Consider the following 115,343-nt stretch of genomic DNA (forward strand, 5'->3'; position numbering starts at 1 on the left):
AGCATCCGTTTGACAACACCGTTTTCGCGGGGCCATCGTCCTGGGCATGAGCGCTTACACCCGGCAGGCGATGGCGCGGCTGTTCGATCGGACGGCGGAGACCTACGACGCGCTCGGCGTCGACTTCTTCGGCGCGTTCGCCGCGGAACTGCTCGACCGGGTCGGGCTCGTTCCCGGTGAGCGCGTGCTGGATGTCGGCTGCGGACGGGGCGCGGTGCTGTTCCCCGCGGCCGAGCAGGTCGGCCCGGAAGGATCGGTGCTGGGGATCGACCTTTCCGCGGAAATGGTCGAGCGCACCGCGAAGGATATCGAGGCACGTGGTGCCAACGCCTCGGTTTCCCTTATGGACGCCCAAGAACCGACGCTGGACGACGCCGCCTTCGATGCCGTCCTCGCGTCGTTCGTGGTGTTCTTCCTGCCTGATCCGGTCGACGGCCTGCGGTCTTGGCATCGCCTCCTCGCACCCGGCGGCCGGCTGGGTGTCACCACGTTCGGCGCCGACGATCCCCGGTGGGCGGGCGTGCGCGAGGTGTTCAAACCGTTCGTTCCGCCGGAGCTGGCCTGGACACTGGCCGTCAGGGCGGGACTGTTCGCCACCATCGAAGGATTCGGCCAGGCCGTGGCGTCGGCGGGTTTCACCGGTGTCACGTCCGTGGAACGCGTCTATCCGGTGAAGTTCGCCGACCCCGGGCACTGGATCACCTGGTCGTGGTCGCACGGCCAGCGGATGTTCTGGGAGCTGATCCCGGAAGACCACCTCGACGCCGTGCGCCAGGCCGTGCTCGCGGAGCTCGAACCGCTCCGCGAGCACGACGGGAGTATGGTGCTGGCGCAGACCGTGCGCTACACCCTCGCCCACCGCGGTTGACCGGTCACAACGCGAGCCTCGGCCAGGACGCCGTGTCGCGTGACAACTGCCGGTCGTGCGTGGCGATCACCACCGCGGCCGGGGTCGTTTCGAGCGCGGCGGTCAGCTCGTCGACGAGTGCGGCGGAGAGGTGGTTGGTCGGCTCGTCCAGCAGCACGACGTGCGGACGGCGGGCCAGCATCAGTGCCAGGTCCAGCCGACGCCGGGCGCCGACCGACAGTTCGGCCACCGGCCGGTGCCGGTCGTAGCCGGCGAGCAGGCCCAGCTCGCCCAGCCCCGGCCCGGGGATCCCGGCCCTGGCGAGCTGTTCGTCGTACAACTCCATCGCCGTCCGCCTGCCCGGCAGCTCGGATTCCTGGCCCAGCCTGCCGATCCGCGCGGACCGCGAACGCGTGACCGTGCCGGTCCCGGGCTCCAGCTCCCCGGCCAGCACGGCCAGGAGCGTCGATTTACCCGCGCCGTTGCGGCCGGTGACGACCAGCCGGTCGCCACTTTCCAGCGCCAGATCGACCGGACGCGCGAGCCGTCCGGCCACCGTCACCCCGGCGGCGCGGAGGAGCGTCGCGCCTCCGTGCGCCGGCAGCTCGGGCATGGCGAACCGGGCGGGTGGCGGCGGAACGGCGACCACGTGCTCGGCCAGTTCTTCCTGCCGCCGGTGGACCGCGCGGACCAGCCCGGGGGCGCGAGTGGCACGGACGTGCCTGCCGGTGCCCTTGGGCGGCCGCCAGTTGTCGCGCAACCGGTTCCGCGCCGCGGACAGGTCGTCGGCCAGCCGTTGCCGCTCGGCGATCTGCTCGGCGTGCGCCGACTCCCAGCGGGCGCGTTCGGCTCGCCGGGCCTCGACATAGGCCGCGTATCCGCCGCCGTAGACGCGTGGCCGTCCGTCGCTCGACGGATCGAGGTCGATCACCGTGGTGGCGACGTCCGCGAGCAGGGCCCGGTCATGGCTGACCAGGACGACCACGCCCGGATGCGCGCGCAACCGCTCGGTGAGATGGTCGAGCCCCGCCGCGTCGAGATGGTTGGTCGGCTCGTCGAGCAGCAGGACCTGGTGCCCGGCGCCGAGCAGGCAGGCCAGCCGGACCCGGTGCCGCTGCCCGACCGACAGTGTCCCGAGTGGACGGTCGCGATCGTCGACGGCGTTCAGGGCAGCCAAGGACACTTCGACACGCCTGTCGGCGTCCCACGCGTCGAGGGCCTCGGCTTCTTCGAGCGCGGCGGCGAACGCGTCTTCGGCTCCGGAACGTCCGTCGCTGAGCGCCTCGGTGGCAGCCTCGAGCCGGGCCAGCGCGCCGCGGACGGCGGCCAGTTCGAGGTCGATCAACGCGCCGACGGTGTCGGTCGCCCCGAGCGGGATCTGCTGGTCGGCGACGCCCGCCGAACCGGATCGGTGCACCTCGCCGCGGTCGGCGGCCAGGTCACCGGCGAGTACCCGGAGAAGTGTGGTCTTGCCGCGACCGTTCTCCCCGACGATGGCGACACGCTCGCCGGCGGCGGCGACGAGGTCGACCCCGGACAGGACGGGCCGTCCCCCGAAGGAGAGGTGGACGCCGGACAGGCGGACGTGCGCCGCGCGCACAGGCGCGGGCGAAAGAGGGGATGACATGAAGGAACTGCCTCCGGTGAAAGTGATGAGCGGGAAGAACGAACTCCGGTACCGCGGCTCGCGGCACCGGTGGAGGCGTCGTTCCTCAGAGGAACAGCAGTTGCTGCATCACGTTCACGAGCGTAGGTCACACCTTCGGAACCCCGCATCCGAATTTCGGAACCACACGTTCGCGCCATCCCCCGCGACTACGTGTCACCCCACGGAGACCCCCCTTCACTCGCGAAGACACGTCGCTCCTAGCCCGTGATCGGGGCTTCAAACCACCACTTTCCGGGGTCACCCACAGGGGCACCACGACGGTTGCCATGATCACCGGCCCGTTCGACGGTGGGCTTCTCAGCAGGCAACTTCCGAGAGGAGCGGGACCGATGGCGAAGACCATGCAGCCGCAGGAGCTCATCGACAGTGCCGTGGTCGACCCGACCGGCAACAAGCTCGGCAAGGTGGGCAACGTCTACCTCGCCGACGCGACGCGCCAGCCGGAATGGATCACCGTCAAGACGGGCCTGTTCGGCACCAAGGAGAGTTTCGTCCCGCTGTCCGGAGCGCACGCGGACCAGGACGGCGTCCACGTCCGCGTCGACAAGGACGCGGTCACCGACGCACCCCGCATCGAGGCCGACGGCCACTTGTCCGCGGAGGAAAGCGCGCAGCTGTACAAGCACTACGGGCTGCCGATGCCGCGGACCTCACCGGACGGCCGGATGGACGACCGGGCGCAGGGCCGGGGCGACGCCGGCCGGACCCAGGCCGGTCTGGACACCGGCAGGAAGCACCCGGACGCCGAACCGACCATGACACGGTCCGAGGAGCGGCTGAACGTCGGCACCGAGCAGGTCGAGACCGGCCATGTCCGGCTGCGCAAGTACGTCGTCACCGAGGAACAGCAGGTCACCGTTCCGGTCAGCCACGAGGAGGTGCGCATCGAACGGGAACCGATCACGAAGCCGGGCGGCGAGCGCGCCGAGATAGCCGAGGACGAGCAGGAAGTCGTGCTCCACGCCGAGAAACCGGTGGTGAACAAGGAAACCGTCGCGGTGGAACGGGCGAGGCTCAAGACCGAGACCGTCACCGAGGACCAGACGGTGTCCGGCAAGGTACGCAAGGAACAGTTCGAGGTCACCGACGACGAAGGCAAGCACCGCAAGTCGTGAGCCGGCCCCCGGGGTCAGCGCATGCGGCGGGCGCGGGCGGCCGCGACCACGAAACCGGCCGCCACGGCACCCGCGATCGAACAGCCGACGCCGAACAGCACCGCGGGCTCGTGCACTCGCAGCACCGAGACGCACAACCACGCCGTCGCGCCGAAAAGCAGACCCAGCACCGGACCGCCGACGAGCGCGCCCCGCCACCGGTGACCGTTCCGGATGGTCCGCAGCCCGGATTCCAGGTACGCCAAGGCGAACAGGGCGAGGATCAGGCTGCCCGCGCCGAGCGCGCTCGCGAGCGGATGCTGCCGCGTGACGACGGTGAAAGTCCTCGGGACGCCGTCGGCCGTCAAGGTCGCGGTCGCGGCTCCGCCGGCGAGCCAGCGGGTGAGCCCGGGAAAAGCGAGATCGGCACGGAAACCCTCGCCGTCGGGTTTCGGCACCGCCGACGCGGAACCGAGCGGGATCCCGGCGGCCGAAAGGTCGAGGGTCACCTGTTCCGGGCGCCCCGCCCCCGTCACGGCGAAAGTCTTGCTGAGATCCACGGGCGCCGACGAGGCGGCGACACCGTCGATCTTCAGTGTCGTGGCCGCGTGCGGCAGCCGTTCCGGCGTGAGCAGGGTGAGCACCACGAGCGCGATCGCGGCGGCCGCCGCGGTCACTCGGAACCAGAGCACCGCGCCGGACCGGGACTCGGGCTCGAAGCTCGCGCGGGTCGCCGACAGCGTCGGATCCGGTGCGGGGCGGTGCACCGGTCTCGTCGGGCCGTCTCCGGCCGGGATCGGCGTGCCGAACGCGGAGATCACCCGTGGGGTGAGGTGCCGCACCGGCACCCGGGAGCGTTCCAGCCAGCCCGGTCCGTACACGGCGGTGGCGGCCGAGGCGAGGTCGGCCGCGAAGGTCTCCGCGTCGCGGTACCGGGAGTCGAGCTCACGCGAGATGCTGCGCATGACGACCCCGGCGATCGGCGACGGCACGCCGTCGATCGGGCGCGGATCGGTGAACATGTGCTGGCGCATCATGCTGATCGCGCCGCGAGTGTTGTCGAACGGCAGCTTCCCGGACAGCAGTTCGTAGAGCACCGTGCCCGCCGAGTAGACGTCGGCCGCCGGGCTCAGCGCGTTGCCCATCGCCTGCTCGGGCGCGATGTAGGCAGGTGTGCCGAGGACCTCGCCGCCGTGCGTGACGAGGGTGGCGCCCTCGCTGATCACCTTCGCGATGCCGAAGTCGGCCACCTTCATCACGCCTTGTGTGGTGAAGAGCAGGTTCTTCGGCTTGACGTCGAGATGCAGCACGCCCGCTTCGTGCGCCGCGTGGAGCCCGGCGAGCATCGCCAATCCGATCGCGCAGGCCTGCTCCCCGCCGACCTCCCCGCTGCGGAAGCGGCTGTACACGGTGCCGCCGTCGAGGCGTTCCATCACCATCAGATGCTCGCGGCCGGTGCGGACGTAGTCGTACACGGGCACGATGTGCGGATGGTCGAGGCTGGCCAGCACACGCGCTTCGCGGTCGAAGAGCTCACTGCTGGCGGCGTGGTTCAGCACGTCCCACGGCAGCTGTTTGATGGCGACGTCGCGGCGCAGCGAACGGTGGACGCCGGCGAAGACGACCCCCATCCCGCCCTGGCCGATCGCGGGCCCGATCTCGTACTGCGGCAGCGCGGCGACGACCTCGGCGGGTGCGCTCATCGGTTGAATTCCTTGGTGGAGTCGGGAAAGCGGACCGTCTCGTCGCCGGCGGGCCCCGGCGCGGGATGCGGGGTCAGGTAGCCGAGCAGGAACGCGATGACGGCGGCGCCGAGCACCACCGGGATCTCGATCGCGGGCTCCGGCGGGACGAGCCGCAGGACCGACAGCGAGACGACCGCGACGAGGCCGGTGCCGAAGCCGGCGGGCAGGAAACGCAGGCCGCGACGCCACCGGTTGGCAGGGAGGCGATGGCGGGCGAGCGCGAGCAGGGCCGTCAGCCACGCCAGCACGGTGAGCACGAGCATCGTGAGCCCGAAAGCGCCGTAGACGGACCAGAAGGATCCGCGGATGTCGGCGACCGTGGTCGCCTCTCCGAGGGTGCCGCGCCGGCCGTCCAGCAGCTCGACCGTCGACGGGAGCAGTCCGATCGCCTGACCGGACAGGTCCGCCATGTCCAGTACGAAGGTCCTGGTGACGCGACTGTGCGCGGGTACTTCGAACGGCGCCGTGGTGTCGTAGGCGAAGAAGGTCAGGGCGAGCGCCACTCCGGACACCCGCACGCTACGGACCTTGACGGCGGTACCGCCGCTGTTGGTCGCCGTGACGGTGAGTTCCAGTTGCTTCGCCGGATCGATCACGACCGTGGCGTTGGTGATCGGCCGGTCGTCGAAGGTGACCGCCAGGTCGAGTCCGCCACTGTCCGCGACGGCCGGTGGCGAGCCGAGGAGGACCGCGCACAGACCCAACGCAACCCCTGCCGCGATGACACGTCCCATTTTGCGCATCCCCTGTTTTCCTTATCCGACTGGTCCGGAATGCTACAGCGAGTACTTACCGGAGAGGGACGTCCCAATGCGTATCGTGGTTCGCCTGATATTCGGCACCGTGACCGGGTTGTTGTTCCTGCTTTCCCACGTGGGAGCGGGAAACGCACAGCAGTCCCCTTATCAGTCCACGGTTGGTTTGAAACCTTCGAGCGGTCCCGCCGGGAGTTCGTTCACCATTTCCTGGAATTTCTCTCCGTGCAAAGGCCCGATTTCTTTCACCTGGGAAGGAACGGCCATTACGTCGGTCAGCGCCCCCAGTGGACAGACCGGGGCGACGGTTCCGGAGAACGCGTCACCCGGCGGCCACACGGTCACGGGCACCTGCACGAACGCGCGGACCGGTCAGCCGTTGACCGGAAACGCGACCTTCCGGGTGACCGGGACCGTGACGACGGCGCCACCGACGACGAAGGTGCCCCCGACGACGAAGCCGACCGTCCCGGTGACCACCACGACCAGACCCGGAACGACCACCACCCCGTCCACCCGGGTCACCACGACGCCGCCGCCCACGACGAAACCACCATCCACAACGGACACTCCCCCGCCGGCGACGGACGTCCCCTCGTCCAGCAGCACGCCGCCGGGCCCCGATGACCTGATCCTCGATCGGCCGACCGTGAAACCCGGCGACGCACTGTCCGCGACCGGCAAGGGGTGCACGCCTGGCGAGCGGGTCACGCTGACGTCGGACGGCGAGCGCGTCGGCGGCGCCTATGCCGACGCCACCGGCGCCTTCACCGCGGCCGTCGAGTTCACCCGGATCGAGGCGGGCAGGCATACCGTCGTCGCCGACTGCGGCGTGCGGCTGACCGGCGCCGTCGAGCAGGTGGTGACCAGTTCGTCAGGCGGGCACAGCGGCACCCTGGTGGTGCTCGTGTTCTTCGTGCTGGCCGGCATCACCTTGATCCGCTTCCCCTGAGGTCACCGAGGTGGCCGCATCGCCGCGAAGACCAGGAACACCGCGGCGAGGAAGAGGGCGGCGATCGCCAGGTCGACCAGGAAACCGACGACGAGTGCGGTGATCATCGCTCACTCCTGTGCCGTCCTGGCGGCGTCGCGGCGGCGCGCGTACAGACTGGTGAACGAAACCGTGACCAGGACGGCGATGATCACGCCCAGCGACGCCGGTGTGGGGACCTGCGGAACCGACGGCCAGATCCCGTGTGCCCAGTGCAGGACCAGCTTCACCCCGATGAAGGCGAGGATGATGGCGAGGCCGTGGTTCAGGTGGACCAGCTTCGCCAGCGCCGAGTGGAGCACGAAGTACAAGGCACGCAAGCCCATCAGCGCGAAGGCGTTGGTGGCGAACACGAGGTACGGGTCTTCGGTGATGCCGTAGACCGCGGGCACCGAATCGACCGCGAACACCACATCGGTGGCGAACACCGCGACGACCACGACCGCCAGCGGGGTGAGCGCGCGGCGCCCGTGTTCACGCACGGTGAGCCGGGTGCCGTGATAGTCGTCGGTGACCGGCATCAGCCGTCGCAGCAGCCGGACCGACCGCAGCTGCGAAAGATCCAGCTCGTCCTTGCCGCCGGACATGGCCTCGCGCAGGATCTTGACCGCCGAGACGAACAGGATCACGCCGAACACGAGGAACGCCCAGGTGCCCGCCGACAGCATCGCGGCACCGGCCGCGATGAACACGCCGCGAAGCACCAGCGCGCCCACGATGCCGTACAGCAGCACGCGTTGCTGCACGGCCGCGGGGACCGCGAAGGCGGCGAGCAGCAGCATGAAGACGAACAGGTTGTCGACCGACAGGGACTTTTCGACGACGAAACCCGTCATGAACTCCAGTGCCTGGCCGCTACCGAACTCGAGCCACAGCCAGAGCCCGAACACGACCGGGAGCGCGATGTAGAAGACCGACCAGCCGACGGCCTCCCGCATCGACACCTCGTGGGGACGGCGGGTCACCACGAAATCGACGACGAGCAGCGCGACCAGGACGGCGATGCTGATCGCCCACAACCCCGGCGATCCCACGGTTGCCACGGACTCGGGCATGAAGCCTCCTCGAACTCGAAGTTCGAGGTCTCCTTCACCCCTGCGGGGCGGTCTCCCGGGGACACCAGCGGAGTGTCCGTATTGACCGGGCAGACCCTTGGGAAGTACTCCCCTCGCCGGTCCAGTATCGCACTTGGTAAAGAGTTATTAAAGGCTGGGTCAAGCCGGACCCTCCCGCAGCACGCCGCGCACCGCGTCGACGGACAGGTCGTCCCAGGGAAATTCGGCCATCCACCAGGTCGCGCCCGCCCGTTCGTAGGGCGCGAGATCCGTGCCCGCGGGGACACCGATGGCGAAGTCATACGGCTTCTCGTCGTCTTCGCGCAGTGAGGTGATCTTCTCGACCGCCTCGGCGAACTCGTCCGCGTGCGGCAGGTTCACCGGGAAGAACCCGTCGTACCGCGCGGCCCTGCGCATCGGCTTCGGCTTCCCGGGGAAGCCCGCCAGCCATACGGGAATCGGCCGCGCCGGGCGCGGCAGGAAGGTGATGTCGTCGACCGTGTAGTGCACACCGCGGTGCCGCACGGGCTCCCCCGACCAGGTCGCGGTGAGGATCTCGAGCGACTCGTCGAGCATCTCGCCGCGTTTGCGGTCGTCCACTTCGTCGCCGGTCTTCGAGAACTCGCCGCCGAAGCGGTCACTGCCGAGCCCCGCGCCGAGGATCAGCCTTCCGCCGCTCAACTGGTCGAGGGTGGCCGTTTCGCGCGCCAGCTTGACCGGACGGCGCCTGGCCAGCGGCGTGACCATCGGACCGATGGCGAGGTTCTCGGTGGCGGACGCGACGGCGGCGAGGGTGATCCACGGATCGGCGATCGCCCGCACCGGCTCATGCCACCGGACGTGGTCCCACACGAACAGGCCGTGCCAGCCCGCTTCCTCGGCTTCTGCGGCGAGACGCGCGATGATCACCGGATCGGCCAGTTCGTCGAAGATCGGCAGCCAGAGTGCTGAGCGCAGAGTCATGAGTGCGACCGTACGGACCGGCACCGACACTCGCGGCGAGTTCCCGACGTGCGCCAAGCCGTAACTCGCGTGCTTCCAGCCGTAACTCGCGTGCTTGGAGGCGGAACACACTGCACCGGGCGCGTTACGCCTCCAAGCACGCGAGTTACGGGTCTGGACACGCGAGTCGCGCCTCACCGCTTGACACGACCACTACAGTTCAACCAATACGTTGATTAACCTCGTGGTTGATTACCCTGTGGAAGAGACTTCGATGACCGACCTGACGATCACTCGCCTCCTCGACGCTCCCCGCGAGCTCGTCTTCCGGGTGTGGACCGACCCGGACCATCTCGCCCGATGGTGGGGCCCGGCAGGCTTCACCGCGAAGTCCTGCACCGTCAACCTCACCGAGGGTGGCAGGTGGCGCACCTGCATCAGCGACGGCGAGACGGAGTTCTGGGCGTCTGGCGTCTATCACGAGATAGTCCCGCCGGAGCGGCTCGTCTTCAGCTTCGCCTGGGAGGAACCGGAAGGCTCCCGCGGCCATGACACCCTCGTCACGGTCGTCCTCTCCGACCTCGATGGCAAGACCGAAATGGCTTTCCACCAGGCGATCTTCGAGACCGTGGCGGAACGCGACAGCCACGTCGAAGGCTGGCAGTCCTGCTTCAGCCGCCTCGCCACCCACCTCGCGGAGCAACGCTAGCCGAGTTCCCGCAGGACCTCCCGCGCCCGCGCCACCCCGTCCTCGTCCCGCAACCGCCCGGCGACGTACTGGGCGCCGCGGCGGTACAGCAGGTTGCCGGACAGCTCCAGCAGCCGCGCGGTCAGCGAGTCCGCGGTGAGGCCCCGGAGCGGCAGCGGTCGCGGCCCGGCACCGAGCCGGAACACCCGGTCTCCCCAGTAGGGCTGGTCGGAGAACACCGGGCAGACCAGCGCCGGGACCCCAGCGCGCAACGCGGCCGCGGTCGTGCCCGCGCCGCCGTGGTGCACCACCGCCGCCGTGCGCGGGAACAGCCACGCGTGCGGGACGTCCCCGACCGTCAGCAGATCGTCGTCGCCGGACGCGGCATCGGTACCGAGCAGGCCGCGTAACCCCGCCCGGCGCAACGCCGTGCGGACGGCGGCGAACGTCCGCTCCGCCTCCGACGGCCGCATGCTGCCGAAGCCGATGTACACCGGAGGCGGTCCGGACGCGAGGAAATCCCGCAGTCGCGGGTCCGGCCGCCACGCGGCGGGCGCCTCGAGAAACCAGTACCCGGTGACGTGCACCCTCGACGGCCAATCCTTCGGCCGTGGCACGACCGCGTCGGAAAAACCGCACAGCACCGGGGTTTCCGATCGCCGGGGTCCGCGGAGACCGGCCGCGGGCAGCCCCAGCGACCGCTCGCGCCACCGGTCCACCTCCGGCCTCAGCACCTGCCAGGCGACGGCGTCGACAGCGCGGAAACTCAACCGCCTGCCGCACGGCCCGGCCTTGGCCGCCCACGGCACCAGCGGATGCGCGAACGCCCGTGTCGGCACGCTGGGCTGGTAGTGCAGCTCGACGTCGGGGACGCCGAGCGAGGCACCCAGGTGCGCGCCGAGGAACCCGAGCGTCGGGGCGAGGACGAGGTCAGCCCCCGCCGCTCCTCCCTGGACGTCGGCCAGCAGACGCTCCATCACCGGGGCCAACGCACCGCGCAGCCCACGCAGGAAGGTCGCGGACGTGCGCCCCTCGGTCCATTCGCGTCCGCCGTCCGATCCGAGGATCTCGCTCGGGTCGGCGGAGAGCGGCGCGAAATCCAGGCCGTGCCCGGTCACCAAGGTGCGGAACCGCTCGGCCGCCAGCACCCGGACCCGGTCGCCGTCGAGACCACGCCCCAGGGCGATGCACGGCTGGACGTCGCCGCGAGAGCCCGGAGCGACGATCACGACGAGCCTGGTCATCGCTTCGCCGCCGTCAACCGGTAGCGGAGGCGGAACGGCAGGTTCGCCAGTACCGCCGCGATATGCGCGTCCCTGCCGACCAAGTACCGCGGCGCGACCCGCCGGGCGGTCAGCGCGTGGACGACGACCCTCGCCGCCCGCTCGGGCGGCACACCGTTCCGCGCGGACCGCTCCGCGCTGCGTTCGGCCTCGTCCAGTTGCGCCGCATACCTTTCCCGCGCGGCTTCCGGCAGGGCGGCACGCACTTCTCCGGCTGCGGCGCGGGCGCGCGGCCAGATCGACGTGGCGACGGCACCGGGCTCGACGAGGACGACGCCGATCCCGGACGGCGCCAGTTCGGCCCGCAGGCTGTCGGTCAAGCCGACCAGGCCGAACTTCGACGTGTGATACGGCCCGACCATCGGCCCGGCGATCCGCCCGCCCATCGACCCGACCGTCACCACCCTGGCGGCGGGCGCGGCACGCAGCGCGGGCAGCATCGCCTGCGTGACGGCCAGCTGACCGGTGACGTTGACCTCCAGCTGCTGCCGGAAGTCCTCGAGCGGGACGTGTTCCAGCGGTCCCGGCCGGGCCATCCCGGCGTTGTTCACCAGACCGCGGAGCGGGCCCGCCGCCGCGACCTTCTCACCGCACGCCGCGATCGACGCCGGATCGCGGAGATCCATCCGCAGTACGGTGACGGCCTCGCCGTGAACACGGGCGAGTTCCGTTTCGTCCGCGTCGGTACGCACACTGGCCCAGACGTGGGCGCCCCGCCGGACGAGTTCGGCCACGCACGCCCGGCCGATCCCGCTCGACGCCCCGGTGACCACAAAGGACGGACGGGTCATGTCGCCTCCCCCGGCTTCGCCGGCGCGGAAAGCGCCCGCAGCATCCTCGGCCAGGTCTTGTGCAGCTGGTCCTGCCAGTACGCCCAGTGGTGCGTGCCCGGCCCGTAGAAGTCCGTCATGACCGGGACGCCGAGCCGGTTCAGCCGATCCGCCATCGCGGTGGTCTGGCCGGAGCACAGGAATTCGAGCAGCATCGCGCCGGGCAGCACGTCGATCGGGAGTTTCCCGTCGAACGGCCCCGGCAGGCCGTTGCCCGTGGACAGATACAGCTCGGTGCCGCGAAGGCGGTCGGCGTTCACCAGCGGATCATGGGCGTCCCACCGGGACGACTCGCGCCTCCGGTCGCCCCAGAGTGCTTCGGGATCCTGCCGGGCCGAGGCGACGATCGCGCTGGTCAGCAGCTCGCCGAACGGGCCGGTGGGGTTGAGATTGCCGCTGAACGACCCGGCGAAGCGGAACACTCCCGGCCGCCGGGCGGCGAGTTCCACCGCGCCGTATCCGCCGAGCGAGAGCCCCGCCGCGACCCGCCGCCCGTCCCCGCGATAGCCGCGATCGATCAGCTGCGGGATCTCGACCGCGGTGAACGTCTCCCACTGGTTGAGCACGACGTTCTTGCCGTAATTCCACCAGTCGGAAAAGAACCCGGCGGAACCGGAACCCGGCATCACCACGAGCGCACCCGAGTCGTCGGCGAGTTTCCGGATGTCGGTATTGGCGGTCCACCCGCGGTAGTCCTGGAGGCGCGTCTCACCGGCGAGCAGGTACACCGCCGGCCACTTCCGCTCCGGATCGGCTTCCCACCTTGACGGCAGGATCAGCCGGACCATCGCGTAGCTCCCGACGCCGACCGAGCGCACGGTGAGATCCAGCATCCGCGGGTCACCGTCCACAGTGGTCTGGGCGACGACGTGCGAGCCGTCGTCGGCACGGGCGTCCGGGACACCGCTCTCGGCCCGCGCCGGTGCGGCGGCGACGCTCGGCAGCAAGCACGCCGCGACCGTCAGCGACGCGACGGCCCGCAGCCGCCTCGAAGTAGTGCGCATACGTAATCCTTTGTCCCGGTCGTTCGATCGAATTCGAAAATGTGACGGCGATTACCCGAGAAAGAAAATCAGAGGTAGCGACACGTTAAGCGGACGGACCCCTTCCAGGCAATTGTCCTGCCCACAATCCGGGAGGACAATATGAATGCCAGGGAAACAAGAAATGCACCCACCTCCCCCATCAGGGTGACCCGTCGCTCACAGACAGTAAGGAACTGTGGCACGGGAGTACCAGACCGGCTCGCATACCAGCGAAAATCCCGGAACTCGCAGGTCACACCCTGTACACGAAGGACATTTACGTTCTCTTGACACCTTCCGGTATTCGATTTCCCGTCGTAGCCTTCGTCGTGCCGCCCGGGTTCGGCGTCCCCTCACGCGACCCGGCGCCCGCGTCCCACCGAAGGGACCACACCTCCCCAAGGACCCTTCCGAAAGGGCTATTCATGGCTGCCCGAATTCGCGCGCTCGTCTTGTCCACCGCAGCGTTGGTGACCATTTCCGGCGCGCCCGGAGAATCGATTCAGGCGGCACCCGCACCGCCTTCCCCCACGGTTCCGACCGCCGCCCTGCTGCCTCCGGAAACCGTCCCGAACGCGTCCGCGCGCGACGGTTTCGACGTCGCGTCGGCACTGTCCACCTCGGACCGCGGGCGGAGCGGCAGGGTCGACGTCGGCGGATGCGAGGACGTCGTCCACGGCAGGTTGGTCGGCGCCGGTGCCACCGGCCAGGGCTTCCAGTCCGCCGTGCCCGGCGGCCAGGTCTCCGAACTCGTCGCGCGCACGACGAACCCGCCCGATCTGGCGGCATGGGCCGCGCAGGCCGGGCGGTGCTCGAAGGTGACGGTCGACGACGCGGCCGGTACCGCGGTGTCGACCGTCACCGTCCACCCCGCTCCCGCCGTTCCGGGGGCGAGAACCCTTTCCTACCAACAACTCTTGACGCTACCCGGCCAGCCCTCCGAGCTGCCGGGGCTGCGTCTGCGCACCGTCGCCATCGCCGCCGACGACGTACTGGTCGTGCTTCGTGACGCCGGAACGACCGGCCTCGATCTCGACGCCCTCGCCGTCGCCGCCTGGCGGCACGCCGCAGGGCCGCTCGGCCGCTGAATCCCCGCACCCCGACCCATCCCCGAGGAGTTGCCATGTCCCTGGCCCCCGAAAACCTGCCCGCCACGGCCGGCCCCACCCTCCCCGACTGCCTCCGGCATTGGGCGGACAGCGACGGCGACCGGGCCGCGCTGACCTTCGCCGACTTCTCGGCCGATCGCGCCGGACGCCGGAGGACGCTGAGCTGGCGGCTACTCCAAGAGCGCGTCGACGCCGTCGCGGCGGCTCTCCCCGTCGGGCCCGGTGACCGGGTGGCGGTGCTGTGCCCGCAGAGCGCCGATTACGTCGTCGCCTTCCTCGGCGCGATCACCGCGGGCGCGATCGCCGTGCCGCTGTTCGATCCCGGGTTGCCCGGGCACGCCGGACGGCTCGCCGCGGTGCTGACCGACTGCTCCCCCACCGCGGTCGTCACCACGTCCGCGTCGGTGGACGCGGTCCGCGAGTTCCTGGTGGGCCTGCCCGGCGGCGAGCGCGTCGCCGTCGTCGCGGCCGACAAGCCCACCGGGCCCGGCCGCGCCTGGCCCGCCCCGGCCCCGGCACCGGACGACGTGGCGTACCTGCAGTACACGTCCGGTTCGACCCGCAGCCCGGCGGGAGTGGTGCTGACCCACGCGAACGTGCTCGCCAACGTCAGCCAGGCGGTGCACGGACTCGGGATCGACCCGGCCGGGACCACGGTGTCGTGGCTGCCGCTGTTCCACGACATGGGTCTCGTCCTCGGTCTGATCACGCCACTGGCCATGGGCATGCGGTCGGTACTGATGGACCCGCTGGCCTTCATCGAGCGTCCGGTGCGCTGGCTGGAGTTGCTCGGCGACCACAACGCGAGCTGGAGCGCCGCCCCGAACTTCGCGTTCCACTACGCCGCGAGCCGGGTGCGCGAGGAGGACCGCGCCAAGCTCCGCCTCGACCGCGTCGCCGCGATCGTCAACGGCGCGGAGCCGATCAACCCCGGAGTGCTCGACCGGTTCCATGACACCTTCGCCGAAGCCGGGTACACCCCGGACAAGACGCGGCCCGCGTACGGGCTGGCCGAAGCGACCGTCTTCGTCACCACTGGCCCCGGTGTTCCCCCGCGTGTCACCACGTTCGACCGCGTCGCGCTGGGCGCGGGAACGGCGCGGCGGGCGGACACCGGTCTCCGGCTCGTCGCCTGCGGTGTCCCGGTGGGTCAGCTTGTGGCGCTGGTCGACCCGGAAACCGGCGTCGCGCTCGAAGACGGCGCGGTCGGCGAGATCTGGGTCCACGGACCCAACGTCGGCACCGGCTACTGGCAGAAACCGTTGGAGAGCACCGAAACCTTCGGCGCCCGGTTGACGGGCGACCACGGGGAACTTCCGGCTGGTCCGTGGCTGCGCACCGGCGACCTCGGCGTCCGGCACGACGGTGAGGTCTACATCGCGGGACGGATCAAGGACCTGCTCATCGTCGACGGCCGCAACCACTACCCGCAGGACGTCGAAGCGACCGCCGCCTCGGCCGACCGCGACATCCGCCCCGGCAGTGTCGCCGCGTTCGCCGTCGAAGGCACCGACACCGAAGCCGCGGTGGTCGTCGCCGAGCACCGCGGTCACACCGCGCTGACCACGGAGGACGAACGAGCCCTCGCCGCCTCGATCCGGCGGCTGGTTTCCGACGCGCACGGCCTCGCCCTGCGTGACGTCGTGCTCGTCCCGGCGGGCCTGGTCCCGCGGACCTCCAGCGGCAAGATCGCGCGGAGCGCCTGCCGCGACCGCTACCTCGCCGGCGATTACGGAAAGGCCTTGGTGCGATGAGAAACCCGACGTTCGACGCCCCGGCGCTGCGCCGCTGGCTGCTCGACACCGTCGCCGAGCACACCGGTGTCGACGCGGCCCGGCTCGAAGCCGACCGCCCGCTCAGCGACTACGGCCTGTCCTCCCGCCAGGCCGTCGGGATCGCCGCCGACCTCGAAGATCTGCTCGGCACCCCGCTCCCGGCCACCCTGCTGTGGGAGAGCCCGACCATCGATCACCTGGCCCGCTCGCTCACCGGCGGTACGGAGCCCGAGCCGGCGCAGACGGGCACGGACCGCCGCCGGACCGACCCGATCGCCGTCGTCGGGCTCGGCTGCCGGTGGCCAGGCGCGGACGGCCTCGACGAGTTCTGGGATCTGCTGCGCAGCGGACGGGACGCCGTCCGGACCGCTCCGCCGGGCCGCTGGGACGCCGACGCGGCCCCGATCGTCGGCGGCTTCCTCGACGACGTGGCCGGTTTCGACGCCGACCACTTCGGCATCACCCCGCGCGAGGCGTCCACAATGGATCCGCAACAGCGGATGCTGCTGGAGGTCGCCTGGGCCGCGCTCGAACACGCCGGGATCGCCCCGGCCACCCTGCGCGGCAGCCGGACCGGCGTGTTCACCGGGATCTCGACCCACGACTACGGGCATCTCACGATGTCGCGCGGTGGCGTCGATCTCTGGACCGCGACCGGCGCGGCCGGGAGCATCGCGGCCAACCGGCTCTCCTACGTCTACGACCTGCGCGGGCCGAGCATGGCGGTGGACACCGCTTGCTCCTCGTCACTGGTCGCGGTGCACCACGCGGTGCGCGCGCTGCGCGACGGCGAGGCGGATCTGGCCTTGGCCGGCGGAGTGAACCTCATGCTGCTGCCCGGTCCGACCGCCGCGTTCGCCGCCGCCGGCCTGCTCGCCGGGGACGGGCGGTGCAAGACGTTCGCCGCGGACGCCGACGGCATCGCGCGTGCCGAAGGCTGCGGCGTCGTCGTGCTCAAGCGGCTGACGGACGCCGAGTACGACGGCGACCGGGTGCTGGCGGTGATCCGCTCCACCGCGGTCAACTCCGACGGCCGGTCACAAGGTATGGCGGCACCGAACCCCGTCGCCCAGCAGGACATGCTGCGCACGGCGTACCACGGCGCCCGGCTCGATCCGTCCACTGTGGACTACGTCGAGGCACACGGCACCGGCACGCTGCTCGGTGACCCGATCGAGGCCCGCTCGCTCGGCGCCGTGCTCGGCAAGGACCGCCCGGCAGACGCCCCGCTGCTGATCGGCTCGGTGAAGACGAACATCGCGCACGCGGAGGCGGCCGCGGGGATCGCCGGGCTGATCAAGGTCGTCCTGGCGATGACCAGGGACGAATTGCCACCACAGCTGCATTTCACCGCCCCCAATCCGCACATCCCGTTCGACGACCTGCGCCTGAAGGTGGTCACCGAGCCGACGCCGTGGCCACGCCGGTCCGGCCGTGCCACGGCGGGAGTGTCCGCGTTCGGGTTCGGCGGGACCAACGCGCACGTCGTCCTCGAACAGGCGCCGCCGCTGGAACCGGTGCCGGATCGGGCCGACGTCCGGATCGGACTGCTGTCCGCGCGCACCCGCGACCGCCTCACCGAACGGGCGGCGCAGCTGGCGGACTGGCTGGACTCCACGCCGTCGCTTTCCCTCGCCGACATCACCCACACGTTGTCCCGGCGTGACAACGGCGGATCGCACCGTGCCGCCGTCGTGGCAGGCGACACCGCCGAACTGGCGGCACTGCTGCGGGCCGTCGGTTCCGGCGCCGATCCGCTTCCCGCGGGCGCCGTCACCGGCACCGCCGTGAGCACCGGCGGCCCGGTCTTCGTGTTCTCCGGTCACGGCTCGCAGTGGCCGGGGATGGGGCAAGGGCTGCTGCGCGCCGAACCCGCGTTCGCCGCGCAGGTCGACAAGCTGCACGACCTGTTCACCGAGCACACCGGCCGCTCGCTTCGCGCGCTGCTCACCAGCGCGGACCCCCTGTCCCTGCCCGAAACCCAAACGGCCATCTTCGGGACGCAGGTGGCGCTGGCCGGCCAATGGGAAGCACTCGGGGTCCGGCCATCGGCCGTCGTCGGGCACTCGCTCGGCTCCGCGGCCGCCGCCGTGGTGAGCGGCGTGCTCACCCCCGACGAGGCCGTCCACCTGGTCGCGACCCGTGCCCGGCTGCTGGGCACCCTCGGCCCGGGTGGCACGATGGCGGCGGTCGAACTGGCGCCGGAGGAACTGGAGCTGTACCCCGACATCGAACTCGCCGTCGAATCCGCGCCCGGGCAGCTGACCGTGGCCGGAGACGCGACCGTGCTCGACCTGCTCGTCGCGGAACTCGAAGCCGCCGGGCTGGCCGCGCGGCGGCTGCCGGTCGAGGTCGCCGGGCATTCCGCCCGCGTCGATCCGGTGCTGCCCGCGCTCCGGGAGGCGCTCGTCGAACTGGGCGGCCGTCGTCCGACGGTGCCTTGGTACGACACGGTTCTGGCCGATCCGCGGGAGTTGCCGGACTTCGACGCCGGGTACTGGGCGGCGCACCTGCGCCGTCCGGTGCGGTTCCGCCAGGCCGTGGCGGCCGCCGCCGCGGACGGGCACCGTGTCTTCCTGGAGGTGTCGCCGCATCCGATCCTCCGGGGCTCGGTGGCGAGAACCCTCGAAGCCGAGGGGATCCACGACGCCGTCGTCACGGGAACCCTGCGCCGGGGCCAGGACGAGGTCCGCACGCTGGGCGCCGCCGCGGCCGGGTTGTACTGCGCGGGCACCCGGATCACCACCGCCGATCCGGACGACGGTGCCCGGCTGGTCGACGTCCCGCCGATTCCGTGGCGGCACGAACGCCACTGGTACACCACCGCCGAAGCACCACCGGCGTTCGCGGCACGCACGCCGGAACCCGAACCGGTGCGCACCGCCGGGGGCGACCGGCTGACCGAGATCGTCGCCGCCGTCATGGGACTGCGTCCCGATCGCCTCGACGCCGACGTCCCGCTGGTGGAACTCGGGCTGGATTCCCTGATGGCGAACAGGATCAGGGAAGCCGTCCGCCGGGAGTTCGGCACGGAACCCGACGCCGTCAGCGTCCTCCGCGGCGCCACCCTCGCCGATCTCAGCCGCGATCTCGCGCCCCGGGAGAACGAGGAACCGTTGCCGTCCCGTGGCCGAGCCTGGGACGCGGCGGATCGCCTCGTCCTGCGCCTGTGGCAGGAGCACACCGGGACGGAAGCGACCGGTACGCAGATTCGGCTGACCGAGACCGGCACACCCGACCGGCTGGCCGAACTGCTCGCCGAGGGGCTCAGCACCGAACTCGACACGCCGGTCACCGCCGCCGAACTCCGGCGGCACGACTCGCTCGCGGCCATCGCCGACGTCGCCCGCGCCATCCTCGACACGAGGGAGGAGCGGGGGCCGGTGCACGTCCTCGCTCCCGGCGAAACGGGGGTCGCGCCGCTGCTGCTGTTCCACCCCGGAGGCAGCACCTGCACCGTGTACCGGCCGCTGCTGGACCGGTTGCCCACCTCGGTGCCGTGCGTCGGGTTCGAACGCGTTCCCGGGGTCAGCATCGAAGATCGGGTCGAGCAGTTGCTGCCGTTGGTGCGAGCTCAGCGTCGCGACCGGCCGTACCGGCTGGCGGGCTGGTCGTTCGGCGGGGCGCTGGCCTACGGCGTCGCCGCGCGGCTCGCCGAAGAAGGCGAAGAGGTCGAGTTCGTCGCGCTGATCGACACCATGCTCCCGCTCCCGGAGCCGGACCTCGATCCGAGGGCGTCGTCCGCCCGGCGGTTCCTGCGGTTCACCGGCTACGTCGAGGGAACCTACGGCCGCGAAGTGCGGCTCGGTCACGAAGAGTTGGCTCCGTTGCCCGAAGAGGAGCAGATCGAGCTGACCATGCGGCGCGTCGCCGAGGCGGGCTTGCTCAGCCCCGGCGTACTCCGGCACCAGCGTCAATCCTTTTTGGACACGCTGGCGGCCGAACGCGGTACGCCCCGCCGTTACGACGGACGGGTCGTGCTCTACCGGGCGACCGAGCAGTACGCGGCCGGGCTGGCGATGGAGCCCCGGTACTCGCGCACGGATCTCGCGGCGGGCTGGGCGGAGTTGTGCCCGGGGCTGGAGATCGTGCCGGTCGAGGCGCATCACCTGTCGGTCGTCGACCCGCCCCACGTCGATGTCGTGGCGAGGCATCTGACGGGACTCCTGTGACCACGGCCCGGGCCGAGCGAGCGGTCGACCGCGCCTGGCCGCTGCTGGCGGTACTCGGCGCCGGGCTCTTCCTCGTCGCGGTCGACGCGACCGTGCTGCACGTCGCGTTGCCCGACCTCGTCCGGCAGCTGCGGCCCGGCGCGGCGGCTCAGGTGTGGATCGTGGCGATCTACCCGCTGACCGCCGCGCCGCTGCTGCTGCCGTTCGGGACCCTCGGCGACCGGTACGGACGGCGACGCGTGCTGGTCACCGGGTACGTCGTGTTCGGGATCGCGTCGCTGGGCTGCGCGTTCGCGCCGAACGTCCCGGCACTGCTGGGATTCCGCGCGTTGCTCGGCTGTGGCGGCGCGATGATCATGCCGGTGACGATGTCGCTGCTGCGCGAACTGTTCCCGGAGCAGAAGCATCGCCGCACGGCGATCGCGGTGTGCAGCGGGATCGCGGGCACCGGATCGGTGTTCGGGCCGATCCTCGGCGGAGTGCTCGTCGAGGCATGGGGCTGGCGGGCGACGTTCCTGCTGAATCCGCCGGTGATCCTGGCGGCGGTCGTGCTGGCACTGCGGTGGCTCCCCCGGAACCCTCCGGGACGGGGCTCGTGGGACGCGCTCAGCGCCACCCTCGCCGCGGGCGGTGTCCTCGGGATCGCTTTCGCCGTCGGGCATCCGGGCGCGTGGCCCACGGCCGTCGCGTCTGGTGCGACCGGATGTGTCCTCATCGGACTGTTCCTGCGCCGCCAGCGCCGGACCGATCCGCCGCTGCTGGACCTCACCCTGTTCCGGCGGCCGGGAGTGCGTGCCGCGGTGGGCGGGGTGCTGCTGGTGATGAGCACACTGGTCGGGCTGGGCCTGCTGTTCGCCCAGTACCTACAGGTGGTGCTCGGGCTTTCGCCCACCGCGGCGGCGAGCCGGTTGCTCTTGGTGCTGGGCGCTTCTGCCGTCGGCAGTGTCGTTACCCCGTCGCTGCTGGGACGCTATGGCAACGCGCGGGTCCGCACGGCCGGGTTCGCCGTCGCGGCGGTGTCGTTGCTGGTCCCGGCGGCGGGATCGGCCGCGCTCACGTCGCCGGTGCTGCTCGGCGCCGGGCTGACGGGGCTGGGCCTGGGGATGGCTCTCGCGCTCACGTCGAGCACCGACACCCTGCTTTCGGCGACTTCGGCGGACCAGGCAGGCGGCGCCGCGGCGGTGGAGAAGACGGGCTACGAACTGGGCGCGGGCTTCGGGACGACGGTGTTCGGTTCCCTGGCCGCCGCGGTGTACGCGGGGCACTTGGCCGTCCCTGCCGGTGTACCGGAACCGGCGCGGCAACTGGCCTTGTCGGGGCCCGCTCAAGCCGAAGCGGCCACGTCCGGTCTCACGCCGCGTTTGGCCGGCGAGTTACTCGATGCCGCGAAGGCCGCCTGCACCACAGGATTGCAGGTGTCGGCGGCCGTCGCCTGTGGACTGTTCGTGGTGGCCGTCGTCGTCAGCGCGGGCGTGCCTCGTCGGTGAACTGCTCGGCGAACTCCCCGGTCGGCGGGATCTCCTGGATCACGTCGATCAGCACGCCGTTGGGGTCGGCGACGATGAAGTGCCGCTGCCCGAAATCCTCGCTGCGCAAGGAAAGCGCCTCGGGCAGCCCCGCCTCCACGATCAGCCGCCGGTGCTCGGCGTCGACGTCATCGACCTCGAAGTTCAGCAACAGTCCCTGCACGGGTTTGCCCGCTCCGGCGGGAATGGTCTCGTGCCCGGGGGCGAGGATCGCCAGCTCCCACTCGCCGCGTTTGAGGCTGACATACCAGTCGGCTTCGAAGGTGAGCTCGAAGCTGAAGTGGTCACAGTAGAAGTCCCGTGTTTCGGTGATCTTCTCGGTCATGAGAACGGGGTAGAAGCTGGTCAGACGCATGATGCCACCTTGCTCACGAACAATACCGACCGTCGGTTTGTTTCTCTGAAGTTAGCCAACCGACGGTCGGTATGTCAAGATTCCGGCCATGGCCCGCACGAAGCAGCAGCAACGCGAAGAGACGATGGAGGCGTTGACCGCCACTGCCCGGCGACTGTTCGCCGAGCACGGGTACGGCAAGGTGGGGCTGGAGACCATCGCGCAGACCGCGGGCGTGAGCAAAGGCGCGCTCTACCACCACTTCAGCAGCAAGTCGGACTTGTTCCGGCACGTGCTCGGCGTCGTGCAGCACGACGTCGGCGAGCAGATCGCACGGGCCGCGGACGCCGCGCCGGACCCGTGGTCCGGGCTGCTCGCCGGCTGCCGCGCGTTCCTCGCCGCGGCGACCGATCCGGTGACTCAGCAGATCATGCTGCTGGACGGCCCTTCGGTGGTCGGCTGGCAGGATTGGCGCGAACTGGACGCGGAGTCGTCCGCCCGGCACCTCGCCGAAGCGCTGACCGAACTGATGGCCGAAGGTGTCCTGGCGAAGCGGCCCGTCGAACCGTTGGTACGCCTGCTTTCCGGCGCGATGAACGAGGCCGCCGTCTGGCTCGCCCACTCCCCCGACCCGAAGGCCGACCTCGCCGCGACCATGGACACGCTCACGCCGATGATCGAGGCGCTACGGCTTCCGGCCTCGCCCGCCTGAGGTTCCCGCTTGGTGACGTACTGGCCCGAGGGTCGCGAAAGCCACTTTCGCGCCACCACCCGCGCGCCCAAGACGCCCTTGCCTGACCGTCCTATCGCTCACGAAACGCGAAAGGCCCCACCCTCGCCGGGTGGGGCCTTCACTGCGGTGGGCGATACTGGGATCGAACCAGTGACCTCTTCGGTGTGAACGAAGCGCTCTCCCCCTGAGCTAATCGCCCGCGGTACGAACTCCGGTCCACCGGGGAAGCGAACCTGGTGCGCGATACTGGGATTGAACCAGTGACCTCTTCCGTGTCAGGGAAGCGCTCTCCCGCTGAGCTAAACGCGCGTGGTGTTTCGTTCGTACTGACGATAGCTTAGCGGACCCCGTTTCCGGGGCTGTCACAGGGGGTTGCCTACCCGCGTGGCTCAGGGTTTCGGCAGCCGCGAGGCGACCGAACCCGCGATCTCCTTCGCCCGGTCGCAAGGGCTTCCGCTCCCCTCACGCGCCAGCAAGCGGACCGCGACGTGTTCGGCTTCGCGGTCCGGCAGCGGGCGATGCTGCCAGGTGACGGCGCAGTTCGAGTCGCCGAACTCCCGCATGTCGCCGGTGACACCGCTGCCGAGATCGACCGGCGAACCCTCCGGCGCGTAGGAACCTCGCTGCAACTCGACGGTCAGGGTGTCCCCGCCGCCCACCCACTCGCAGATCCGCAGCGTCCGCGGGGCCGGCTGCGCGTTGGGCATGGTCTTGCCGAGCACCGCCGGGTCGGCGATCGTGCACGGATCGAGCGGGAGAAGGCTCGCCGGATCACCCGCGCGGTCGACCTCGTGCGTGCGCAGCCGGGTGAGCGCGGCGGTCAGCATGTCGTCGGCCGCCTTGCAGGGATCACCCTCCCGGCCGGGGTGGGAGACGACGACGCCGAGCCGCCGGTCCGCGGGCAACTGGGCGACGGAGTCGCATCCGCCGCTGATCGTGCTGCGCAGCAACGGAAGTCCTTCGGCCGTGCGATCCGTCCGTTCGAGGCTGCTGGTGCTCACCCCTTCGCCGAGCCGGAGTTCGAAGGTGACGCCCTTGAGACCGGTGTACTTGCAGCGGGCCGGGTAGATCGGGTCGGTATCCGGTTTCAGGGTGCCGAACTCCTGCACGAACCGGCCCGCGAGCACCTTGCACGGATCCACCAGGCGCAGGCGTTCCGCGCCGAGCGCGTCGGTCGCCGACAGCGAAGTCGTCCCGGGGTTCTCCGGCTTGGCGTAGTCCGCGATGGTGAGGCCTAGCGCGACCATCCCCGAAACGACGAGCAGGACGACCGCGGCGAGCGAGCCGAACAGGATCTTCTTCGTCCGCGGCGCCATCTTCTTGGGCGGCGGGCGCCAGATCGGCAGCGGCAGGGCCAGCACCGAGCGTACTTCGGCGTCCTGTTGCCGGATCCGGGCGTGCACGGCGGGCGGCCAGGGCACCGCGCCCGGAGGCACTGGGCCGAGGAAGTCCAGAATCTGTTCCGGAGCCGGCCGTCGTGCGGGGTCCTTGGCCAGACAAGGCTCGGCGATCCGCCGGATCTCGTCCGGGACGTCGCTGAAATCCGCCGCGGCGTGCACGACGTTATACAGGGTCTGCGGCGCGGTCGGGCCGGTGAAGGGGCCGCGTCCGGTCGCGGCCATGACCAGGATCGCGCCGAGGGAGAACACGTCGCTCGCGCCGGTGATCCGCCCACTGCCCGCCTGTTCCGGCGACATGAACGCGGGCGAACCGATGATCGCGCCGGTTCCGGTGAGATCCTGCGCGTCCTCCGCCACCCGCGCGATACCGAAGTCGATCACCCTGGGGCCGTCACTCGTCAGGATGATGTTGCTGGGCTTCAGATCTCGGTGGATCAGTCCGGCGCGGTGGATCTCGGTCAACGCCGCGGCGAGCCCGGACGCCAGCAGCCGCACCGACTCGACGGGCAGCGGCCCGGCACCGTCCACGGCCTCCTTCAAGGACGGTCCGGTGACGAAGACCGAGGCGAGCCACGGGCTTTCCGCTTCCGCGTCGGCGTCCATGACGGCGGCCGTGTAGGCGCCGGAGACGAGCCGCGACGTGGCGACCTCCCGCCGGAACCGTTCACGGAAGCGTGGATCGTGCGCGAACTGGGCGTGCAGCTGTTTGACGGCGACGAGCCTGCCGTCCGGGGCGAGGCCGAGCACGACGCGGCCCATCCCGCCTTCACCGAGTTCGGCGATGATCCGGTACGGGCCGATCTGCCGGGGTTCGCCGGGGTTCAACGGTTTCACTGGTCAGCCCTAGGATTTCGGAAGTTTCGGCAGCAGGGCCCCGGCGAAGCCCTTCGCCTTTTCACAGGCTTCGTCGGCGGTCATCTTCGTACCACTGGTCCCGACCGTCAGCTCGACGTTCTCCCCGTCGCGGTCGCTGACGGACCGGTGCTGCCAGGTCAGCGAGCAGGTGGAGCGCGCGATGCCGTCGTCCACCTTGGCCAGGTACACCTTGGCGCCGCCGAGATCCAGGGTGGCGGCCTCCGTGTAGTACGAGTCCTTCGATTGCGCGGGCGGGTACGCGCGCACGAAGCTCAGGCGGACGCTGCCCGCCGCGTCGTACCGGCATTGGTGCAGGTGTTCGCGGATCGTTTCGACGACCGGGCCGATCAGCCGGTCCGTGGTCGCGGGGCCGAGCAGCGCGCACGGGTCCAGCGGAGCCAGTGTGCCCGCCGGGAGTTCGCGTTCGTGGCCTCCGGCGCGGATCCGTTCGACCGCGTCGGCGAGCGCCGCCTTGACCACCGAACACGCGTGGTCCTTTGTGGGCATCGAGTTCACGTCGACGCTGAGCTTGGTGTTCGGCAGGCCGCTGACCGGGACGGCGACCGCGCACGCGTCGTCGGACCCCTTGACGCGCAGCGGAAGCCCTTCCAGCTCGCCGCCGGCTTCGCCCTCGACCAGGTCGCCGCCGACGCTCAGCTCCAGCCACTTACCCGACGGCGAGGAGTACGTGCACGAGTCGAACTGGATGTCGATCTCCGTGCTCAGCTTGCCGAACCCGGGCACGTCCCGGCCCGCGAGCACCTTGCACAGGTCGACCCGGCGCAGGTTGTCCGGGCCGAGCGGATCCTGGTTGACCGGGGTGGCGACCGGTTCGTCCGGTCGCGGTGACGAACTCGGCGCGATGGCGGCCGGAGGCGGGTCGTCCCCGGACAGCGAGATCGCCGCGACGGTGCCGCCGACCAGCAGCACCACGGCGGCCGCGGCCAGTCCCGCGTACCGGCGGGATCGCTTCGGCGGCGGCGGGTTCAGCAGCCGCCGGACCTCGGCCTGCTGTGTCTCGATGAGATGCGACACCACCGGCGGCCACGGGCCGGTCGTCGGCGGGATCGGGCCGAGCCGCTCCAGCACCCAGGCGGGTGACGGCCGGTCCGCCGGGTTCTTCGCCAGGCACGGTTCGACGATCTGCCGCAGCTCAGGCGCCAACTGCCGCAAATCGGGCTGGAGGTGCACGACGTTGTACAAGGTGTGCGGAGTGGACGTCCCGGTGAAGGGGCCGCGTCCGGTCGCGGCCATCACCAGCAGCGCGCCGAACGAGAACAGGTCGCTCGCCGGGGTCAGCGGCTTCCCCTCGGCCTGTTCCGGGGACATGAACCCGGGCGAACCGATGACGGCGCCGGTGTGCGTGAGCTCGGAGTCGCCTTCGACGGCGCGCGCGATCCCGAAGTCGATCACCCTGGGGCCGTCACCGGTGAGAATGACGTTGCTGGGCTTCAGATCGCGGTGGATCAGCCCGGCACGGTGGATGTCGCCCAGCGCCAGCGCGAGCCCGGCGGCGAGATGGCGGACCGCCATCGGCGGCAGCGGGCCGGCGGCGGAGACCGCCTCCGACAGTGCGGGTCCGGGCACGAACACCGACGCCAGCCACGGTGTCGGCGCGTTCGGGTCGGCGTCCATGACCGGTGCGGTGTACGCGCCGGACACCAGACGGGACGTTTCGACCTCCCGGCGGAACCGCTCGCGGAAGCCGGGGTCCTGGGCGAAACCCGGGTGGACCTGCTTGATCGCGACCAGGCGCCCGTCGGCGGAGATCCCGAGCAGCACCCGGCCCATCCCGCCCTCGCCGAGCGCGGCGAACACCCGGTAGCGCCCCACGCCGGTGGGTTCGCCGGTGTTCAACGGCTTCACGAAGGCCCCCCTTGTCCCGAGGGGCGATGGTACAAAACCACCCGCAAGTGTCACGCGGCGCGTCGGTCCGCCCGGCCGAAGTCCTTGAGCCGGAGGCTGTTGGACACGACGAGCACCGACGACAGCGACATCGCCGCCCCGGCGATCAGCGGGTTCAGCAGGCCGAGCGCGGCCAGCGGGATCGCGGCGACGTTGTACCCGAACGCCCAGGCCAGGTTCCCCCGGATGATCCGCAGGGTGCGGTCGGCGAGCCGGATGGCGTCGGGGACCACGCGCAGATCTTCGCGGACCAGCACCATGTCGGCCGAGCGCACCGCGATGTCGCTGCCCTGCGCCATCGCCATGCCGAGATCCGCGGTGGCCAGCGCCGGGCCGTCGTTGATCCCGTCGCCGACCATCGCGACCCGCGCTCCCCCGGCCCGCAGTTCCTCGATGACCGCGGCCTTCTCCGCGGGCAGCACTCCGGCGCGCACGTCGGAGACGCCGATCTCGTCCGCGACCACGCGGGCGGCGGCTTCGTTGTCGCCGGTCAGCAGCACGGTCCGCAGGCCGAGCGCGTGCAGGGCGTCGACAGCGGCTCGTGCCGACGGCTTCACGACGTCCCGGACCGCGAGCTGCCCGGCGATCCGGCCGTCGACCGCGACGAGGACCGCCGTGGTGCCGTCCTCCGCCGTGAAGTCGTCGGGGACGGCGATCCCGCGTTCGGCGAACAAGCGCGCGTTGCCGACGAGGACCTCCTGCCCCGCGACCTCGCCCTGCGCGCCGAGCCCTGGCAGTGCGCCGAATCCTTCGACCGGGGGCAGATCCGGCAGTTCCGCCCGCGCCGCGGTCACCACGGCCGCCGCGATCGCGTGCTCCGAACCGGCCTCCACGGCCCCGGCGAACCGCAGCACCTCGCCGAGGGTGAACCCGTCGGCGGGGCGGCACGCGGTGACGGTCATCTTCCCGGTGGTGACGGTGCCGGTCTTGTCCAGTACGACGGTGTCCACCGTGCGGCTCGCCTCGAGCGCGTCCGGCCCCTTGATGAGGATGCCGAGCTGAGCGCCGCGGCCGACCCCGGCCATCAACGCGGTCGGCGTCGCCAGCCCGAGCGCGCACGGGCAGGCGATGATGAGGACGGCGACGGCCGCCGCGAACCCTTCGCGGGCGGGTGCCCCGCCGAGCAGCCAGGCCGCGAGCGTCACCATCGCCACGCCGAGCACGGCGGGGACGAACACCGCGCAGATCCGGTCGACCAGCCGTTGCACCGCGGCCTTGCGGGCCTGCGCGCGTTCGGCCAGCGCGGTCATCTGGGCCAGCTGCGTATGCGTGCCGACCGCGGTCGCGCGGACGACGAGCCTGCCGTCCCGGTTCACCGAAGCACCGACGACCCGGTCCCCGGTGGCGACTTCCGCGGGCACCGGCTCACCGGTCACCGCACTCACGTCCACAGTAGACAGTCCGCTGTGGACGACTCCGTCGGCGGCGATCGACTCCCCCGGCTTTACCACGAACAGGTCCCCGACGGCCAGTTCGCCGACCGGGACCATGCGCTCGACGCCGTCCCGCAGCACCCGGACGTCCTTGGCGGCCAGGGCGTCCAGCGCGGCCAGGAGTCCGGCGGCACTGCGCCTGGACCGGCTCTCGAAATACCGGCCCGCCAGGAGGAAGGTGGTCACACCGGCGGCGACGTCGAGGTAGATCGCGTCGGCGCCGGCCGCCGTCGGGCCGAAGCCGATCCAGTACCCGGGTTCCGTGCCGCCCGCGAAGGCGGACCACGCCGACCACGCGAACGACGAGAGCACGCCCAGCGACACCAAGGTGTCCATACTGGACGATCGATGACGGAGGTTCCGCAGCGTGGCACGGTGGAACGGCAGCGCGGACCAGAACACCACGGGAACGGCCAAGGCGAGGCACAGCAGTTCCCAGCCGGGGAACCGCAGCCGCGGCACCAGCGCGAGGGTGATCGAGAGGTTCCCCAGCGGGATCGCCAGCAGCGCGGCGACGACCAGCCGTCGCCGGAGATCCCGGACCCGGGCGAAGCCGATGTCGGGATCCTCTTCGCCGCGAAGCTCCGCGGTGTAGCCGGATTTGCGGACCCGCTCGATGAGCACGTCGTCAGCCAGCGCCGCGGGCACCTGCACGGTGGCGCGCTCGGTCGCGTAGTTCACCGACGCGCGCACCCCGTCCAGCTTGTTCAGCGTGCGTTCCACCCGCGCCGAACAAGCGGCGCAGGTCATCCCCGACACGGTCAGTTCCACCGTGCGGACGGCGGCCTCCGGCGCGGAAATCGTCATTTCGTGGCACTCCCAGGATTCACCAGTGGTTCCTCGGTGGCGGAACAGGTGTCCGGGTCGTGTCGCGAGGCAGATTACCGCCGCCGGGAACCGGAGCCGCCGTCGGCCCGACTACTGCGGTGGTGGTGGAAACAGATGTCCGGGTGGTGCCGTGGGTGGCCGAGGGCTGAAGGGGACTTTCCCCGCATCGCATGCGGGGAAAGCTCCCTTCAGCCCCGCGGGGTCAGCGCGAGTTCGAAGGTGTTGCCGTCCCCCTGGACGAGTGTGCTCACGTAGGAGGTGAACGCGCCACAGCCGGTCAGCGGCGCCAGCGAATAGGTGCCGCTGAGCGCGCCGCCCTTCGCCATGGTGAAACCGTCGCCGGTGCGCAGTTCCGCCGTCGACGGGGCCGACGTCCGGCAGCCCGGCCCGGTGCTGACCGGCATGCCGACGAGCGTCACCAGCGGGAGGACGGTGGTGAACTGGGATCTCGCGACGAAACCGGTCCCGGTGAGGTCACCGCCCTGCGGTCCGTCGGCGACGAACTCCAGATCGGCCGAGCCCGGCAGGAAGCCGAACAGCCGGAAGTCGGTGTGTGCCTTGTCGAACACCGGGCCGCCGCTGAAGACCGTCGCCGCGGTCGGGCTCAGCTCGAAGGCGCCGGTCAGCGGCGCGTCGGCACCGAGTGCCTTGATACCGGTCTTCCCGGCGATCGTGAACCGGTGCCCCGCGGGCTTCTCGCCGAGATCGAAGGAGAGCAGGATCGGGTCCTGGCCGTGGTCGAGCGTGCAGTCCGAGGTGAAGGAGCCCAGCCCGGTGAAGGAGCCATCGGCCTTCTTCGGAGTGAGCCGGGTGGTGAAGTCGCCGACGGTCAGCGTCGTCTTGCCCGGTTTCGCCAGCGTGATGGTGGGCACGGAGCCGGTCGCCACCGGGCTGAACGTGCCGGACGGCGGGACGTCGGTCTTGGCGACGTTCAGCGGGATGCGCACGGGAAGCGGGTTCGCGTCGCCGTTGACCAGTGTCACCCCGGCCGCCGCGGTGCCTTCGATGGTGGTGGCGCCGACGAGGTTGAGGCCGCGCGCCGCCTTGTCCGGCACCGTCACGGTGATGGTCAGGCCGGAGGTGGTGAGCGTACCGCCGGGCGCCGTCGGCACCTCGAAGTCGGCCTTGATGTTCACGTCGAGCTTCTGCATCCCGATCAGCGGGAACGGGCAGGTGAACGACAGTTTCTTGTCGACGGGCGTACCGGCCGCCGCGCCGCGGACGGCGACGAACAGCAGGCAGCCCGCCGTGAGCAGGACGGTGAGGCCCGCCGCGAGCAGCATCCGGACGTTGATGCGAAGGGGCATGGTCGCCTTCCTGGACGGCACGGAAACGGCACCGGTCCCCGTCACGGAACGCGCGACGGGGACCGGCTGCCTGACTTACTTCTTGGTGAGGTTCAGATCGAGCGTGTTGCCGTCGCTCTTGGCGAACGCGCTGACCCAGTCGTTCAGCTGACCGCAGTTCTGCAGGGCCGACAGCGAGTAGGTGCCGGTGAGCTTCCCGCCCTTGAGCAGGTCGAAATCCGGACCGGTGGTCATCTCGCTGGTGGACGGGCTGACCGTGCCGCACTTCGGGTCGTTGCTGATGGGGATCCCGAAGATCTGCACGCTCGGCAGGAACACGTTGAACTTGATGTGCGCCTTGAACCCGGTGCCGACGAGCTCACCGGTCTGCTTGCCGACCTGCTCGACCTTGATCTCCGAACGGCCGTCGATGAACCCGAACAGCTTGAACTGGGTGGACGACGGGTCGAGCTTCAGGTCACCGGTGAACGTCTTCGACGCGAGGTCCACGTCCGCGTCGAAGCCACCGTTGATCGCCGCGGTGCTGCCGAGCGACTTCAGCGCGGTCTGACCCTTGATGCCGAACGCGTACTTGATCCCGCCGCCACCGGGCGTGGTGGTGGTAGTGGGCGGGGTCGTCGGCGTGGTCGGCGTCGTGGGGGTGGTGGTGGGCGTGGTCGGGGTGGTGGGCGTGGTCGTGCCGCCACCGCCGTCACCGATCTTGATCGTGGCCAGCGTGTTGTTCTGGCCAGGATCCTGCTTGCACGGCGCGTCGATCGTGCCGTCCGGCGTGATACCGGTGACCGAACCGTCAGCCTTGCGCGGGGTGACCTTCAGCCGCAGGTCGCCCACGGTGATCTTCGCCTCGCCGGGCTGGTTGAAGGTCAGCGAAGGCGTCTTGCCCGCCGCGTTGACCGTCATCTCGCCCGAGGTGGGGATGTTCTGCTTGGCGATGTCGTTCGGGACGTTGACCGGGAGGTTGAGCCCCGGTGCCGCCACGGTCGCCGCCGCGACGGCCTGTCCTTCCAGCGTGGTCGCACCGATCAGGTTGAGCCCGCTGACCGTGTCCGCGTTGATCGTGGAGACGGCCTTGATGTCGAACGTGCCGGTCGGCTGACCGGTCTTGACCGACAGCGGAAGATCGGTGTTGATCACCACCTTCAGCGACTGCGACCCCACGAGCGGCAGGTCGCAGTGGTAGTTGAGCGGGAGCGAGATCGGATCGGCGACACTGGACTGTGCCCCGACCACGAGTACCGCGGCGGCAAGCCCCACGGCACCGGCAGCGGCGGCGGCGACCGCCTTCTTGGTTCCTCTACGGTGACTCACGATCGTCCTTCCGTGGTATCAACGATGATACGAAACGGCGTACAATTCCCCAGAGCAATGAATATCGGCCCGAGAGAATTCTCCGGGTAGCGACGATGTCTGACGGATCGCAACCGAACAGTAAACTAACGACGCGTCCACACCGCTATCAAGTGCTTCACCGGAAAAGTTGACCGGCCACGGGTAAATTGTCACGCAGGCACGGTACAACCGACTGGTTCCTAGTAGCGGCACATGGGTTTCCCCAGTTCAGAGCCAGATAAGACCGCTCGCGGAACCGCTGACGAGAGTGACAATCTCACCACTGAAAACTATCTCGCGCGTGCCAATCGCCCTTTTCGGTGTCGCGGCCGTCTTGCCTGCCTGAATCTTTCGTGAGTAACCTCGCGGTTCAGCAAGCCGGTCACCGCCGACCATCGCGGAATCCCGCTCGTCGTGCCGGGGCAGGCCCTCTTTCGCCGAATTCGACGGGGAAACCATGAAAAGAATGCGCCGCAAGGCAGCGCGAATCGCGTTCGCCGCCGTCTCCACGACCGCCGCGGCGGTCCTGTTGAGCGCCTGCGGGTCGGACGAACCCGCCGACGCCGGCAGGCACGCCGATCCGGCAGCGCTCGCCTGGGTGGACAAGGTGTGCTCGGGCGTCGCTACGGGCTCGGCGAAGCTGTCCAAGCCGCCCGCGTTCGACCCCGCCGACCCACAGGGGACCAAGACCGCCATGGTGGGTTTCCTGAATTCGCTGTCCGCCGCGCTCGACGACATGGCGGGCGGGATCCGGAACGCCGGTGTGCCGCCGGTCCCGGATGGACAGTCCGCTGTGGACAAGGCCACCACCACGCTCGGCGAGACCAAGTCGAAGGTGTCCGCCACCCTGACGCGGATGCAGGACGCGAAGGTCACCGACCAGGCGAGCCTGCAGAAAGTGGTCGCCGACGCCGACAGCACGATGAGCGGGTTGAGCGAGCCGGAAGGCCCCATCAAGCATCTGCGCGCCAACCCCGAACTGGAGCTCGCGTTCGCCGAGTCCACGACCTGCCGCCAGGTCTACGGCGGCACCGCCTGAGCGGACACCCTCGAAGCCCGTGGCAGGAGTTCACCACCGTGATCGGTGGTGTCCTCGGGGGGAGCACGGCATGAGCGCGATCGANGTGCTCTTCCGATCTGGACACCAGAGGTCCCGAAAGTGGCTTTCGCGACGCTCTGCCCTCACCCAGCCCACCGCCTCTGGAGGCCCGGCCGTGCCGACCCCGTTCCCCCGCCCGTCCCGCCGGACGCTCGCCGCCGCGCTGGCGATCGTCCTGTCCGCCGGTCTTCTGACCGTGCTGAGCGGGAGCCCGGCGAGCTCCGCCGCCCCGGCGGCGTCCGACGACTCGTTCTACACCCCGCCGTCCCCGCTCCCGGCGGGCAAACCGGGTGACATCATCCGCTCGCGTGTCTCGAAAGCCGGTCCGCGTAAGGATTCCGTCAACGCGTGGCAGGTGATGTACCTGTCGACCGACGCCCTCGGGCGGCCGGACGCGGTGACCGGGACCGTGCTGGTGCCGAAGAACGTGGACCCGGCGAAGGCGCCGATCGTCTCGTTCGGCGCCGGTACGCACGGCCCCGCCTTCCACTGCACGCCGTCGAAGATGATCGACATCGGCGCGTTCTACGAGCAATCCGGCCTCGACGACGCGCTCGACGCCGGATTCGCCGTCGCGCTCACCGACTACGAGGGCTATCGCCAGGATCCGAAGACGACGTACGTGGTCGGGCGTTCGGAAGGACCGGCGATGATCGACGCGGTCCGCGCCGCGCAGCGCCTGCCGGAGGCGAACCTGTCCACCGACGCCAAGGTGCTCTTCCGCGGGTACTCGCAGGGCGGCGGGGCGGCGGCCTGGGCTGGCGAACTGCAACCGGCCTACGCGCCGGAGCTGAACCTCGTCGGTGTCGCCGCCGGCGGCGTGCCCGCCGACCTCGTCCAGGTCACGCTGCAACTCGACGGAAAATTCGGTTTCGGCGTCTTCGCCTACGCACTGATCGGCCTCGACCACGCCTATCCCGAGCTGAAGCTGGATTCGTTCCTCAGCGACAACGGCCGCGTGAAGCTGGCGGAGATGCAGAAGAGCGCGTGCACCTTCGAGCTGCTCACCACCTACGCGAATCAGAAGATCGCCGACTACACGACCAGCGCCGGTTACGTGCGGCCGGAATGGGTGAAGCGGCTCAACGAGAACAAGCTCGGCGGCACTCCGCCGAAGGTCCCGGTGTTCCTCTACCACGCCACCCAGGACCAGCTCGTGCAGTTCGCGCAGGCCGAGGCGCTGCGCAAGGCCTACTGCGTCGCGGGTGTCAAGACGACCTGGAAGACCTTCGACACCGACCACATCACGGCGGTCTACACCGGTAACGCCGACGTGCTCGCCTTCCTCAAGGACCGGGTCACGGGCGCCCCGGCGACGTCGAACTGCTGAGCCGGGCGGTGCTCAGAACCGCCCCGGCGTCCTTTGTGGACGATGGTGCGCGGACCGGCGAGCGGCGTGAGCTGCTCCGGTTCGCCACCGTCGGCCTCGCGGCGTTCGGGCTCACGCTCGGGGCCAACTACGGGCTGAAACTCACTGTCCTGCAGGAGAAACCGGTCACGGCGCTCGCGATCGCGACCGTCGTGGCCACCGCCTTCTCATATCTGCTGTCCCGGCGCTGGGCGTTCCACACCCGCGGCGGCAGACGCGGCTTCCCGGAAGCGGCGCTGTTCTTCACCGTGAACGCGATCGCCGTGACGATCAACCTGTGCCCGCCGCTGATCTCGCGCTACGTCCTGCGGCTCGAGGTGCCCGAAGTCGGTTTCCTCGTCCAGGAGATCGCCGACTTCGTCAGCGGGATGGTGCTGGGCACCGCGGCGGGTTCGGCGTTCCGCTGGTGGGGCTACCGCCGCTGGGTGTTCCCGGTGGCGGGAGCGCGTCAGACGTCGGCGGGCCGCAACCGTTCCGCGCGCAGCGCCAGCTCGATCCGCAGCCGCTGATCCGGATCGTCCAGCCGTTCGCCGAACAGCTCCGTGAGCCGCCGCAGCCGCGCCCGCACCGTCTGCGGATGCACGGCCAGCCGTCGGGCGATTTCGGGCGCGCTCCCCCGCGTCTGCACCTGCGTGAGCAGGGTCGCCGCCAGTTCGTCGTGCTGGCGCGGCGCCAGCCCCGACAAGGGTTCGAGCGCCTCGCCGGCCAGCCGGTCGAGCAGGAACTCGTCGGCGAGCAACAGCAGCGTGGTGATGTGCTCTTCGCACCACAGCACCGGGCCGACCGTCGTGATCATGCCCCGCTGGGTGAGTTCGGACGCGCGCCGCGCGATCCGGAACGACTCGGCGGCCTGCGCGACCGGGACGGACACCCCGACCGTCGCCGACCAGCCGGACGGCAGGTCCCGCAGGCCGCCGAGGTCGGCCTCCGGACAGGCCACGAGCGCGCCGGGCGCGTCGGAGACGAGGTCCACCGGGACCGCCGCGGGCAGCAGGCCCGGCGGGAACGAGGGCGCGCCGGGCGCCGCGGTGAAGACGACCGCGGTGATCCGTTCGGGGATCCGCCAGCCGATGGCGACGGCGAGCGCGCCGGCGTCGGCCTGGCTGTATCCGGAGCCACCGGTCAGCAGCCGGAAGAGCCTGGCCCGCTGCTCAGCGGGGCCCGTCGCCTCGGCTTGGGCGGTGTTGTACCCGTCCGTCAGCGCCATCGTCACTTCGACGACGTCACCGAACAGACATTCCGCCGCGCCGTAGAGGACGTCACCGGGCAGCTGGAGCTGGCGGCCGATCGCGGCGATCGAGCGCCACAGCACCCGGCTCGAGACCCGGAACGCCGCCTGCGCGGCCTCCCGGCTGAGTCCTTGCTGGAACGCGATCCGTCCCTGGGCACGGAAATCGGCCAGCAGGTCGTTCTGCAGGAGTTCGGGGACGCCGACCCGGTCGATGGCGCGTTCGATACTGCGCCTGGTCAGCTCGACGGCCGCGGCACGGGCCTCGCCGTCGCGGAACACTTCGGCGCATTCGCTCACCTCGGCCACCACGCCTTCGACACAATGCCGGGCGATCGCCGGGATCCGCGGACGAATGGCGTCACCGAGTTCCCTCGGCAGGCGTTCCCACAACGCGCCAACGGGCTGCCAGCTCACGTGTGCGATCCCCCGCTGTGAAGTAGGCCGACGATTTCGGGCACCCAATCCCTTTCGTCCGCGCGCCACCGGCGCACTCGAATGCACGGAGCGTAGGACCGCCGACACATCCGTGTCAAAAGACGTCACACCGAAACGCCCGCTCGTTGTCACATGGCTGAGCGTCGCGACTTTCCGTCGCAAATTCAACGTCACATTCGGGGTACAGGCCGTCCGCCGATCCAGTACAAACGGCCCCGCACCGTTCCCGTCGATCCGACGCGATTATGCAAACGGATTCATGTTTCCCTTCCTGGTTCGAAGAAAATCAAAGGGTGGTCTTGGTGGTCGAGTACCGCGGTTTCGGCATGCTGGCGACGTTGCCGCGTTCGCTCGGCGAAGAACTGCGTCCGTATACCGGTCACGCCGCGGCCGCCATGGTCAAGCAGGTGCAGCGCTCGGTCACCGCGTATTCGCAGCCGTTGCGCGGTGTCTTCGGCCGCGTCCTGGTCGTCTCCTGCGAACGGGCGGTGCGCCACTACGTCGAGTGCATCGGCGATCCGGACTTGCCCCACGACCGCTGGATCGACTTCTACCGTATGCGCGGGCGGATCGAATTCACCGAGGGCCGCAGCCTGGAACCGTTGCACGACAGCGTGACCATCGGCGCACGGGCGGCATGGCGGGCGATGCGGCCCATCGTGCGCGGGCTCGGCGTGGGACTCGACGTCATCGCGCTCGCGGCCGAGTCCGTCTTCGTCTACGTCGACGAACTGTGCGCCACGACGATCGAGGGGTATCAGGAGGCGGAGGCCAGGGCGGCGGGCGCGATCCCGCTCCGGCGCCGCCGCCTGCTCGAACTGATCGCCCAGGCGCCGGAAGGTTCCGCGTGCAGCATCGCCAGCCTCGCCGACGGCGCAGGCTGGCGGGTTCCGCGGGCCGCGGCCATGGTGGCACTCCAGCGCGGTCCCGGCGCGCCCGCCTTCCCGGTCCACCTCCTGGACACCACCGTGCTGGCCGACCTCGACACCGCCGAGCCGTACCTGCTCACCGCGGATCCGGACACCGATCTCGCACCGCTGAAGGACGCGCTGGACGGCTGGCGCGTGGCGGTCTCCCCCGTCGTACCGCTCGCCGACGCCCCGGCCGCCCTCCGCACCGCCCGCCGTGCGCTACTGCTGAACAGCGAGGACGCGCCCGGCCCGGTCATCTGGTGCCGGGACCACCTCGCCACACTGTGGCTGCTGGCCGAGGACTTCCTCGGCGCCGAACTCGCCAAACAGAGCCTCGACCCGTTCACTTCGCTGAGCGGGAAACAGCAGGAGCGGCTCAGCGAAACCCTGCTGGCGTGGCTGGAAACGCGCGGTGGCGCGCCGGAGATCGCGCAGCGGCTCGGCGTGCATCCGCAGACCGTGCGGAACCGCCTCCGTCAACTGGAGGACCTGTTCGGCGACCGCCTCAAAGACGCCGACGACCGGCTGAACATGCAACTCGCGCTCCGCGCGCAGCGGCTCATGCGCGCCCACCGCCGCGACGAAGGGACGCCAGGGAGCTGACACGCCGGACCCTGCGTTCCGGCGGCCGCACGGTGGGGAGCACCCAGCGGAGGCCGCGGCGGGCACGCTTCACCCTCGGCTGATCGACGTGGAAGTCCGCCCGGCAGGCCATCGCGTTCTCCGTCGTTACGGGTGTTTACCGACGCTTTCCTGAATACCGGGACGGTGGGAAAATGTCGATGCGCAATTGCCCCGCCCGCGCGGTTTTGGCATCCGGCTCGGGGTCGGCCCCGGCATTCTTGTCACCCGGGTCGCAATTGCCGGACGTGTCCGGCGACACGCTGACGAACCCGGCGTTCTACACGTTATTTTGACGCCTGACAACGGAAAGGCGGGACATGGCCCTCGAAGCGCGCACACTGACCCTGCACGGGCGGGAAATCCGGCTACGGGAATACGTTCCGTCCACAAAGGACGCAACGGGTGAACAGCTCGTGCTGCTGCACGGAATCTCGGGAAGCAGCGAGACGTGGGTCCCACTGCTCGACCACTTCGAACGGACCGGGTTCGGGCGCCACGTCCTCGCCCCCGATCTGCCTGGCCACGGTGATTCGGCCGCACCTCGGGCCGATTACGGTCTCGGCGCGATGGCCAGCGTGGTCCGCGACGTCCTCGCGTTGACCCGGAACCGGCACGCGACCATCGTCGGGCATTCCCTCGGCGGTGGGATCGCGATGCAGTTCGCCTACCAGTTCCCCGAGATGTGCGCCCGGCTGGTGCTCGTGGGCAGCGCCGGGCTCGGCCCGCAGGTGACCCCGGTGCTGCGCGCGACGGCGCTGCCAGGGGCCAACGCGACGCTCACCCTCGCGGTCAACCCGGTCACCGTCGCGATCGCCCGCGGGATCGCCGCCGCCGGGCGCACGCTCGGCGGAAAGCTCTCTCCCGAGACCCGGGAGCTGACCCGTCACTTCGCGTCACTGGCCGACCCGGGCAGGCGGCGGGCGTTCCTGTTCATCGCGCGCAGCCTGATCGACCTCCGGGGCCAGCGCGCGAGCGCGATCGACAAGCTCTACCTCGCCCGGGAGGTTCCCACTCTCGTCGTCTGGGGCGCGCACGACCCGCTCATCCCGGTCGCCCACGGCCGCGAGGCCGCCGAAGTGCTGCCGGACAGCCGATTGACGGTGTTCGAAAATGCGAAACACTTTCCACATGTGGCCGACCCGGCCCGGTTCGGTGACGAGCTCGAACGCTTCCTCACTGAGACCGCGCCGGCCCGGTTGAGCCTGGACGAGGTCGTCGAGGTGCTCATCCGCGCCAGCGAGGCGGCGGAAGCGCCCGAAAACGTCCCGGAAAAATTGTCATCCGGACGCCATCTCAGGCCTGCCTGAATGTCACCCACCATCGGATCGGACCACCCGTTCGGGTGTAGTCCATCCAGGTGGCCGATCAAGCTCCCGCCAGCCGTTGACAGTCCTCTCGGCCGGATTTTATGTTGCGTGAGCCACAAAATCTGGATCGGCTTCACCGTTGAAGAGGCTGATTTTGTTGCCAGCAAGGATAAAAAACATGACCGACTTGGATACCGGATTCTCGCGGCACGATCTGCGGACCGCACGACCCGACCCCGGCGTGCGTCACCCCGCCACCCCGCTCCGCCAGCCACCGGGTCCGGTCCAGCGACCGCGCGCCTTCACGCCGGCACCGAGAACCCCAGTGGAGAACCGACCTGTGCGCAGCACCGGTGCGAATGGCCTGTGGGCGTCACTGCCCAGAGACCTCGGCGAGCGGTTCCGGCCGCGGGCCGACCCCTTGGCACGAGCCATCCTGCAGGAGGTGCAACGAGCCGTCCCCGAGTACGCGCAGCCGTTGGAAGGCGCGTTCGGACAGATCATCACGCAGGGTATCCGGCAGGCGATCCTGCACTGCCTCGACACCGTCGGTCAGGGGACGGCGCCGCTCGACAAATGGTCGGCGGTGTTCCGCAACCTCGGGAAGGTCGAATTCAACGAGGGCCGCAGCCTCGACTGTCTCCAGACGGCCTACCGTGTCGGCGGCCGCGTCGCGTGGCGGCACGTTTCGGAATTCGGGCAGGCGATCGGAGCGGACGCCGATCTCCTGTGCACCGCGGCCGAAGCGATTTTCGCTTACGTGGACGAGATTTCCGCACTGTCCATCGAGGGCTACACGGCCGCGCAGGAGCGGGCCGCGGGCACCAGGGCCAGACGCAGGCGCAGGCTGCTCGAACTGATGCTCTCCGATCCCCCGTCCTCACCGCAGTCGATCGCGTCCCACGCCGCCAACGCGCAGTGGGCGCTGCCGACCGAGATCACTGTCGTCGCGCTGGAGCGACGGCTCGGCCCGCTTGACCCCGACAGCGCCGACCTGGACGCCGACGTCCTCGTCGACTTCGAAGGCCCCAAACCCTGCCTGGTCACCGGCGACCCGGAGAAGCATCTGAAGGATCTCGCCGAACGGCTCCCCGGCTGGCGTGCGGTGATCGGCCCGGCCGTGCGGCTCACCGAAGCGCCGCGCTCCTTGCTGTGGGCCCGCCGCACGCTGCGGCTGATCCAGCGAGGAGTCCTTCCGGACAATCCGGTCACGCGGTACAGCGATCACCTGTCCACCCTGTGGCTGCTCGCGGACGAGTTCCTGGTCCGTGAACTGTGCACGCGCAGCCTCGCCCCGTTCGACGACCTCACCCCCAAACAGCGGGCGCGGCTCGGCGAGACGTTGCTGATCTGGCTGCAATCCCGGGGCAGTGCTCCGGAGATCGCGAAGAAACTCAAGGTACATCCGCAGACCGTCCGGTACCGCATGCACCAGCTCATCGATCTCTTCGGCGACCGGTTGAACAACGCCGACGACCGGCTCGACATGGAGATCGCCCTGCGCGCGGAGGCCTTGCTCGCCGAGGACTGACAGATCAGCGTTTCCCACTCACGACGAGGTGACGAGGTGACCCGACCGCAGGACGCCCGCAGCGGGGTCGAGGCGACGTACGGTCCGCTGCTCACACCTGCCCGGCCGGGTGGGCCGAGCGGGCGCCCGGTCCAGCTCTGGGCGTTGCTGCCGAGAGAGCTGGCGACGGTGTTCAGACCGGTGCTGGCCGACGTGGCCGGGGAAGTGGTCCGCGAGATCCAGCGGACCATCCCCGACTACGCGCGGCCGCTGGACGGCGCGTTCGGGAAGGCGCTCAAGACGGGCGTCCAGATGGCGTTCCTGCAGTTCGTGGAACGGATCGGGAACCCGGAAGCGCCGTCTGAGGACCGACGGAGTGTGTTCCTGAGCCTGGGTGTCCAGGAGTTCCATCAGGGCCGCAACGTCGACGTCCTCCAGGCGGCGTACCGCGTCGGCGCCAGGGTGACCTGGCGCCGCGTGGCCGAAGCGGGCCGACGCGCGGGAGTTCCTTCGGCGACGCTGTGCCTGCTCGCGGAAGCCATCTTCGCCTATATCGACGAACTGTCGGCGCTCTCGGTCGAGGGCCATGCGGAGGCACGGGAGAAGGCCGCCGGCGCACTGGAGCGCCGGCGGCACCGTTTGATGGAACTCCTGCTCGCCGAGCCACCGTCACCGCCGGACGTCGTCAAACACGCCGCCGACCTGGCCCGCTGGCAACTACCGGACCTGCTCGTCGCCGTCGCTCTCGACCGGCCGTCGGACGAAGCACCGGCGGCCGCGCCGACCGCGCTGGCCGACTTCGAGAGCGCCTCGCCCTGTCTGCTGCTCCCCGCCCCCGAACCGGACGAACGGGACCGGTTCGCCGAAGAACTGACCGGCTGGCGGGCCGCGATCGGCCCCGCCGTCCCACCCGTTTTCGCGGCACGTTCGCTGCGGGCCGCACGCGAAGCCCTGCGGCTCGTCGACTCCGGCGCGCTCGCCGACGAGCCCGTGACGTGGTGCGTCGACCATCTTTCCCGCCTGTGGCTGCTCAAGGAGCCGTTTCTGGCCGCCGAGCTGGTCCGGGAACGCCTCGGGCCGCTGGCCGGGTTGACCGGGAAGCAGCATTCGCGGCTGGCGGGAACGCTGCTGGCGTGGCTGGAGACCTGCGGCAACGTCCGCGAGGTGGCGGAACGGCTCGCCGTGCATCCGCAGACGGTGCGGTCCCGTGCCCAGGAGCTGGAGGCGCTGTTCGCGGACGGGCTGCGGGACCCTGAGCGACGGTTCGAGATGATCCTGGCCCTGCGGGCGGCCCCTTCTTGAGCCTTAGCGCGTCACTCGGTTCACTTGAGGGGGCCTTGGTTGCGTTGAGTGAGGGATGTGTGGAAATAGGGACACTCAACGTCTCTATTTCCACACACCCCTCACCAATGCGACCGCCCACACCGGGCTCATGCGGGACCGTGTGGATTTCTGGTCATCCAACGCACCAAAATCCACACAGTCACCACCTACGGCTCCGTGACGTCAACATCAGTCGGCGACCACGACAGGCGAAGACCGCCGCCCGTCCCGTCAGACGGCCTGCACACACCCCTCGAGTACCAGCCGGTGCCATGGCCTCCCTACCAAGTACATGAAGGCTCCCCTCCTTGCGCCTGGCGCAAGGAAGGGAGCCTTCATGTACTTCCGAATCGGTCAGGCGGCCGCCAGGGCGGTCACCCGCCACCTCCCCTCGGCCCGTTCCGCGCTGACGCTCAGCTGAGCCGCACCGGTACTGCGTTGCCCGTCCCCGCGCACGCCGGTCTGGTCCAGGAACACCAGCAGCGACGCCCGGTCCCCGTCGAGGACCTTCACTCCCGAGACCACCGCGGTCGAGGTCACGACCAGTTTCTGCTCCGCCGCGAGCCCCCGGACCTGTGCGAACAGCTGGTCGTACTGTCCCAGCGCCGGACCGGTGAGGACCTCTTTCGCGGCTTGCTCGCTCTTGGCGGGGTCGTCGTAGCGGTAGGAGAAGACCGTGCCGAGCGCCTTGCCGATCTGCTCGCTCACCTCCGCGGTGGTGGCGACGTCGGTCAACGCCGTGTTGTGCGCCAGCACCGCCGTGGTGTCCCGCGCCTCGATGGCGAACCACCCCGCGAGGCCCGCCATCACCAGCGCGACCGCGCCCAGCACCACCGCACCGCGCCGCCGCACCGGAGCGACGGCGGGAGCATCCTCGGGTACGTCAAGCACAGCAACCCGCGTGCTCGCGCCCATCTTCCCGGCGACCTTCACCGCGCGCCGCGCCGGTTTGACGGCTCGTTTCGTGGTCATCCCGTCCTCCGTCAGGGCTTTCCGGTGTCGGTCACCGGCACCTGGCCGAGCGACGTGACCCGCCACCCGTCCGGTGTCCGGTTCAGGCCGGCGCGGAACCGGTTGTGCTTGGTCACCGCTTCCCCGCCTTCGGGCCGCACCTCGAGTTCGACCGAAGCGATCACCTCGGCCGTTCCACCGCCACTGTCCACTTCGGTCACCGCGGCGTCGACGACCCGGCCGGTGGTCACGGTCTTCGCCTGGCCGATCCGGCCGAGACCGCCTTCACGGTCGCGCGCCAGTTCGTCGTGCAACGCGCCGCCGGACAGGTTCAGCCAGTTCTGGTAGCCCTGCTCCGCCTGCCGGTAGTCCAAAGTGGTCAGAGCGGCGACAGCCTGTTTGCCCACCTGCAACGCTTCCTCGCGGACCGTCGCCCGCGCGACGCCTTCGTCATGGCTCGCGTTCCACCACGAGTAGCCGAACCAAGCCGCCAAAACCGTGGCGATCGCGGCGAGGAACGCGGCGATTCGAGTCATGGCCTTCACCTTCCCGGCACGTTCTGCGAGCCGCGCACGTTCGTGGGGTTGCCCTTGGGCAGGGCACAGCGCGCCGCGGTGTTCAACGGACGCGGCGAAGTGTCGAGTCCGTCGCGGTAGGCGGTCCCGTAACCGGTGACGCACGGCGGCGGATCGAAGAACGTCAGCGAGAGACCGACGCGCGCGCCGTCGGGTCCCATGATCGCGTGCCCCGCGGCGACCGCTTTCGGCGCGGTGACCAGCAGTTGTTCGAGGCCGTCCTGGCGCGTTTCCAGCACGTCCGCGGTGGTCAGCAGGTTGGCCAGCAGGATGCCGAGGCTGGGGCCGGTCTCCCGCAGAAGCGTGCTGACCTCGTTCGCGGCCGCGGGGACGGCCGGGATCAGCCGCCGCAGATCGCCGTCGGTGCTCTTCAAGGTCGCGGCGAGCAGTTTCGCGTTGGCACCGAACGAGCGGATCGCGTCCGCCTGCGAGACCTGGGTGTCGAGCACGGTCTGCGCGTCGGTCACGAGCCGGGTCAGCGGGCCGACATGCGCGCTCGCCTCCTGCACGAACTCGATCCCCCGCCCGACGAGCTGGTCCAGCGCCGGCCCGGCGTCGGACGTCGCGTTGTACAGCTCGTCGACCACGGTCCGCAGGGCGGGCTTCGGCACCGAATTGGCGAAAGAGTCCACACTGGACAGGACGATGTCCACCGGCAGTGGGATCTTCGTGTCCGCCTCGGCGATCACCGAACCGTCGCGCAGCATGGCGCCGTCGCCGCGGCGCGGCCGCAGATCGACGTACTGCTCGCCGACGGCGGATCGGTTGGCGACGACGGCTTCGGTGTCCGCGGGCACTTCCGGGCCGCCTGGCTCGATTTCGAGATCGACCTCCATCCCGGAGGCCGTCAGCCGCAGTTCACCGACCCGGCCGATCGGCACGCCCCGGTAGGTGACTTCGGCGTTGGTGAAGATGCCACCACCGGTGGCGAGCCGCACTTTGACGGTGTACCCGCGATCGAGCACCAGTTTGTCCAGGCCCGCGTACGTCGCGCCCACGTACGCGACGCCGAGGACCGCGATGGTCACGAAGACCACCAGCTGGACGCGGACGAACTTGGTCAGCATCAGCGGCCACCACTGTTCTTGAAGGTCAGGAACGTGTTCAGGTAGTCACCGCGGATGGCTTCGAGCGCGGCGTCGGGGAATGGGAAGGTGAAGATCATCTCCATCGCCTTCGGCAGTTTGTCCCCGGAGTCGGCCAGCTTCCGCAGCAACGGTTCGAGCGCCTTGAGGTCGGCGACGAGGTCGTCCTTGCCGCGGTTCACCGTGTCGACCGCGACCGAGGTCAGCCCGTCCAGCGATTTGAGCATCCCGACCAGCGCCTGACGCTGCTGGTTCAGCACCTCGATGCCGGGGGTGAGCCCGTTCAGCGTCGCCTTGATCTCCTCGGTGTTCGCGTTCAGCGTCGCCGCGAGCTTGTTGACGCTCTCGATGGCGCGAGTGATCTCGGCCTTGTGTTCGTCGAGGCCGCGCACGAACGTGTCCAAATTGGACAGCAGGCTGCGTGCCGCGCTTTCCTTGCCGCCGAGCGCGTCGTTGAGTTCACGGGTGATGTTCTGCACCTGCGCGACGCCACCACCGTTGAGCAGCAGGGAAAGCGCACCGAACACCTCCTCGATCTCCGGGGTCAGCGAAGAACTGGCCAGCGGGATCACCGCGCCGTCGACCAGCCGCCCGCTCGGGGTCCCCTCGGAAGGCGGCGCGAGCTCGACGAACTTCTCGCCGAGGATGCTCGCCTGCCGCAGGCGTGCGACGGAGTTGGCAGGCAGGTTCACGTCCCCGTTGACGAGCAGGCCGACCACCGCGCTTCGGCCGTCCGGCGCCAGCTCGACGGTCCGCACCTGACCGACCGGGACATCGTTGACCTTCACCCCGGACTGGGGCACGAGGTCCAGCACGTTCGTGAAGCTCGCCGTGACGCGGATCGGGCGCTCGCCCAGCGCGGCCCCGCCCGGCAGCGGGATGTCGTAGACGTCGACACCGCCGCTGCAGCCGGTGGCGGCCAGCACGAGGACCAGGACGGCGGATAGTGTCCTGGTTTTCATTTCGCCCCCGAGAATTCGGTGAGGTTCCCTCGGCCGTCCAGCGTTCCCGCGCCCTGGTTGTACGCGCCGAGCACGTTCGCCAGCGCGTTCGGCGCGGCATCGAGTGCTTCGCTCAGCGACGCCTTCTGCCGGCTGAGCAGCTTGGTGATCTCGGCGAGCTTGTCCACATCGGACTTGACCTTGCCCCGGTTGTCCTTGATGAAGCCCTGCACCACGCTGAGCGCTTCGGTCAGTTCGGTCATCGCGCCGGAGAACTGGTCCCGCTGATCGGCAAGGATCTTGCTCAGCGAGGAGATCTGCTGGATCGCCTGTTTCACCTTGCCGTCGTTCGAAGCGAGCATCGCGGTGAACTTGCTGATGTTGTCGACCGAGTTGAACAGGTCGTCCTTGGAATCGCTCGCGGTCCTGGCGAACTCGCCGAGGTTCTTGATCGCTTCGCCGAGCTTGCCGCCGTTACCGTCGAGGTACTCCGCGGCCTTGGTCAGGACGTCGCTGACCGCGCCGTCCCGGTTGGCGCCCTTCGGCCCCAGCGCGGTCATCAGCTGGTTGAGGCTGCCCAGGAGTTCGTCGACCTCGACCGGGGTGACGGTCCGCTCGGGCGCGATCCGTCCGTCGTCGGCCAGTTCCGGCCCGCCGACGTACACCGGGGTGAGCTGCACGTACCGGTCGGCGACCAGGCTCGGCGTGATCACGACGGCGCCGACGTCGGCGGGCAGCTTGACCTCGGGCCGGACTGTCATGGTCACCTCGACGTTCGTGCCGCGCGGTTCGACCTTGGTCACCGAACCGATCGGGACACCGAGCACCCGCACCTCGGTGTTCGGGTACACCCCGACGGTCGCGGTGAAGAACCCGGTCAGGACACGGTCGGCCTGCCTGGTCAGCAGCGGCCAGGCCGCCGTCACGAGGAGCCCGGCGACGACGGCGAGCGCGAGCCTCCGTACCCAGGCCCGCCGCCGGGCCTGCGCCCCGAGATCCGACAACGTGAAGTGGCGCCCCATCAGCGTCCCCCCTTCCTCGAAGGCATGCAGCTGCCCGGCGTGCCGCCGGTCGGGACGAGCCCGCAGATGTAGGTGTCGATCCAGCGGCCGTTGCCGACCGCGTTGCCGAGCAGGCGGTAGAAGGGCCCGGCCAGCCGCAGGCTCTCGTTGAGCTTGTCCTGGTTCCGCAGCAGCACGGTGGCGACCCGATCGAGCTGGTCGAGCGCCGGGCCGAGCGTCTTCTGGTTGTCCGCCACCAGTCCCTTGAGCTGGATCGACAGGTTCTTCACCCCGCTGAACAGCTTCGCGATGGCGTCCTTGCGCGCGTTCAGCTCCGTGAGGAGGGTGTTCCCGTCGCGGATCAGCGCCTCGATCTGCTGCGAGCGGTCCCCGAGCGTCTTCGACACCTTGTTCGTGTTCTCGAACAGCTTCACCAGCTCCTGGTCGCGGGAGGCGAGCGTCTTGGACAGCGCGGTGATGCCGTCGAACGCGGTCCGGACCTCCTGCGGGGTGGAGGCGCCGAGCGTTTCCGACAAGGTCCCGAACGCCTTCGCCAGCTGGTCGGTGTCGATCGCTCCCACCGTGTTCGCTAGGTCGTTGAACACCGTGGTGACGTCGTACGGGGAACTCGTGCGCTGCACCGGGATCGGCTCGTCCGGATCGAGATCCGCGTTGCCGACCGGGTCGAGGACCAGGTTCTTCTGCCCCAGCAGGGTCTTGATCTTGATCGCGGCGGTGGTGCGGTTGCCGATCCAGGTGTCCTTGACCCGGAACAGGACCTTGACCCGGCCACCGTCCAGCAGCACGTCGGAGACCTCGCCGACCTTGACCCCGGCCACGCGGACCTCGTCGTTGCGTTTGAGACCCGCGGCTTCGGTGAATTCGGCCGCGTACGTGGTTCCGCCGCCGACCAGCGGGAGATCGTCGGAGAAGAAGGTGGCCGAGCCCGCCACCGCCATCAGCAGTGCCGTGACGGCGCCGACGACGATCGGGTTGCGGCTGCGGAACGGTTTGATCCTCGGCGCTTTCACCGGCACCGTCCCTGGGTCAGCGGGATCCCGACCGGCGGGCCGCCCGGGGCGGGCGGCGCGTCCGATTTCACCGAGCACAGGTAGAAGTTGAACCACGAGCCGTACGAGACCATCGAGCCCATGCGGTCCAGCTTCTTCGGGAGGTTCGCCAGGAACTGCTCGAACACCGGGGTGTTGTCGGCCAGGTTCTTCGAGAGGTCGCCGAGGGTGTTGATGCTGTCCTTCAACGGCGCGCGGCCGTCCTGGAGCAGATCCGCGGTGGCGGTGGTGAGCTCCCCGAGCCCGCCGATCGCCTGCCCGATGGGTTTCGCGTCGCCGGCGAGCCCGGAGACCAGCTGCGCGGTGACGTCGACGAGTTTGTCGAACTGGTCGCCCTGGGAGTTGAGCGTGTCGAGCACCGTGTTGAGGTTCCCGACCACTTGTCCGATCACCTCGTCCTTGCCCGCCAGGGTGTTCGTGAGGGAGGCGGTGTGTTCGAGCAGGCTGTCGATGGTGCTCCCCTCGCCCTGCAGCACCTGGACGATCTCGAACGACAGCTGGTTGACGTCACTCGGCGAAAGTGCCTGGAACAGCGGCTTGAATCCGTTGAACAACGCGGTCAGATCCAGCGCGGGATGCGTCCGCTCCGGCGGGATCAACGCGCCGTCGTCGAGCACCGCCGGCCCGTCCGGGCCGGGATCGATCGAGAGATATCGCTGGCCGACGAGGTTGCGGTACCTGATGGTGACCGTGGCCCCGGCGGTGAGGCGGCGCTTGTTCTCGACCGAGAACCGCACGTCCGCCAGCCGACGCTCGACCACCCCGACCGAATCCACCTGGCCGATGCGGACACCGGACATCCGGACCTCGTCACCGGGGTTGACCGACGTGGCGTCGGTGAACCTGGCGGTGTAGCCGACCGTCGTGCCGACCCCGGAGTTGGCGATGGTGATGGCCAGGATCCCGGTGGCCACCACGGTGATCACGAAGAAGACCAGGCCTTTGATCGCCGGCCCCGCGATACCCCTCATCGGACGGTCACCTCCGTACCACGCAAGGCCGGGCCCACGAGCACGCTGCTCCAGTCCGGGACCTCGGCCGGCTTCATCCCGAGCGACGGCGCCAGCAGCTCGGCGACCAGCCCCCGCTCCCCCTTCGAATTGGCCGGGCCGAGGTCCCCATCGGCGGCGAACGCCACCGCCGCCGAAGTCCCGCCGCCGCCGTAGCAGCGCGGCCCGCCCTTCTGGTCGAACCGCGGATCGTCCCGGCCCGGCACGTATTTGTCGCGCGGGTCGTGGACGGACAACGTCACGTGCAGTCCCGGCTCCCCGGTTCCCTTGCCCAAAGCCTTCTCCATCACCGGCTTGAGCCGGTTCACCGCGTCGAACAGGCAAGGGAACTCGGGCGAATAGCGGGAAAGCAGCTCGAGTGTCGGCCTGCTCTTCACGCTGACGCCGATGATGTTGTCCTTGTTCTGCACCAGGAACTTGTTCAGGTCCCCGCTCGCGGTGGTGACGCTGGCGTACAGCTTGTCGAGGTCCGCCCGAGTGTCCACAATGGTCTTCGCGGTGGTGGAGAGATCCGAGAGCGCCTTGAGGATGTCCGGCGCGGCGCCGGTGTACAGATCCGCCACGTCGGCGAGACCGGTGATGTCCGCCTTGAACTGCGGCATCAGCGGGTTCACCTGGCTGAGCAGGTCGTTGAGCTGCACGATGCTGTCCCCCAAGGACTTCCCGCGGTTGTCGAGCGCGAGCGAGATCGCGCCCAGCGAACTGTTCAGTTTCTGCGGCTGCACCGCACGCAGCAGCGGCAGCAGATCGCCGAGGACGCGTTCCAGCTCGATCGCGTTGGAAGACCGGTCCTGGCCGATGACGTCGCCGTCGCGCAGCGAACCTCCCGCGGGCCGCTCCGGGAGCACGAGGTTGACGTAACGCTCGCCGAACACCGTCTTCGGCAGCAACCGCGCCGAGACGTTGCGCGGCAGCTGATCGATCTTCGCCGGGTCGATGGCGAGATCGATCTCCGCGCCTTCCGCGGTGCCCCGCACCGCCCTGACCTCGCCGAACGGGACGCCGCGGACCTTGACCTCGGCGGGCGGGGCCAGCTGGTTGCCGACCCTGTCGGTCTTGAGCGTGACCAGTTCCGCGCGGTCGAAGTCCTTGTTGAAGATGGCGACGGCGAGCCAGCCGAGCAGCACCAGGATGACGAGGAAGACCACCCCCGCCGCCTGCGTCCGGGCGCGCGCGCTCATCCGGACACCTTCACGGTCGTGGTGGCGCCCCAGATCGCCAGGCTGAGGAACAGATCCAGCACGCTGATCAGCACGATCGACGTCCGCACGGCGCGGCCGACCGCGACCCCGACGCCCGCCGGGCCGCCCGCGGCGCGATAGCCGTAGAAACAGTGCGTGAGGATGACGCCGACGCTGAAGACGAGGACCTTGGCGAACGACCACAGCACGTCTTCAGGCGGCAGGAACAGGGAAAAGTAGTGGTCGTAGGTTCCGCCGGACTGTCCGAAGAAGACGACCGTGGTCACCCGCGAGCCGAGGTAGGAGATCAGCAGGCCGATCACGTAGAGCGGGATGATCGCGATGAATCCGGCCACGATCCGGGTGGTGACGAGGTAGGGCATGCTGCGCACGGCCATCACTTCGAGCGCGTCGATCTCTTCGGAGATCCGCATGGCGCCCAGTTGTGCGGTGAACCCGGCGCCGACCGTCGCGGACAACGCGAGCCCCGCCGACAGCGGAGCGATCTCGCGGGTGTTGAAGTACGCGGTGAGGAAGCCGGTCATCGCGGAGATGTTGATCTGGTTCAGCGCGCTGAAACCCTGCAGCCCCACCGTGATCCCGGTGAACACGCACAGACCGACCATCACTCCGACGGTCCCGCCGATCACCGCGAGGGCCCCGCTGCCGAAGGTCACTTCGGCGAGCAGGCGTACCACTTCCCGGAAGTAGCGGGTGACCGCCATCGGGATCGCCGCGAGCGCGCGGATGTAGAACAGCAACTGGTCGCCCAGCTCGAAAAGACTGTTGCCGGGGCGTTTGAACGCCTCGCGGGCCCGTTCGGGGACGCTGGTCACGGGATCAGGTTCCCTTCGCCGGGACGAGCTGCAGGTACAGCGCGGTCAGGATCGTGTTGACGAAGAACAGGAGCAGGAACGTGATCACCACCGACTGGTTGACGACGTCGCCCACGCCTTTGGGGCCGCCCTTGGGGTTCAGGCCCCGGTAGGCGGCGACGACGCCGGCGAGGAAACCGAAGATGAACGCCTTGATCGAGCTGACCACGAGGTCGGGCAGCTGGGCGAGCGCGTTGAAACTCGCGAGGTACGCGCCCGGCGTCCCGCCCTGCACGATGACGTTGAAGAAGTAGCCGCCGAGCACGCCGACGACGCTGACCAAACCGTTCAGCAGCACCGAAACGCCGATGGCCGCCTGCACACGGGGCACGATCAGCCGGTGGATCGGCGAGACGCCGAGCACCTCCATCGCGTCGATCTCCTCGCGGATGGAGCGGGCGCCCAGATCCGCGCAGATCGCCGAACCGCCCGCTCCCGCGATGATCAGCGTGGTCACGATCGGGCTGGCCTGCTGCACCACCGCGAGGACGCTCGCGGCGCCGTTGAACTGCTGTGCGCCGATCTGGCTCGTGAGCGAACCCAGTTGCAGCGAGATGACCGCGCCGAACGGGATCGACACGAGGATCGCGGGGGTGATCGACACGCTCGCGATGAACCAGAACTGCTGGATGAACTCGCGGACCTGCACCGGGCGGCGGAACATCGCGAGGACGACGTCGATCCCCATGGCGCACATGCGGCCGAACTCGCGCAGGCCCGCGGCGGCCTTCTCCGGCGCGCGGGCGAGCAGGGCGACTGGATTGGCCATCGTCAGGCTCCACATCCGTTGGGAGGCGGGCCATCGCCGACGCATCGCAGCCTGAGGTTGGTGACCAGGGTGTTTCCAGGACCGGACACCAGCCCCGTCAGCAACGGGCTCAGATCCTCACGCACCCCGCATCCGGTGAACCCCGGTGTCGTGAAGGTGCTCGTGACCTTCACCGGCGGGGCGGGGAACGCGAGCGGCACCAGGGCCTTGATGTTCACCGCGACCGATTGCGCGGTCCGGCAGTTCGGTCCGACGTCGAGGACCTTGCCGTCCACTTTGACGTTCGAGAGTTTGATGAACACTTTGTTCGTGACATCGGTATGCGCGCAGATGTTGGTGCCGACCTCCTTGCAGTCGCCCGTGGCGCCGGTGTCCACGTCGACAACGCCGGTCGCGTCGCCGTCCGGGATGAGTTCGACGGTGCCGGTGGCGGGCATGAAGCGGAAGGAGACGAAGTAGCTCGACGTCGACGGGATGGCGAGTTTGCCGGTGATCGGCGAGGTGTCGCTGAAACCGAGGATCTTGCCGTCGAACCGCCCCTGCGGGAAGGTGATGTCCGAACCGAGTTTCGCGACGCGGCTGGTCGTGGGCTGTTGTTCGTCGCCGACGTGGAAACCGAACGTCAGTCCGGCTTGCGCGACGGCGGGTTCCTGCGCGAGGGCTTCCGGTGTCTGTTGTGTCCTGGCGGGATCGGCTGAGGCGGAAGCCAAGGAAAGCGCCCCCAGCCCCAGCACCGCCGGAAGCAGGAGGGCGCGCAGAACGCGCCCGGTCAGCACTGACATACGGGCTTCCTCATTTCGACTTGTCCGGCCGAACGGCCAACTGGTGCAGCACGCTACTGACGGAATGCCAGAGGGACAAGTAATTTGGGAATGGACGGTCCGCGACAGGAAAAGATTGTAATGGGCGTAACTGTTTTGCGTCGGGTCTCGTGAGTGGTAATGACGGTTCTAACCGTCCTTGCCACTCACGAGCCCAAAAGCTTGCGGCGGCACCTAAACCCCGGCTACGTTCGGCGAATGGAGCAGGCTGCCATCGAGGTGACCGGCCTCGCCAAGCACTACGGTGAAGTGACGGCCCTCGCCGGCGTCAGTCTCCGGGCCGGCCGTGGCACCGTGCTCGCGGTGCTCGGCCACAACGGCGCGGGCAAGACGACGTTGATCGACATCCTCAGCACGCGCGTCGAACCGGACGGCGGCAGCGCCAAGGTCTGCGGTTTCGACGTCGTGCGCGCCGGGCATCACGTCCGGCGGCGGATCGGGGTCACCGGCCAGTTCGCGGCGGTCGACGACGCGCTCTCCGGGCGCGGCAATCTCGAACTCGTCGCCCGGCTGCTGGGCGCGAACCGGCATCAGGCCAGGGCTCGCGCGGCCGAACTGCTCGCCATGTTCGGCCTCGACGACGCGGCCGACCGGCCCGCGCGGACGTACTCCGGCGGCATGCGGCGGCGGCTCGACCTTGCCGCCGGGCTCGTCGGCTCCCCCGACGTCCTCTTCCTCGACGAACCGACGACCGGCCTCGACCCGCTCAGCCGCGCGGGGCTCTGGGACGGCGTCGAACGGCTCGCCGCGCGCGGCACCACCGTCGTGCTCACCACGCAGTACCTCGAGGAGGCGGACAGGCTGGCGGATCACGTCATCGTGCTGGGGCTGGGGCACGTCACCGTTTCCGGGCGGCCGTCGGAGCTGAAGGCCAGGCTCGGGGAACGGACCGCGACCCTGACCTTCGGCACCGACCTCGCCGCCCGCCGGGCACTGGCCGCGGTGCACCGGCTCGGCATGAGCTGCACGACGTCGGCCTCCGGGCTGGTGCTCGGGGTCGCGCTGTCCGGGCCCGCCGACATCACGGTGCTGGTGCGCGCGCTCGACGCGGCGGGGGCGCCGGTGAAGGACCTCACCGTCGCCGAGCCGACGCTCGACGACGTCTACCTTTCGCTCCACCGGAATCCGGCGGTCACGTCATGACCGAGGCACGGCATCGCGCGCCGTCCCCGCCGGTGCTGGGTGACCCGTCGACCTGGCCGCCGAGCACCTTCGCCACCCAGGTCCGGGTGCTCGCCGCACGTTCGCTGAAGACGGCGTTCGGCGACCGGCGGCTCGTGTTCTTCGGGCTGCTGCAACCGATCGTGCTCCTCCTGCTGTTCAGCCAGGTCTTCAACGGGGTCAGCACGCTGCCCGGTGTCGCGGCTTACCAGGGCTACGTGAACTTCCTCGTCCCGGCGACGCTGGTGAACATCGCGATGACGACGGCGATGAGTTCGGGGGCGGGCCTGCTCGCGGAGATCTACAGTGGATTCACCGGACGTCTCCGCTGCATGCCCATCAGCCTTTCGGCCGTCCTGGTGGCGCGCACCATCTCGGATTCCGCCCGGCTCGGCGTGCAACTGCTGGTGACCGCGCTCGCCAGCGTGGTCCTGCTGGGTTTCCGGCCGACCGGCGGCGTTTTCGGCATCACCGCCGCCCTTGTGCTCACGCTCGTCGTCGGCTGGTGCCTGAGCTGGATCTTCGTCGCCATCACGACCTGGTTGCGCAAGGCCGAAACGCTGCAGATGGCGTCCTTTGTGGTCATGTTCCCGCTGATGTTCTCCTCCAGCGCGTACATGCCGCTCGAGACGATGCCGACGTGGCTGCGAGTGGTCTCGGCGCTCAACCCGCTGACCTACGCGATCGACGCGACCCGGGCGCTCGCGCTCGGACGGCCTTCGGGCTGGTCGATCCCCATTTCGCTGGCGATCGCCGCCGTGGCGGCGGCGGGCGGCGGATGGATCGCGGCGAGGACATTCCGGTCGCCGCGAGGCGTCACCCCGATCGCCTGAACCCCGCACTCGCGTGCTTGGAGACGGAACACGCGTGATTGGAAGCCGAACTCGCATATCCGGCCCGAAACACGCGAGATCCGGCTCCAAGCACGCGAGTCCCGCTCAGCGCGGCAAGGCTTCCAGGTGGTCCGCGGCCGCCACGACTCCCCCGGCCGCCGCGAACGAGGCCCGCACCCGCGCGGCCGCGGCGGCGAAGGCGGGCTCGGTGAGCACCTCGGTGACCGTGTCGCGGATGTCGGGTGCCTTCACGCGGTCGAAGCGCAGCCGCAACCCGGCGCCGGCGGCCTCGACCTGCTGCGCCAGCATCGACTGATCGTCCCGGATCGGCGCGATCACCAGCGGCAGCCCCGAAGCGAGAGTCTCGCTGACGGTGTTGTGCCCGCCGTGGCAGATCACCGCCGCCGCCTTCCGCACCACTTCCGCCTGCGGGATCCGCTTGACCACCAGCACTTCGTCGCTGAGCAGCTCGCCGGTGGGGTCGACGACGAGACCTTGGACTTCCGGCATCCCGGCGAGGGCGTCGACGCATTCGGACAGGAAGCGGCGGCCTAGAGCGGCGTTGGCGGTGCCGAGGGTGGCGAGGACGAGCGGACGTCCGTCGAGCCGGTCCCACGAGAAGCCCACCGGCGGTGCGGGGGCCAGCGCCGGGCCGACGAACCGGACCGCGCCCACGTCGGCGATCGGGCCGGTCAGGGACACGGTGGTGAAGGCCAGGATGAGATCCGGCGAGAAACGCAGGTCCCCGCAGGACACCTTGTGCCGCCCTCGCAGGCCTTCCTGCAGGCCCTCGACCCAGGCGGCGATCTTCGGCATGGCGCCCAGCGGGTCCCCGAGTTCGGTGGACGTCGACGCGGACGTCACCCACGGCAGGGCGTGACGGCTCGCCACGAGGGCACCGGCGAACGCCTGCTGGTCGGCGAGCACGACGTCGGGCCGGAACGCGGCCACCGCCTTCTCGACCCCGGGCACCATCGCATCCGCGAGCGGAACCAGGTACTGCTCCCAAAGGTATTTCAGCGCCGCGAACCCGCGCAGGCCCTCGGGACGGCGCTCGACGGCGAACTCCAGCGCGTCGGCGGCCGCGTACACCCGGCCCGCCCGGGTCAGCTCGGACGTCGTGGGTTCCGGACCGCACCAGGCGACGTCGTGACCACGGTCCACCAGCTCGGCGGCCACCGCGCGCAACGGCGCCACGTGCCCGGTGAGCGGCGGGACGACCAGCAGGAATTTCATCCGCGTGGCCTCCCGTGCCGCGAGATCCAGTTCAGCAGCAGCTCCCGGACTTCCCGGTGCTGCTCGACGAGCACCGAATGACCCTGCCCCTCGAACACGTGCAGTTCGCCACGGGGCAACAGGGACGTCAACGCGGTGAGGTCGTCGGCCTGATAACCGTGACTGCCCAAAATGGACAGTACCGGGCAGCCGATCCCCGCCACCTGGTCGAGAGTCAGCAGCGGACCGAGCGGGACCTCCTCGGCCATGGACGTGGACATGATCCGCTCGGCCGCCATCCGCGCCAGCCGCCGGTGATGCGCGCTGTAGTTGGCCTCGATCCAGTCGAAGCTTTCCTCGATCTTCAAGAAACGCACGGTGTGTTCGAGGATCTGCGCCATCTTGCCCGCCCACAGTTCGGTGGCGGGCTCCGACTCGATGCACACGATGCTGCGCACCCGTTCCGGTTTCGCCACGGCGTAGCTGTAGGCGAGGGTGCCGCCGAAACTGTTGCCCACCAGGTGAACCGGCCGGTCGAGGTCGAGCTGATCGAGCAGGTCGTCGAGGTCGGCGACGAAGTCCGCGATCGTGTACCCGCGCTCCGGGCGTTCTGTCTTGCCGTGCCCGCGCAGGTCGTAGCTGATCACGTCCACCCCGGCGGCGGCGACCGGCGGCGCGAGCGTGAGGTAGAAGCTCGCGAGGCTGTCGGTGCCCATGCCGTGCAGGAACACCACGGTCTCCGTACCCCCGCCGGGCACGAGCTGCACGTTGGTGCGCAGCCCGTTGACGGTCATCGTCGGCACCGTCTCACCCCCGTTCGCCGAGGCGGGCGGCCACGTAGTCGGCGATGTCGCCGACGCGGAGTTCGATCACGTCGTCGAGGTCCTTCTCCGCCAGGAACTCCGCGAGGTTGACGTCCGCGCCGAAGAACTCGGCGAGGATGCTCGCGAAGGTCACCAGGTCGATGCTCTCCAGCTGCAGATCCTCGTGGAAGGTGGTCTTCGGGGTGATCTCGATGCCGAGGACGTCGGTGTCCCCGACCAGTTCTCGCAGCAACTCCGCCACGGTGCCGAAGACCGACGTCGGGCTCTGCTGTTCGATCGTCATGCTCTGCTCCCTGTTCTTACCCGCGGTTCCAGGCCACCACATGCCCGGGGATTCCGGCGAATTCCGCCCCGATACCGATTTCCTCGGCCAGCCCGGCCAGCTCACCTTCCGCCCGGATGGCGATCTTGGGCGGCGTCGGGGCCGGTTCGCGGACGAGGGCGACCGCGACCTCTCCCGTGGTCGCGACGGCCACCTCCAGCGGTGGCACCGTCCGGCCGTGGATCCCGGTCACCCTGGTCCCGTCGGCGCTCACGCGGAGTTCCGCCGGGTACACGCCGTCCAGGCCGAGTTTCGCGCGGACCGCGTCCTTGATCGCGATCCGTTCCAGCAGCCAGCCGCGCTGCCGCCGGGGCGCGCAGGCGGTGAACTCGGCACGTTCCTCCGTGCCCAGGTAGATGCCGGCGTAGATGTCCCGCGCCGCCGGGCTCGGCCACCGGTCGGTGACCAGCGTCCAGCCGCCGTGGTGGTCCTCGGAAAGCCGGTTCCGGTCCGGGAAGGCGTAGACCCGGTGGGCAGGCCGGTCGCACGGGAACCGGATGTCCCGCCACTGCTCGATCCTGGCCAGCACGGCGCCGTCCAGCACGAGTTCCGCGTCCATCTCCAGCACGTCCGGCCGCGGCAGCCGGACCCGCACCACGCACCGCAGCCGGGTGCCCGGCGCCGGTTCCGGCGCGTACCAGGTGATCCGGCCCATCGACGTCGGGAACGCCAGCAGCGCGTCCGCCTTCGTGGCCATCAGCCAGCAGCCCAGCAACTGGCCGACGTTGTCCAGCAGCGCGCCGGGCGCCGTCGGCACGACGAGGTCGCCGCGGATATGCCGTTCGCCGAGGCCGATGAGCCTGTCGAGCCCTTGGTACGCGGGGCCGTGGAACATCTCGCGGCGGGTGTAGATCTCGGCGGCGCTCAGCGGCGGCGCGGTTTCCGGTCCCGGCGGCGGGGACGGTCGGGGGGCCGTCGGATACCGTTGTTCCAGATGGACGTCCATACTGGCGTGGGGTCCTATTTGGACACTGATCCGATCATCCTCGCGGGTCATCGAAAGCGGCACGCGCACGGCGGGGGCGGCGATCAGCCACCGGGAGAACGCCGCGTTGCTCACCCCGGTCGCGACCGTACCCGGCCAGGCCCGTTCCGCTTCCCTGCAGGCCAGGTCGACCAGCGTCGTCGCCGGCACGGTGGGACGGAAGTCGGCCTCGTCGGGCCAGCCCTCGCGCTGCCGGAAGAACCGATGGTCCACCAGGTACGGCATCGTCGTCAGCGACACGTCCACGGTGGACTCGAAGGTGCGCCGCGCCGCGGCGTTGGCGACACTCGCGGCGGCCTCTCTGGTCTCCGCGAGCAGCGCGGTGAACTCCGCGACGATCGCGTCCGGCACGCCGTGGGCCAGCTCGGGAACCGCGCCGTCGAACATGCCTTTGAAGTCCCCCTCGACCGAAAGCAGTGAACCCGCCGTGTCGATCCGGGTGCGACGCGGCTCCAGCGCCTCGAACGCGGGCCGCCCGCCTTCCACCCAGACCGCGGTGGCGACCCTGCGCAACTGCGCGAGGCCGGGCCTCGTACCGGACGACGCCGGGATGACCAGGTGCGGCCGCGAGCCCAGCGTGTCCGACACGAACGAGCCGAGCTGACCGGCGCCCGCCTGCACGAAGACCCGCGCGCCGTCGGCGTAGAGCGCGTCGACGAGTTCCCGGAACCGGACCTTGCGCACCAGGTGTGCCAGGTACAGCTCGCGGACCTCCACCGGGTCCGCGGGATACGGCCGCGCCGTGGTCGCCGACCAGACCGGGATCCGCGGCGGTTTCAGGTCCAGTTCCGCGGCGAGCCGGGTGAACGGGCCGAGCCGGGACCGCATCAGCGGCGTGTGGAATCCCGACCGGAACGGCAGTGTCCTGGCGACGATGCCGTGCTGCGTGCACAGCTTGGCGAGCCGGGCGGCGGCGGCCGGGTCACCGCAGACGATCGTCTGCCGTGGCGCGTTCTCGTGCGAGATCATCAGCTCCGGTTCGGCCGCGAGCAGCGCCTCGGCACGCTCCGCGGAGCAGCCCAGCACGAGGAACTCGGCGTCCGGCAGGGTGAACCCCTGCGGCCAGTACCGGTTCAGCATGTCCTCTGTGGACTGTCCCGGGTACATGCCCGCCGCCTGCATCGCGGTCCATTCGCCGACGCTGTGCCCGGCGAGCAGATCCGGCTTGATGGCGAGCCGCCTCAGCGCGGCGTCGAGCAGCAACCCGACCTGGGACACGCTCGTAGCCCGCGAAAGCACACTCGCCGTCGACCACTCCGGACGGTCCAATCCGAAGTGCCTGGCGACGTCGTCGCACCGTGGTTCCGCGTCCGCCTCCAGCCCTGGGTAGACGAAAGCGGTCTTCGCCCCGGCCTGGTCCAGCAGGGGCGCGGTCGTGCACCAGATGTCGTTGGGGCCGTGCCAGGACCCGCCCTCGGCCGTGACCTTGGCGAGCACCCTCCGCGCGACTTCGAGCCGCTTCTCGTCGGGCCGGACGATCCCGATCCGGCACGGGCCGTGCCCACCGGATTCCGGCTCCGGGCGGGCGAGCAGGGCGCGCAGTTCCCCGGGAGTGTGCGCCGCGAGCAGCAGGACGCGCTCGGGTTCCCCGGTCACCTTGGCCCGGCGCGGCCGCGCGGGCGCCGGGTCGGCCTCCTCCAGCACCACGTGCGCGTTGACGCCGCCGAAACCGAAGGCGTTGACCGCCGCCCGGCGCGGGACGTCCCCCGAACGCCAGCGCTCGGCGGTGGTCAAGGTACGGAATCGCGTTTTGTCCAGAAGGGGGCTCGGATCGGCGCAGTTCAGGGTCGGCGGCAGGATGGCGTGGTGCAGGGCGAGCGCCGCCTTGACCAACCCGGCGGCCCCGGCGGTCGGCATGGTGTGGCCGATCATCGCCTTCACCGCGCCGATCGCGGCGCGGGGTCCGTCCGGCGGGCCGAACACCTCGGCGAGGGTGGCCAGTTCGGCCGCGTCCCCGGCCGGTGTCGCGGTTCCGTGCGCCTCCAACAGGCCGAGCGCGCCGGGCGCGGCGGGATCGAGGCCCGCCGACGCCCACGCGCGGCGCAGCGCCAGCGTCTGACCGGCGACGGCCGGGCTGAGCAGGCTCGCGCCCTTCCCGTCGCTCGACGTCCCCGAACCACGCAGTACCGCGTAGACCCGGTCGCCGTCGCGGCGCGCGTCGTAAAACCGCTTCAGCACGACGATCGCGGTGCCTTCGCCGATCAGCAACCCGTCCGCGTCCCGCGAGAACGGGCTGATCCGCTGGCTCGGCGAGAGGGCGCCGAGCTGGGTGAACATCGACCAGAGCGTGTCGTCGTGGCAGTGGTGCACGCCGCCGGCCAGCACGACGTCGCAGCGGCGCCGGGCGAGTTCGCCGATCGCCTGGTCCACGGCGAGCAGCGACGACGCGCAGGCCGCGTCCACCGTGTACGCGGGGCCGCCGAGGTCCAGGCGGTTGGCGACCCGCGACGCGGCGAGGTTCGGCACCAGCCCGATCGCGGTGTCCGGCCGGAACTCGCCGAGCGGTTCCAGCAGAGCGTCCCGGAGCCGGTCCAGCATCTCCGGACGCGCCGACGGCAGCAGCTCCCGGACGGCGCCGGTGATCTGGCGGACCGACCGGACCCGCTGGTCGAACCGCTGGAGCCCGGGCGAGAGGTAGCCGCCCCTGCCGAGGATCACGCCCACGCGTTCGAGGTCCCCGAGCCGTCGCAGGCCACCGGCGTCGTCGACCGCGGAAGCGGCCACGGCCAGCGCGACGAGCTGGTCCGGCTCCATCCCGGCGACGCTGCTGGGGGCGATGCCGAGCGCCGTCGCGTCGAAGTCCAGGCTGTCGGCGACGAACCCGCCGCGCCTTCCGTAGGTGCGATCCGGGGTGCGGCCGTCTCCGTCGTGGAAACTCGGATCCCAGCGGTGCGGCGGGATCTCGGTGATCGCGTCGGTGCCCGACTCGATGTTCCGCCAATATTCGTCCACAGTGGACGCGCCGGGAAGGAACACACCCATCCCGACGATCGCGACCGGCTCCTGGTTCACCACAGCGACGCCGTGTACAGCACCGAGCGGACGTCGGCCGGACCGTAGGCCAGCTCACGCAGGAGCGCGGCGGTACCCTCGTCCGGGTCGATCAACGCCACCTCGCGGCGCTCGTACTCGCGCGCCAGCTCGGGCGAGACCATGCCCGCGTGATCATCCGAGGGCGCCCACGGTCCCCAGTGGACGGTCAGCGCCCGGCAGCCGGTACGTTCCGCCCACTGCTCGCCGAGGGTTTCGAGCGCGTCGTTCGCCGCCGCGTAGTCGGTCTGCCCCCGGTTTCCCAGCACCGCGGCGATACTGCCGAAGAAGGTCACGAACCCGGGCCGCACACCGAAATGCTCCAGCGCGTCGAGCAACGCACGCGCACCATCCACTTTGGTCCCGTAGACCGTGCGGAACGAGTGCTCGTCCTTGTCGGCCATCAGCTTGTCGTCGATCACGCCGGCCGCGTGGACGACGCCGTCGATCCGCCCGTAGCGGGTGTGCAGATCCTTGACCACCTGCCGGACGGCGGCGGCGTCGCGCACGTCGAGCGACCGGTAGGCGGCGATACCGCCCGCCGCCCGGATCTGGTCGAGCGTCCGCGCGATCTCGCGCTGGGCCAGGACGGTGCGCACCCGGCGTTCGATGTCCGCGAGCGAACCCCCACGCGCGGCCAAGGCCGAGCGCATCCCCGTCGCGTCCTCGGGAAGGTCCTCGTCGCCGGGTTCGGCGGGCCACGGTGTGCGGCCCGCCAGTTCGATCCGGCATCCGCTCGCCGCCAGCGCGACCGCCGCCCGCGCGGTGATCCCGCGGGCGCCGCCGACCAGCAACAGCACCGAATCCGCGTCGAGGCCGAGCGCCTTGACCTCGCCCCCGCCGGGACCGGCGCCCGCATACGCGATCGAACCGAGCGAGCCCGCGGAAGGCTCGAACGCCGCGCGTCCCGCGGTGTCGTAGCGAACGGCCACCGGACCGTCGGCGATCGCCTCTTCCAGCACGATCCGCCCGAGGTCCACTGTGGACTCCACCTCGACCAGTCTGGTCGGCTCGCTCCGCTCCCGCGCCGCCGCGCGAACGAGACCGCGCAGCCCGGCGGTGTGCGCGGCACCTGGCCTCGCCACCACGACCACCGCGCCCTTGGCGCTCTTGAGCAGGCCGAACACCTGCGCCGCGACGGGTTCCTCGGCGTCCGACAACGGATTCAGCACGACGACGACGTCGGCCTCGTTCCGCGCCCCCGGCAGGGCACCCGCGTCGGCGAACACCGCGCGGACCGATTCGGCCAGTTCCTCCTGGCCGGGCTCGGCGCTCACCGCGATCGATTTGCCGGTCACCTTGGCGAGGTCGGGCGTGCCGAGCGGCGCGGACACGCGGTCGAGCAGGTACCGGCCGGGAGCGGTTCCGACGGGTGTCTCGGCGGGAACCGGTGTCGCGACGACCGGTGCCGCCGGTTCGAGCCACTTCCGCAGCCGTGCGGCCAGCGCGCTCGCCGTCCGATCACGGCCGAGCTGATCTTGGGCGTCGTCGTGCACCCGGCCGGTGAGACCCAGCTTCGAGAGCAACGAGCCCGCGATCTCGGTGCGTTTGATCGAGTCGATGGAGAGATCCGCTTCCAGGTCGAGATCGGCGTCGATCATCTCGGCCGGATAGCCGGTGCGTTCGCTGATCGCGCCGATCACGGTGGCCAGGACGTCCGTGACGACGACTTCCGCGACCGGTTCCGGCTCGGCGACCGGCGTGTGCACGACGGCCGGGGCCTCGACCGGCGGGAGCAACGCCGGCACGACCGGAGCCCGCACCGGGGCGGGGGCGAGCGGCGCGGTGCCGAGGTACCCCAGCATCACGTCCCGTTGCGCCGCCAGCAGTTCGCGGCTGGTGCGGAGGAATTCGACGACGGCCTGGTCACGTCCGGGCGCGGGCTGGTTCATGGTCGTCCTCGGGATTCGTCGGGCGGGCACGAGCCCATGGGCGGGGACCTCGCCGCCTGGCGCGCGGACGGTCTGGCCGTCCACGGTCCAAGCGGGCTTGGGAAGCGGACCGACACGGACACGGCCGCGGAAGAGCCGTTCGATGCGCACATCGACACCGGTGAGAGCCAGGCGCGCGAGCGCGGTGAGGAACCCGCGCAGCCCCGGCCCGCCGGGGTCGCACGCGATCACGGTATGCGGCCGGTCGCCGAGGATGTCCTCGGCCAGCCGGGAAAGCACCTGTCCCGGGCCCGCCTCCACGAACGTGCGCGCGCCTGCCGCGTACATGTCCTCGATCAGTTCGACGAACCGCACCGGCGAGCCGATCTGTGCCGCGAGCTCGGCGCGGACCGCCCCGGCTTCGTACGGCCGGGCGGTGCGGTTCGACCACACCGGCGGACCCGGCTCGCCGATCTCGGCGTTGTCGAGATCGACGGCGAACACGTCGCTCGCCCCGGCCACCAGCGGGCTGTGGAAGGCGCAGGCGACCGGGATCCGCTTCGCGCCGATCCCCTGGGCGCGCAGTTCGCGGACCGACTCCTCGATGGCGGCCGTCGGTCCGGAAAGGACGGTCTGCCCCGGCGCGTTGTGATTGGCCAGTACGACGTCCGGGTGGTCGAGTGCGGCGGCCAGTTCCTCGCTGGATGCCTTCACCGCGGCCATCGCGCCCTGGTCCGCGCCCGCGACTTCGGCGATCGAGCGGGCCCTGGCCCGGCTGAGCGCCACCAAGGTCGGCGTGTCGAACGCGCCCGCGACCGACAGCGCGGTCAGTTCGCCGTAGCTGTGCCCCGCCAGCAGATCCGGCCGGACGCCGAGGTCGGCGAGCAACCGGCAGACGGCCGACTCGACGAGCCCGAGCGCGGGCTGTGCGATACGCGTGTCCTTGAGCGCTTCGTCCTGCGCGGCGCGGGCGTCTTCAGTGAACGCGCGCGGCGGGAACGCCGTCGCGGCGACGTCGGGAGCGAGCCTCAGGACGTCGGCCAGTTCGGGGAAGTGCACGAACAGGTCCGCCAGCATTCCCGTCCGCTGGCTGCCTTGGCCGGGGAACAGGAAGGCGACCGCACCGGGTTCAGTGCTCTCCGCGACAAGACCTCCACCGTTCTCGGCGGCCTCACGCAGTTCCGCGATGTCACTCGCGACGACCGCGAGCCGCACCGGCCCCGATCCGCCCCGCTCGGCGGCGAGAGCGGCGATCTCCCGGAGCGGACGGCCTTCGTTGGCCGCCAGCAGATCACGCAGGGTGGCGCGGGCGGCGTCCACGTCGGTGCCGCGGAGCAGGACCAGCTCGGCGTCCCAGTCACGCGGGCCGTGCCGCCGCCCCGGCGGCACTTCGGGCGCGGCGAGCACCGCGTGGAAATTGGTCCCACCGAACCCGAACGCGCTCACTCCGGCGAACTCGCGTCCGCGTGGAACCGGCGTCGGCCGGGCGCCGGTGGAGAAGGTGAAGGGACTGCTCTCGGCGTCCCAGGCGGGGTTCGGCCTGCTCAGGTGCAATGTGGGCGGCACGACCTCGTGCCACAGCGCCAGCGCCGCCTTCATCAGGCCCGCCAGTCCCGCGGCGCATTTCGTGTGCCCGATCTGGCTCTTCACCGAACCCAGCGCGCAAGTGCCCGGTTCGGCACCCGCGGCGAGGAAGAACTCGGTGAGTGTGGTCAGTTCGGTGGCGTCGCCGACGACCGTGCCCGTACCGTGCGCCTCGACCAGCGAGACGTCCGCCGGGGACACGCCGGCGTCACTGTAGGCGCGGGCGAGGGCTCGCCGCTGTCCCTCGGGACGCGGCGCGGTGAGGCCGAGCGCCTTGCCGTCACTGGCGGCGCCGACGCCCTTGACCACGGCGTAGACACGGTCGCCGTCGCGTTCGGCGTCGGACCGCCGCTTGAGCACGAGACATGCGACGCCCTCACCGAGGGCGATCCCGTCCGCGGCCGCGTCGAACGGACGGCACCGGCCGGTCGGCGACAGGGCACCCGCCGAGGTGAACATGAGGTAGTCGTTGACGCCGTTGTGCAGATCGACCGCTCCGCACAGGACCATCGAACTCGTCCCCGCCCGCAGCTCCTTCACCGCGAGGTCCAGCGCGGCCAGCGAAGAGCCACACGCGGCGTCCACGGTGTAATTGGCGCCGCCGAGGTCGAGCCGGTTGGCGATCCGGCCGGAGATGACGTTGGCGAGGGTGCCGGGGAACGAGTCTTCGGTCAGTTCCGGCAGCTGGGCGAGGAGTTCCTCCGGGACGTCTTCGAGGTAGCTGGGGAGCAGCGCGCGCAGGACTCCGGCGTTCGCCAGGTCTCCCCCGGCTTCGGCGCCGAAGATGACGCTGGTGCGCTCGCGGTCGAAGCCGCCTTCGCCGTAGCCGGCGTCTTCGAGGGCGCGGCGCGCGGTTCGCAGGGACACCAGCTGGGCCGGGTCGATGCTGCCCATCGACTTGGGCGGGATCCCGTAGGCGAGCGGGTCAAAGTCCACCGGAGGCAGGAATCCGCCCCATTTCGACGTCGACTGGTCCGCGTAGACATCGGTGTCCCAGCGGTGATCCGGCACCTCGGTGACGGCGTCCGCACCGTGCAGGACGTTGGACCAGAAGGCCGGGAGGTCTGGAGCCCCCGGGAACACACAGGCCATCCCGACGATCGCGATGTCACCGTCCACAACGGACTCCTCGGCGGGAACGCGGGCGGCGAGCAGTTCCGCCGCGCCTTCGGTGACTTCCCGGTGCAGGGCGGCGATGTCGGTACGCCGCTCGCGCAGGACCGTCACCTGCCCAGCCATGTACATGCCCTCGGCGAGCTGGCCGAGGGTGTCGACCTCGACGAGCGCTTCGCCTTCCCGCCGGATGCCCTTGCTCGCGATCCGCAGCCGTCCGGTGTTCAGCTCCTCCAGTCGCTGCCAGACCTCCTGCGGCGGGACGCCGTCCGCGCGGAGCCCGGCCTTCAGCGCGGCGAACTCGTCGGTGTACGGGCTGGGCAGGCAGCGGGTCAGGTGTCCGGGCGCGGTCTCCAGGGTGACCGTGGACCCGGCGTCGAGCACGCGGTCCTGGAAGGTCCCGGTGATGGCGCCATGAGTCACGGCTTCTTCGGTGAACAGGTACGCGGTGCCCATCAGGATGCCGATGCCCGTGAGCGGCTCCGCCATCGCCGACACCATCGCGGCGGACCGGGCGTCGTGGATCCCACCCGCGAACAGGACCTCGACGTCGTCGGCGCCGTGTTCGCGCAGGACGTCCAGCTGCTGCTCCCACAGCACGAAGCTCGACCGTGGGCCGATGTGCCCGCCGCACTCGGCGCCCTCGAAGACGAACCGGCGGATCCCGGCGTCGAGGAACTGCCGCAGAAGGATCGGCGATGGCACGTGCAGGAAGGTCGCGATGCCGTCGGCCTCCAGTGTCTTGGCCTGCGCGGGTTTCCCGCCCGCGATCAGCACGCATCGTGGGCGCGCCGCGCGGATCGCCGCGAGCTGTTCGGCGCGCAGGGCCTCCGGGACGAACCCGAGGATGCCCGCTCCCCACGGTCGTTCACCGAGGGCTCCGGCGGTCCGGCCGAGCAGTTCGGCGGTCTTGGCGCCGTTCGCGGTGGCGACCGCGACGAACGGGAAGCCGTCGTTCGCGGCGACGGCGGCGGCGAACCCGGGCTGGTCGCTCACCCGCGTCATCGGGCCCTGCACGACCGGCAGGCGGGTCCCCAACGTGCGGCACAGCCGTTCGCCTCGGTCCGCGGGGATCGCCGCCGGCGCCGCGAGCGAGCGCACGACCGAGCGGACAGCGCTTTCCGCGTCCTCGAAGCGATTCGCGAACAACGCGGTGAGCCCGTCGTCGGCCCTGGCCAGTTCGGTGCGCTCCGCTGCGGGCACGTCGGCCTCCGGGAACAGGCCGAGCCCGTCGAGCACCACGCCCGCGGCGCCGCCGGCGATCGCGGCCACCGCCGTCCTCGTCCCGATGCCCCCGTACGCCCACACCGGGACACCGTCGCCGAACCGCGCCAGCAACCGCTGCAGCAGGACGAACGTGGTGAGATCCGAGCCGCCCGCTTCGGCTCCCCTCGCCACCAGACCGGAGGCGCCGGCGTCGAGCATCCGGACGGCCTGCTCGACACCGGTCACCTCGGCCAGCACGGGGAGGTCGGCCCTGCCCCGCCAGACCGCCCCCTCGGCCAGCAGCACGAGCCCCGCGCCACTTTCCCGCACCTCTTCGTCCCGCACGTGGCCGCCCGCGGGGATCCGGACGCCGAACGGAAAGCCACAGTCCATTGTGGACCCGATATCCACGATCCCGAGACCGCCGCCCCTGGCGACGGCGGCCGCCAGTCCGGGATCGGGACGTCCGAGCGGATTGACGCCGAGTACCCGCGTGCGCGCCGTCGCATGACTCACCGGCGGACCTCCTGTTCGGCTGGGCTGGTCGAACCTCGCCGGGTTCGGCGATCTTTCAGCGGGATTCCCAAGAAATAACCTACTTGCCGCAGAGAGCGCAATAGTCTCGTGCGAAAACTCGGAAAACAAGGGAACGCGTGCTAAAGTCCGGCGCCGGAAACAAATATGTCGACACCCAGAGAACAAGCCTATGACCTGCACTTTTATCACCCGCGTCGCATGTTTTGACAACGCGTTGCTCACCGGCATAACAAAACAGAAGAATTGTCACCGAAAGCAGAATCGATAACCATGGAGCGCATGTGGAAGTAACAGGACGAGTCGTCGTGCTGACCGGCGCGGCACACGGTATCGGCGCCGCCATGGCCAGGCGGTTCGCCGCCGAGGGCGCCGCCGGGGTGGTGGTCTCCGATCTCGATCTCGACGCCGCGGAGGAGGTCGTCGCCGGGATCACCGCCGCGGGCGGCGCCGCGATCGCGCGCCACGCCGACGCGTCGTCCAAAGAGGACCTGAAGATGCTGGTGACCGACGCCCGCTCGGCGTTCGGCGCGGTGGACCTCTTCTGCTCCAACGCGGGCGCCGCGTTCGGGACCGGCGTGCACGCCGCGGACGAACAGTGGACGCGGTCGTGGGCGATCAACGTCATGCAGCACGTGCACGCCGCACAGGTCGCGCTTCCCACGATGTTGAGCCGAGGGCACGGCTACCTGCTGATCACGGCGTCGGGCGCGGGCCTGCTGGGCACCCCCGGTGACGCGCCGTATTCGGTGACCAAGCACGCGGCCGTCGGGCTCGCCGAATGGCTGGCCATCACCTACCGCCCTCGCGGGGTGCGGGTCAGCGCGCTGTGCCCGCTCGGCGTGCGGACCGCGCTGCTGGAACCCGGGATCGCGGCCGGGCACCCCGCCGCGCTCGCGATCGCCGCCGCCGCGCCCCTGCTGGAACCGGAAGACGTCGCGGAGTCCGTCGTGCACGGGCTGGCGTCGGAGGAGTTCCTGATCCTGCCGCACGAATCGGTACGGGAGACCTACGCCCGCAAGGCGGCAGGCCTCGACGAATGGATCGACCGCACCATCCTCGAAACCGGCGCGCGGAAGAGGTGACCATGGAGTACCGCAGGCTCGGCGCGAGCGGGCTGTCCGTCAGTGAGATCTCCTACGGCAACTGGCTCACCCACCACGACGGCGCGGAATGCGTGCAGGCCGCGCTCGACGCGGGCGTCACGACGTTTCACACCGCCGCGGCCTGGGACGGCGGTGCCGCCGAGGAGAACCTCGCCGCGGCGCTGAGCCACGCCCGCCGCGACGATCTCGTCCTGTGCACCGGCGTCTTCTGGCCGGAAGGCCCGGGGGTCAACGACGCGGGCCTCGGCCGCAAACACCTGGTCACGTCGCTGCACGGCTCGCTCCGGCGGCTGCGCACCGACTACATCGACGTCTACCAGTTGCTGCGGTTCGACTACCGCACGCCGCTGGACGAGACGTTCCTCGCGCTGTCGGATCTGGTGCGGCAGGGGAAGATCCTCTACGCGGGCACGGCGGAATGGACGGCGGAACAATTGCTGGAGGCGCGGCCGATCGCCGAGCGGCACGGCGTCCCGCTCATCGCGAACCAGCCGCACTACTCGATGCTCTGGCGGGTCGCCGAAGCCCAGGTGATGCCGGTGTGCGAACGCTCCGGGATCGGGCAGTTCGCGTCGGTCCCCCTCGCGCAGGGTGTGCTGACCGGCAAGTACCGGCCGGGTGAGATCCCGCCGGGCTCACGGGCCACGAAGGCGGTCGAGGCGCGGCCGTTACTCCTGCCGGACCTCCTCGAACGCGTCGGCATGCTGCGCGGCGTCGCCGACGAGGCCGGGTTGACCATGGCCCAGCTGGCGCTCGCGTGGACGTTGCAGCACAACACCGTCGCCTCCGTGGTGACCGGCGCGAGCACCGCCGCCCAGGTGACCGAGAACGCGAAGGCGGCGGGCGTGGTGCTGGACCTCGACGCGCTGACGCGGATCGATCACCTGCTGGGCAGTTTCGTGCAGACGGATCCGCGGCTGACCTGGTCGCCACCCGCGACCACGTAGGCCTTCACGGCGGTTTCGCGTGATTGGCTGGACGACACGCGTGTCCAGACGGACGACACGCGCGAGACCGGGGACGCGCCGCGTGTCGTCCGTCTGATCACGCGTGTCGTCCGTCTGGACACGTGTGTCGTCCGCCCAATCACGCGAGTCCACCACATGACCGTTGGTACGAACCGTCCTTGGCGCGTCAAGGTCCCTCATGAGGGCAACGCGGTCCGCAGGATGGCCTCGAAGCGTTCCGCCGTCGGCGGCTCGTCGCGCAGCAATCCCTGCAGCAGCACCCCGTCCACCAGCCCCACCACCATCTCGACCCGAACCGGATCGTCGGTGTAACGGCGGGCGAAGTCCGCCAACGCCCCCATCCAGCGATCGGTCGACTCGCGGAGCTTCGGCTCCCTCGCCGCCAAGAGGTACAGCTCGTACTCCGCCAGCAGATGCCCTGGCTTGGCGACCACTTCGGCCATCAAGGCACCGAGCCTCCGCAGTGCGTCCTCGCCCCCGTCGGCTTCGGCGGCGAGCATCCGCATCCGTTCGGAGTCCTCGTCCATGCACTGGGTGAGCGCGGCGGTCAGCAGGTCTTCGATCCCCCGGAAGTGGTACGCGGCCGCTGTCGCGGGCAAACCCGCCTCGCGGGCGACGGTGCGGTGACTGACCCCCGATACCCCGTCCCTCGCGACGATGCGCAGCGTGGCCTCGATCAGTTCCCGTTTGCGTTGCTCGCCTTTGGCGAGGCGGCCGTCGGTGCTCGGCTCGTTCAGCGTGCCGCCTCCTCACTGATCGCGGTCTTCCTGCTCAGCAGAGGATACGAGAGCAGCGCGATCAGGATGATCAAGCCACCGGCGACGACCGCCACGGCGAACCCGCCGTCCGACCCGAACCGGTCGACGACCTCGCCCGACACGGCGGCGCCGAGCGCGACACCGATGCTGAGGCCGGTGATCGCCCACGTCATCCCCTCGGTCAGCTTCTCCGCCGGGACGGCCTTCTCGATCATCCTCATGACGACGATCATCGTGGGAGAGAAGAACAATCCGGCGACGAACACCACCGCGCACAGACTCACGACGCCATCCACGACCAGCAACGGCACCACGCTCGCGGCCGTGCCCGCGGTGCCGATCAGGAGCAGCCGAGGCGGCGTCATGGCCGGTTTGAGCGTCCCGAAGACCAGTCCGGAGACCGCGGAGCCCACCGCGTAGACCGAAACGACGACCCCCGCGGCCGACGGCGACCCGACGTGCCGGGCGAACGCCACACTGACGACGTCGACCGTGCCGACGATGACGCCGCCCGCCACCAGCGTCAGCACGAGCACCCGCACGGCGCCCAGCCGGATCGCCGAACTTCCGGCCGATCCGCTCGGCGGCAGAACGGGCGGTTCGGTCTCGCGCTGCGCGACGAACAGCAGCACTCCGATGGCGAGGAAGACCACGGCGACCAGCGGTCCTGCCTCGGGGAAGACGGCGGTGCACAGCGCCACCGACAGCGCGGGCCCGATGACGAAAGTCAGTTCGTCGACCACCGATTCCAACGCGAAGGCGGTGTGCAGCCGGGGTGAGCCTCGGTACAACCGCGACCACCGGGCCCGGACCATAGCCGCCATACTGGGCATGAACCCGGCGAGGATCGCGGACGCGTACAGCGTCCAGACCGGTGCCCCGAAGCGGGCGCAGAGCAGGAGCGCGCCGAGCGCCATCACGCTGATCCCAGTCACGGGCAACAGGATCCGGCTCTGCGGTCTCGTGGCGGCCGCGCCACGAGCACCGACGTCGTGAAAGCCACTTCCGCAACCTCGAAGGTTGCGAAAGTGGCTTTCACATCATGCCGCGCCGGAACCCCTCGCGACGAAATCAGCTCAGACTCGAGCAAGGCCTCGCATCGGGGTCCTGCGCCCCCTTGGGCACCCACCGCACGTTGGCGAACGAAGCGGAGAACCTGCCGTCGGTGTACACCAGGAACGGCGTGTTGACGTTCTCCAGATCCAGGCCGTTGGCGAAGCACGACACCGGGATCTTCACCGTCGACTTCGGCGCCCCCGCAAGGTCGGTGAACAGCTTGGTCGCGTTCACCTCGGAGAAGCACGGGTAGACGCAGTGCATGCTGATCACCGTCCGGTTGGCGGGCGCCTCGTGCACGATCGTGTCGAACTCCAGCGCCGCGTCAGCGTTGAGATAGCCCCGCAAATCGTTGGTACCGGCCGGGTTCTGGAAGTAGAGCTGGGCCGGCCCGGTGCCGGTCCAGGTCGACTTGAGCCCGTCTTGCTGCACGTTCACGTCCGACTGCACGACGCCGATCTCAGCGTGTGAAGCGGCGCCGTCGGGGCCGATCTCGGTACCGCCCCAGTTCTCCGCCGAGCCGATGAAACCCTTGTACGGCGCGACATCGGTGCGGTTGAACACCTCGAGATCCTCGGTCGCCGTGCCGCCGCCACCGGTCGAGCCGCACGTCGCGGGTCCGGCCGTCTCGTCCAGCTGACCGACGGTGACGCGCTGGCCGGCCTTGAGGCCGTAACCGAGTTCGAACAGCGGGTCGTACTCCGCCGAGCCCGCGTTCAGCGGCGTCTGACAGGCGCTCTTCGGCCACGAATACGGCAGCTTGCCCTTGAAGCCGCCCTTGAGCAGGACGTCGGCGACGCCGCCGCCTTCGGTGCCGGGCAGCCAGGCCGCGACGAACGCGTCGGAGCGGTTGATCTCCTTGTTCATGTACAGCGGGCGGCCGCCGACGTAGACGGTGACGACAGGAGCGCCCTTCCCTCGGACTTTGTCCAGAACGGCCAGGTCCTCGGGGTAGAGCTTCGACGCCTCCAGTGTCTTGCGGGTCAGGTCGCCGACGCCTTCCGCGTACGGGGTCTCACCGATGACGGCGATGACGGCGTCGTAGCCCTTCGGGTCCGTGTCACCCTTCTCGTCGAAGGTGACGTTGACGTCGCCCAGCTGCTGCTTGAGCCCGGCGAGGATCGACGTGGCGTTCGGGAAGTCGGCGTTGGTGTTGCCGGTCCCCTGCCAGCTCAGCGTCCAGCCACCGGTCTGGTTCTGAATGCTGTCCGCGCTCTTGCCGACCACGAGGACCTTCGACTTCGGCTTCAGCGGCAGCACGTTGCCGTTGTTCTTCAGCAACGTCTGCGACGAACGGACGGCGTCGCGCGCCAGCCACGTCTCCTTCAGCGCCTCGTCGGAGTTGGCGTAGGACCGGTCCGACGGCTTCTGCGACTCGTACAGCCCCGAGCGCAGCTTGACGCGCAGGATCCGGGTCACCGCGTCGTCGATCCGCGAAAGCGGGATCTGCCCACCGTTGACCTGGGCGACGGTGTTGGCGATGAACGCCTTCCAGTCGTTCGGCACCATCACGATGTCGATGCCGGCGTTGATCGCCTGCGGACAGGAAGCGTTGGTGCAGCCGGGAACCTGGCCGATGCCGTTCCAGTCGGACACGACGAGGCCGTCGAAGCCCATCTTGCCCTTGAGGATCTGGTTCAGCGCCTTGTCGCTGCCGTGCAGCTTGCCCTCGTCGATACCGAGTTCGGCGTTGGTCCAGCTGTTGAACGACACCATCACGGTCTGGGAACCCGCCGCGAGCGCGCCGTAGTAGCCCTGGCCGTGGACGTTGATCATCTCGGCTTCGGACGACGGGTTGACGCCCTGGTCCTGACCCTTCAGGGTGCCGCCGTCCCCGATGAAGTGCTTGGCGGTACCGATCACGCCGTTGTAGCCGATGCGTTTGGTCGAGCCGTCCTGGAGACCGTTGATCGCCTCGTAGCCGTAGGCCCTGGCGATCCGCGGATCCTCGGAGAACCCTTCGTAGGTGCGGCCCCAGCGGTCGTCCTTCACCACGGCCAGCGTCGGCGCGAAGGCCCAGTCCTGGCCGGTGGCGCGGATCTGCCGGGCCGTCGCCGCGGAGATGTCGCGCACCAGGCAGGGGTCCTGCGCCGCGCCGAGACCGATGTTGTGCGGGAAGACGGTGGCGCCGTACACGTTGTTGTTGCCGTGCACGGCGTCGATGCCCCAGATCACCGGGATCTTCGTCCGGCTGCCCTTCGCGGCTTCCCAGTAGGCGTCCGCGAGCTTGAGCCAGTCCTGCTGGGAGGCGTGCTTGTCCTTGTTCGGCCACGAACCGCCGCCGTTGAGGACCGAACCGATCGAGTACTGCCGGACCTCGTCGGGGGTGATCGCCGCGATCTCGGGCTGCGTCATCTGCCCGACCTTCTCCTCGAGGGTCATCCCTTGGAGGATCCGGGCGATCCGCTGCTCGTCACCGCCCTTGCCCTTGAACCGGCTCTCGACCTTCGGCCAGTCGGCGAGCGTCGGCAGGCTCTTCTCGATCCGGGCGCAACCGTCCCGGTCGAACGCGGGCTTCCCGATCACGGGCTGTTCGGCGGCGACGGCCGCGGGCGTGGCCACCACGGCCCCGCCGAGCAGCGTGAGACTCATCAAGGCGATCAGCGGACTTCGGCGCGCACGAGCACGTCTTGCCATGGTCTGGTCCATTCTGCGGGAGGCGGGGACCGGCCGATCCTCACCGGCCCCGGCGGCCGCGTCAAGAGTTTCGGGGCGGTACGCCGGGTGTTAATTTTTGCCATGAACTAAGACTGGCCGAGTCACCCGGCCACGCGCCGCCGGTTCCGCCACTTGGCGGTATACGGCAGCGCGAACAGGTAGAGACCACTGAACATCAGCAGGAACAGCGGCGGCAGTGGCGTGTAGAGCACCCACTGGGCCGGGTCGCCCTGTGCCACGACCACGAAGCACACGATGACGGTGGCGACGAAGGCGAGGGATGTCCACCGGTGGAACGTCCGGATCCGCTTGCTCACGAGAACCTCCTGGGGTCGTTTTGCCTGATGGCGAAGACGCTAGGGATCCCGTGGGCACCGACGCTTCTCGATTCCTGATCGGTCCGCTTGACCTCCACATTACTTGAGCTTTTACCTTCGCTGGAAACGAAGGGAATCACTCATGACCGTCTTGGTAACCGGCGCCACCGGGAACACCGGCCGCCACGTGGTGGCCGAACTCGTCCGCCGCGGGGAACGCGTCCGGGCGCTCACCAGGAACCCCGCCGGGGCACGGCTTCCGGCAGGCGTCGAGCTGGTGGAGGGCACGCACACCGCGCCCGAAACACTCACCGATGCCTTCGAGGGCGTCACCCGTCTGCACATCACCGTGACGGCCGGGCTCGCCGACGTCGGCGCCGATCTGGTCAAACGCGCCGTGGCCGCGGGAGTGCGACGCATGACCATCGTCTGGGGCGGCTACGTCGGGCCGACGGAACAGGCCATGGCCGAGTCCGGGGTGGAGTGGACGCGGCTCGAGCCGCAGGAGTTCATGTCCAACGCCCTGACCTGGACCGACTCCATCCGCACCGGGAAGGTGGTCCGCGAGCCGTTCGACCTCCCGAGCGCTGTGGTGCACGAGGGCGACATCGGCGCCGTCGCCGCCACCGCGCTCGTGGAGGACGGGCACTCCGGCAAGGTCTACAACCTCACGGGCCCGGAAGCGCTGACCACGAGCGAACGGATCGCCATCCTCTCCTCCGCGCTCGGCCACGACATCGCGCTGGAGCGGATCACGCGACAGCAGGCGATCGACCGGCTGCTGGCCGAGGGCGTCTCGGTCGCGGACGCCGAATACGTCGTCGGCTGGCACAGCGATCCGCCGGTGGAGGCGCGCACCGTGGTCGACACGATCGAGAAGGTGACCGGACGCCCTGCCCGCACGTTCTCGCAATGGGTCGCCGAGCACGCCGACCGGTTCAAACCGTGAGCGGCCGGCCGCCCTTCGGGGCTCTTACGAAAGCGAAGGGGATTTTCCCCTCATCCCACGCGGCGAAGGGCGCTTTCCTCGCATCGCATGCAAGGAAAGTCCCCTTCGGCTACCCCTCGACGGCCTTGAACCACGCGCCGATCCCGGCGAGCGCGCCCGGACCGTAGTCGCCCCTGACGTCGTCGGCCAGATCCGCGATGGTGACGGCGCGCAACGCCGCCCGCCACTGGAGTTCGGCGTTCGCCATCGCGCGGCTGATGGCGCACGGCGTCGTGCACGCCTCGGGCGGCGTCGCCATCGGGCCGCGCTGCCGGATCTCGGTGCAGACGAAGGCCGGCCCGGGCCCGTCGATGGCTTCGACGACGTCAAGCACCGTGATCTCCGAAGGCGGCCGGGTGAGGACGTAGCCGCCGGCCTTCCCTTGCACCGACCGGATGAGGTCGGCCCGGGAAAGCGCCTGGAGCTGCTTCGCGAGGTAACTGGGCGAGACGTCGTGTAGCTGCGCCAAGCGCGCGGCGGGCGCGGGTTCGTCGACGGAAGTCAGCACGACACAGCAGTGCAGGGCCCACTCGACCCCACCGGACATCTTCACCCGGATGACTCTAACCCGCCTCTTGACTCGGACACAATTTATCCGAGTATCATCTCGGACATGAGGTGTCCGGGTTACGGACGCCACCGACGAAGGGCACTGGGCCATGAAATTCGCGATCATCGGCGGGACCGGGCTGATCGGTTCGCAGGTCGTGCGCGACCTGCAGGAGGCGGGGCACGAGGCGGTGCCGCATTCGCCGTCCACCGGGGTCGACCTGCTCACCGGCCAAGGGCTGGACAGCGCGCTCGACGGCGCCGACGTGGTCGTCAACCTCACGAACTCACCGACCTTCGACGACGCCTCCCCCGCCTTCTTCCGGACGTCGATGGACAACCTCGTCGCGGCCGCGAAGAAGGCGGGCACCGGGCACTTCGTGATCCTGTCGATCGTCGGCGTCGACCAGGTGCCCGAGCTCGACTACTACCGCGCGAAGACGCTGCAGGAGGACATTCTCAAGGAGAGCGGCCTCCCCTACTCGATCGTCCGCGCCACCCAGTTCATGGAATTCGTCGACGCGGTCCTGTCCTGGACCTCCGACGAGACCGCGGTACGCCTGCCCAGTACGCCGATCCAGCCGATCGCCGCGGCGGACGTCGCCGCCGCCGTTTCCGAGGTGTCGGCCGGGAAGCCGCTGAACGGCACCCTCGACGTGGGCGGCCCGGACGTCTACCCGCTGGACGAGCTGGGCCGGATCACCTTGTCCGCCAAGGGAGACACGCGTCCGGTGACCGTCGACGAGACGGCGGGCATGTTCGCCGCCGTCAAGGGCGACGTCCTCACCACGAAGGACGGCGCCCGCATCGCCGAGACCCGGTACCTCGACTGGCTCAAGCAGGCGGGCTGAAGGGAACCATGCCCGCATGCGACGCGACGAAAGGGCCCTTCGCCGCGTCGCATGCGGTGAAGGGCCCCTTCAGCCCACGTCAGCTCGGCAGCAGCGCCGGAGCCGCGAGACGGCTGGCGTTCGCCGCTTCGTCGTCCGGCTGGGCCTGGGCGGAGCGCTCCGCCTCGACCCGCGCGAGGTAGTTGGTGACCTCGCGCTCCTGCTTGTGCGAGTCCCAGCCCAGCAGCGGCGCCATCAGCTCCGCCACCACCGGCGCCGCCGTCACACCGCGGTCCCGCTCCTCGATGGAGATTCGCGTGCGCCGTGTCAGGACGTCCTCCAGGTGCAGGGCGCCCTCGTGCGAAACGGCGTAGACGACCTCCGCCTTCAGGTACTCCGCCGTCCCCGGGATCGCTTCGCCCAGTTCGGGACGTTCCGAGATCGACTCCAGGATGTCCTCCACGGCGGTGCCGTAGCGCTGGAGCAGGTGTTCGATGCGGCCGATAGGCAGCCCCGCGCGCTGGGCGAGCGAGTGCCGCGCGCCCCACATCTCGTGGTAGCCGGTCGCTCCGACGATCGGCAGCCGCTCGGTCCACGACGACGGCGCGGGACGGCCGAGGTCCTCCACCGCGACGTCGACGGCGTCGGCGGCCATCACGCGGTACGTCGTGTACTTGCCGCCGGCCACGATCACCAGACCCGGCACCGGATGCGCGACGGCGTGCTCCCGCGACAGCTTCGTGGTCGACGTCGCCTTCGCGGCCAGCAGCGGCCGAAGCCCGGCGTACACGCCTTCGATGTCGTCGGCGGTGATCGGCGTGCGGAGGACGGCGTTGAGGTGATCGAGCACGTAGTCGACGTCCGCCTGGCTGGCCGCCGGATGCTCGCGGTCGAGGTCCCATTCGGTGTCGGTGGTGCCGACGATCCAGTGCCGTCCCCACGGGATGACGAACAGCACGCTCTTCTCGGTGCGCAGGATCAGCCCGGTGTCCAGGTCGATCTTCTCGCGCGGGACCACGAGGTGGATGCCCTTCGACGCGCGCACGGTGAACGGCGCGGGGATGCCCGCCGCTTCCGCCATGTCGTCGCTCCACACGCCGGTGGCTGCGACGACCGTCTTCGCCCGGACCTCGATCTCCGCGCCGCTCTCGCGGTCGACGACCTTGGCCCCGACGACGCGCTCGCCGTCACGGATCAGCGACGTGACCCGGGCGCGGGTGAGCACGGAGGCGCCCTGCTCGGCCGCGGTCCGCGCGATGGTCATCGTGTGGCGGGCGTCGTCGACCTGCGCGTCGTAGTACTGGATGGCGCCGATCAGGGCGTCGTCCGCGAGGCCGGGAGCGACCTTGCCCGCACCGCGCTTGGACAGGTGCCGGTGCCGCGGCAAGGCCCGCGCTCCGCCGAGGGTGTCGTACAGCGTGACACCCGCGCCGATGTAGCCGCGTTCCCAGACGCGGTGCTTGAGCGGCACGAGGAACTTCACCGGCCGGACCAGGTGCGGCGCCAGCGTCTGCAGCAGCAGGCTCCGTTCCTTCAGCGCCTCGCGGACCAGCTTGAAGTCCAGGTTCTCCAGGTAACGCAGCCCGCCGTGGATCAGCTTCGACGATCGGCTGGAGGTTCCCGCGGCGAAGTCACGGGCCTCGACGAGCGCGACGGAGAGCCCGCGCGACGCCGCGTCGAGCGCGACGCCGGCACCGGTCACTCCCCCGCCGACGACCAGCACGTCGATCTCCTCGCGAGCGAGCTTGCGCAGCGTCTCGGCACGGTAGACCGGGGAAAGCGGTACGGGTGTCACCTTGTTCCTCCTGTTCATCGGGCTCACTCGACCTCGACCCAGTCGAGCGTGCGGCCGACGGCCTTCTGCCAGCCCGCGTAGCCCTCGGCGCGCTGTTCGTCCGTCCACGACGGCTCCCAGCGCTTGTCCTCGTTCCAGTTCTGTTCCAGCTCGTCGGTGCTCTTCCAGAACCCGACGGCGAGCCCGGCCGCGTAGGCGGCGCCGAGCGCGGTGGTCTCCGCGACGACCGGCTTCGACACCGGCACACCGAGGATGTCCGCCTGCAGCTGCATGCACAGTTCGTTCGCGGTGACGCCGCCGTCCACACGCAACACGTCGAGCGTGACGCCCGAGTCGTTCTGCATGGCCTCGACGACGTCGCGGGTCTGGTAACAGATCGCTTCGAGGGTCGCCCGCGCGAGATGCGCATTGGTGGTGGCCCTGGTGAGGCCGACGATCGCGCCGCGCGCGTCGGATCGCCAGTACGGCGCGAAAAGCCCGGAGAACGCGGGGACGAAGTACACGCCACCGTTGTCTTCGACCTGGCGGGCGAGGCTCTCGCTCTGGGACGCACCGCTGATGATGCCCAGCTGGTCGCGAAGCCACTGCACGGCGGAACCCGTGACGGCGATGGAGCCCTCCAGCGCGTACACCGGCTTCTCGTCGCCGAACTGGTAGGCCAGCGTAGTGAGCAGCCCGTGCTTCGAGCGCACGACCTCGTGCCCGGTGTTGAGGAGCAGGAAGTTGCCGGTGCCGTAGGTGTTCTTGGCCTCGCCGGGGCGGAAGCACACCTGGCCGACGGTCGCCGCCTGCTGGTCACCGAGCACGCCGGTGATGGCGACCTCGCCGCCGAGCGGGCCGTCTGCACGGGTCACGCCGAACCGGCCGTTGTTCGACGACGGCGCGATCGACGGCAGCATCTGCTTGGGGACGCTGAAGAACGACAGCAGTTCGTCGTCCCACTCCAGCGTTTCCAGGTCCATGAGCATGGTGCGCGAAGCGTTGGTCGGATCCGTCACGTGCACGCCGCCGTCGGGCCCGCCGGTGAGGTTCCAGATGAGCCAGGTGTCGGTGGTGCCGAAGAGCGCGTCACCCTTTTCGGCGTCTTCGCGGACGCCCTCGACGTTCTCCAGGATCCACTGAAGCTTGCCGCCGGAGAAGTAGGTGGCGGGCGGCAGACCGGCCTTCCGCCGGATGACGTCGCCCTTGCCCTCGCGTTCGAGCGCCGAGGCGATCCGGTCGGTGCGGGTGTCCTGCCACACGATGGCGTTGCAGTACGGGCGCCCGGTGCGGCGGTTCCACACCACGGTGGTCTCACGCTGGTTGGTGATGCCGAGCGACGCGAGATCGGCGGCGGTCAGCTTCGCCTTGTTGAGCGCCGTGGCGATGACCGAACGGGTCCGCTCCCAGATCTCGGTGGCGTCGTGCTCGACCCAGCCCGGCTTCGGCAGGATCTGCTCGTGCTCGAGCTGGTGGCGGGCGATCTCGTTGCCGCCGTGGTCGAAGATCATGAACCGCGTACTGGTGGTGCCCTGGTCGACGGCGCCGATGTAGTCAGACATGGTTTCTCTCCCTAGGAAACGCGCTCGATGTCCTTGGCGGGCAAGGCTTCCGGTGCCGGGTCGGCGGGCAGGTAACGCTCGATGAAGAACTTGTAGATCGCGCCGCCGATGACCGCGCCGATGACCGGCGCCACGATGGGGATCCACCAGTACGGATAGCCGTATTGATCGGTGAACGCGGTGTCGTAACCGGTGAGCCAGGACATCAGCCGCGGGCCGAAGTCGCGGGCCGGGTTGATCGCGTAGCCGGCGTTGGTGCCCCAGGCCATGCCGATCGCGACCACCAGGAAGCCGACGACGACCGGGGCGAGGTTCGCGGCGGGCGCGGTGTTGCGGAGGTCGGTGATGGCGAAGATCACCAGAGCCAGAATCGCGGTGCCGATGATCTGGTCACGGAACGCGCCCCAGTCACCCACCGGCAGGGTTCCGTTACCCGGAAGAGTGGAGAACACACCCTGGGTCTTGATCGTCAGGCCGGGGTCGGCTGCGTTGAGCACCTCGGTGTAGTTCCAGCGCACCAGCAGCGCGCCCAGGAACGCGCCGGCGGTCTGCGCCAAGGCGTACGGGGCGACCTTGCGCCACGAGAAGCCCTTGAACACCGCGAGCGCCACGGTGATGGCGGGGTTCAGATGCGCGCCACTGATCCGTGAAGCCACGTAGATACCGAGCGTGACACCGATACCCCAGGCCCACGCGATGCTGTCGTGGTCCCCGATGCCCGCGGCGACGACTTGAGCCACCACCCCGCAGCCGAACAGGATGAGGATCATCGTCCCGACGAACTCCGCCGCCAGTTCGCCCGCCAGTCCGCGAGCTTTGAGGTTTCGCACCATTGCTTCCTCCACAAAGGACACCGTTGCCCTGTTGAGGCCGAAGTTAAGTTCGCGGAAACCCGGGGTCAACGGACACCGGTCGGCATTGTCGAACGCCTGGAGACGATGTTCGACATTGTCGAATCAGGGCCGGTCGGGCTACGGTTGAGCCGTGCCCGGTCCGATCCAGTCCATCGAGCGCGCCGCCGCGATCCTGCGGTTGCTGGCGCGCGGTTCGGGGCGTCTCGGCGTCGGCGAGATCGCCGATTCCCTCGAACTCGCCAAGGGAACCGCGCACGGGCTCCTGCGCACCCTGCAAGGGGTCGGCTTTGTCGAACAAGACCGGGACACCGGGAAATACCAACTGGGCGCGGCACTGCTGCATCTCGGGACGAGCTACCTCGACGTCAACGAACTCCGGTCTCGCGCGATCAACTGGGCCGACGCGCTGGCCGCGCGCAGCGGTGAAGCGGTCCGGATCGGCGCACCGCTGGAAGGCCGCGTCTTGGTGGTGCACCACGTGTTCCGGCCCGACGACAGCCTTCAGACCCTCGACGTCGGCACGCTTCTCCCGCTGCACGCGACGGCGCTCGGAAAAGTGCTTCTGGCTTATGACACCGGTCTCGTGGCATCGTTGCGCACCGGTGAGCCGGAGGCCTACACCCGCCGGACCCTGGTCACCCAGACCGCGATCAAACGCGCCTGTGGCAAGGTGCGCGAGGCGGGCTGGGCGAGCGAGAACGGCGAGATGATCACCGGCGAGGCCGGGATCGCGGCGCCGATCCGCGGCCATGGCGGCATCGTGGTCGGCGCGATCGGGGTGTCCGGCGCGACGGAACGGATCTGCGAAGCCGACGGCAGCCCGATCCCGCGGCTGCTCGGCCACGTGCGCGACGCGGCACGGGCGGTCTCCCGCGATCTCGGCGCGTCCCGATGGTGATGGAGGTGCTCGCGTGGTCCAGCGCTACGTGATGTCGATCGACCAGGGCACCACCTCGACGCGGTGCATCCTGTTCGACGCGCGCGGCAGGCTGGTGTCGGTCGCGCAGCGCGAACACCAGCAGCACTTCCCCCGGCCGGGCTGGGTCGAGCACGACGCGACCGAGATCTGGCGCAACGTCGGCCGGATCGTGCCGCAGGCGCTGGCCGACGCCGGCGTCGAACCGGCGCAGGTGGTCGGCCTCGGCATCGCGAACCAGCGCGAGACGACGGTGCTGTGGGACCGGCACACCGGCAACCCGGTCGGGCGCGCGATCGTCTGGCAGGACACCCGCACCGACTCGATGCTCGAACAACTCGCCCGCGAGCCGGGCGCCGACCGCGTCCGGCGGCTGTGCGGCCTGCCGCTGGCCACGTACTTCTCCGCGCCGCGGATCCGGTGGATGCTCGAAAGGACTCCTGGCCTGCGGGAACGCGCCGAACGCGGCGACGTGCTGTTCGGGACGGTCGAGAGCTGGCTGATCTGGAACCTGACCGGCGGGCCCGAGGGCGGCGTCCACGTCACCGACGTCACCAACGCCTCGCGCACCATGCTGATGAACCTGCGGACGCTGTCGTGGGACGACGAACTGCTGGAGTTCTTCGACGTCCCGCGCGCGATGCTGCCGCGGATCCGGCCGTCGACCGAGGTGTACGGGACGACGTCTCGGGTGGTGCCGGGGATCCGGATCGCGGCGGCGCTCGGCGACCAGCAGGCGGCGCTGTTCGGTCAGACCTGCTTCGCGCCTGGCGAGGCGAAGTGCACGTACGGCACGGGCAGCTTCCTGCTGCTCAACACCGGCCCGACGCCCGTGCTCTCGACCCACGGCATGCTGACCACCGTCGGGTTCAAGATCGGCGACGAGCCCGCCGTGTACGCCCTCGAAGGGTCGATCGCCGTCACCGGATCGCTGGTGCAGTGGTTCCGCGACGGGCTCGAACTGATCGGCAGCGCGCCCGAGATCGAGACACTGGCGCGGACGGTCGAGGACAACGGCGGCTGCTACATCGTGCCCGCCTTCTCGGGTCTGTTCGCGCCGCACTGGCACAGCGAGGCACGCGGCGTGATCGCCGGGCTGACCTCGTACATCACCAAGGGGCACCTGGCCAGGGCCGTGCTGGAGGCGACGGGCTGGCAGACCCGTGAGGTCGTCGACGCGATGAACGCCGATTCGGGGCTCGCGCTGTCGACACTCAAGGTCGACGGCGGCATGACCGCCGACAACCTGCTGATGCAGTTCGTCGCCGACGTCCTCGACGTGCCGGTGGTGCGCCCGATGGTCGCCGAGACGGTTTCGCTGGGCGCGGCGTACGCGGCCGGGTTGTCGGTCGGGTACTGGCCGGATCTGGAAGGCCTCCGCCGGAACTGGCACCGTGCCGGACAGTGGCTGCCGACGATGGACCCCGCTCGCCGCGACAGCGAATACTCGCACTGGCGCCAGGCCGTGGAACTGACGTTCGGCTGGATGCGCCCGGGTCCGACCGCCGCTCCCCCGGGCTCCGACCTGGTCGAGGTCGTCCTGGCCGATCACCGCCGGATCGAACAGCTGTTCCGGGATCTCCGTAACGACGAGGCCGACCGTCCGGCGCTGATCGCGGAGCTCTCGGCGGCGCTGGTCGCCCATGCCACCGCGACCGAACGGACCGTCCGTCCCGATGCGACGGAGAGCGGGCTCGCGGACGAGCTTCTGACCGTGCTCGAATCCACCGACCCCGAGAAGGCCTTGGTGGTACTGGAGAATTCTGTGGACGCGCATATTCGCGCGGAGGAACGCGGGTTGCTGAACGACCTCCGGCGCACGCTGTCCACTTCGGACCGCACCGGCCTCGGCCGGGCGTTCGTGGCCGAACGGCAGCGGCAGCTGGACCTCGACTGCGGCTCCGCCGCGCACGTCCGCGAGCAAGGCTCCCGGCTGCGCCTCTCGTGACGTGCTAGCCTGTCGTCGTGCGCCGCTGGACTCGACTCGTAGTCAAGCGCGCCGGCTGAACCAGGTCGCCGGCGCGCATTCCGGCGACCCCTCGATACGGGGCATCTCCCGGGACCTGGCCCTCCATGGCCTGTACGTTTCCCGCCCTTGGAGTCCACGATGTCCGCTGTTTCGTTCCAGATCCCCGCACCTCGCTCGTCCATGCTGGTCCGCCGCCGGATCGCGACCTACTTCGTCGGCGGCGTCGAGCAGATCCCCGGCCTGGTCGAGGCGCTCGGCTGCCTGGTCCACGACCTGTCCGTCGATGTCCGCGACGGGGTCCGCGAAAGCACCATGACCTGCGCGGTCCTGATCGACGCCGATGAGGTCGAGCCGCTGCTGGAGAGGCTGCGCGGGCTGACCTCGGTCGTCTCCTCCGAACTGGTCTGACCGCCGGTCACGGCCCGGAATCCGTGACTCGCGTGATCAGACACCGAACTCGCGTGATTGAACCGCGAACTCGCGTGATCAGACGGCCAACTCACGTGTTCGGTGTCTGATCACGCGAAACCGGCGCAAACGTCCCCTATGCCCGAAGTTCCTTGCACGGTTCCGTGCAGCCGGTCAAGGAAGAACCACCCGTGTATTGACTTAGTTAAGAAGCCTTCTTAACTTCGATTTCATGGCCGTAACTCCACGGAACAGCAGGTCCCAAGCCTATCGTCGGCTCAGCTTGGCCGAGAAACACGACAAGTTCGTCAATCAGTACTCGCGGCGGACCCTGTTCCGCGTGGGCGCGGTGAGCGGCGCGGCACTCGCCGCCGGCGGCGTCCTCCTCCCCGGATCGGCCGCGGCCTCCCCCGGACCGACCGTGCTGCTCAACGCCGACAAGGTAGCGGGGTCGGCGCTGCGTCCATTCGGACGGCACATCGCCTACGGGGCCGACCCGTCGCAGCAGGTCGTGGTCTCGTGGCAGGTGCCCGCGGCGGTGACCGCGCCGTTCGTCCGGATCGGCACGGCCCCCGGCGACTTCAGCCCGCCCATCCCAGCCGAGGTCAGGGCGCTGACCAGCCAGATGTCGTGGCAGCATCCGGTCGAGGAAGTCCCGCCGAACAGCCCGAAATCGATCACCCAGTACTACCTCCACGCCCGGATCGACCGGCTCCTTCCCAACACCACGTACTACTACGTCGTCGGCCACGAGGGTTACGACCCCGCCGCCAGGCTCGGCGAGATGGCGAGTTTCCGCACCGCTCCCGCCCCGGGCGGCGATGGCACGTTCTCCTTCACCGCCTTCGGCGACCAGGGCGTGGGCTACAACGCCGTCGCGACCAGCAGCCTGATCGCGGGACTCGACCCGGCCTTCCACCTCGCCATGGGCGACCTGAGTTACGCCCTCGAAGGCGAGGGCGGGCATCCGGAAGAGGACCAGTACGACGCGCGGCTCTGGGACTCCTTCTTCGTGCAGAACGAGCCCGTCACCGCGGGGATCCCGTGGATGATGGCGCTCGGCAACCACGAGATGGAGGGCTGGTACTCCGAGGACGGGTACGGCGGCGTGCGGGCGCGTTTCACCATGCCGGACAACGCCTGGGACGGCTCCACCTGCATCTACTCGTGGCGCTACCAGAACGTCGGACTGATCAGCCTGGACGGTAACGACGTCTGCTACAACAGTCCGTCCAATCTGGACTACACCAAGGGCAAGCAGCTCAAGTGGCTCAGCAGGACGCTCGCCGCCTTCCGCGCCGATCCCACGATCGACTTCATCGTCGTCTACTGCCACCAGTGCACATATTCCACCTGCCATTCCAATGGCGCCGAACTCGGCGCGCAGAAGGACTGGGCTCCCCTGTTCGACAAATATCAGGTCGACCTGGTGCTCAACGGCCACAACCACATCTACGAACGCACCGACCCCATCCGGGCGGGCAAAGCCGTCAAGAAGGTGCCGTCGCGAGGGACGACCGACCCGGTCAAGGACGGAACGACCTACATCACCGCGGGCGGCGGAGGCGGAAGCGTCTCCGAATTCCCGGCGCCGGACACCTACCTGGGCCACGAGACCGCCAACGACACTCCGGTCCCGATGAAGTACTCGGAACGGGACGGCCAGGATCGCACCAAGAAGGTCACCTGGTCCCGTGTCCGGTTCCGCGGCTACAGCCTGGTCGCGGTCGACGTCATCGCGGGTACGGGCACCACACCGCCCAAAATGGACGTCCGGGCGATCAGCGCCGACGGCACCCTGGTCGATCAGATCATCGTGCAGCGTTCCTGAGCAGGCACATCCACCGGACGAGGGGTCCGCATCGGCCGATCGGCCGATGTGGACGCCCGTTTTGCCGGCCCATTTCCCGAAGCGAGAAAGGGCTTTCCATGTAGTCGGCCGCTGTTACGGAGTCATGACATGAACGAGACGGGGCCACGATGATCGTCTCTGAACATCGGCAGCATGCTCGACCAACGAACCACGCCCATCGCGGTGCCGGGCACGAACCGGCGAACACGCCTTCGCGTGACGATCCTGATCGTCTTCCCGATGATCGCCGCGATCCTCGGCTACGTGGTCTTCCGCGTCGACACGGAAAGCCTTCCGGCCCCCGAACGACGCGACGCCACCGTGGTCTTCGACCGCACGTCGGGCGAACAGGTGATCGGCGACCGGGGCTCGGAAAGATTCCGCACGGCGTCGGTCGTGAAACTGTTCATCGCGCTGGACGCCGTCACCCGCAAGGCGAGCAGGACCGACGAATCCCACATCCACCGGATGCTGGCGAAAAGCGACGACGCCGTCGCCAACACCCTCTGGACCAGAAACGGCGGGCCGGCGATCGTCACCAGGACAGTGGCCGCCGCGGGACTGAAGAACACCACCCCGCCCGCCGACCCGGGCCGCTGGGGCGACACACTGTCCACAGCGGACGACGTCGCCGCGGTCTACCGCCACATCCTCGCCCTGCCGAAGGCCAAACGGAACGTGGTGCTCAAACCGCTCCGGGAGGCGACGCGCACCGCCGCGGACGGGTTCGACCAGCATTTCGGCATTCCGTCAGCCTTCCCCGACCGGCCGTGGGCCGTGAAACAGGGCTGGGCGGCCGGCCGGGGTTCGGTGGACGCGCACACGACCGGGCTCGTCGGTGAAGGCGACCGCTACATCGTCGTCAGGCTGTCCGCTTTCGCCGACGGCACGAGCCTCGACGTCGCGACGGCGGCGGTCACCTCGGCGGCCGTGGCGCTGGCTCCCCGTCTGCGAAAGTGACTTCGGCCGCGTTCTCCACGGTCGCTCTGAAAGCGCTTACCAGGAGCTCGGCGAAACAGGCCCAGGAAGCTGCCGACATACCGCCGGCCTGGGCTTTGAGCGCGGCCAGTTGGTCGCACGCCAGCGGCGCGACCCGGTCCATGAACTGCCCGAGAAACCGCAGGGCCGCGGCGGGCGGCACCCCGGCTCCGGCGAGCTCCGCCACCGCGCGCGAAACCGACGGGCGCACGACGGCCGGCGCCCCCGCGTCGTCCCGCCCGAGCACGCCGTGCCGCTCCAGGCAACGGACGACGGAGGGCTGGTCACGGGCGATGTCGGCCATCGCCGCGTCCAGGCGCTCGGTGCCGTCCACTGTGGCCGTTCCGAGCATCGCGGCAATGGATACCAGGTTGAAGCCCTGTTTCTGCAGCATCGTGATCCGCCGCAGGCGCCGCAGGTGGGCCGGGCCGTAGTAGGCGGACCTGCCGTGCCGCACCGGCGGGGCGAGCAGGCCCCTCGTCTGATGGGCCCGGATATTGCGCGCCGACATGCCGACGATCGTGGAGAGTTCTTCGATCGTGTATCCGGCCGGTCTCGGCGAAAAGGGCTTCACACCGACCAGCTTAACCAATGGTCGGATGAGTGCACCATGAAGCCGGGGCAATGGCACCGCCACTGTCAACCGGCTGAATCAGCGAGTTGCCATAAGTTGATCGGTTCGCGCGCCCGAACACAAGGTGAACGCCCGGTTTACATGGTTTCATGTCAAGTAATGCCGGTTTTGGGGCGTTCCGCGCCCGCCGACTGCTCCAGTCAGGCGATCTTGATGGGCCAAGGACTCCCCTGCCGTTTAAATGCACCTGAGACATCTGATGTCTCGACTCTGTCGACACCTGCGGAGCGCCGCTGAACCCGAGGGTCGGTCGTCAAAGTTTCAACCTTTCCTCAGGAGGTTTCAATGTTCTGGAAACGGATCGCGGTCGCGGCCGTGGCCGCGACCGGGCTGGCCACGGCGCTGGTGGTGTCCCATCAGGACAGTCCCGCCGCCGCGGTGGAGTCCGCCGCGGCGGCGGTGCCCCAGTTCGACCACATCGTCCTCGTGATGTTCGAAAACAAGGACTACAAGGAGATCAGCGGCAGCTCGAAAGCACCGTACTTCAACCAACTCGCCTCGCAGGGAGCCAAGTTCACCAAGGCGTACGGGACGACGCACCCGAGTCAGCCGAACTACATCGCCCAGTTCGCGGGCTCGACACACGGTGTCGACAGCAACAAATGCCAGGATCTCGGGAACAAGGAGAATCTCGCTTCCCAGCTGGCGGGGATCGGCAAGAAGTTCGTCGGTTATGCCGAAAGCATGCCTTCCGACGGCTACACCGGCTGCACGAAGGGAAAATACGCACGCAAGCACAACAGCTGGGTCAGCTTCAGCAATGTGCCGTCGTCGGCGAACAAACGGTTCTCGTCGTTCCCGAGCGACTTCACCAAGCTGCCGGACGTCGCTTTCGTGACCCCGGACCTGTGCAGCGACATGCACGACTGCCCGGTCGACACCGGTGACAAATGGCTGAAGAAGAACCTCGACGCCTACGCGCAGTGGGCGAAGACGCACAACAGCCTGCTCATCGTCAATTTCGACGAGGACAGCGGGACCTCGGTGAACCAGATCTTCACCACGTTCGTCGGTGCCCACGTGAAGCCGGGCAGCTACAGCGAATCCATCAACCACTACTCGATCCTCCGCACGATCGAGGCGGCGTTCGGCCTGCCGGGCATCGCCAACGCGGCGAACAAGCCGCCGATCACGAGCGTCTGGCGGTGATCGGGTGAACTCCGCGGGCGTGTCCACTGTGGACGCGCCCGCGGGCAGCCCTTCGTTCTTTTGGCTCCCCGCAGGAAGGCACGACCATGGACCGCACCCGCGTTCTGATCGCCGTCACCGGAACACTCACGCTGGCCGCGGCCGCCGTGATCTACGTCGGGGCGGCGGGCGCGCGCAACCAGGACGCCGTGTCGGCGGGCACCAGCGACGCCGTCACGCTCGAAGGCCCGCGGTTGCTGTTCCGCAGCACCGCCGACGCCGACCGCGGGCACGTGTCCAGTGTCAGCGCGGCAGATCCCGGCGGGACACGGGCGGTGTCGACCGTGTCCTGCAGCCGGGTCCACGCGGCGGGCGGCACCGGGATCTGCCTGCGGCCGGAAACCGGGCTGACCACCTACCAGCTGGCCGTGCTCGACCGCCGTCTCGCGGTGACGCAGGAGATCCCGCTGGTCGGGGTGCCCAACCGGGCGCGGGTCTCGGCCGACGGGAAGCGGCTGGCGTGGACGGTGTTCGTCACCGGCGACTCCTACAACGGCGGCCGGTTCTCGACTCGCGCCGGCACCCTCGACCTCACCACCGGCGACGTCGAGGGCACGCTCGAGGACTTCGCCGTTACCGTGGAGGGCAAGCCGTACAAGGCGGCCGACGTCAACTTCTGGGGCGTCACCTTCACCCGGCAGCCGAACCGGTTCTACGCCACCATGTCGACCGGCTCCCACCGGTACCTCGTCGAAGGCGACTCGACGGCCCGGACCGTGCGGACGGTGCGGGACAACGTCGAATGCCCGTCCCTCTCCCCCGACGAGACCCGCATCGCCTACAAGTCCGCCGTCGACGGCGATCCCGCGAAGGGCTGGCGGGTCTCGGTGCTCGACCTCGCGAACGGCAGCGTGACCGCGCTGGCCGAGACCCGGAGCGTCGACGACCAGCCCGCCTGGCTCGACGAGCGCACCGTCGCCTATGCCCTCCCCCGCACGCCAGGACACTCCGACGTCTGGTCGGTCCCCGCCGACGGCACCGGAACGCCGCGGCTGCTCATCCCGGAGGCCGAGTCGCCCGCCGCGCTGCCCTAGGCTGCCGCATATGAGGGCCGCGCTGCTGATCGTCGACATGCAGGAAATGCTCGTTCCCCTGGTCTGGCGCGGCGAGGAATTGGCGGCCCGGCTCGCCGGACTCGCCCGGCGAGCCCGTGAGAACGGCGTTCCGGTGATCGCGCTGCGGCAGATCGGCGCCCCCGGCACCGACTTCGATCCCGCGTCGCCCGGCACACGGGTCAGCGCGCTGCTCGGTCTCGAACCGGTCGACCTGGTGATCGACAAGACGGCGACCGACTCCTTCTACCGCACCGGCCTGGCGGGACTGCTGGTCGACCGGGGCGTCGACACCGTGGTGCTGACCGGGCTGGCCACCGACTACTGCGTCGACGCGACCGCCAGGGCCGCGCAGAGCCACGGCCTGGACGTCGTGCTGGTCGCCGACGGCCACGCGCCGTCCGCCGACGGGGATCCCACCGCGGGCCTGACGGCCGAACAGGTCATCGCCCGGCACAACCTGCTTCTGAGCACGGCGATCCATCCCGGCGGACGGGTGCGCGTGGTGCCGTCGGCGGAGGTCGAGTTCACCGGCTCGTAGGATCGGCCCGCCATGATCACGAACTTCCTGCTCGACCACTCCGCCCTCGTGCCGGTGGCGATCCTGCTGGTCGCGCTCGTCTGCGCAGTCCTTGGCCTCCTGTTCGCGGACAGGAGGCGGATCCTCTGGGCGCTCGCGGGGGTGTCGTCGCTCCCGGTCTTCGCGCTGACCTTGGTACCGACGGTGCACACGATCGACGAGATCCTGTGCACCGTCCAGTTCTCCGTGCCCACGCTGGGCGCGGTCGAACTCCTGGCCAACGTCGCGCTGTTCCTCCCGCCGGTCTGTTTCGCCGCGCTGGCGTCCCGGCGACCAGTGACGATGCTCGCGGCGGGTTCGGTGCTGTCCGCCGTGATCGAGACGCTCCAGGCGCTCGTGCCCGCGATCGGCCGTGCCTGCGACACCAACGACTGGCTGATGAACACCATCGGCGCGGTCCTCGGTGCCCTCATCGCGGCAGGCACGGCGTGGCTGGTGGACCGCCGCGCTCAGTCGGGCAGTTCGACCGGCGCGATCTCGTCGTAGACGTCACCCGGTCCCGGGTTCGCCGGGTCCGTCTCGCCACCGAAGTGGTGCAAGACGCCCCACACCGCGTTGAGCGCCGTCTGGACGGCGCCTTCGGCCCAGCCGGCGGTCCACGAGACGTCGTCGCCCGCCAGGAAGAGACCGCGGTGGCGCTCCTCCAGCCGGTCCTGCTTGAAATGGGTGAACAGCCGGTGCTGGTACCGGTAGTGGCCGGGCAGGTTGGCCTTGAACGCGCCCATGAAATGCGGCTCGGCCTCCCACGACACGGTCACCGGGTCGCCGATGATGTGCCGCCGGACGTCGACGCCCGGATAGATCTCCTTCAGTGACTGCAGCATCACCTCGACCCGCTCGGAGACCGAGAGCGGCAGCCACTTCAGCGAGTCGTCGGCCCAGGTGTAGGACAGGCAGATCACCGCGGGCGCGTCCGGGTCGTCGCCGAGCAGGTACGTACCACGCGGCATGCGGTCGGTGAGCGTCATGCTCATCGTGTCGCGGCCGGTCGCCGGGTCCTTGTCCAGCCAGAAGGGCCGGTCGACCGGGACGAAGACCTTCGAGGACTCCATGTAGTGCGTGCGCTCGATCGCCGTCCAGTGGTCGATCGGGAACAGCGCCTCGTCGCATTCGATCTTCGACAGCAGCATCCAGCTCTGCGCGGTGAACACCGCCGCCGGGTAGGTGCGGATGCGGCCCTCGGTGTCGGTCACGGTGATGTTGTTCGGCGCGGTGCGGTGCAGCCGGGCGACGCCGGGGTTCGGGCTCCCGCCGTGCAGCGAGCTCAAACTCGTTCCCGCGGGCCAGAACGCGATGTCCTCGGGCGCGTGTTCCCACAGCCGCAACGGGAGCTGTCTGCTCCCGCCGACGATACTGCGGTGCTCGTCGTCGGCACCGGTGTAGACCACCCGCAGGATCTCCAGGATGGAGTTCGGGAAGTCGGTGTCCCAGCCGCCGGTCCCGAAGCCGACCTGTCCGAAGATCTCACGGTCGCGGAAGGACGCGAACGCGGGCGAGTCGCAGAGGAAGCCGTAGAAGGTCTGGTTGTCCAGCTTCGGCACGAGTTCGTTCCACAGCCGCTTGATCGTCTTGACGTCGCGTTCGCGGATCGCCTTCTGCATCTCGGTGAACGCGGCCTGCTCGGACAGTGTGCTGTCCCAGGCGGCCGCGACCTTGCCGAAGACGGCGGGAAGTTCGTCCGCGGTGCGCGCGTAGTGGCTCTCCCCCTTGAGATCGACGACGGTGCTCGGCGTTCCCGCGGCCAGCGGGTTCGGGAACGGTGTCGTCTCCAGACCGACCTTGTCGATGTAGTGGAAGAGCGCGGTCGACGCCGGCGGGAAGCGCATCGCGCCCATCTCCGCGACGACGTCGTCCGGGCAGCCGGGGAAGTTCACCGTGCGCAGGCGGCCGCCGATCTCGGCGATCTCGTACACGACCGGGCGCAGGCCGAGCTTCATCAGCTCGTACGCGGTGACGATGCCGGAGAGGCCGCCGCCGATCACCGCCACCTCGGTGCCGTGGCGCTCGGCGGGGAGCGAGCCGAGCCCGGCGGGGTTGGCGAGGAAAGCGTCGTAGGCGAACGGGAAATCGGGGCCGAACATGGTGATCGGACGGCCCGTGGATTCGTCGTGGTGGATCGCGGTCGGGAGGGCGGAGGTCATGCGGAAAGTCCTCGGTACAGAGCGGGCCTTCGGTCGGCCAGGTGGGTGTTCTCCAGACGCGACGCGGCGAGCGCGTCACGGGTGACTTCGGCGTCGATCAGCTCCGGACCGGCGCCCGCGCGAGCGAGCACTTCGCCGGTCGGGGCGACGACGCAGGAACGGCCGCAGTAGTTCAGTTCCCGTTCGGTGTCGCAACGATTCGCGTAGGCGACGAACAGCTGGCTCTCGTAGGCACGGGCGGGCACCAGCGTGTCGGCGACCAGTTCGTAGGGGCTCATCAGCGCGGTCGGCACCACGAGCAGTTCGGTCCCCGCCAGGGCGTGCGCCCGCACCAGTTCGGGGAACTCGACGTCGTAGCAGATCAGCAGGCCGACGCGGAGATCGCCGAGGTCCGCCTGCACGACCGCCTCGGCGCCCGGCTCGAACCAGTCACGGTCGATATCGCCGAACAGATGCGTCTTGCGGTAGTTCGCCAGACGTTGTCCGCCGGGGCCGATCAGCTGGACGCTGTTGTACACGCGGCCGTCGGCGGACTCGGGGTACCCGTAGGCCAGTGCGATACCGCTTTCCCTTGCCAGCGTGGACATCCGCTCCGCCGTCGGACCGTCTGCCGGTTCGGCGAGTTCGTGGGAACGGGCGCCGATGTGGTAGCCGGTGGTGATCATCTCGGCGGCGATCACGAGATCGGCACCCGACGCCGCGACGACGGACGGCAGCTCGGCGTACGAGCCCTGATGGACAGCGACCTTCACACCGACGACGATATCCACCGTTTCGATGCACCGATAAGAGCAAATCGTTGCACAGAGAAGTGGCATACTGTCGAATCAATGCAGCATCACGCAATCCAGCGGCGATTTGTTGTCTGGATCACCCGCCCGGCGGCGGTTCCTCCGCGTGGTCGTCCGTCCAGCCGAGCGCCTCGGTGATCGCCTTCTCCGCGATGGCCGACATGGTCGACATGTAGGTTCCGCTGACGTGGTTGTCGTCGAGGTAGACGAGCACGTTGCCGATCACCGGCGGGCAGACCTCGGCCGTGCAGAAGTAGTCGCTGAAGTCGACGAACCGCACGTTCGGCGGGAGATCCGGAAGTGTTTCGTACGGCGGCTGGGCAGCGTAGAGCTCTGACCGTGGAGTCGCGCATTCAGGCGCCGTGACACCGCGGGCTTCGACACACGCTGACGGCGACTGGCCGAAGCGCGGGTTGTCCCGCACCGCGAGCACCGGGATGCCCGCGTCGTCCACCTTGCGCCACTGCGCGACGTAGCCGGACGGCACTCGTTCCTCGACGCCGGGTTTCACGTCCCTGGTGCCGATCGTCATCACCGCGTCGGGGCGGGTGGTGACGATCTCGTCCACCACGGCGGCGTTCCAGTCGATGCAGGACTGGTCCCCCGGCACGGTGTCGGAGTCGGTGGAGAACGGGCAGCCGCCGCGGAGGATCGACGTGACCTCCCAGTTCTTCTTTTCGGCGATCGGGAGGAGGGCACCGAGGAACTGCCCGGCGTGGGAGTCACCGGTGACCACGATCCGGCGAGTGGGATGCCCGGAGGTCTGCGAGGTGCAGATCTCGAGGTCGGCGTTGCGCGGGGAAGTGCCGCAGCGGGCGGGGTCGATCCCGGCCCAGTCTTCGGACACCGCGACGAACGACGGGACGAGCGCGGCGTCGGCGGCGCCCCAGTAGGTGAATCCTTCGGTGTGCGCGAGCGCGCCGGGGTGATCGGGGTCGTCGACCGCGATCGAGTAGCGCTCCGCCTGGCTCACGCTCACCCACTGCCACGCGCCTGCCGCGGCGAGCACGGCCGCGAGCGTCGCGGCGCCGAATCGGTAGGCGCCCCACCGGTTCGCGGTCCCGATCGCGGACACGCGGACCGGTTTTTCGACCAGGTGATGGGTGAGCACGGCGAGGACGAACGCCAGCGCGATGATCACCGCGCCACCGCGCAGGCCCACCTCCTCACGGTCACGGGCGACGAGGTAGAACACCAGGATCGGCCAGTGCCAGAGGTAGAGCGCATAGCTCAGATCTCCCAGGTACGTCAGCGGACGGCTGCTGAGAAAGCGATCGGCGCCGGCTTTGAACGCGGTGTCGCCCGCGAGGATCACCAGCGCCGCGGAAAGCGTCGGCCAGAGCGCGAGATACCCGGGGAAGACCGTGCCGACCTGAAGCACCAGGCCGCAGGAAACGAGACCCGCGACCCCGACCCAGCCGAACACGACCCGCGCCGGCCGGGGCACCGAAACCCGGTCGAGCACCAGCGCGAGCAGACCGCCGAGCGCGAATTCCCAGACCCGCGTCAGCGAATCGAAGTACGCCGGCGGCTGGTCGACCGCGGTCGACCACACCGAATACGCCAGCGACGCCACGAACACCGCGCCGAGCACACCGAGAAGCATCGACCGGACGTTGTGGCGTGTCCGCCTGGCGACCAGCAACACCAGGCCGACCAGCAACGGCCAAACCACGTAGAACTGCCCCTGGATCGACAACGACCAGAAATGCTGGACCACGCTGGCCGAGTCGTGCTGCGCGAAGTAGTCGGTGAAATCCGCCGCCAGCTGCCAGTTCTCCAGGTACAGCGCGGAGGCGACGACCTCCTTGATCGTCTGGAACCAGCGATTCTGCGGCAGCAGCACCAGGCTCACCGCGACGACCAGCAGCAGCACGGTGAGCGCGGCCGGGAACAACCGCTTGATCATCCGGCCCCACATCGGCCGGTACTCGATCCTCCCGCGCACCGCCGCCCGGTGGAGCTGGCCGGTGACGAGGAAGCCGGAGATCAGGAAGAACGCGTCGACGCCGCCGGAGATCCGGCCGAGCCACACGTGATAGACGACCACCAGAACGCACGCGAGTGCCCGCAGCCCCTGAATTTCCGGGCGGAACCGCCGCTCCGTCTCCCGCACACAACCACCACCAAGATCACGGTCGCCGACGGGCGGGGACCCTACGGCAGGAAGCTGTGAGCGAGCTATGCCCCCTCGTGAGTGGCGAGGTTGCTCGCCACAAGTACATGAAGGCCGGTCATCTCGAGGGGTTGGGCAAGGAGGCAGGTTGCGAGAGTGGCCAGCCCAGACGGTAGCGAAGGCCTCCTTCCCTACTCTGAAGGTAGGTAAGGAGGCCTTCACTACGCAGCCGTGGCTTTGGTGAGGCCCATGCTCACCTTTGCCCTATCCCCTCAAGAAAACCCGGCCACGAGAGTCAGGTCGACTTCTGGCCGTCGATGCTCTCCCGCAGGATGTCGGCGTGGCCGGCGTGTTGCGCGGTCTCGGCGATGACGTGCGTCAGCACGCGGCGCACGCTGCGCACCGCGCCCGGCGGGTTCCAGGGCGCCTCCGGCAGGGGGTGGGTCGCGGAAAGATCCGGGATCGACGAGACGATCTCCCTCGTCCGCGCGGCCACCTGCTCGTAGCGCGCGAGGATTCCCGCGAGCGTGTCGCCGGGCAGCATCCTGAAGTTGTTCTGGTGGTCGATCGCCCACTGCGGGAACTCGCGGGCGGTACCGGCGCCGAGATCGGCCCAGGTGACGCCTTCCGGCAGGTCGTAGGTCATCGCGGACGGGCCGTCGACCGCGAACCGCAGCCACATCTCCTCGATCGAAGCGACGTGTTTGATCAGGCCGCCGAGGCTCAGTTCGCTGACCGTCGGATGCGCGTCGAGCTGCTCGTCCGTGAGCCCCTGGACGGTGGCGGTCAGGGCGGCGCGAACAGTGTCGAGGGCTTCGAGCAGGTCGGCGCGCTCGGCGTCGAGGATGGTGGCGGTCATCGGGCCCTCCGGGTTGTCGTTTTCTGGCACATGACGACTCTCTCAGGGGTAGAGGACAGGTTGTGGCCGCTTCTCCGGGCATCATGGAAACATGCCGAAAACCTCCGCGCGCCTGCTCTCGATGCTGTCGTTGCTGCAGGCCCGCCGTGACTGGCCGGGAGCGCTACTGGCCGAGCGGCTGGACATCAGCCCGCGCACCGTACGGCGCGACGTCGACAGGTTGCGCGAACTCGGCTACCCCATCGCGACCATCAAAGGCCCCGACGGCGGGTACCGGCTCGACGCCGGGTCCGAACTGCCGCCGCTCCTGTTCGACGACGACCAGGCGGTCGCGCTGGCCGTCGCGCTCCAGATCGCCACCACCAGCGGCGCGGGGATCGAGGAAGCGGCGATGCGGGCACTGAACACCGTCCGGCAGGTGATGCCCTCCCGGCTGCGGCGCCGGATCGACACCCTGCGGGTCACGGCCGTCGAATCGCCCGCGAGCCGGTCGGGCCCCCGCGTCGACGGCGACGTCCTGCTCGCGCTCGGCGCGGCCGTGCACGCCCGCGAGGTCCTGCGGTTCGACTACGCGGACGCGCCGCGCCGGGCGGAACCGCATCACCTCGTCACCTGGCATGGCCGCTGGTATCTCGTCGCGTGGGATCTGGATCGCGCGGACTGGCGCACCTTCCGGGCCGACCGGATCTCCCCGCGCACCCCGACCGGTCCGCGGTTCACACCACGTGAACTCCCGGCCCCCAATGTCGCCACCTTCGTCGCGAGCCGCTTCCGTGGTGCGTCCGAGTCCGGCGAGTGGCCGTGCCGCGGCGAAGTCGTCCTCGACCTTCCCGCGGCCACCGTGTCCCACTACGTCCGCGACGGTGTCGTCGAAGAACTCGGGCCGGATCGGTGCCGTCTGCTGCTGGGGTCGTGGTCGTGGGCCGGGCTCGCGGCGAGTATCGGCCGCTTCGACGCCGACATCGAGGTCGTCGGGCCTCCCGAACTCCAGGACGCCTTCGCCGTTCTGGCCCGCCGCTACGCGAAGGCGGCCCGGATCGGCTGAACACGGATACGACGCCGGGAACCGCCCAGGTCCGGGGACGATGCCCGACGTCGTCGACCGCCCGGGGTCCGGAGGCGGTGCCCTCCGGTACCGGGAGACCGCCCGGGATCCCGGTTACCGAAGCTTCGATGCTCCTCACGCCTTGTGGTGCACCTCCTGGAGGCCGTACACCGGTGTCGGGATGCCCTCGTAACGCGCTTTCAGTTGCAGCGCGAGGTAAAGCGAGTAATGGCGCGACTGGTGCAGATTCCCGCCGTGGAACCACAGGCCTTCCTTCCGCGTGGGCTTCCACATGTTGCGCTGTTCCCCCTCCCACGGCCCGGGGTCCTTCGTGGTCCCGGAGCCCAGGCCCCAGCACTTGCCGACGAGGTCCGCGGTCTCCTGCCCGACGAGGTCGGCGACCCAGCCGTTCATCGAGCCGTAGCCGGTGGCGTAGACGACGAGGTCCGCCTTCAGTTCCGTGCCGTCGGACAGCACCACCGCGTCCCGCGTCAGATGGTCGACCTGTCCGTGGGCCAGTTTGATCTTCCCGTCGGCGACCAGTTCCGACGCTCCGACGTCGATGTAGTAGCCGGAGCCGCGGCGCAGGTACTTCAGGAACAGGCCGGATCCGTCGTCGCCCCAGTCGTGCTGGAACCCGGCCGCTTCCAGCCGCGCGTAGAAGTCCTTGTCCCGCTCACGGATCGCGTCGTACACCGGGATCTGGAACTGCGGCATGATCCGGTACGGGATCGACGCGAAGATCATGTCCGCCTTGTCGGTGGTGATCCCCGACCGCACCGCGCGTTCCGAGTACAGATCGCCGAGTCCCAGCTCCATCAACGAATCCGACTTCACCACATGCGTGGAGGACCGCTGCACCATGGTGACGTCCGCGCCGTGTTCCCACAGTGCCGCGCAGATGTCGTGCGCGGAGTTGTTGGAGCCGACCACGACGGCCTGCTTGCCCGCGTAGGAATCCGGGCCGGGGTGCTGGGACGAATGATGCTGATCGCCCTCGAACACGTCCATCCCGGGGAACGACGGGAGATTCGGCTTGCCCGACATCCCGGTCGCGAACACGACGTGCCGTGGCGTGAGCACCAGTTCCTCGCCCTCGCGGACCACGGTCACGAGCCACTGCCGCTGTTCCTCGTCCCAGGACGCCGAGGTGACCTCGGTGCCGGTCCAGTACGGCACTTCCATGAGCCGCGTGTACATCTCGAGCCAGTCGGCGATCTTGTCCTTGGGCGCGAACACCGGCCAGTTGTCCGGGAACGGCAGGTACGGCAGGTGGTCGTACCAGACCGGGTCGTGCAGGCAGAGGTTCTTGTACCGCTTGCGCCATGAATCGCCCGGCCGTTCGTTGCGCTCCAGGACCAGCGTGGGCACGTCGAGCTGCCGCAGCCTGGCGCCGAGCGCGATCCCGCCCTGTCCGCCGCCGATGACGACGACGTACGGCTGCTGCTCGTAGCCGAGCCGGGTCTGTTCCTCCTCGCGCTTCTCGGCCCAGGACTTCCGGCCGCGTACGACGCCGTGCTCGACACCCTTCGGCCGCTGCTCGTTGCGACGTTCCTCGAAACCTTTGAGCTCGCGCAAACTCGTCAGCAGCGTCCAGGCGCCTTCGTCCTTCAGCCTCAAGTGCCCCTTCCCGCGTCCGGTCGCGGTTTCGAATTCGAGCCACGCTTCGGTCACGCCGTCGGCTTCGGTCGGCGTCTCGGTCGTACGGAACCCGGACGGGTCGATCCGGTCGAGGCACGCGCCGAGCATTCCGGCCACCTCGTCACGGCCTTCGACCGTCTTGATCGTCCAGGTGAAGGCGACCAGGTCACGCCAGTAACTGTCGACGGCGAAAAGCGCGGCGACGGCTTCGACGTCGCGGGCGGCGAGGGCCGATTCGAACCGGCTCAGCCAGGCGTCCACCCGAGCCTGCGGCGAGCCCGTCGCCTCGATCCGGTCCACCGTCTGTGTCATGGTCACTCCTGAACTTCGGCGTTCGGCTGTTACCCCGATCACACGCCTCGGGCGGGTACGGCGGCAAAGGTTGCAGCGTGTTGCACCTCCGGCTCCTTGGCGCGCCTCGGCAGGCGGTCCTATGCTGGTCAATCGACGCGATGGTGCGGAGGTGGCCTGTGAGCTTGTACAGCTCGGTCCCGCCCGGCGTCGACCTGCCGATGCACGCCCGGGACCTGATCCGCATGCACGAAGCCGTGATCGGCGGCGGCCGTCCACGGGTCCGGCCGCGGCCGCTGGTGTCGCGGTCGTGGTCACGGATGCTGAGCCTCGGGCTCGCCGCCGACGGGGTGAACACCCGGGATTCGGTGCCGCTCGACGAGGTCGGCCGCCGTCGCCGCGCCTCCCCGCTGCGGCTGGTGGTGGAAGACCTCGGACAGGTGGTCGGCGCGACGGCCGACACCGCGAACATGCTTCTGGTGGTGACAGACGCCGAGGGGATCATCCTCTGGCGGGTGGGATCGCCCGCCGTACGGCGCCGGGCCGACACCTTGGGCTTCACCGAAGGTGCCGTCTGGACCGAGAGCAGGGTCGGCACCAACGCGATCGGCACCGCGCTCGCCGAGGCCGCGCCCGTGGAACTGCTCGCCGGTGAACACTTCGAACAGGGCCAGCATCCCTGGTATTGCACCGCCTCGCCGGTGCACGATCCGCGCACCGGCGAACTCCTCGGCGTGATCGACGTCAGCGGTCCCGCGCTGACGCTGCACCCGGCGATCGGCGCGTTGGTGGAGACCGGGCGGCGCCTGGTCGAATCCGAACTCTGGCGGCACCATCAGCAGGGTCTCGACCGGTTGCGCCGGACCGCCGAACCGGTGGTGACCGGCGTCGGCGGCCCGGTACTGCTGGTGGACGACGACGGCTGGGTGGCCCACTCCGCCGGCGTCGCCTCCGGCGCGCGGATCGCCGCGCCGGCGGAAGGACAGATCCTCGCCGTGCCGGGACTCGGCGCCTGCCTGCCCGAACGGCTGGCCGAAGGCTGGCTCGTCCGCCCTGCCGACACCGCGCGCCGCGTCCGGCTGGACCTCGAACTCGGCCACGCGCCGATGCTGCGGATGGCGTCGGGCGACGTCGGCTGGGTCCGCACGGTGACGCCCCGGCACGCGGAGATCCTGGTACACCTCAACACGGCGGGCCTGTCCGGGCTTTCGGCCGAGGCGCTCAGCCGGGCGCTCTACGGCGACGCCGAACACCTCGTCACCGTCCGCGCCGAGGTCTCCCGGCTGCGACGGCTGCTCGGCGCCATTGTGGACACCCGGCCGTACCGGCTGGCCGCGGGTGTCACCCTGACAGTCCACAAAGGACTTAAAGTGGGCGGCTGAACCCCGCCCGGTTGCCGGAGGAGCAGGCCGGGTACTCCACGCGAATGGAGATCTTGCTCGCCGGGGCAGGCGTTCTGGCGCTGTGTGCCGCCGTGCTGCCGAACCTGTTGCACGAACGCGCGCTTTCGATGCCGTTGGTCCTCCTGGTCGGCGGGCTCGTTTTCGGGCTGCTCCCGTTCGGACACCCCTATGGTCAGGGGGTGCTCGACCCGCGGTCGCAGGTGGGCGCGGTCGAAGTGATCACCGAGCTCGGCGTGCTGGTGTCACTGGTCGGCGCGGGGTTGAAATCCGACCGGCCGTTCGGCTGGCGGTCGTGGAACTCGACCTGGCGGCTGCTGGCGATCACGCTTCCACTGTCGGTCTGCGCGGTCGCCCTGCTCGGCTGGTGGGCGCTCGCCCTGTCCCCCGCCGCCGCGCTGCTGCTGGGCGCCGTGCTGTCGCCGACCGACCCGGTGCTGGCGAGCGACGTCCAGGTGCCCGCCCCGCATACCGACGACGGCCGGGGCTCGGACAACGAAATCAGGTTCACCCTGACCTCGGAAGCCGGGCTGAACGACGGACTGGCGATGCCGTTCGTGCTGCTGGCCCTCGTGCTGGCCGGAACGGCGAGTACGTCCCCCGTGCCCTGGCTGCTGACCGAGGTCGTGATTCCGCTCGCGGTCGCGGTGCTGGTCGGCTTCGCCTGTGGCCGGCTGTTGTCCTGGCTGATGTTCCGGGTGCGGCACGACAGGCTGCGCCTGGGCGAATACTCCGACGGGCTGGTAGTGCTGGCCATCGCGTTCCTCCCCTTCGCGCTCTGCGAATGGCTGGGCGGCATCGGCTTCGTCGCGGTGTTCACCGCGGCCGCGACGATCCGCGCCAGCGAGCGCTCGCACGAGTACCACGGAGTGCTGCACGAATTCGGCGATCAGCTGGAACGGCTCTTCGTGGCGCTGGCCTTGCTCGGTCTCGGCGTCGCACTGGGCGACGGGCTACTGGACGGGCTGAAACTCGTCGAAGTCCTGGTGGCGGTCGCGGCCGTGGGCATCGTCCGCCCGTTGTTCGGCGGACTGGCCCTGCTCGGCGGCGACGCCACCACCCGCCCGGCTGCGGTGGCGATCGCGTTCTTCGGTATCCGCGGGATCGGCAGTCTCTACTACCTCGCCTACGCACTGGGGCACGGCGACTTCCCGATGGCCGACTCGCTGTGGCGGGTCACTGCGCTGACGATCGCGGTTTCGGTGCTAGTGCACGGGCTACTGTCCGGCCCGGTGATGCGCAAACTGGAGCACCGGGGGATGCAGAACTTCGAGAACGGGTGAGGCCGGCGCACCGGTACCGACTGGGTCACCGTGGTCGTGAGTGGCGATTCGGGTTCTACAGGGGTAAGTCAAATGTGGCGTGCCCGAGCCTCTGCGGTGCAGGGCCCCCTTCACTGGGTTAAGGCAGAGAGGCGGCAGACAGCTGCGCTCTTCAGTGTCCACAAAGGACGCTTTCCAGCGGCGAAATGTCTGCTTCAAGGTCATATGCCCGTTTTGATGAGGGGGGTCGTGAGTGGCAAGTAGGGTTCTAACCCTCTTTGCCACTCACGACCCCCTCACCAAACCGCACAAATCGCTCAACTCGGGCACTGCCACCGCGGAAAACGTCCCTTATGGACAGTCAGGAAGGTGTCCCGTCGGCGAGCCCCGCTCCTGCCGCCAACTCCGGCACGCCACGTTTGCCTTACCGCAATAAACCCGAATCGCCACCCGCGACCCGCTAGCGGTGCCACTCACGGCCCTCGAGCCGGGCCTTCACCCGCTCCAGCGTGGCGGCGATGTTGGCCCGGTTGGTCCCGGCCCGATCGGGCTCGCCGGTGATGAGGATGGCGATCGGGACGAACCACGGCGGCACGAGCAACCAGTTCGCCACGGCGAGCCGGGTGCCGTCGCCTTCCGGGACGATTTCGTACTCCCACCGGGAAATCGGCACGAAGAACGGGGTCCGCACCCGGTAGGCGAACCGGCGGCCGGGTTCGGCCTCGGTGATCTCGGCGTGCGTCACCCAGCGCCGCCATCCGTTGCGGTTGCTCCCGGCGAACCAGTTCCCGACGCGCGCCTCGGTCGCGCCGCGGATCCAGCGTGCCTTGCGGAGCTCTTCGGTGCACTCCGACATCGCGACCGGATCGCTGACGAGCCGGTACACCTGCTCGGGGGCGGTGTCGATCGTGACCGCCCCGGTCGCGATCGGTTCGCTGTAGGTCAGGCTGTCCCTCGGCTTCGTCACCATCGCGCCTCCCAGTCGACTTCGCCAGCCCACCAGCACGAGCCCGCCCGGTCAAGACCGGCGGGGTGAGCACCGCACGGACGCGGAATCAGCGTGCGGCGATGAGTGCCTGGGGTGCGCTTTGCTTCATCCGCGTACGCAGCCAGGTCAGTTGCCGCGCGGTCTCCTGTTCGTGATTCTCGACCAGATCGAGCAGCTCCCGGTCTCGGAGACCCTGCGCCGCCTGACCGACCACCGTCCAGGTGATGTCGGTGAACGAAGACAGGGCGTAGAGGTCTTGCAGGTCCCGGAGCAGGCCGACGCCGCCGCCGCGGGTGCCTTCCAGGCCCGCGGCGTGGAGCCGCTCGGGCTCCTGCTCGCGGTCTTCGCCGTAGCGCTCGACGATCGGGGCGAGCGCCTCGGTCTGCCGGTCGATCCGCCCGGCGAGCAGCAGGCACGTCTGCCGGACGTCGGGTTCCTCACCGTGGCCTCGGCCGACCTGCCGGAAGGCGTCGGCGAGCGTGGTCAGCGAGCTGTGCAGAAGCCCGAGATAGGTGGCGAGATGCATGAGTCAGCCCTCCACCTTGCGGACGCGGACGGCACCGATCTTGAACAACGGCTGTTTGGACACCGGATCCCATTCGGTCATGGTCAGCTCGTTGGCGGCGCGCGGACGATCTTCACCGCCGGTGTCCCAATAGCCGTAGTGGAACGGCAGGAACACGACGCCGGGACGGACCCGGCCGATCCGCGCCGGCACCTCGACACCGCCCCTCGCCGACTCGACCCGGACGAGATCCCCGTCCGTGACCCCGAGTTCGGCGGCGTCGGCCGCGGCGAGTTCCGCCCAGGGCTCCGGTGCGGCCCGCCGGAGTTTCGGGGCGCGTCCGGTCTTGGTGCGGGTGTGGAAGTGGTACACCGTGCGCCCGGTCGTGCAGACGAACGGATACCGCTGGCCGGGTTCCTCCGGCGGAGGCGTGTATTCGGCGGCTTTGAGGAAAGCGCGCCCGTCCGGACGCAAGGCCTTGTGTTCCCGAGCCGATACCGTGCCGCCGGTGAGCAGGTCGTGGCCGTAGTCCTCGCACGCGTCCGTCTTCGTGGTGAACACGCCGTCCGCGTAGAGCCGTTCGGTCCCGTCCGGGCGCTCTTGGTCGCAAGGCCATTGGATCCCGCTGCCGCCGCGAAGTTTGCCGTACGACAGCCCGCTGTAGTCGCACAACCGGCCCCGGCTGCACTCCTGCCAGGCGCGGAAGGCCTCCTCGGGGGTCCGCCAGCCGATCAGCGGGTCGCCGTCACGATCGCGGAAGTCCATCCGCCGCGCGTAGTCGAGGAAGATGTCCAGATCGGCGCGGGCCTCCCCGGGCGGGTCGACCGCCTTCTCCGAAAGATGCACCGTCCGGTTGGCGTTGGTGAAGGTCCCCTGTTTCTCGCCCCAGAGCGCGGCGGGGAGCACGACGTCGGCGAACTCGGCCGTCTCGGTCCGGAAACCGTCCTGCACCACGACGAACAGGTCCTTCTTGCCGAGGATCTCCCGGATACGCGGCAATTCCGGCATGGAGACGGCCGGATTGGTGGCCGAGATCCAGAGGAACCGGATCGAACCCTGCTCCGCGTACCGCCAGATCTGCATGGCGTGCGTCGGCGGCGACCAGTGCGGGATGGTCATCGGATCGATGTTCCACAGCTCGGCCAGCTGCCGGACGTGCCCGGGATTCTCCCAGTTGCGGAACCCGGGAAGGTCGCCGTCGGCGCCGCATTCGCGCGTGTTCTGCGCGGTGGGCTGGCCGTTCATCTGCAGCACTCCGCCGCCCGGCCTGCCGATCATCCCCCGCAGCAGATGCAGGTTGTTGACCTGGCAGGCCGCCGCCGTCGCCTGATGCGACTGATAGAAACCCTGCAGCACGGTCGACAGCACCCGCTCGGCCGTGCCGAAGATCTCCGCGGCCCGCACCAGCGCGTCCGGGTCGATCCCGCAGATCTCGCCGACGTGACCGGGGGTGTACGGCTCGACGGTCTTTTCGAGTTCGGGGAAACCGAGGGTGTGCGCGGAAACGTAGTCCTCGTCGACCCGTTCGTTCACGATCAGCTCGCGGACCAGGCCGTTCATCAGTGCCTGGTTGGTGCCGGGCAGCGGGGCGAGGTGGAGACCACCGGATTCCACCGCCGCCTCGGCGACCTTCGTCCGCCTCGGATCGACCACGACGACCACGGGTGGCTCCGGCCCGGCCAGCCGGTCGAGGACACGGCTCCACAACACCGTCTGCGTCTCGGCCATGTTGTGGCCGAACAGGAAGAGCGCGTCGCAGTGGTCGATGTCGGCGTACGTCCCGGGCTGGCCGTCGGAACCGAAACTCTCCTTCATCGAGGCGGCGGAGGTCGCCGTGCACAGCCGGGTGTTGCCGTCCATATGCGGTGTGCCGAGGCCGGCTTTGCCGATGACGCCGAGCGTGTAGTACTCCTCCAGGAACAGCTGGCCGCTGGTGTAGAACCCGTGCGACAACGGCCCGGCCTCGTCCAGCAGTTCCGTGGAGCGCCGCACGATCAGGCCCATCGCGGTATCCCAACCGGCTTCCACAAGTTCACCGTCGCGACGGATCAACGGCCGCGTCAGCCGGTCCTTCCCGTTCCACTGCCACGATCCGTAGAGGCCCTTGGGACCCATCCTGCCGTGGTTGACGAGGTCGGTCTCGCGGCCGCGGACACCGACCATCCGGCCGTCCTTCACCGCTATGTCGCACGCGCATCCGTTGCTGCACAACACGCAGGCCGACTGGACCCATCGGTCCACATCGGATTCCCCGACACCTGCTTCCAGATGCGAGTCCGTTCTGCGGGGCCAAGTGTCCCCACGCCGGTACGGCGTCCGTTCTCCCCAGACTTCCGCGATCCGCTCCGGCACCGGGTTTGCGTTCATGTGGAAGCCGTACCACCTCGCTCACCAGCCGAAACACCGGACAAAGCGGGCAAACGGGGTCAGGTGGCCGGTTCCGCCGCGAAGGTGACCTGGAAGCCCAGCGCCCGCAGTAGCTGCGTGAGCATCACCTTCGTGTTGGCTTTGGCGCGTTCGAGCAGACCGGAGTGCTGCGCGGCCTCACCGATGCGTTTCTCCGCGGCGAGGTAGAACGGCCGCTGGTCCTGCGCGGAAACCAGGGCGCCGAGCCGGTCGATCAAGCCGCGCTCCTGACCGAAGACGTAGCTGCGTTCGTGGTCCAAGGTGGGTTTCGCGAGCTTCGGCTCGGGCAGCCGCACCTCGACCGACCGCCGCTCCTCGGACACGGTCAGCGAATTCTCCACCAGCGGGCCGAAATCGACGTACGCGTCGACAGAGCCCGCCGCGACGAACAGGGTACGTTCCCCGGCGATGCTCGCGGGCACCCACTCGACGTCCTTCTCGATGTCGACGACGACCTGGTAGTCACCGGCCGCCGCGTGATACCGGCTCAGATCCCGGACCGCCTGGAGCACCGCGGGCTGCGAACGGTCCACAGTGGACGTCCCGAACGGATCGAGCTTCGGCAGCAGCCCGGTGATCCGCAGTGCCACCGCGAGGATCAGGAGCCCGACCAGCGCGAACGCCCCGAGACGCACCCAGCGCTTCTTCACGCTCACCACCGCCTCTCCACGGCGTGGAGTACCCGGCGGACGCGGCCCCGAAGCGTCCATGCCGGTTTACCGTGCGATCGGCGGAACCGGATTCCGCACTTGGAGTAGTTTGGCCGCATGCAGAACGTCTTGCCCGCGCCGGATAAGACCGGGCTGAACATCTCGGCGTTGCACTGGGCGGGTTTCCTCGGAATCGCCGTGCTGGTGCTGGTCACGTCCGGGATCGGCCTCCCCTCGGTGCTGGTGGTGGCGCTGGGCGTCGCCGGGATGGCCACCCTCGTGCTCTCCTGGCTCGGCATCGGACGGCTCGCCGCAGGACTGCCCGAGCGGCGGCTGTACTGGATCGCGGTCTCGTGGTGCGCGCCGCTGCTGGTCGCGCGCCCGCTGTTCAGCGGCGACATCAACAGCTATCTGGCACAGGGTCTGATCGCGGCCAAGGGATTCGACACCTATCTCGTGGGGCCCGCCGAGGCGCTCGGCGCCGATTCGCCGGTGACGATGGCGGTCAGCCACTACTGGCGGGACACGCCCGCACCCTACGGTCCCGCGTTCGTCGCGCTGGCCCGCACGATCGCCCACGTCGCCGGGGACGCCTTCGTGCCGACGGTGCTGCTGCACCGGCTGCTCGGGCTGATCGGAATCGTGCTGATGGCGTGGGCGCTCCCCCGGCTCGCCCGCCGCGTCGGGGTCTCGCCGTCGATCGCGCTGTGGCTGGCCCTGCTCAACCCGCTCGTGCTGTGGCACGTCGTGGCGGGCGTGCACAACGACGGGCTCATGGTCGGGCTGATGGTCGCCGGGCTGGAACTCGTCCTCATGGGCGCGGCGAAGACCGGCGTGGCCAGGCCCGCGCTGATCGCGGCCGGAGTGATCGCGGTGAGCGCCGCCGCGAACATCAAGATCGTGGCCGTCGCCGGGCTGCTGTTCGTCGGCGTCGGCCTGTTCCGCCGGGCGACACCCGCCGGCCGGGTCGCGGTCGCGCTCGGGCTGCCCGCCGGTTTCGCCGCCGTCACCGCGGCGATCTCGCTCGGCAGCGGGCTCGGCTTCGGCTGGGTGCGCGTGCTGTCCGGGGTTTCCGGCCAGGTCCACAGCTGGATGGCCCCCACCAACGAACTCGGCTTCCTCGTCGGCGGGCTGGGCAAGATCTTCGGGGCCGACCTGACCGACGGCGCGATCAAGGTGTTCTCCCTGATCGGCGCGATCATCGGACTCGCCGTGGGCGCCAGGCTGTTGTGGCTCACCTACCGCGAGAAGCTGCACCCCCTCTACGGCGCGGGGCTGACCTTCGCCGCGATGCTGGTCCTCGGGCCGGTCGTCCAGCCCTGGTATCTCTTGTGGACGGTCGCCCTGCTGGCCGTGAGCCTCACGACCGACCGCGGGCGCCGGCTCCTCGTCGTCGTCAGCGCGGTGTTCGGTGTTCTGCTCCCGCCCGCGAACGGCGGTGCCGTCTCCTTGGCGCTGGGCTACCTGATCGCCATCGTGCTCGTCGGCGGCACTTTGTTCTTGCTCGAGCGAAAGGGCCTCTTGCCGGAGATCAGGCTCCGCAAGAGCCGGACGTAAAGGCTCCATCGCGCGGGCTTCGCGACCGTGCCGGTGAGTTCACGCTCGGCACGGTCGAGGCAGTCTTCCAGCAGCGCGTCGTGCATCGGCCGCCACAGCAGCGGATAGGTGAACCAGGCCGGGTGCCGAAGCCGCAGCACCATGAGATGCGCGAGTTCGGTCTCCCCGCCTTCCGTCGCGCGCAGGGTGAATTCGTGGAACCCGTCGAAGCCGCGGGGAGCGCTGAACCTGAACCGCACGGACCTTCCGGGATCGTAGGACTCCACGTGGTACCGCACCGGTCCGTGCCCGCCGCCGGCCCCCACCCCGAGTGGCCGGTCGAACCGCAACGGCGGCCACGTGTCGACGGGCCAGAGCCTGTCTCCGTCCGTGGACAGAGTGTCGATCAGCGCACCGGCACGCTCCTGTGCCACGTCGACGATCCGGTGATGCCTGTTCCACACGCGCATCGTGCCTCCCAGTTCTAGAGACCTTCCCCTAAAACCATAATAGAGGATAGTCTCTGAAAATGGGACGGCCACCGCGGCACACCGCCGACGACTTCCTCGACGCCGCCGTGCGGATCTTCGCCACCGAAGGGGTCGCCGGGGTGACCATGTCGGCCGTCGCCCGCGAGGTCGGCGCGCCGAGCGGGTCGATCTACCACCGCTTCCCCGGACGACCGGCCCTGCTCGCCGCCGTCTGGCTCCGCACGGTGACCCGCTTCCAGCAGGGCTACCTCGAAGCACTCGAACGGGAACCGGTCACCGAAGCCGCCATCGAGGCGGCCGCACAGGTCGTCCGCTGGTGCCGAGCCCATCCCGCCGAGGGGAAGCTGCTCTACGGTGGCGACAGAGCGCTCGGCGTCGACGACTGGAGCGCCGGAGATCGCGCTCGCGTCGACGACGCCAACCGCCGCCTCGATGCGGCGATCACCAGGGTCCTGCGGCGGCTGCGCCCGTTGACCGGCCGGAGCACCGACGAACTGATGCTGGCCCTCGTCGACCTTCCCTACGCGGCGGTGAGGCGGCACCTCGACCGCGGCGAGGCGCCACCGCCGCGCACCGTCGACCTGGTCGCCAGGACGACCCGCACGTTGCTGACGGCCTGAACTCAGGGCCGGGCCGGAAGCACGAGGGAGAACTCCTCTTCGTCGATCAGGTCGAGCAACAGCCGGGCGGCCCGGCCGGGCGGCCGCTCTCCCCTGGTGGCGATGGTCAGCGGCCAGGCGAGCCCCGGTTCGTCGAGCGGGATCGTCCGGACCCCTGCCAGCAGGCGAAGATCGGGAACGACGGCGACACCGAGCCCCGCCGCCACATAGGCGGGCACGGCGCGCAGGTCGGCGACCTCGACGACGACCCGTCTCGGCGTCCCGAGCGCCTCGAACGCGCGATCCAGGGCGACCCGGTTGCCGAAGCCGCGCGGATTGTCCACGAACGACTCGTCCGCGAGGTCCGCCAAGGTCAGCGACCGCCGGTCGCACAACGGGTGAGCGTCGGGAAGCACGACGACGAACGGCGCCGAGCCGAGCATTTTGGTGTCGAGCCCGGCGAGGTCGGATTCGGGCAGGCCGAGCAGGGCGATGTCGAGCCTGCCATGGCGCAGGTCCTCGGCCAGCCCGGTGGAGCCGGTGATCGACACCGAAACGTGCAGGTCGACCAGCGGGTACCGCCGATGGAACGCGCCGAGCAGATCGGGCAGGTCGAGGTCCCCGACGCTGGTCAAAGTGCCGATACGGAGGCTGCCGCGCAGGCCGGCGGAGGCGTCGGCGACCACCTCGCGTGCCCTTTCGACCGCCTCCAGCGCGGCCTTGGCCTCGGGAAGGAACACCTTGCCCGCCGGAGAGAGCGCGACCCGCCGCGTCGAACGGTCGAACAGCTTGACGCCCAGTTCGCTTTCGAGCGCCTGAATCGTCGCCGAGACGGTGGACTGCACCGCGTACAGACGCCGGGCCGCGCGCGTGAAACTGAGTTCCTCGGCGACGGCGACGAAACATTCGAGCTGACGGGTCTCCACGGTCGCGGATTATCGCATTCACCGATAACTGTGACCAGTATTGTTCGTTGGACTTGGATGATCCGGCGATTCACAGTGGAGGCATGCTGAACAGCGTCGCCCTCCCCCGTCCCGCGCTCCGGCGGATCAGCCACGGCCGCGGTTTCTGGGTCATCGCGGCCGCCTATGCCGCCTCACTCGCCTTCTCCACCGTTCCCACCCCGCTCTACGTGCTCTACCAGCAACGTGACGGCTTCCCGACCTACGTCGTCACCATCGTCTTCGCCGCCTACGCGGTCGGCGTGATGGGCAGCCTCTACCTCGCCGGCCATGTCAGCGACTGGCTGGGACGGCGGCGGGTGATCCTCGCCGCGACCTTGACCCAGGCGCTTTCCGCGACGCTTTTCCTGGCGTGGCCGGACGTTCCCGGCCTCATCCTGGCCAGGCTCGTCGGCGGGGCGGGGATCGGCGCGCTGACCGCGACCGCCACCGCGCACCTGTCCGAACTGCGCGCTGTCGCCCGCCCGCGCGAGGACCACGGCCGCGCTGGGCTGATCGCGACCGTGGTCAACATGGGCGGGCTGGCGCTCGGGCCGTTGTTCGGCGGCGTGTTCGCGAGCTATTCGGCCGAGCCGCTCACCACGCCGTTCGTGTTCTTCCTGATTCTGCTGCTCGCCGCCGCCATCGCCGTCGCGCTGGTGCCGGAGACGGTGGAGCGCGCCGAAGAGCGACCTGCGTACCGGCCGCAGCGCGTCTCACTGCCGTCGAGCGCGCGACCTGCCTTCTTCGGCGCGGCGATCGGCGCCTTCGCAGCCTTCGCGATCACCGGGTTGTTCATGGCACTGACGCCGACGTTGCTGGCGCAGGGCATGCACGAGAGTTCGCGGATGCTCGCTGGTCTCGCGTCGTTCTCCGTATTCCTCGCGGCCGCCGGCGCGCAGGTGGTCTTCGCCGGACTGGCCAGGAAGACCCAGCTACGGCTCGGCCTCGGGCTGATGGTGGCCGGTCTGGTGGCGTTGCCGGTCGCGGTCACCTCGTCCCAGCTGTGGCTCTTCCTCGCGGGCGGGATCGTGGCGGGCGCCGGCGTCGGGCTGGGCTTCCGCGCGTCGGTGGCCACCGTCGCCGCCCTCGCCGAGCCACCGGTGCGCGGCGAGGTTCTCGCGGCCCTGTTCCTGGCCGCCTACGCCGGGCTGGTCCTGCCCGTCCTTCTCGTCGGAATCGCGCTGGTCTGGCTGCCGAGTGCATGGGCGCTGATCGGATTCTCGTTGCTGGAGCTGGGTTTGCTCGCCTGGGCGGCGCCCAAGGTGCTGACCTGACCGTCCACAGTGGCGCGTCCGGGTGGTGACCCTCGTCAAACCCGCGGGCGCTCCGCGCGGCGGTGTGCCATTCTGGTCGCGGAACCTCGTGATCGAGGTCCCCGGACGAGTGGGTGCCGTACCCGGCCAGCGACAAGACGGCACTCTGGGAGCGCGTCATGTCGTGGCTTGTCCTGATCGTTTCGGGTGTGCTGGAAGCCGTGTGGGCCACCGCCCTCGGCAAATCCGAAGGGTTGTCGCGGCCGGTACCGTCGGTGATCTTCGGCGTGACGCTGGTCGCCAGCATGGTGGGTCTCGCGTACGCGATGAAGGATCTCCCCGTCGGCACCGCCTACGCGGTCTGGGTCGGGATCGGGGCATCGCTCACCGTCGCGTACGGCATGTGGTCGGGCGCGGAAACCGTTTCAGTGGCCCGGATCCTGCTGATCGTGGGGATCGTGGCCTGCGTCGTGGGCCTGAAAGTCCTGCACTGACCCGGTCGTGAGCGCAAAGAGGGACCGCCCCCGACGCACGGACGACGTCGGGGGCGGTCGGTCCGGGCGCACCCCTGCGTGTGGCCCGGACGGCTAGGCGGTCAGGCGCGCGCCCAAAGCGCTGGGACGTTCGGCGGCTCCCAACCTGCCTGAGCGGTGTGGCCCTGCAGGGCCCGATACGTGGCACCGTCGTAGGTCACCGTCGCGCCGATGGCGTAGGTGGTGCCCGCCGCCCAGGTTCCGCCGGGCGGGTTGTTCGACGTCGTGGTGGTCGGCGTCGTGCTGGAGGGCGGGTTCGAACCCGAGGTCACCAGGCGCAGGTTGTAGACGCTCAGGATCTCCGAGATCGGCTGGAAGTAGAAGGTGCCGCCCGAGCTGCAGTTGCCGGAGCCGCCGGAGGTGACCCCCTGTGCCTGGTCGCCGGCGAGCCACGAACCCCCGGAGTCGCCCGGCTCGGCGCAGGCGTTGGTCCGGGTGAGGCCGGAAACGGTGCCCTGGGGGTAGTTCACCGAGGCGTTCTTCTGCTGGATAGTGCCGCAGTGCCAGCCCGTCGTGGAACCGGAACGGCAGACCGACGCGCCGATCGCGGCCTCCTGCGAACCCGCCACCGGCACGGTGCCCGGGTAGCGGTTCACCAGCGGACGCGGGGTGTTGCCCGCGTCCACGCGGACCCACCCGTAATCGTTTCCGGGGAAGCTGGAGCCCGCGACGCTCCCGCTCGGGTTCGAGGTCCGCGTCCCCGTGGTGCCGCAGTGTCCCGCGGTCACGAAGCCGCCCTCGACCGAGAAGCCGATCGAGCACCGGCCCGAGCCGAAGGTGTAGGCGTTGCCGCCGATGACGTCGATCAGCGGAACCGGGCTTTCGGTACTGGTCTCGACCCGCACCGCGTCGGCACCCACGCCGGCCGCGGTCGCCCACGATTTCGCGGCCGACTCGCCACCGGCGTTGGCCAGCACCACGATCGAGTTCGTGGTGGCGTCGACGTACCAGCCGGGCACGGTCTTCGGAGCGCTGGTTCCCTTGGCGTCCAACGACGACTTCGCCGCGTCGAGCTGTGCGGCACTCCGCGCGACCGTCTTCGGTGTCGCGCCGGCAGCACGGACGACACCTTCCAGCGCCGCGTCGGTGACCGCGACGGTCAGCGTGGTCCCGGCCGCGTCCAGCCAGGATCCGGCGTAGGACGTGCCGAGCCGGGACTTGAGGTCGCTGTCGGCGCGGGCGGCCTTCTGCTCGCCGGCGAGGCGGGTCCTTGCCTGATCCGGGCTGATCTTCAGGTCGCGCGCCAAGGCGGCGACGATCTCCGACTGGACCTGGTCGGCCGCAGGCCCGTTCTGGCCGGCGCTGGCGCTCGGCGTCAGCGCGATGGCCGTGACCAGGCCCGCGCCGGTCAGGGCCGCCGCGGCGGCCGCTACGATCTTTCGGTTCATTTCAGGCGTTTCCTCACCGCGTTCCGGAAGAAGATCTCGTCCAGACCGTACGAGGCACCTGCTACGAATGGTACATACCATTTAGGTCATATCCACTCAGTGGACTGGACCTATTGAGCGCTTCCGCGCAGGTCAGCGCATCCCCGCGTCCGTGTAGTCCACGCCGTACCCCGGGTTCAACTCCAGGTACTTCGAGTAGGTCGGCCGCCGGTCGATCAGTTCGCCGTACACCGCGCGGGACAGGGCGATCATCTCCGCGGCGAAAGGACCCATCTCCCCCCGCTCCGACCAGCCGACGAGATTCCGCCAGCTCAGCGGATTCCCCGCGATCGGGACCGCGACGATGCCCGGGATCTCGTGGAACAGCGGCTGGCACAGCACAACCGCGTGCCCCGATTCGACCATCTCGATACAGGTCAGCACATCGGTTTCGTACAACGAACGCGGCGTGAACCCCGATCTCGCGCACGCGGAGGCGAAGCAGTCGCCGAAGCATCCGTCGCCCGGCGTCGCGCACCACCGTTCGTTCGCGAGCGCGCCGAGTTCGACCTCGGGCCGCTGCGCGCGCTCGTCCCGCGCCGACATCAGCACGAACACCGGATGATGCGCGAGAGTCCGCCAGCGGAGACCGGGCTCCGGCGGTGGCGCGGCGTCACCGCAGACGCCGACGAAGGCGAAGTCCAGCGCGCCCTCGGCGGTCATGTCCGCGAGTTTGTTGGCCGACCACGATGTATGCGTGGCGACATGGATGTCGGGATGGGTGGTGCCGAGGCGCTGCAGGAGCGCCCCCAGCATCGGCCCCGTCGCCGAGCCGAGCCGCAGGGTCACCGGCTCCCCGGTGCCGGCGTGCTGGGCGAGCCGCGCCGCCTCGTCGTGCAGCGACGACACGGCGGGGAGCACCATCTTCGCCCTGTCGAGGACGAGGAGGCCGAGCGCGGTCGGCCGGGTGCCCGTGTGGTCGCGCAGGAAGAGCTTCCCGCCGAGGGTCCGTTCGATGCGCTTCAGTTGTGCTGTCAGTGCAGGCTGCGCCATTCCGAGCGTGTTCGCCGCCTTGGTGATACTCCCGAGTTCGGCGATCGCGCACATGATGCGCAGGTGGCGCAGTTCCAGCTCCATCCCTCTACGTTAGTAGACATAACTGGACTGGACCAGACAAACGATTGAGCCAAATGGCTTCGTATCGCTTGGTTCGGCGATGCCATCGATGTCAGGAATCCCGGACACGCCAGGGTTCCGGCCGATACTGTCACCACGGAACCGACGACGAGGGGGCTCAGTGGCGGACGAGCGTGGACGGATCCGGCGATCGCTGGCGCGCGTGATCACCGACGACAACCTGGATCTGTACGTACTGGGCACCGTCGCACTGGTGTTCACCGTCCTGGGCGCGACCGGGATCTCGGACGTCAAAACGCTTTCGTCCGTGGTGACGGCGCTGCTGGCACTGCTCGCCTTCTCCCAGATCCGCTCGCGAAGGCTGACCGAACAGGTCCGGAACTCCAACCGAGGCGGCCCGGCGTCGTTCTTCGAACCGGAGTTCCCCGCGGATCTCATCTCCCGGCGTGCGGCGGCGTTCGACATCCTGCTGATCGGCCATTCGATGACCAGGACCGTGCAGGGTATGCGCGGTGACATCCGCTCGATCCTCGAATCGGGCGGACGGATCCGCGTACTGGTGCTGGATCCGACCGACGAAGAGCTCGTAGCCATCGCCGATCGCCGGATCTCCCAGAGCCTCGGGCAGGGGCGGCTGCGGCAGCGGATCCTGGCGACCCTGGACGAGCTGACCTCCTTGAAGAGCAGGACCGGCGGCAGAGTGGAGATCCGGGTGTCGTCGCGGATCCCGTCCGCGGGTTTCAACTGTCTCGACGTCTCCGGCAAACGGGGGCTGATCTGCGTACAGCACTACGAATACCGGCCGAGCGGTGAAGCCGCACCGGTGTTCACAGTGGAACCGAAGGACGCGCCCTGGTACCGGCACTTCGCCGACGAGGCGGAACGGCTGTGGGGGGACGGCACGCCCTGGCCGCTGTCCCCCGCGGACCAGGTCGCGCGGGCGCGCCGCCCGGTGTTCAGCGAGGACTTCGGCCCCGCACTCGCCGAGGCGATCGACGGCACGAGCGAGCTCCTGGTCACCGGGATGGCCCGCAACACCCTGGTGAACAACAGTTACGGCAAACTCGAAGAACGGTTGCGGGCCGGCGCCAAGATCCGGTTCGTGCTGATCGACCCGCATTCGCCCGCGATCGGCACCGCGGCCTCCCGCTACTACGCCGTGCGGTCTCCGGAAAGCGCGCGGGAGCGTGTCCGTCACACGCTGCGGGTGCTGGCCGAGCTGAAACGCTCGACCGGCGGCGACCTCACGGTCCGGCTCGTCGCGCACCCCGTCGCCACGGGAGTCATCGTCACCGGCTCGGCACTGTTCGCCGAGTACTACACCTACCAGGCCGCGGGCGAGCCGAAGTTCGTGCTGCAGCCCGCGGACGGCGCGGCGTACCGGACCTTCCTCGGCGAGGCGGAGGCGTTGTGGAACAGCGCCGCACCGTACGACCTGACCGTGGGCGACGTGGAGACGGCAGGCAGCTGAGCCGATAACGGTTCGGAAACGGCGGCCACTTCTCTCGATTCCACTCTCCTAGAGTGCCTTCTTTCGCGCCCAGGGGAGGGTTCGTGCACATCCACGCCAGACGCCGTTCCATCAGCTTCAGCGGCCGGACGATCACGATCAAGGCAGCGGTCAAAGGACTCAACGACAAGAAGCACACGTTCACCGTCGAGAAGATCAGCGGTATCAAGAACATCCCGCCGACGGCGTTCAAGCCGGGAATGCTCATCTTCGACGTGAAGGGGGCGTCCAAGACGATCGTCGAAGACGTGCCCATGTACGCCGACAAGGTCGACATGAACACCTTCACCTACGGCGGCATGAATTCCCAGCACGTGAAAGAGCTGGAGGCGGCCATCAGGAAGGCGATGAGCGGCTGACCGGGTCACTCGGCGGCACCTTTGCCGTACGTGAAGGCGCCGTTGACCCTGACCGTCCTCGCCGGTCACGTCCTCTTCGACTTGCGGTTCAGGAACGCAGATGCCCCGAAACCGTGCGCGGCG

Annotated in this window: 96 protein-coding genes, 2 tRNA genes, 1 pseudogene and 1 riboswitch (1 of these 100 only partly in view); of the genes and pseudogenes, 40 read left to right on the forward strand and 59 right to left on the reverse strand. The window is 69.6% G+C overall.

Annotated elements, in window-relative coordinates:
- Positions 1–46 precede the first annotated feature (46 nt).
- Entirely contained in the window at positions 47–868 is an 822-nt protein-coding gene (locus LCL61_RS03730) for a class I SAM-dependent methyltransferase (RefSeq protein WP_340685519.1), read from the forward strand.
- A 4-nt stretch (positions 869–872) separates the two neighbouring features.
- Here LCL61_RS03730 and LCL61_RS03735 read toward each other — a convergent pair whose 3' ends face one another.
- Positions 873–2,474 carry an ABC-F family ATP-binding cassette domain-containing protein gene (locus tag LCL61_RS03735; protein WP_340685520.1) on the reverse strand — a complete coding sequence of 534 codons (1,602 nt, stop codon included), beginning with the start codon at positions 2,472–2,474 and terminating at the stop codon, positions 873–875.
- A 371-nt stretch (positions 2,475–2,845) separates the two neighbouring features.
- Here LCL61_RS03735 and LCL61_RS03740 point away from each other — a divergent pair, with 371 nt between their 5' ends.
- Complete coding sequence (locus LCL61_RS03740; protein ID WP_340685521.1) at positions 2,846–3,631, forward strand: PRC and DUF2382 domain-containing protein; 786 nt, start codon at positions 2,846–2,848, stop codon at positions 3,629–3,631.
- Positions 3,632–3,645: 14 nt separating this feature from the next.
- Here the strand turns inward: LCL61_RS03740 and LCL61_RS03745 are convergent, their stop codons facing one another.
- From LCL61_RS03745 to LCL61_RS03760, 4 genes are all read right to left on the reverse strand, one after another.
- Complete coding sequence (locus LCL61_RS03745; RefSeq protein WP_340685522.1) at positions 3,646–5,313, reverse strand: serine/threonine-protein kinase; 1,668 nt, start codon at positions 5,311–5,313, stop codon at positions 3,646–3,648.
- Positions 5,310–6,089 (reverse strand): hypothetical protein, encoded by a 780-nt coding sequence (locus LCL61_RS03750; RefSeq protein ID WP_340688483.1) that lies wholly within the window; start codon positions 6,087–6,089, stop codon positions 5,310–5,312. Before LCL61_RS03750 ends, LCL61_RS03745 begins: the two co-directional genes overlap by 4 nt.
- 171 nt (positions 6,090–6,260) lie before the next feature.
- Positions 6,261–6,455, reverse strand: coding sequence for a hypothetical protein (locus tag LCL61_RS03755; protein ID WP_340685523.1), 195 nt, complete (start codon positions 6,453–6,455; stop codon positions 6,261–6,263).
- A gap of 27 nt (positions 6,456–6,482) precedes the next feature.
- Positions 6,483–6,719 carry a hypothetical protein gene (locus LCL61_RS03760; protein WP_340685524.1) on the reverse strand — a complete coding sequence of 79 codons (237 nt, stop codon included), beginning with the start codon at positions 6,717–6,719 and terminating at the stop codon, positions 6,483–6,485.
- 40 nt (positions 6,720–6,759) lie between these two features.
- Here LCL61_RS03760 and LCL61_RS03765 point away from each other — a divergent pair, with 40 nt between their 5' ends.
- Complete coding sequence (locus LCL61_RS03765) at positions 6,760–7,062, forward strand: hypothetical protein (RefSeq protein WP_340685525.1); 303 nt, start codon at positions 6,760–6,762, stop codon at positions 7,060–7,062.
- Positions 7,063–7,172: 110 nt separating this feature from the next.
- Here the strand turns inward: LCL61_RS03765 and LCL61_RS03770 are convergent, their stop codons facing one another.
- Together LCL61_RS03770 and LCL61_RS03775 are read right to left on the reverse strand one after the other, a co-directional pair.
- On the reverse strand, positions 7,173–8,156 hold the full coding sequence (locus tag LCL61_RS03770) for a TerC/Alx family metal homeostasis membrane protein (RefSeq protein WP_340685526.1): 984 nt from the start codon (positions 8,154–8,156) through the stop codon (positions 7,173–7,175).
- A 159-nt stretch (positions 8,157–8,315) separates the two neighbouring features.
- A complete protein-coding gene (locus LCL61_RS03775) occupies positions 8,316–9,119 on the reverse strand; it encodes an LLM class flavin-dependent oxidoreductase (protein ID WP_340685527.1) in 804 nt (267 codons plus the stop codon).
- Between the two features lie 253 nt (positions 9,120–9,372).
- On the opposite strand from LCL61_RS03775, the gene LCL61_RS03780 reads away from it, so the two are divergent.
- Positions 9,373–9,807, forward strand: coding sequence for an SRPBCC domain-containing protein (locus LCL61_RS03780; protein ID WP_340685528.1), 435 nt, complete (start codon positions 9,373–9,375; stop codon positions 9,805–9,807).
- Here the strand turns inward: LCL61_RS03780 and LCL61_RS03785 are convergent.
- Genes LCL61_RS03785 through LCL61_RS03795 form a run of 3 tightly spaced genes read right to left on the reverse strand, consistent with a single transcriptional unit; the run spans position 9,804 to position 12,903 of the window.
- Positions 9,804–11,030 (reverse strand): glycosyltransferase, encoded by a 1,227-nt coding sequence (locus tag LCL61_RS03785; protein ID WP_340685529.1) that lies wholly within the window; start codon positions 11,028–11,030, stop codon positions 9,804–9,806. The genes LCL61_RS03780 and LCL61_RS03785 overlap by 4 nt on opposite strands.
- Positions 11,027–11,860, reverse strand: a complete 834-nt coding sequence (locus tag LCL61_RS03790; RefSeq protein ID WP_340685530.1) for an SDR family NAD(P)-dependent oxidoreductase — start codon at positions 11,858–11,860, stop codon at positions 11,027–11,029. The genes LCL61_RS03785 and LCL61_RS03790 overlap by 4 nt, the downstream gene beginning before the upstream one ends.
- The gene (locus tag LCL61_RS03795; protein WP_340685531.1) at positions 11,857–12,903 is read right to left on the reverse strand and encodes an alpha/beta hydrolase family protein; all 1,047 of its coding nucleotides are present in this window, start codon (positions 12,901–12,903) and stop codon (positions 11,857–11,859) included. The genes LCL61_RS03790 and LCL61_RS03795 overlap by 4 nt, the downstream gene beginning before the upstream one ends.
- Before the next feature lie 446 nt (positions 12,904–13,349).
- On the opposite strand from LCL61_RS03795, the gene LCL61_RS03800 reads away from it, so the two are divergent.
- From LCL61_RS03800 to LCL61_RS03815, 4 genes are read left to right on the forward strand one after another with little or no spacing between them, the layout of a single operon-like run.
- On the forward strand, positions 13,350–14,012 hold the full coding sequence (locus tag LCL61_RS03800; protein ID WP_340685532.1) for a hypothetical protein: 663 nt from the start codon (positions 13,350–13,352) through the stop codon (positions 14,010–14,012).
- A gap of 35 nt (positions 14,013–14,047) precedes the next feature.
- Positions 14,048–15,787: a fatty acyl-AMP ligase gene (locus LCL61_RS03805; RefSeq protein ID WP_340685533.1), complete on the forward strand. Its 1,740-nt coding sequence runs from the start codon at positions 14,048–14,050 to the stop codon at positions 15,785–15,787.
- On the forward strand, positions 15,784–19,980 hold the full coding sequence (locus tag LCL61_RS03810; protein WP_340685534.1) for a beta-ketoacyl synthase N-terminal-like domain-containing protein: 4,197 nt from the start codon (positions 15,784–15,786) through the stop codon (positions 19,978–19,980). The genes LCL61_RS03805 and LCL61_RS03810 overlap by 4 nt, the downstream gene beginning before the upstream one ends.
- Positions 19,977–21,467 carry an MFS transporter gene (locus tag LCL61_RS03815; RefSeq protein ID WP_340685535.1) on the forward strand — a complete coding sequence of 497 codons (1,491 nt, stop codon included), beginning with the start codon at positions 19,977–19,979 and terminating at the stop codon, positions 21,465–21,467. The genes LCL61_RS03810 and LCL61_RS03815 overlap by 4 nt, the downstream gene beginning before the upstream one ends.
- Here the strand turns inward: LCL61_RS03815 and LCL61_RS03820 are convergent.
- Positions 21,442–21,861 carry a VOC family protein gene (locus LCL61_RS03820; protein WP_340685536.1) on the reverse strand — a complete coding sequence of 140 codons (420 nt, stop codon included), beginning with the start codon at positions 21,859–21,861 and terminating at the stop codon, positions 21,442–21,444. The two genes, LCL61_RS03815 and LCL61_RS03820, sit on opposite strands and share 26 nt — an antisense overlap.
- A gap of 88 nt (positions 21,862–21,949) precedes the next feature.
- Between LCL61_RS03820 and LCL61_RS03825 the strand changes: the two genes are divergently transcribed.
- On the forward strand, positions 21,950–22,552 hold the full coding sequence (locus LCL61_RS03825) for a TetR/AcrR family transcriptional regulator (protein WP_340685537.1): 603 nt from the start codon (positions 21,950–21,952) through the stop codon (positions 22,550–22,552).
- Between the two features lie 148 nt (positions 22,553–22,700).
- On the opposite strand, the gene LCL61_RS03830 is transcribed toward LCL61_RS03825, so the two are convergent.
- The 7 genes from LCL61_RS03830 to LCL61_RS03860 form a co-directional block, all read right to left on the reverse strand.
- Positions 22,701–22,772 (reverse strand) — tRNA-Val (locus LCL61_RS03830).
- A 35-nt stretch (positions 22,773–22,807) separates the two neighbouring features.
- Positions 22,808–22,882: transfer RNA gene (locus tag LCL61_RS03835), tRNA-Val, on the reverse strand.
- 80 nt (positions 22,883–22,962) lie between these two features.
- Entirely contained in the window at positions 22,963–24,807 is a 1,845-nt protein-coding gene (locus tag LCL61_RS03840) for a serine/threonine-protein kinase (protein WP_340685538.1), read from the reverse strand.
- A 9-nt stretch (positions 24,808–24,816) separates the two neighbouring features.
- Positions 24,817–26,694 carry a serine/threonine-protein kinase gene (locus LCL61_RS03845; RefSeq protein WP_340685539.1) on the reverse strand — a complete coding sequence of 626 codons (1,878 nt, stop codon included), beginning with the start codon at positions 26,692–26,694 and terminating at the stop codon, positions 24,817–24,819.
- Between the two features lie 50 nt (positions 26,695–26,744).
- Positions 26,745–28,973, reverse strand: coding sequence for a heavy metal translocating P-type ATPase (locus LCL61_RS03850; protein WP_340685540.1), 2,229 nt, complete (start codon positions 28,971–28,973; stop codon positions 26,745–26,747).
- A 209-nt stretch (positions 28,974–29,182) separates the two neighbouring features.
- Entirely contained in the window at positions 29,183–30,301 is a 1,119-nt protein-coding gene (locus LCL61_RS03855; RefSeq protein ID WP_340685541.1) for a DUF6801 domain-containing protein, read from the reverse strand.
- A 75-nt stretch (positions 30,302–30,376) separates the two neighbouring features.
- Positions 30,377–31,609 (reverse strand): DUF6801 domain-containing protein, encoded by a 1,233-nt coding sequence (locus tag LCL61_RS03860; protein WP_340685542.1) that lies wholly within the window; start codon positions 31,607–31,609, stop codon positions 30,377–30,379.
- Positions 31,610–32,096: 487 nt separating this feature from the next.
- Between LCL61_RS03860 and LCL61_RS03865 the strand changes: the two genes are divergently transcribed.
- The 3 genes from LCL61_RS03865 to LCL61_RS03875 all read left to right on the forward strand — a co-directional run bounded on the left by LCL61_RS03865 (position 32,097) and on the right by LCL61_RS03875 (position 34,607).
- Positions 32,097–32,669 carry a hypothetical protein gene (locus tag LCL61_RS03865; protein ID WP_340685543.1) on the forward strand — a complete coding sequence of 191 codons (573 nt, stop codon included), beginning with the start codon at positions 32,097–32,099 and terminating at the stop codon, positions 32,667–32,669.
- A 175-nt stretch (positions 32,670–32,844) separates the two neighbouring features.
- Positions 32,845–34,059: a lipase family protein gene (locus LCL61_RS03870; protein ID WP_340685544.1), complete on the forward strand. Its 1,215-nt coding sequence runs from the start codon at positions 32,845–32,847 to the stop codon at positions 34,057–34,059.
- A gap of 8 nt (positions 34,060–34,067) precedes the next feature.
- Positions 34,068–34,607, forward strand: coding sequence for a GtrA family protein (locus LCL61_RS03875; RefSeq protein WP_340685545.1), 540 nt, complete (start codon positions 34,068–34,070; stop codon positions 34,605–34,607).
- Here the strand turns inward: LCL61_RS03875 and LCL61_RS03880 are convergent.
- Complete coding sequence (locus tag LCL61_RS03880; protein ID WP_340685546.1) at positions 34,547–35,743, reverse strand: helix-turn-helix domain-containing protein; 1,197 nt, start codon at positions 35,741–35,743, stop codon at positions 34,547–34,549. The genes LCL61_RS03875 and LCL61_RS03880 overlap by 61 nt on opposite strands.
- Positions 35,744–36,057: 314 nt before the next feature.
- Here LCL61_RS03880 and LCL61_RS03885 point away from each other — a divergent pair, with 314 nt between their 5' ends.
- From LCL61_RS03885 to LCL61_RS03900, 4 genes are all read left to right on the forward strand, one after another.
- Positions 36,058–37,278, forward strand: a complete 1,221-nt coding sequence (locus LCL61_RS03885; RefSeq protein WP_340685547.1) for a helix-turn-helix domain-containing protein — start codon at positions 36,058–36,060, stop codon at positions 37,276–37,278.
- Between the two features lie 338 nt (positions 37,279–37,616).
- The gene (locus LCL61_RS03890; protein WP_340685548.1) at positions 37,617–38,606 is read left to right on the forward strand and encodes an alpha/beta hydrolase; all 990 of its coding nucleotides are present in this window, start codon (positions 37,617–37,619) and stop codon (positions 38,604–38,606) included.
- A gap of 340 nt (positions 38,607–38,946) precedes the next feature.
- Positions 38,947–40,137 (forward strand): helix-turn-helix domain-containing protein, encoded by a 1,191-nt coding sequence (locus LCL61_RS03895; RefSeq protein ID WP_340688484.1) that lies wholly within the window; start codon positions 38,947–38,949, stop codon positions 40,135–40,137.
- 36 nt (positions 40,138–40,173) lie between these two features.
- Positions 40,174–41,418, forward strand: a complete 1,245-nt coding sequence (locus LCL61_RS03900; RefSeq protein ID WP_340685549.1) for a PucR family transcriptional regulator — start codon at positions 40,174–40,176, stop codon at positions 41,416–41,418.
- A gap of 375 nt (positions 41,419–41,793) precedes the next feature.
- On the opposite strand, the gene LCL61_RS03905 is transcribed toward LCL61_RS03900, so the two are convergent.
- From LCL61_RS03905 to LCL61_RS03955, 11 genes are read right to left on the reverse strand one after another with little or no spacing between them, the layout of a single operon-like run.
- Entirely contained in the window at positions 41,794–42,411 is a 618-nt protein-coding gene (locus LCL61_RS03905; RefSeq protein ID WP_340685550.1) for a hypothetical protein, read from the reverse strand.
- 11 nt (positions 42,412–42,422) lie between these two features.
- A complete protein-coding gene (locus LCL61_RS03910; protein WP_340685551.1) occupies positions 42,423–42,926 on the reverse strand; it encodes a hypothetical protein in 504 nt (167 codons plus the stop codon).
- A gap of 5 nt (positions 42,927–42,931) precedes the next feature.
- A complete protein-coding gene (locus LCL61_RS03915) occupies positions 42,932–44,032 on the reverse strand; it encodes an MlaD family protein (RefSeq protein WP_340685552.1) in 1,101 nt (366 codons plus the stop codon).
- Positions 44,032–45,012: an MCE family protein gene (locus LCL61_RS03920; protein WP_340685553.1), complete on the reverse strand. Its 981-nt coding sequence runs from the start codon at positions 45,010–45,012 to the stop codon at positions 44,032–44,034. Before LCL61_RS03920 ends, LCL61_RS03915 begins: the two co-directional genes overlap by 1 nt.
- Positions 45,009–46,013 carry an MCE family protein gene (locus LCL61_RS03925; protein WP_340685554.1) on the reverse strand — a complete coding sequence of 335 codons (1,005 nt, stop codon included), beginning with the start codon at positions 46,011–46,013 and terminating at the stop codon, positions 45,009–45,011. Before LCL61_RS03925 ends, LCL61_RS03920 begins: the two co-directional genes overlap by 4 nt.
- The gene (locus LCL61_RS03930; RefSeq protein ID WP_340685555.1) at positions 46,013–47,023 is read right to left on the reverse strand and encodes an MCE family protein; all 1,011 of its coding nucleotides are present in this window, start codon (positions 47,021–47,023) and stop codon (positions 46,013–46,015) included. Before LCL61_RS03930 ends, LCL61_RS03925 begins: the two co-directional genes overlap by 1 nt.
- Positions 47,020–48,033, reverse strand: a complete 1,014-nt coding sequence (locus LCL61_RS03935) for an MlaD family protein (RefSeq protein WP_340685556.1) — start codon at positions 48,031–48,033, stop codon at positions 47,020–47,022. Before LCL61_RS03935 ends, LCL61_RS03930 begins: the two co-directional genes overlap by 4 nt.
- Entirely contained in the window at positions 48,030–49,253 is a 1,224-nt protein-coding gene (locus tag LCL61_RS03940) for an MCE family protein (RefSeq protein ID WP_340685557.1), read from the reverse strand. Before LCL61_RS03940 ends, LCL61_RS03935 begins: the two co-directional genes overlap by 4 nt.
- Positions 49,250–50,089 carry an MlaE family ABC transporter permease gene (locus LCL61_RS03945; RefSeq protein ID WP_034315131.1) on the reverse strand — a complete coding sequence of 280 codons (840 nt, stop codon included), beginning with the start codon at positions 50,087–50,089 and terminating at the stop codon, positions 49,250–49,252. The genes LCL61_RS03940 and LCL61_RS03945 overlap by 4 nt, the downstream gene beginning before the upstream one ends.
- 4 nt (positions 50,090–50,093) lie before the next feature.
- On the reverse strand, positions 50,094–50,897 hold the full coding sequence (locus LCL61_RS03950) for an MlaE family ABC transporter permease (RefSeq protein WP_125796979.1): 804 nt from the start codon (positions 50,895–50,897) through the stop codon (positions 50,094–50,096).
- A 2-nt stretch (positions 50,898–50,899) separates the two neighbouring features.
- Positions 50,900–51,679: a hypothetical protein gene (locus tag LCL61_RS03955; RefSeq protein ID WP_340685558.1), complete on the reverse strand. Its 780-nt coding sequence runs from the start codon at positions 51,677–51,679 to the stop codon at positions 50,900–50,902.
- Positions 51,680–51,916: 237 nt separating this feature from the next.
- Here LCL61_RS03955 and LCL61_RS03960 point away from each other — a divergent pair, with 237 nt between their 5' ends.
- The gene (locus LCL61_RS03960; protein WP_340685559.1) at positions 51,917–52,861 is read left to right on the forward strand and encodes an ATP-binding cassette domain-containing protein; all 945 of its coding nucleotides are present in this window, start codon (positions 51,917–51,919) and stop codon (positions 52,859–52,861) included.
- On the forward strand, positions 52,858–53,712 hold the full coding sequence (locus LCL61_RS03965) for an ABC transporter permease (protein ID WP_340685560.1): 855 nt from the start codon (positions 52,858–52,860) through the stop codon (positions 53,710–53,712). The genes LCL61_RS03960 and LCL61_RS03965 overlap by 4 nt, the downstream gene beginning before the upstream one ends.
- 105 nt (positions 53,713–53,817) lie before the next feature.
- Here LCL61_RS03965 and LCL61_RS03970 read toward each other — a convergent pair whose 3' ends face one another.
- The 5 genes from LCL61_RS03970 to LCL61_RS03990 are packed head-to-tail and all read right to left on the reverse strand — an operon-like array spanning position 53,818 to position 66,378.
- The gene (locus tag LCL61_RS03970) at positions 53,818–54,948 is read right to left on the reverse strand and encodes a glycosyltransferase (protein WP_340685561.1); all 1,131 of its coding nucleotides are present in this window, start codon (positions 54,946–54,948) and stop codon (positions 53,818–53,820) included.
- Positions 54,945–55,730 (reverse strand): alpha/beta hydrolase, encoded by a 786-nt coding sequence (locus LCL61_RS03975; protein WP_340685562.1) that lies wholly within the window; start codon positions 55,728–55,730, stop codon positions 54,945–54,947. Before LCL61_RS03975 ends, LCL61_RS03970 begins: the two co-directional genes overlap by 4 nt.
- Positions 55,731–55,734: 4 nt before the next feature.
- Positions 55,735–56,034 (reverse strand): phosphopantetheine-binding protein, encoded by a 300-nt coding sequence (locus LCL61_RS03980; protein ID WP_340685563.1) that lies wholly within the window; start codon positions 56,032–56,034, stop codon positions 55,735–55,737.
- Between the two features lie 16 nt (positions 56,035–56,050).
- Positions 56,051–60,073: a beta-ketoacyl synthase N-terminal-like domain-containing protein gene (locus tag LCL61_RS03985; protein WP_340685564.1), complete on the reverse strand. Its 4,023-nt coding sequence runs from the start codon at positions 60,071–60,073 to the stop codon at positions 56,051–56,053.
- Positions 60,067–66,378 (reverse strand): SDR family oxidoreductase, encoded by a 6,312-nt coding sequence (locus tag LCL61_RS03990; protein ID WP_340685565.1) that lies wholly within the window; start codon positions 66,376–66,378, stop codon positions 60,067–60,069. The genes LCL61_RS03985 and LCL61_RS03990 overlap by 7 nt, the downstream gene beginning before the upstream one ends.
- 302 nt (positions 66,379–66,680) lie before the next feature.
- Here LCL61_RS03990 and LCL61_RS03995 point away from each other — a divergent pair, with 302 nt between their 5' ends.
- Positions 66,681–67,481 (forward strand): SDR family oxidoreductase, encoded by an 801-nt coding sequence (locus LCL61_RS03995; RefSeq protein ID WP_340685566.1) that lies wholly within the window; start codon positions 66,681–66,683, stop codon positions 67,479–67,481.
- Positions 67,482–67,483: 2 nt separating this feature from the next.
- Positions 67,484–68,449 (forward strand): aldo/keto reductase, encoded by a 966-nt coding sequence (locus LCL61_RS04000; protein ID WP_340685567.1) that lies wholly within the window; start codon positions 67,484–67,486, stop codon positions 68,447–68,449.
- Positions 68,450–68,646: 197 nt separating this feature from the next.
- Here the strand turns inward: LCL61_RS04000 and LCL61_RS04005 are convergent, their stop codons facing one another.
- From LCL61_RS04005 to LCL61_RS04025, 5 genes and pseudogenes are all read right to left on the reverse strand, one after another.
- Positions 68,647–69,069: a TetR family transcriptional regulator gene (locus LCL61_RS04005; protein ID WP_340685568.1), complete on the reverse strand. Its 423-nt coding sequence runs from the start codon at positions 69,067–69,069 to the stop codon at positions 68,647–68,649.
- 3 nt (positions 69,070–69,072) lie between these two features.
- A pseudogene (locus LCL61_RS04010) lies at positions 69,073–69,207 on the reverse strand (TetR family transcriptional regulator); the annotation flags it as partial.
- Positions 69,204–70,163 (reverse strand): MFS transporter, encoded by a 960-nt coding sequence (locus LCL61_RS04015; RefSeq protein WP_340685569.1) that lies wholly within the window; start codon positions 70,161–70,163, stop codon positions 69,204–69,206. The gene LCL61_RS04015 and the pseudogene LCL61_RS04010, both read right to left, overlap by 4 nt.
- A 136-nt stretch (positions 70,164–70,299) precedes the next feature.
- Positions 70,300–72,876, reverse strand: a complete 2,577-nt coding sequence (locus LCL61_RS04020; protein ID WP_340685570.1) for an exo 1,3/1,4-beta-D-glucan glucohydrolase — start codon at positions 72,874–72,876, stop codon at positions 70,300–70,302.
- A 167-nt stretch (positions 72,877–73,043) separates the two neighbouring features.
- Positions 73,044–73,259, reverse strand: a complete 216-nt coding sequence (locus tag LCL61_RS04025; RefSeq protein ID WP_340685571.1) for a hypothetical protein — start codon at positions 73,257–73,259, stop codon at positions 73,044–73,046.
- A gap of 142 nt (positions 73,260–73,401) precedes the next feature.
- On the opposite strand from LCL61_RS04025, the gene LCL61_RS04030 reads away from it, so the two are divergent.
- Entirely contained in the window at positions 73,402–74,208 is an 807-nt protein-coding gene (locus LCL61_RS04030; protein WP_340685572.1) for an NmrA family NAD(P)-binding protein, read from the forward strand.
- Between the two features lie 109 nt (positions 74,209–74,317).
- Here the strand turns inward: LCL61_RS04030 and LCL61_RS04035 are convergent, their stop codons facing one another.
- Positions 74,318–74,794 (reverse strand): Rrf2 family transcriptional regulator, encoded by a 477-nt coding sequence (locus tag LCL61_RS04035; RefSeq protein ID WP_340688485.1) that lies wholly within the window; start codon positions 74,792–74,794, stop codon positions 74,318–74,320.
- 112 nt (positions 74,795–74,906) lie between these two features.
- Between LCL61_RS04035 and LCL61_RS04040 the strand changes: the two genes are divergently transcribed.
- Positions 74,907–75,647, forward strand: coding sequence for an SDR family oxidoreductase (locus tag LCL61_RS04040; protein ID WP_340685573.1), 741 nt, complete (start codon positions 74,907–74,909; stop codon positions 75,645–75,647).
- A gap of 79 nt (positions 75,648–75,726) precedes the next feature.
- Here LCL61_RS04040 and glpD read toward each other — a convergent pair whose 3' ends face one another.
- Genes glpD through LCL61_RS04055 form a run of 3 tightly spaced genes read right to left on the reverse strand, consistent with a single transcriptional unit; the run spans position 75,727 to position 79,795 of the window.
- Positions 75,727–77,439 carry a glycerol-3-phosphate dehydrogenase gene (glpD, locus tag LCL61_RS04045; protein WP_340685574.1) on the reverse strand — a complete coding sequence of 571 codons (1,713 nt, stop codon included), beginning with the start codon at positions 77,437–77,439 and terminating at the stop codon, positions 75,727–75,729.
- 5 nt (positions 77,440–77,444) lie between these two features.
- A complete protein-coding gene (glpK, locus tag LCL61_RS04050; RefSeq protein WP_340685575.1) occupies positions 77,445–78,962 on the reverse strand; it encodes a glycerol kinase GlpK in 1,518 nt (505 codons plus the stop codon).
- A gap of 11 nt (positions 78,963–78,973) precedes the next feature.
- Positions 78,974–79,795 (reverse strand): MIP/aquaporin family protein, encoded by an 822-nt coding sequence (locus tag LCL61_RS04055; RefSeq protein WP_340685576.1) that lies wholly within the window; start codon positions 79,793–79,795, stop codon positions 78,974–78,976.
- A 151-nt stretch (positions 79,796–79,946) separates the two neighbouring features.
- Here LCL61_RS04055 and LCL61_RS04060 point away from each other — a divergent pair, with 151 nt between their 5' ends.
- The 5 genes from LCL61_RS04060 to LCL61_RS04080 all read left to right on the forward strand — a co-directional run bounded on the left by LCL61_RS04060 (position 79,947) and on the right by LCL61_RS04080 (position 85,921).
- Positions 79,947–80,714, forward strand: a complete 768-nt coding sequence (locus tag LCL61_RS04060) for an IclR family transcriptional regulator (RefSeq protein WP_340685577.1) — start codon at positions 79,947–79,949, stop codon at positions 80,712–80,714.
- A gap of 13 nt (positions 80,715–80,727) precedes the next feature.
- Positions 80,728–82,680: a glycerol kinase GlpK gene (gene glpK / locus LCL61_RS04065; RefSeq protein ID WP_340685578.1), complete on the forward strand. Its 1,953-nt coding sequence runs from the start codon at positions 80,728–80,730 to the stop codon at positions 82,678–82,680.
- Between the two features lie 159 nt (positions 82,681–82,839).
- A complete protein-coding gene (locus LCL61_RS04070) occupies positions 82,840–83,109 on the forward strand; it encodes a hypothetical protein (protein ID WP_340685579.1) in 270 nt (89 codons plus the stop codon).
- Between the two features lie 283 nt (positions 83,110–83,392).
- Positions 83,393–84,940, forward strand: a complete 1,548-nt coding sequence (locus LCL61_RS04075) for a metallophosphoesterase family protein (RefSeq protein ID WP_340685580.1) — start codon at positions 83,393–83,395, stop codon at positions 84,938–84,940.
- 174 nt (positions 84,941–85,114) lie between these two features.
- Entirely contained in the window at positions 85,115–85,921 is an 807-nt protein-coding gene (locus tag LCL61_RS04080; protein ID WP_340685581.1) for a serine hydrolase, read from the forward strand.
- On the opposite strand, the gene LCL61_RS04085 is transcribed toward LCL61_RS04080, so the two are convergent.
- Positions 85,878–86,513 (reverse strand): helix-turn-helix domain-containing protein, encoded by a 636-nt coding sequence (locus tag LCL61_RS04085; RefSeq protein ID WP_340685582.1) that lies wholly within the window; start codon positions 86,511–86,513, stop codon positions 85,878–85,880. The genes LCL61_RS04080 and LCL61_RS04085 overlap by 44 nt on opposite strands.
- A gap of 345 nt (positions 86,514–86,858) precedes the next feature.
- Here LCL61_RS04085 and LCL61_RS04090 point away from each other — a divergent pair, with 345 nt between their 5' ends.
- The 4 genes from LCL61_RS04090 (at position 86,859) to LCL61_RS04105 (ending at position 89,879) form a co-directional block, all read left to right on the forward strand.
- Entirely contained in the window at positions 86,859–87,722 is an 864-nt protein-coding gene (locus tag LCL61_RS04090) for an alkaline phosphatase family protein (RefSeq protein ID WP_340685583.1), read from the forward strand.
- An 86-nt stretch (positions 87,723–87,808) separates the two neighbouring features.
- Complete coding sequence (locus LCL61_RS04095) at positions 87,809–88,795, forward strand: hypothetical protein (protein WP_340685584.1); 987 nt, start codon at positions 87,809–87,811, stop codon at positions 88,793–88,795.
- A gap of 10 nt (positions 88,796–88,805) precedes the next feature.
- Positions 88,806–89,354, forward strand: coding sequence for an isochorismatase family protein (locus LCL61_RS04100; RefSeq protein ID WP_340685585.1), 549 nt, complete (start codon positions 88,806–88,808; stop codon positions 89,352–89,354).
- Between the two features lie 12 nt (positions 89,355–89,366).
- Positions 89,367–89,879, forward strand: coding sequence for a VanZ family protein (locus LCL61_RS04105; RefSeq protein ID WP_340685586.1), 513 nt, complete (start codon positions 89,367–89,369; stop codon positions 89,877–89,879).
- On the opposite strand, the gene LCL61_RS04110 is transcribed toward LCL61_RS04105, so the two are convergent.
- The 4 genes from LCL61_RS04110 to LCL61_RS04125 all read right to left on the reverse strand — a co-directional run bounded on the left by LCL61_RS04110 (position 89,843) and on the right by LCL61_RS04125 (position 95,300).
- On the reverse strand, positions 89,843–91,534 hold the full coding sequence (locus LCL61_RS04110; protein ID WP_340685587.1) for an NAD(P)/FAD-dependent oxidoreductase: 1,692 nt from the start codon (positions 91,532–91,534) through the stop codon (positions 89,843–89,845). The two genes, LCL61_RS04105 and LCL61_RS04110, sit on opposite strands and share 37 nt — an antisense overlap.
- A complete protein-coding gene (locus LCL61_RS04115; RefSeq protein ID WP_340685588.1) occupies positions 91,531–92,286 on the reverse strand; it encodes a carbon-nitrogen hydrolase family protein in 756 nt (251 codons plus the stop codon). Before LCL61_RS04115 ends, LCL61_RS04110 begins: the two co-directional genes overlap by 4 nt.
- Before the next feature lie 118 nt (positions 92,287–92,404).
- Complete coding sequence (locus tag LCL61_RS04120) at positions 92,405–94,441, reverse strand: acyltransferase family protein (protein WP_340685589.1); 2,037 nt, start codon at positions 94,439–94,441, stop codon at positions 92,405–92,407.
- 295 nt (positions 94,442–94,736) lie between these two features.
- The gene (locus LCL61_RS04125) at positions 94,737–95,300 is read right to left on the reverse strand and encodes a DinB family protein (protein ID WP_340685590.1); all 564 of its coding nucleotides are present in this window, start codon (positions 95,298–95,300) and stop codon (positions 94,737–94,739) included.
- Between the two features lie 91 nt (positions 95,301–95,391).
- Here LCL61_RS04125 and LCL61_RS04130 point away from each other — a divergent pair, with 91 nt between their 5' ends.
- On the forward strand, positions 95,392–96,345 hold the full coding sequence (locus LCL61_RS04130; protein ID WP_340685591.1) for a helix-turn-helix transcriptional regulator: 954 nt from the start codon (positions 95,392–95,394) through the stop codon (positions 96,343–96,345).
- Positions 96,346–96,480: 135 nt separating this feature from the next.
- On the opposite strand, the gene LCL61_RS04135 is transcribed toward LCL61_RS04130, so the two are convergent.
- A complete protein-coding gene (locus LCL61_RS04135; protein ID WP_340685592.1) occupies positions 96,481–98,298 on the reverse strand; it encodes an NAD(P)/FAD-dependent oxidoreductase in 1,818 nt (605 codons plus the stop codon).
- 158 nt (positions 98,299–98,456) lie between these two features.
- Between LCL61_RS04135 and LCL61_RS04140 the strand changes: the two genes are divergently transcribed.
- Positions 98,457–99,659 (forward strand): transcriptional regulator, encoded by a 1,203-nt coding sequence (locus LCL61_RS04140; RefSeq protein WP_340685593.1) that lies wholly within the window; start codon positions 98,457–98,459, stop codon positions 99,657–99,659.
- A 44-nt stretch (positions 99,660–99,703) separates the two neighbouring features.
- The gene (locus tag LCL61_RS04145) at positions 99,704–100,960 is read left to right on the forward strand and encodes a cation:proton antiporter (protein WP_340685594.1); all 1,257 of its coding nucleotides are present in this window, start codon (positions 99,704–99,706) and stop codon (positions 100,958–100,960) included.
- 439 nt (positions 100,961–101,399) lie between these two features.
- Here LCL61_RS04145 and LCL61_RS04150 read toward each other — a convergent pair whose 3' ends face one another.
- From LCL61_RS04150 to LCL61_RS04165, 4 genes are all read right to left on the reverse strand, one after another.
- Positions 101,400–101,909 carry an SRPBCC family protein gene (locus tag LCL61_RS04150; protein ID WP_340685595.1) on the reverse strand — a complete coding sequence of 170 codons (510 nt, stop codon included), beginning with the start codon at positions 101,907–101,909 and terminating at the stop codon, positions 101,400–101,402.
- 85 nt (positions 101,910–101,994) lie between these two features.
- Positions 101,995–102,453, reverse strand: coding sequence for a hypothetical protein (locus LCL61_RS04155; protein WP_340685596.1), 459 nt, complete (start codon positions 102,451–102,453; stop codon positions 101,995–101,997).
- A gap of 3 nt (positions 102,454–102,456) precedes the next feature.
- Positions 102,457–104,799: a nitrate reductase gene (locus tag LCL61_RS04160; protein WP_340685597.1), complete on the reverse strand. Its 2,343-nt coding sequence runs from the start codon at positions 104,797–104,799 to the stop codon at positions 102,457–102,459.
- Between the two features lie 59 nt (positions 104,800–104,858).
- Positions 104,859–105,494, reverse strand: coding sequence for a DUF4230 domain-containing protein (locus tag LCL61_RS04165; RefSeq protein ID WP_340685598.1), 636 nt, complete (start codon positions 105,492–105,494; stop codon positions 104,859–104,861).
- Between the two features lie 111 nt (positions 105,495–105,605).
- Between LCL61_RS04165 and mptB the strand changes: the two genes are divergently transcribed.
- Positions 105,606–107,045 carry a polyprenol phosphomannose-dependent alpha 1,6 mannosyltransferase MptB gene (gene mptB / locus LCL61_RS04170; protein ID WP_340685599.1) on the forward strand — a complete coding sequence of 480 codons (1,440 nt, stop codon included), beginning with the start codon at positions 105,606–105,608 and terminating at the stop codon, positions 107,043–107,045.
- On the opposite strand, the gene LCL61_RS04175 is transcribed toward mptB, so the two are convergent.
- On the reverse strand, positions 106,949–107,494 hold the full coding sequence (locus LCL61_RS04175; protein ID WP_340685600.1) for an SRPBCC family protein: 546 nt from the start codon (positions 107,492–107,494) through the stop codon (positions 106,949–106,951). The genes mptB and LCL61_RS04175 overlap by 97 nt on opposite strands.
- Positions 107,495–107,553: 59 nt before the next feature.
- Between LCL61_RS04175 and LCL61_RS04180 the strand changes: the two genes are divergently transcribed.
- Complete coding sequence (locus tag LCL61_RS04180) at positions 107,554–108,135, forward strand: TetR/AcrR family transcriptional regulator (RefSeq protein WP_340685601.1); 582 nt, start codon at positions 107,554–107,556, stop codon at positions 108,133–108,135.
- A 2-nt stretch (positions 108,136–108,137) separates the two neighbouring features.
- Here the strand turns inward: LCL61_RS04180 and LCL61_RS04185 are convergent, their stop codons facing one another.
- Entirely contained in the window at positions 108,138–109,040 is a 903-nt protein-coding gene (locus tag LCL61_RS04185) for a LysR family transcriptional regulator (protein WP_340685602.1), read from the reverse strand.
- Between the two features lie 83 nt (positions 109,041–109,123).
- Between LCL61_RS04185 and LCL61_RS04190 the strand changes: the two genes are divergently transcribed.
- Positions 109,124–110,335 (forward strand): MFS transporter, encoded by a 1,212-nt coding sequence (locus LCL61_RS04190; protein WP_340685603.1) that lies wholly within the window; start codon positions 109,124–109,126, stop codon positions 110,333–110,335.
- Between the two features lie 78 nt (positions 110,336–110,413).
- Positions 110,414–110,482, forward strand: a riboswitch (guanidine-III (ykkC-III) riboswitch).
- Between the two features lie 11 nt (positions 110,483–110,493).
- On the forward strand, positions 110,494–110,808 hold the full coding sequence (locus LCL61_RS04195) for a DMT family transporter (RefSeq protein WP_063277207.1): 315 nt from the start codon (positions 110,494–110,496) through the stop codon (positions 110,806–110,808).
- Between the two features lie 101 nt (positions 110,809–110,909).
- Here the strand turns inward: LCL61_RS04195 and LCL61_RS04200 are convergent, their stop codons facing one another.
- Complete coding sequence (locus LCL61_RS04200; RefSeq protein ID WP_340685604.1) at positions 110,910–112,235, reverse strand: alpha-lytic protease prodomain-containing protein; 1,326 nt, start codon at positions 112,233–112,235, stop codon at positions 110,910–110,912.
- Between the two features lie 132 nt (positions 112,236–112,367).
- The gene (locus LCL61_RS04205; RefSeq protein ID WP_034316722.1) at positions 112,368–113,351 is read right to left on the reverse strand and encodes a LysR family transcriptional regulator; all 984 of its coding nucleotides are present in this window, start codon (positions 113,349–113,351) and stop codon (positions 112,368–112,370) included.
- A gap of 160 nt (positions 113,352–113,511) precedes the next feature.
- On the opposite strand from LCL61_RS04205, the gene LCL61_RS04210 reads away from it, so the two are divergent.
- Together LCL61_RS04210 and LCL61_RS04215 are read left to right on the forward strand one after the other, a co-directional pair.
- Complete coding sequence (locus tag LCL61_RS04210; RefSeq protein ID WP_340685605.1) at positions 113,512–114,822, forward strand: DUF5919 domain-containing protein; 1,311 nt, start codon at positions 113,512–113,514, stop codon at positions 114,820–114,822.
- An 83-nt stretch (positions 114,823–114,905) separates the two neighbouring features.
- Positions 114,906–115,220 carry a hypothetical protein gene (locus LCL61_RS04215; RefSeq protein WP_340685606.1) on the forward strand — a complete coding sequence of 105 codons (315 nt, stop codon included), beginning with the start codon at positions 114,906–114,908 and terminating at the stop codon, positions 115,218–115,220.
- A 65-nt stretch (positions 115,221–115,285) separates the two neighbouring features.
- Here the strand turns inward: LCL61_RS04215 and LCL61_RS04220 are convergent, their stop codons facing one another.
- Positions 115,286–115,343 carry the 3' portion of a cation:proton antiporter gene (locus tag LCL61_RS04220; protein WP_340685607.1) on the reverse strand. Its footprint extends 1,130 nt past the window's final position, so 58 of the gene's 1,188 nt are visible here — the last part of the coding sequence; the start codon falls outside the window, past its right edge — the gene reads right to left on this strand; it ends in the stop codon at positions 115,286–115,288.

This window comes from Amycolatopsis coloradensis (genome assembly GCF_037997115.1).
Lineage (GTDB): Bacteria > Actinomycetota > Actinomycetes > Mycobacteriales > Pseudonocardiaceae > Amycolatopsis > Amycolatopsis coloradensis_A.

What these genes read in the sequence shown, in the direction of transcription:
- LCL61_RS03730 (WP_340685519.1), top strand. Translation starts at nt 47, where the DNA reads ATGAGCGCTTACACCCGGCAGGCGATGGCGCGGCTGTTCGATCGGACG.
- LCL61_RS03735 (WP_340685520.1), bottom strand. Translation starts at nt 2,474, where the DNA reads ATGTCATCCCCTCTTTCGCCCGCGCCTGTGCGCGCGGCGCACGTCCGC.
- LCL61_RS03740 (WP_340685521.1), top strand. Translation starts at nt 2,846, where the DNA reads ATGGCGAAGACCATGCAGCCGCAGGAGCTCATCGACAGTGCCGTGGTC.
- LCL61_RS03745 (WP_340685522.1), bottom strand. Translation starts at nt 5,313, where the DNA reads ATGAGCGCACCCGCCGAGGTCGTCGCCGCGCTGCCGCAGTACGAGATC.
- LCL61_RS03750 (WP_340688483.1), bottom strand. Translation starts at nt 6,089, where the DNA reads ATGGGACGTGTCATCGCGGCAGGGGTTGCGTTGGGTCTGTGCGCGGTC.
- LCL61_RS03770 (WP_340685526.1), bottom strand. Translation starts at nt 8,156, where the DNA reads ATGCCCGAGTCCGTGGCAACCGTGGGATCGCCGGGGTTGTGGGCGATC.
- LCL61_RS03775 (WP_340685527.1), bottom strand. Translation starts at nt 9,119, where the DNA reads ATGACTCTGCGCTCAGCACTCTGGCTGCCGATCTTCGACGAACTGGCC.
- LCL61_RS03780 (WP_340685528.1), top strand. Translation starts at nt 9,373, where the DNA reads ATGACCGACCTGACGATCACTCGCCTCCTCGACGCTCCCCGCGAGCTC.
- LCL61_RS03785 (WP_340685529.1), bottom strand. Translation starts at nt 11,030, where the DNA reads ATGACCAGGCTCGTCGTGATCGTCGCTCCGGGCTCTCGCGGCGACGTC.
- LCL61_RS03790 (WP_340685530.1), bottom strand. Translation starts at nt 11,860, where the DNA reads ATGACCCGTCCGTCCTTTGTGGTCACCGGGGCGTCGAGCGGGATCGGC.
- LCL61_RS03795 (WP_340685531.1), bottom strand. Translation starts at nt 12,903, where the DNA reads ATGCGCACTACTTCGAGGCGGCTGCGGGCCGTCGCGTCGCTGACGGTC.
- LCL61_RS03800 (WP_340685532.1), top strand. Translation starts at nt 13,350, where the DNA reads ATGGCTGCCCGAATTCGCGCGCTCGTCTTGTCCACCGCAGCGTTGGTG.
- LCL61_RS03805 (WP_340685533.1), top strand. Translation starts at nt 14,048, where the DNA reads ATGTCCCTGGCCCCCGAAAACCTGCCCGCCACGGCCGGCCCCACCCTC.
- LCL61_RS03810 (WP_340685534.1), top strand. Translation starts at nt 15,784, where the DNA reads ATGAGAAACCCGACGTTCGACGCCCCGGCGCTGCGCCGCTGGCTGCTC.
- LCL61_RS03820 (WP_340685536.1), bottom strand. Translation starts at nt 21,861, where the DNA reads ATGCGTCTGACCAGCTTCTACCCCGTTCTCATGACCGAGAAGATCACC.
- LCL61_RS03825 (WP_340685537.1), top strand. Translation starts at nt 21,950, where the DNA reads ATGGCCCGCACGAAGCAGCAGCAACGCGAAGAGACGATGGAGGCGTTG.
- LCL61_RS03850 (WP_340685540.1), bottom strand. Translation starts at nt 28,973, where the DNA reads ATGACGATTTCCGCGCCGGAGGCCGCCGTCCGCACGGTGGAACTGACC.
- LCL61_RS03855 (WP_340685541.1), bottom strand. Translation starts at nt 30,301, where the DNA reads ATGCCCCTTCGCATCAACGTCCGGATGCTGCTCGCGGCGGGCCTCACC.
- LCL61_RS03865 (WP_340685543.1), top strand. Translation starts at nt 32,097, where the DNA reads ATGCGCCGCAAGGCAGCGCGAATCGCGTTCGCCGCCGTCTCCACGACC.
- LCL61_RS03890 (WP_340685548.1), top strand. Translation starts at nt 37,617, where the DNA reads ATGGCCCTCGAAGCGCGCACACTGACCCTGCACGGGCGGGAAATCCGG.
- LCL61_RS03905 (WP_340685550.1), bottom strand. Translation starts at nt 42,411, where the DNA reads ATGACCACGAAACGAGCCGTCAAACCGGCGCGGCGCGCGGTGAAGGTC.
- LCL61_RS03910 (WP_340685551.1), bottom strand. Translation starts at nt 42,926, where the DNA reads ATGACTCGAATCGCCGCGTTCCTCGCCGCGATCGCCACGGTTTTGGCG.
- LCL61_RS03915 (WP_340685552.1), bottom strand. Translation starts at nt 44,032, where the DNA reads ATGCTGACCAAGTTCGTCCGCGTCCAGCTGGTGGTCTTCGTGACCATC.
- LCL61_RS03920 (WP_340685553.1), bottom strand. Translation starts at nt 45,012, where the DNA reads ATGAAAACCAGGACACTATCCGCCGTCCTGGTCCTCGTGCTGGCCGCC.
- LCL61_RS03925 (WP_340685554.1), bottom strand. Translation starts at nt 46,013, where the DNA reads ATGGGGCGCCACTTCACGTTGTCGGATCTCGGGGCGCAGGCCCGGCGG.
- LCL61_RS03935 (WP_340685556.1), bottom strand. Translation starts at nt 48,033, where the DNA reads ATGAGGGGTATCGCGGGGCCGGCGATCAAAGGCCTGGTCTTCTTCGTG.
- LCL61_RS03940 (WP_340685557.1), bottom strand. Translation starts at nt 49,253, where the DNA reads ATGAGCGCGCGCGCCCGGACGCAGGCGGCGGGGGTGGTCTTCCTCGTC.
- LCL61_RS03950 (WP_125796979.1), bottom strand. Translation starts at nt 50,897, where the DNA reads ATGGCCAATCCAGTCGCCCTGCTCGCCCGCGCGCCGGAGAAGGCCGCC.
- LCL61_RS03955 (WP_340685558.1), bottom strand. Translation starts at nt 51,679, where the DNA reads ATGTCAGTGCTGACCGGGCGCGTTCTGCGCGCCCTCCTGCTTCCGGCG.
- LCL61_RS03960 (WP_340685559.1), top strand. Translation starts at nt 51,917, where the DNA reads ATGGAGCAGGCTGCCATCGAGGTGACCGGCCTCGCCAAGCACTACGGT.
- LCL61_RS03965 (WP_340685560.1), top strand. Translation starts at nt 52,858, where the DNA reads ATGACCGAGGCACGGCATCGCGCGCCGTCCCCGCCGGTGCTGGGTGAC.
- LCL61_RS03970 (WP_340685561.1), bottom strand. Translation starts at nt 54,948, where the DNA reads ATGAAATTCCTGCTGGTCGTCCCGCCGCTCACCGGGCACGTGGCGCCG.
- LCL61_RS03980 (WP_340685563.1), bottom strand. Translation starts at nt 56,034, where the DNA reads ATGACGATCGAACAGCAGAGCCCGACGTCGGTCTTCGGCACCGTGGCG.
- LCL61_RS04000 (WP_340685567.1), top strand. Translation starts at nt 67,484, where the DNA reads ATGGAGTACCGCAGGCTCGGCGCGAGCGGGCTGTCCGTCAGTGAGATC.
- LCL61_RS04020 (WP_340685570.1), bottom strand. Translation starts at nt 72,876, where the DNA reads ATGAGTCTCACGCTGCTCGGCGGGGCCGTGGTGGCCACGCCCGCGGCC.
- LCL61_RS04030 (WP_340685572.1), top strand. Translation starts at nt 73,402, where the DNA reads ATGACCGTCTTGGTAACCGGCGCCACCGGGAACACCGGCCGCCACGTG.
- LCL61_RS04035 (WP_340688485.1), bottom strand. Translation starts at nt 74,794, where the DNA reads ATGTCCGGTGGGGTCGAGTGGGCCCTGCACTGCTGTGTCGTGCTGACT.
- LCL61_RS04040 (WP_340685573.1), top strand. Translation starts at nt 74,907, where the DNA reads ATGAAATTCGCGATCATCGGCGGGACCGGGCTGATCGGTTCGCAGGTC.
- glpD (WP_340685574.1), bottom strand. Translation starts at nt 77,439, where the DNA reads ATGAACAGGAGGAACAAGGTGACACCCGTACCGCTTTCCCCGGTCTAC.
- glpK (WP_340685575.1), bottom strand. Translation starts at nt 78,962, where the DNA reads ATGTCTGACTACATCGGCGCCGTCGACCAGGGCACCACCAGTACGCGG.
- LCL61_RS04055 (WP_340685576.1), bottom strand. Translation starts at nt 79,795, where the DNA reads ATGGTGCGAAACCTCAAAGCTCGCGGACTGGCGGGCGAACTGGCGGCG.
- LCL61_RS04070 (WP_340685579.1), top strand. Translation starts at nt 82,840, where the DNA reads ATGTCCGCTGTTTCGTTCCAGATCCCCGCACCTCGCTCGTCCATGCTG.
- LCL61_RS04080 (WP_340685581.1), top strand. Translation starts at nt 85,115, where the DNA reads ATGCTCGACCAACGAACCACGCCCATCGCGGTGCCGGGCACGAACCGG.
- LCL61_RS04090 (WP_340685583.1), top strand. Translation starts at nt 86,859, where the DNA reads ATGTTCTGGAAACGGATCGCGGTCGCGGCCGTGGCCGCGACCGGGCTG.
- LCL61_RS04095 (WP_340685584.1), top strand. Translation starts at nt 87,809, where the DNA reads ATGGACCGCACCCGCGTTCTGATCGCCGTCACCGGAACACTCACGCTG.
- LCL61_RS04100 (WP_340685585.1), top strand. Translation starts at nt 88,806, where the DNA reads ATGAGGGCCGCGCTGCTGATCGTCGACATGCAGGAAATGCTCGTTCCC.
- LCL61_RS04105 (WP_340685586.1), top strand. Translation starts at nt 89,367, where the DNA reads ATGATCACGAACTTCCTGCTCGACCACTCCGCCCTCGTGCCGGTGGCG.
- LCL61_RS04110 (WP_340685587.1), bottom strand. Translation starts at nt 91,534, where the DNA reads ATGACCTCCGCCCTCCCGACCGCGATCCACCACGACGAATCCACGGGC.
- LCL61_RS04125 (WP_340685590.1), bottom strand. Translation starts at nt 95,300, where the DNA reads ATGACCGCCACCATCCTCGACGCCGAGCGCGCCGACCTGCTCGAAGCC.
- LCL61_RS04130 (WP_340685591.1), top strand. Translation starts at nt 95,392, where the DNA reads ATGCCGAAAACCTCCGCGCGCCTGCTCTCGATGCTGTCGTTGCTGCAG.
- LCL61_RS04135 (WP_340685592.1), bottom strand. Translation starts at nt 98,298, where the DNA reads ATGACACAGACGGTGGACCGGATCGAGGCGACGGGCTCGCCGCAGGCT.
- LCL61_RS04145 (WP_340685594.1), top strand. Translation starts at nt 99,704, where the DNA reads ATGGAGATCTTGCTCGCCGGGGCAGGCGTTCTGGCGCTGTGTGCCGCC.
- LCL61_RS04150 (WP_340685595.1), bottom strand. Translation starts at nt 101,909, where the DNA reads ATGGTGACGAAGCCGAGGGACAGCCTGACCTACAGCGAACCGATCGCG.
- LCL61_RS04155 (WP_340685596.1), bottom strand. Translation starts at nt 102,453, where the DNA reads ATGCATCTCGCCACCTATCTCGGGCTTCTGCACAGCTCGCTGACCACG.
- LCL61_RS04160 (WP_340685597.1), bottom strand. Translation starts at nt 104,799, where the DNA reads ATGAACGCAAACCCGGTGCCGGAGCGGATCGCGGAAGTCTGGGGAGAA.
- mptB (WP_340685599.1), top strand. Translation starts at nt 105,606, where the DNA reads ATGCAGAACGTCTTGCCCGCGCCGGATAAGACCGGGCTGAACATCTCG.
- LCL61_RS04175 (WP_340685600.1), bottom strand. Translation starts at nt 107,494, where the DNA reads ATGCGCGTGTGGAACAGGCATCACCGGATCGTCGACGTGGCACAGGAG.
- LCL61_RS04180 (WP_340685601.1), top strand. Translation starts at nt 107,554, where the DNA reads ATGGGACGGCCACCGCGGCACACCGCCGACGACTTCCTCGACGCCGCC.
- LCL61_RS04190 (WP_340685603.1), top strand. Translation starts at nt 109,124, where the DNA reads ATGCTGAACAGCGTCGCCCTCCCCCGTCCCGCGCTCCGGCGGATCAGC.
- LCL61_RS04195 (WP_063277207.1), top strand. Translation starts at nt 110,494, where the DNA reads ATGTCGTGGCTTGTCCTGATCGTTTCGGGTGTGCTGGAAGCCGTGTGG.
- LCL61_RS04200 (WP_340685604.1), bottom strand. Translation starts at nt 112,235, where the DNA reads ATGAACCGAAAGATCGTAGCGGCCGCCGCGGCGGCCCTGACCGGCGCG.
- LCL61_RS04205 (WP_034316722.1), bottom strand. Translation starts at nt 113,351, where the DNA reads ATGGAGCTGGAACTGCGCCACCTGCGCATCATGTGCGCGATCGCCGAA.